This window comes from Limosilactobacillus fastidiosus (assembly GCF_014145505.1).
Lineage (GTDB): Bacteria > Bacillota > Bacilli > Lactobacillales > Lactobacillaceae > Limosilactobacillus > Limosilactobacillus fastidiosus.
The window spans coordinates 1-113,178 of sequence record NZ_JACIUZ010000044.1 but is presented as its reverse complement, the minus strand read 5'-3'; the positions used below and the strand labels follow the sequence as shown (position 1 = coordinate 113,178).

General features: G+C 38.3%; 136 protein-coding genes, 2 tRNA genes, 1 pseudogene, 1 riboswitch and 2 other annotated features (1 of these 142 only partly in view). Of the genes and pseudogenes, 24 read left to right on the top strand and 115 right to left on the bottom strand.

Going from position 1 to position 113,178, the window contains the following annotated elements; genetic code table 11:
• From H5R64_RS07995 to polA, 22 genes are all read right to left on the bottom strand, one after another.
• A protein-coding gene (locus tag H5R64_RS07995; RefSeq protein WP_182581630.1) for an APC family permease crosses the window boundary here: on the bottom strand, positions 1 to 549 show its 5' portion. It extends 96 nt beyond the left edge of the window; the window shows 549 of its 645 coding nt (coding positions 1-549); it begins with the start codon at positions 547 to 549; its stop codon lies off the left edge, out of view.
• Between the two features lie 106 nt (positions 550 to 655).
• Positions 656 to 2,158, bottom strand: coding sequence for a HAMP domain-containing sensor histidine kinase (locus H5R64_RS07990; protein WP_182581631.1), 1,503 nt, complete (start codon positions 2,156 to 2,158; stop codon positions 656 to 658).
• A 9-nt stretch (positions 2,159 to 2,167) separates the two neighbouring features.
• Positions 2,168 to 2,854 carry a response regulator transcription factor gene (locus H5R64_RS07985; protein ID WP_182581632.1) on the bottom strand — a complete coding sequence of 229 codons (687 nt, stop codon included), beginning with the start codon at positions 2,852 to 2,854 and terminating at the stop codon, positions 2,168 to 2,170.
• Between the two features lie 176 nt (positions 2,855 to 3,030).
• Positions 3,031 to 3,210, bottom strand: coding sequence for a 50S ribosomal protein L32 (rpmF, locus tag H5R64_RS07980; RefSeq protein WP_182581633.1), 180 nt, complete (start codon positions 3,208 to 3,210; stop codon positions 3,031 to 3,033).
• Between the two features lie 52 nt (positions 3,211 to 3,262).
• Positions 3,263 to 3,829: a YceD family protein gene (locus tag H5R64_RS07975; protein WP_182581634.1), complete on the bottom strand. Its 567-nt coding sequence runs from the start codon at positions 3,827 to 3,829 to the stop codon at positions 3,263 to 3,265.
• A gap of 82 nt (positions 3,830 to 3,911) precedes the next feature.
• On the bottom strand, positions 3,912 to 5,048 hold the full coding sequence (locus H5R64_RS07970) for a nucleotidyltransferase (RefSeq protein WP_182581635.1): 1,137 nt from the start codon (positions 5,046 to 5,048) through the stop codon (positions 3,912 to 3,914).
• 8 nt (positions 5,049 to 5,056) lie between these two features.
• On the bottom strand, positions 5,057 to 5,800 hold the full coding sequence (locus H5R64_RS07965) for a class I SAM-dependent DNA methyltransferase (RefSeq protein WP_182581636.1): 744 nt from the start codon (positions 5,798 to 5,800) through the stop codon (positions 5,057 to 5,059).
• Entirely contained in the window at positions 5,800 to 6,156 is a 357-nt protein-coding gene (rsfS, locus tag H5R64_RS07960; protein WP_182581637.1) for a ribosome silencing factor, read from the bottom strand. Before rsfS ends, H5R64_RS07965 begins: the two co-directional genes overlap by 1 nt.
• The gene (gene yqeK, locus H5R64_RS07955) at positions 6,157 to 6,774 is read right to left on the bottom strand and encodes a bis(5'-nucleosyl)-tetraphosphatase (symmetrical) YqeK (RefSeq protein ID WP_182581638.1); all 618 of its coding nucleotides are present in this window, start codon (positions 6,772 to 6,774) and stop codon (positions 6,157 to 6,159) included.
• A complete protein-coding gene (locus tag H5R64_RS07950) occupies positions 6,767 to 7,402 on the bottom strand; it encodes a nicotinate-nucleotide adenylyltransferase (RefSeq protein WP_372456597.1) in 636 nt (211 codons plus the stop codon). The genes yqeK and H5R64_RS07950 overlap by 8 nt, the downstream gene beginning before the upstream one ends.
• A 30-nt stretch (positions 7,403 to 7,432) precedes the next feature.
• Entirely contained in the window at positions 7,433 to 7,744 is a 312-nt protein-coding gene (yhbY, locus tag H5R64_RS07945; protein WP_182581640.1) for a ribosome assembly RNA-binding protein YhbY, read from the bottom strand.
• Between the two features lie 14 nt (positions 7,745 to 7,758).
• Positions 7,759 to 8,886, bottom strand: a complete 1,128-nt coding sequence (yqeH, locus tag H5R64_RS07940) for a ribosome biogenesis GTPase YqeH (RefSeq protein WP_182581641.1) — start codon at positions 8,884 to 8,886, stop codon at positions 7,759 to 7,761.
• On the bottom strand, positions 8,879 to 9,424 hold the full coding sequence (locus H5R64_RS07935; protein ID WP_267905316.1) for a YqeG family HAD IIIA-type phosphatase: 546 nt from the start codon (positions 9,422 to 9,424) through the stop codon (positions 8,879 to 8,881). The genes yqeH and H5R64_RS07935 overlap by 8 nt, the downstream gene beginning before the upstream one ends.
• Before the next feature lie 135 nt (positions 9,425 to 9,559).
• Positions 9,560 to 9,913 carry a 50S ribosomal protein L20 gene (rplT, locus tag H5R64_RS07930; RefSeq protein WP_003717274.1) on the bottom strand — a complete coding sequence of 118 codons (354 nt, stop codon included), beginning with the start codon at positions 9,911 to 9,913 and terminating at the stop codon, positions 9,560 to 9,562.
• A gap of 42 nt (positions 9,914 to 9,955) precedes the next feature.
• On the bottom strand, positions 9,956 to 10,153 hold the full coding sequence (gene rpmI, locus H5R64_RS07925) for a 50S ribosomal protein L35 (RefSeq protein WP_182581643.1): 198 nt from the start codon (positions 10,151 to 10,153) through the stop codon (positions 9,956 to 9,958).
• Between the two features lie 25 nt (positions 10,154 to 10,178).
• Positions 10,179 to 10,691 (bottom strand): translation initiation factor IF-3, encoded by a 513-nt coding sequence (gene infC, locus H5R64_RS07920; RefSeq protein ID WP_003717273.1) that lies wholly within the window; start codon positions 10,689 to 10,691, stop codon positions 10,179 to 10,181.
• Between the two features lie 43 nt (positions 10,692 to 10,734).
• Positions 10,735 to 10,865 (bottom strand) — a sequence feature (ribosomal protein L20 leader region).
• Positions 10,866 to 10,933: 68 nt separating this feature from the next.
• Positions 10,934 to 11,872, bottom strand: coding sequence for a primosomal protein DnaI (dnaI, locus tag H5R64_RS07915; RefSeq protein ID WP_182581644.1), 939 nt, complete (start codon positions 11,870 to 11,872; stop codon positions 10,934 to 10,936).
• 6 nt (positions 11,873 to 11,878) lie between these two features.
• The gene (locus tag H5R64_RS07910) at positions 11,879 to 13,246 is read right to left on the bottom strand and encodes a replication initiation and membrane attachment family protein (RefSeq protein ID WP_182581645.1); all 1,368 of its coding nucleotides are present in this window, start codon (positions 13,244 to 13,246) and stop codon (positions 11,879 to 11,881) included.
• A 17-nt stretch (positions 13,247 to 13,263) separates the two neighbouring features.
• Entirely contained in the window at positions 13,264 to 13,728 is a 465-nt protein-coding gene (nrdR, locus tag H5R64_RS07905; protein WP_182581646.1) for a transcriptional regulator NrdR, read from the bottom strand.
• 41 nt (positions 13,729 to 13,769) lie between these two features.
• The gene (gene coaE, locus H5R64_RS07900) at positions 13,770 to 14,375 is read right to left on the bottom strand and encodes a dephospho-CoA kinase (RefSeq protein ID WP_182581647.1); all 606 of its coding nucleotides are present in this window, start codon (positions 14,373 to 14,375) and stop codon (positions 13,770 to 13,772) included.
• Positions 14,368 to 15,210, bottom strand: a complete 843-nt coding sequence (gene mutM, locus H5R64_RS07895) for a bifunctional DNA-formamidopyrimidine glycosylase/DNA-(apurinic or apyrimidinic site) lyase (RefSeq protein WP_182581648.1) — start codon at positions 15,208 to 15,210, stop codon at positions 14,368 to 14,370. Before mutM ends, coaE begins: the two co-directional genes overlap by 8 nt.
• An 11-nt stretch (positions 15,211 to 15,221) precedes the next feature.
• The gene (polA, locus tag H5R64_RS07890; protein ID WP_182581649.1) at positions 15,222 to 17,879 is read right to left on the bottom strand and encodes a DNA polymerase I; all 2,658 of its coding nucleotides are present in this window, start codon (positions 17,877 to 17,879) and stop codon (positions 15,222 to 15,224) included.
• Between the two features lie 120 nt (positions 17,880 to 17,999).
• Here polA and H5R64_RS07885 point away from each other — a divergent pair, with 120 nt between their 5' ends.
• Positions 18,000 to 18,665, top strand: a complete 666-nt coding sequence (locus H5R64_RS07885) for a YoaK family protein (protein ID WP_231797919.1) — start codon at positions 18,000 to 18,002, stop codon at positions 18,663 to 18,665.
• Between the two features lie 57 nt (positions 18,666 to 18,722).
• Here H5R64_RS07885 and H5R64_RS07880 read toward each other — a convergent pair whose 3' ends face one another.
• The 4 genes from H5R64_RS07880 to H5R64_RS07865 all read right to left on the bottom strand — a co-directional run bounded on the left by H5R64_RS07880 (position 18,723) and on the right by H5R64_RS07865 (position 21,930).
• Positions 18,723 to 19,436 (bottom strand): Bax inhibitor-1/YccA family protein, encoded by a 714-nt coding sequence (locus H5R64_RS07880; protein WP_182581651.1) that lies wholly within the window; start codon positions 19,434 to 19,436, stop codon positions 18,723 to 18,725.
• An 81-nt stretch (positions 19,437 to 19,517) separates the two neighbouring features.
• On the bottom strand, positions 19,518 to 20,825 hold the full coding sequence (gene murC / locus H5R64_RS07875; protein WP_182581652.1) for a UDP-N-acetylmuramate--L-alanine ligase: 1,308 nt from the start codon (positions 20,823 to 20,825) through the stop codon (positions 19,518 to 19,520).
• A gap of 43 nt (positions 20,826 to 20,868) precedes the next feature.
• Positions 20,869 to 21,519: a YtpR family tRNA-binding protein gene (gene ytpR / locus H5R64_RS07870; RefSeq protein WP_182581721.1), complete on the bottom strand. Its 651-nt coding sequence runs from the start codon at positions 21,517 to 21,519 to the stop codon at positions 20,869 to 20,871.
• A gap of 90 nt (positions 21,520 to 21,609) precedes the next feature.
• The gene (locus tag H5R64_RS07865) at positions 21,610 to 21,930 is read right to left on the bottom strand and encodes a thioredoxin family protein (RefSeq protein WP_182581653.1); all 321 of its coding nucleotides are present in this window, start codon (positions 21,928 to 21,930) and stop codon (positions 21,610 to 21,612) included.
• Between the two features lie 140 nt (positions 21,931 to 22,070).
• Between H5R64_RS07865 and H5R64_RS07860 the strand changes: the two genes are divergently transcribed.
• Positions 22,071 to 22,418, top strand: a complete 348-nt coding sequence (locus tag H5R64_RS07860; RefSeq protein ID WP_182581654.1) for a PepSY domain-containing protein — start codon at positions 22,071 to 22,073, stop codon at positions 22,416 to 22,418.
• A 56-nt stretch (positions 22,419 to 22,474) separates the two neighbouring features.
• Here H5R64_RS07860 and H5R64_RS07855 read toward each other — a convergent pair whose 3' ends face one another.
• The 4 genes from H5R64_RS07855 to H5R64_RS07840 are packed head-to-tail and all read right to left on the bottom strand — an operon-like array spanning position 22,475 to position 25,475.
• Positions 22,475 to 22,864, bottom strand: coding sequence for a HesB/YadR/YfhF family protein (locus tag H5R64_RS07855; protein ID WP_182581655.1), 390 nt, complete (start codon positions 22,862 to 22,864; stop codon positions 22,475 to 22,477).
• Between the two features lie 20 nt (positions 22,865 to 22,884).
• Entirely contained in the window at positions 22,885 to 23,535 is a 651-nt protein-coding gene (gene trmB, locus H5R64_RS07850; RefSeq protein WP_182581656.1) for a tRNA (guanosine(46)-N7)-methyltransferase TrmB, read from the bottom strand.
• 16 nt (positions 23,536 to 23,551) lie between these two features.
• Positions 23,552 to 24,745 carry an ABC transporter permease gene (locus H5R64_RS07845; protein WP_182581657.1) on the bottom strand — a complete coding sequence of 398 codons (1,194 nt, stop codon included), beginning with the start codon at positions 24,743 to 24,745 and terminating at the stop codon, positions 23,552 to 23,554.
• Positions 24,738 to 25,475: an ABC transporter ATP-binding protein gene (locus H5R64_RS07840; RefSeq protein WP_182581658.1), complete on the bottom strand. Its 738-nt coding sequence runs from the start codon at positions 25,473 to 25,475 to the stop codon at positions 24,738 to 24,740. Before H5R64_RS07840 ends, H5R64_RS07845 begins: the two co-directional genes overlap by 8 nt.
• 128 nt (positions 25,476 to 25,603) lie before the next feature.
• Between H5R64_RS07840 and H5R64_RS07835 the strand changes: the two genes are divergently transcribed.
• Positions 25,604 to 26,041 carry an HIT family protein gene (locus H5R64_RS07835; protein ID WP_182583315.1) on the top strand — a complete coding sequence of 146 codons (438 nt, stop codon included), beginning with the start codon at positions 25,604 to 25,606 and terminating at the stop codon, positions 26,039 to 26,041.
• A gap of 269 nt (positions 26,042 to 26,310) precedes the next feature.
• On the opposite strand, the gene H5R64_RS07830 is transcribed toward H5R64_RS07835, so the two are convergent.
• The 6 genes from H5R64_RS07830 to argS all read right to left on the bottom strand — a co-directional run bounded on the left by H5R64_RS07830 (position 26,311) and on the right by argS (position 35,588).
• Entirely contained in the window at positions 26,311 to 27,243 is a 933-nt protein-coding gene (locus tag H5R64_RS07830) for a peptidylprolyl isomerase (RefSeq protein WP_182581660.1), read from the bottom strand.
• Between the two features lie 106 nt (positions 27,244 to 27,349).
• A complete protein-coding gene (locus H5R64_RS07825) occupies positions 27,350 to 29,821 on the bottom strand; it encodes an ATP-binding protein (RefSeq protein WP_182581661.1) in 2,472 nt (823 codons plus the stop codon).
• Positions 29,811 to 31,016, bottom strand: a complete 1,206-nt coding sequence (locus tag H5R64_RS07820) for a metallophosphoesterase family protein (protein ID WP_182581662.1) — start codon at positions 31,014 to 31,016, stop codon at positions 29,811 to 29,813. Before H5R64_RS07820 ends, H5R64_RS07825 begins: the two co-directional genes overlap by 11 nt.
• Positions 31,017 to 31,111: 95 nt before the next feature.
• The gene (locus H5R64_RS07815) at positions 31,112 to 31,486 is read right to left on the bottom strand and encodes a YlbF family regulator (RefSeq protein ID WP_182581663.1); all 375 of its coding nucleotides are present in this window, start codon (positions 31,484 to 31,486) and stop codon (positions 31,112 to 31,114) included.
• A gap of 67 nt (positions 31,487 to 31,553) precedes the next feature.
• On the bottom strand, positions 31,554 to 33,719 hold the full coding sequence (locus tag H5R64_RS07810) for a PBP1A family penicillin-binding protein (protein WP_182581664.1): 2,166 nt from the start codon (positions 33,717 to 33,719) through the stop codon (positions 31,554 to 31,556).
• Positions 33,720 to 33,887: 168 nt separating this feature from the next.
• Positions 33,888 to 35,588, bottom strand: a complete 1,701-nt coding sequence (gene argS, locus H5R64_RS07805; protein WP_182581665.1) for an arginine--tRNA ligase — start codon at positions 35,586 to 35,588, stop codon at positions 33,888 to 33,890.
• A gap of 374 nt (positions 35,589 to 35,962) precedes the next feature.
• On the opposite strand from argS, the gene thiD reads away from it, so the two are divergent.
• Together thiD and H5R64_RS07795 are read left to right on the top strand one after the other, a co-directional pair.
• The gene (gene thiD / locus H5R64_RS07800) at positions 35,963 to 36,790 is read left to right on the top strand and encodes a bifunctional hydroxymethylpyrimidine kinase/phosphomethylpyrimidine kinase (RefSeq protein WP_182581666.1); all 828 of its coding nucleotides are present in this window, start codon (positions 35,963 to 35,965) and stop codon (positions 36,788 to 36,790) included.
• On the top strand, positions 36,790 to 37,725 hold the full coding sequence (locus H5R64_RS07795) for an L-lactate dehydrogenase (protein WP_182581667.1): 936 nt from the start codon (positions 36,790 to 36,792) through the stop codon (positions 37,723 to 37,725). Before thiD ends, H5R64_RS07795 begins: the two co-directional genes overlap by 1 nt.
• 53 nt (positions 37,726 to 37,778) lie before the next feature.
• Here the strand turns inward: H5R64_RS07795 and H5R64_RS07790 are convergent.
• The 36 genes from H5R64_RS07790 to H5R64_RS07615 form a co-directional block, all read right to left on the bottom strand.
• A tRNA-Gly gene (locus tag H5R64_RS07790) sits at positions 37,779 to 37,849 on the bottom strand.
• Between the two features lie 47 nt (positions 37,850 to 37,896).
• A complete protein-coding gene (locus H5R64_RS07785; RefSeq protein WP_182583313.1) occupies positions 37,897 to 38,226 on the bottom strand; it encodes a hypothetical protein in 330 nt (109 codons plus the stop codon).
• Positions 38,227 to 38,677: 451 nt separating this feature from the next.
• Positions 38,678 to 39,274, bottom strand: a complete 597-nt coding sequence (locus H5R64_RS07780) for a non-canonical purine NTP pyrophosphatase (protein ID WP_182581670.1) — start codon at positions 39,272 to 39,274, stop codon at positions 38,678 to 38,680.
• Positions 39,275 to 39,286: 12 nt separating this feature from the next.
• Positions 39,287 to 39,682, bottom strand: a complete 396-nt coding sequence (locus H5R64_RS07775) for an ASCH domain-containing protein (protein ID WP_182581671.1) — start codon at positions 39,680 to 39,682, stop codon at positions 39,287 to 39,289.
• 474 nt (positions 39,683 to 40,156) lie between these two features.
• Complete coding sequence (locus H5R64_RS07770) at positions 40,157 to 40,507, bottom strand: type II toxin-antitoxin system PemK/MazF family toxin (RefSeq protein WP_267905315.1); 351 nt, start codon at positions 40,505 to 40,507, stop codon at positions 40,157 to 40,159.
• Positions 40,508 to 40,573: 66 nt separating this feature from the next.
• A complete protein-coding gene (locus H5R64_RS07765) occupies positions 40,574 to 40,825 on the bottom strand; it encodes an AbrB/MazE/SpoVT family DNA-binding domain-containing protein (RefSeq protein ID WP_182583309.1) in 252 nt (83 codons plus the stop codon).
• A gap of 142 nt (positions 40,826 to 40,967) precedes the next feature.
• On the bottom strand, positions 40,968 to 42,098 hold the full coding sequence (locus H5R64_RS07760) for a LysM peptidoglycan-binding domain-containing protein (protein ID WP_182583307.1): 1,131 nt from the start codon (positions 42,096 to 42,098) through the stop codon (positions 40,968 to 40,970).
• A gap of 1 nt (position 42,099) precedes the next feature.
• On the bottom strand, positions 42,100 to 42,537 hold the full coding sequence (locus H5R64_RS07755; protein WP_182583305.1) for a phage holin family protein: 438 nt from the start codon (positions 42,535 to 42,537) through the stop codon (positions 42,100 to 42,102).
• A 435-nt stretch (positions 42,538 to 42,972) separates the two neighbouring features.
• Positions 42,973 to 43,116 carry an XkdX family protein gene (locus H5R64_RS07750; RefSeq protein ID WP_182583303.1) on the bottom strand — a complete coding sequence of 48 codons (144 nt, stop codon included), beginning with the start codon at positions 43,114 to 43,116 and terminating at the stop codon, positions 42,973 to 42,975.
• Positions 43,116 to 43,490, bottom strand: coding sequence for a hypothetical protein (locus H5R64_RS07745; RefSeq protein WP_182583301.1), 375 nt, complete (start codon positions 43,488 to 43,490; stop codon positions 43,116 to 43,118). The genes H5R64_RS07750 and H5R64_RS07745 overlap by 1 nt, the downstream gene beginning before the upstream one ends.
• Before the next feature lie 14 nt (positions 43,491 to 43,504).
• Positions 43,505 to 43,996 carry a hypothetical protein gene (locus H5R64_RS07740; RefSeq protein WP_182583299.1) on the bottom strand — a complete coding sequence of 164 codons (492 nt, stop codon included), beginning with the start codon at positions 43,994 to 43,996 and terminating at the stop codon, positions 43,505 to 43,507.
• A gap of 36 nt (positions 43,997 to 44,032) precedes the next feature.
• Entirely contained in the window at positions 44,033 to 44,515 is a 483-nt protein-coding gene (locus H5R64_RS07735; RefSeq protein ID WP_182583297.1) for a hypothetical protein, read from the bottom strand.
• Positions 44,516 to 44,519: 4 nt separating this feature from the next.
• A complete protein-coding gene (locus tag H5R64_RS07730) occupies positions 44,520 to 44,975 on the bottom strand; it encodes a fibronectin type III domain-containing protein (protein WP_182583295.1) in 456 nt (151 codons plus the stop codon).
• 15 nt (positions 44,976 to 44,990) lie between these two features.
• Positions 44,991 to 45,500, bottom strand: coding sequence for an Ig-like domain-containing protein (locus H5R64_RS07725; RefSeq protein ID WP_182583293.1), 510 nt, complete (start codon positions 45,498 to 45,500; stop codon positions 44,991 to 44,993).
• Between the two features lie 3 nt (positions 45,501 to 45,503).
• The gene (locus H5R64_RS07720; RefSeq protein WP_231797918.1) at positions 45,504 to 46,988 is read right to left on the bottom strand and encodes a DUF2479 domain-containing protein; all 1,485 of its coding nucleotides are present in this window, start codon (positions 46,986 to 46,988) and stop codon (positions 45,504 to 45,506) included.
• Positions 46,989 to 47,005: 17 nt separating this feature from the next.
• The gene (locus tag H5R64_RS07715) at positions 47,006 to 47,281 is read right to left on the bottom strand and encodes a hypothetical protein (RefSeq protein WP_182583291.1); all 276 of its coding nucleotides are present in this window, start codon (positions 47,279 to 47,281) and stop codon (positions 47,006 to 47,008) included.
• The gene (locus tag H5R64_RS07710) at positions 47,265 to 48,320 is read right to left on the bottom strand and encodes a GH25 family lysozyme (RefSeq protein ID WP_182583289.1); all 1,056 of its coding nucleotides are present in this window, start codon (positions 48,318 to 48,320) and stop codon (positions 47,265 to 47,267) included. Before H5R64_RS07710 ends, H5R64_RS07715 begins: the two co-directional genes overlap by 17 nt.
• Positions 48,298 to 49,959, bottom strand: a complete 1,662-nt coding sequence (locus H5R64_RS07705; protein ID WP_182583287.1) for a phage tail protein — start codon at positions 49,957 to 49,959, stop codon at positions 48,298 to 48,300. The genes H5R64_RS07710 and H5R64_RS07705 overlap by 23 nt, the downstream gene beginning before the upstream one ends.
• 80 nt (positions 49,960 to 50,039) lie before the next feature.
• The gene (locus tag H5R64_RS07700) at positions 50,040 to 50,894 is read right to left on the bottom strand and encodes a phage tail domain-containing protein (RefSeq protein ID WP_182583285.1); all 855 of its coding nucleotides are present in this window, start codon (positions 50,892 to 50,894) and stop codon (positions 50,040 to 50,042) included.
• Positions 50,895 to 50,908: 14 nt separating this feature from the next.
• On the bottom strand, positions 50,909 to 55,141 hold the full coding sequence (locus H5R64_RS07695) for a phage tail tape measure protein (protein ID WP_182583283.1): 4,233 nt from the start codon (positions 55,139 to 55,141) through the stop codon (positions 50,909 to 50,911).
• A gap of 75 nt (positions 55,142 to 55,216) precedes the next feature.
• A complete protein-coding gene (locus H5R64_RS07690; protein WP_182583281.1) occupies positions 55,217 to 55,423 on the bottom strand; it encodes a hypothetical protein in 207 nt (68 codons plus the stop codon).
• A 33-nt stretch (positions 55,424 to 55,456) separates the two neighbouring features.
• Positions 55,457 to 55,603, bottom strand: a complete 147-nt coding sequence (locus H5R64_RS07685; protein ID WP_182583279.1) for a hypothetical protein — start codon at positions 55,601 to 55,603, stop codon at positions 55,457 to 55,459.
• A 50-nt stretch (positions 55,604 to 55,653) separates the two neighbouring features.
• A complete protein-coding gene (locus tag H5R64_RS07680) occupies positions 55,654 to 56,067 on the bottom strand; it encodes a phage tail tube assembly chaperone (protein ID WP_182583277.1) in 414 nt (137 codons plus the stop codon).
• Positions 56,068 to 56,130: 63 nt separating this feature from the next.
• Entirely contained in the window at positions 56,131 to 56,844 is a 714-nt protein-coding gene (locus H5R64_RS07675; RefSeq protein ID WP_182583275.1) for a phage tail protein, read from the bottom strand.
• Positions 56,844 to 57,230, bottom strand: a complete 387-nt coding sequence (locus H5R64_RS07670; protein ID WP_182583273.1) for a DUF806 family protein — start codon at positions 57,228 to 57,230, stop codon at positions 56,844 to 56,846. The genes H5R64_RS07675 and H5R64_RS07670 overlap by 1 nt, the downstream gene beginning before the upstream one ends.
• On the bottom strand, positions 57,227 to 57,661 hold the full coding sequence (locus H5R64_RS07665; protein ID WP_231797917.1) for an HK97 gp10 family phage protein: 435 nt from the start codon (positions 57,659 to 57,661) through the stop codon (positions 57,227 to 57,229). The genes H5R64_RS07670 and H5R64_RS07665 overlap by 4 nt, the downstream gene beginning before the upstream one ends.
• Position 57,662: 1 nt before the next feature.
• Positions 57,663 to 57,971, bottom strand: coding sequence for a phage head closure protein (locus H5R64_RS07660; RefSeq protein ID WP_325064704.1), 309 nt, complete (start codon positions 57,969 to 57,971; stop codon positions 57,663 to 57,665).
• Between the two features lie 7 nt (positions 57,972 to 57,978).
• Positions 57,979 to 58,350: a head-tail connector protein gene (locus H5R64_RS07655; protein WP_182583269.1), complete on the bottom strand. Its 372-nt coding sequence runs from the start codon at positions 58,348 to 58,350 to the stop codon at positions 57,979 to 57,981.
• A 14-nt stretch (positions 58,351 to 58,364) separates the two neighbouring features.
• Positions 58,365 to 59,543, bottom strand: coding sequence for a phage major capsid protein (locus tag H5R64_RS07650; RefSeq protein WP_182583267.1), 1,179 nt, complete (start codon positions 59,541 to 59,543; stop codon positions 58,365 to 58,367).
• Entirely contained in the window at positions 59,533 to 60,261 is a 729-nt protein-coding gene (locus H5R64_RS07645) for a head maturation protease, ClpP-related (RefSeq protein ID WP_182583265.1), read from the bottom strand. The genes H5R64_RS07650 and H5R64_RS07645 overlap by 11 nt, the downstream gene beginning before the upstream one ends.
• The gene (locus H5R64_RS07640; RefSeq protein WP_182583263.1) at positions 60,248 to 61,423 is read right to left on the bottom strand and encodes a phage portal protein; all 1,176 of its coding nucleotides are present in this window, start codon (positions 61,421 to 61,423) and stop codon (positions 60,248 to 60,250) included. The genes H5R64_RS07645 and H5R64_RS07640 overlap by 14 nt, the downstream gene beginning before the upstream one ends.
• A gap of 17 nt (positions 61,424 to 61,440) precedes the next feature.
• Positions 61,441 to 61,620: a DUF1056 family protein gene (locus H5R64_RS07635; protein WP_182583261.1), complete on the bottom strand. Its 180-nt coding sequence runs from the start codon at positions 61,618 to 61,620 to the stop codon at positions 61,441 to 61,443.
• A complete protein-coding gene (locus H5R64_RS07630) occupies positions 61,613 to 63,487 on the bottom strand; it encodes a terminase large subunit (RefSeq protein WP_182583259.1) in 1,875 nt (624 codons plus the stop codon). Before H5R64_RS07630 ends, H5R64_RS07635 begins: the two co-directional genes overlap by 8 nt.
• Positions 63,484 to 63,939, bottom strand: coding sequence for a phage terminase small subunit P27 family (locus H5R64_RS07625; protein WP_182583257.1), 456 nt, complete (start codon positions 63,937 to 63,939; stop codon positions 63,484 to 63,486). Before H5R64_RS07625 ends, H5R64_RS07630 begins: the two co-directional genes overlap by 4 nt.
• Positions 63,940 to 64,064: 125 nt before the next feature.
• A complete protein-coding gene (locus tag H5R64_RS07620; protein ID WP_182583255.1) occupies positions 64,065 to 64,562 on the bottom strand; it encodes an HNH endonuclease in 498 nt (165 codons plus the stop codon).
• Entirely contained in the window at positions 64,549 to 64,800 is a 252-nt protein-coding gene (locus H5R64_RS07615) for a hypothetical protein (RefSeq protein WP_182583253.1), read from the bottom strand. The genes H5R64_RS07620 and H5R64_RS07615 overlap by 14 nt, the downstream gene beginning before the upstream one ends.
• A gap of 105 nt (positions 64,801 to 64,905) precedes the next feature.
• Here H5R64_RS07615 and H5R64_RS07610 point away from each other — a divergent pair, with 105 nt between their 5' ends.
• Positions 64,906 to 65,082: a type II toxin-antitoxin system HicA family toxin gene (locus H5R64_RS07610; protein WP_016497199.1), complete on the top strand. Its 177-nt coding sequence runs from the start codon at positions 64,906 to 64,908 to the stop codon at positions 65,080 to 65,082.
• Positions 65,083 to 65,140: 58 nt separating this feature from the next.
• Positions 65,141 to 65,527, top strand: a complete 387-nt coding sequence (locus H5R64_RS07605) for a type II toxin-antitoxin system HicB family antitoxin (protein ID WP_182581255.1) — start codon at positions 65,141 to 65,143, stop codon at positions 65,525 to 65,527.
• Between the two features lie 208 nt (positions 65,528 to 65,735).
• Here H5R64_RS07605 and H5R64_RS07600 read toward each other — a convergent pair whose 3' ends face one another.
• The 4 genes from H5R64_RS07600 to H5R64_RS07585 all read right to left on the bottom strand — a co-directional run bounded on the left by H5R64_RS07600 (position 65,736) and on the right by H5R64_RS07585 (position 70,406).
• The gene (locus H5R64_RS07600) at positions 65,736 to 66,176 is read right to left on the bottom strand and encodes a restriction endonuclease subunit S domain-containing protein (RefSeq protein ID WP_182583250.1); all 441 of its coding nucleotides are present in this window, start codon (positions 66,174 to 66,176) and stop codon (positions 65,736 to 65,738) included.
• Positions 66,173 to 67,450, bottom strand: coding sequence for an N-6 DNA methylase (locus tag H5R64_RS07595; protein ID WP_182583248.1), 1,278 nt, complete (start codon positions 67,448 to 67,450; stop codon positions 66,173 to 66,175). The genes H5R64_RS07600 and H5R64_RS07595 overlap by 4 nt, the downstream gene beginning before the upstream one ends.
• A 60-nt stretch (positions 67,451 to 67,510) precedes the next feature.
• Positions 67,511 to 67,693: a hypothetical protein gene (locus tag H5R64_RS07590; RefSeq protein WP_182581258.1), complete on the bottom strand. Its 183-nt coding sequence runs from the start codon at positions 67,691 to 67,693 to the stop codon at positions 67,511 to 67,513.
• Between the two features lie 2,263 nt (positions 67,694 to 69,956).
• Entirely contained in the window at positions 69,957 to 70,406 is a 450-nt protein-coding gene (locus H5R64_RS07585) for a hypothetical protein (RefSeq protein ID WP_182583246.1), read from the bottom strand.
• A gap of 139 nt (positions 70,407 to 70,545) precedes the next feature.
• Here H5R64_RS07585 and H5R64_RS07580 point away from each other — a divergent pair, with 139 nt between their 5' ends.
• Positions 70,546 to 70,797 carry a type II toxin-antitoxin system RelB/DinJ family antitoxin gene (locus H5R64_RS07580; RefSeq protein WP_182583244.1) on the top strand — a complete coding sequence of 84 codons (252 nt, stop codon included), beginning with the start codon at positions 70,546 to 70,548 and terminating at the stop codon, positions 70,795 to 70,797.
• Positions 70,798 to 70,812: 15 nt separating this feature from the next.
• Positions 70,813 to 71,112: a type II toxin-antitoxin system RelE/ParE family toxin gene (locus H5R64_RS07575; protein WP_182581262.1), complete on the top strand. Its 300-nt coding sequence runs from the start codon at positions 70,813 to 70,815 to the stop codon at positions 71,110 to 71,112.
• Between the two features lie 130 nt (positions 71,113 to 71,242).
• Here H5R64_RS07575 and H5R64_RS07570 read toward each other — a convergent pair whose 3' ends face one another.
• Genes H5R64_RS07570 through H5R64_RS07560 form a run of 3 tightly spaced genes read right to left on the bottom strand, consistent with a single transcriptional unit; the run spans position 71,243 to position 72,062 of the window.
• Complete coding sequence (locus tag H5R64_RS07570) at positions 71,243 to 71,509, bottom strand: hypothetical protein (RefSeq protein ID WP_182583242.1); 267 nt, start codon at positions 71,507 to 71,509, stop codon at positions 71,243 to 71,245.
• Between the two features lie 16 nt (positions 71,510 to 71,525).
• A complete protein-coding gene (locus H5R64_RS07565; RefSeq protein WP_182583240.1) occupies positions 71,526 to 71,708 on the bottom strand; it encodes a hypothetical protein in 183 nt (60 codons plus the stop codon).
• Positions 71,709 to 72,062 (bottom strand): VRR-NUC domain-containing protein, encoded by a 354-nt coding sequence (locus tag H5R64_RS07560; RefSeq protein ID WP_182583238.1) that lies wholly within the window; start codon positions 72,060 to 72,062, stop codon positions 71,709 to 71,711.
• A 42-nt stretch (positions 72,063 to 72,104) separates the two neighbouring features.
• Between H5R64_RS07560 and H5R64_RS07555 the strand changes: the two genes are divergently transcribed.
• Positions 72,105 to 72,299 carry a YozE family protein gene (locus H5R64_RS07555; protein WP_182583236.1) on the top strand — a complete coding sequence of 65 codons (195 nt, stop codon included), beginning with the start codon at positions 72,105 to 72,107 and terminating at the stop codon, positions 72,297 to 72,299.
• 340 nt (positions 72,300 to 72,639) lie between these two features.
• On the opposite strand, the gene H5R64_RS07550 is transcribed toward H5R64_RS07555, so the two are convergent.
• The 11 genes from H5R64_RS07550 to H5R64_RS07500 form a co-directional block, all read right to left on the bottom strand.
• Entirely contained in the window at positions 72,640 to 72,813 is a 174-nt protein-coding gene (locus H5R64_RS07550; protein ID WP_182583234.1) for a hypothetical protein, read from the bottom strand.
• Positions 72,813 to 72,995 (bottom strand): hypothetical protein, encoded by a 183-nt coding sequence (locus H5R64_RS07545; protein WP_182583232.1) that lies wholly within the window; start codon positions 72,993 to 72,995, stop codon positions 72,813 to 72,815. Before H5R64_RS07545 ends, H5R64_RS07550 begins: the two co-directional genes overlap by 1 nt.
• A 263-nt stretch (positions 72,996 to 73,258) precedes the next feature.
• Entirely contained in the window at positions 73,259 to 74,566 is a 1,308-nt protein-coding gene (locus tag H5R64_RS07540) for a VapE domain-containing protein (RefSeq protein ID WP_182583230.1), read from the bottom strand.
• Positions 74,550 to 75,341, bottom strand: a complete 792-nt coding sequence (locus H5R64_RS07535) for a bifunctional DNA primase/polymerase (protein ID WP_182583228.1) — start codon at positions 75,339 to 75,341, stop codon at positions 74,550 to 74,552. Before H5R64_RS07535 ends, H5R64_RS07540 begins: the two co-directional genes overlap by 17 nt.
• Before the next feature lie 19 nt (positions 75,342 to 75,360).
• A complete protein-coding gene (locus tag H5R64_RS07530; protein WP_182583226.1) occupies positions 75,361 to 75,927 on the bottom strand; it encodes a hypothetical protein in 567 nt (188 codons plus the stop codon).
• 18 nt (positions 75,928 to 75,945) lie between these two features.
• The gene (locus H5R64_RS07525) at positions 75,946 to 76,641 is read right to left on the bottom strand and encodes an AAA family ATPase (RefSeq protein ID WP_062812729.1); all 696 of its coding nucleotides are present in this window, start codon (positions 76,639 to 76,641) and stop codon (positions 75,946 to 75,948) included.
• On the bottom strand, positions 76,635 to 78,035 hold the full coding sequence (locus H5R64_RS07520) for a DEAD/DEAH box helicase (RefSeq protein ID WP_182583224.1): 1,401 nt from the start codon (positions 78,033 to 78,035) through the stop codon (positions 76,635 to 76,637). The genes H5R64_RS07525 and H5R64_RS07520 overlap by 7 nt, the downstream gene beginning before the upstream one ends.
• On the bottom strand, positions 78,035 to 78,517 hold the full coding sequence (locus H5R64_RS07515) for a siphovirus Gp157 family protein (RefSeq protein WP_182583222.1): 483 nt from the start codon (positions 78,515 to 78,517) through the stop codon (positions 78,035 to 78,037). The genes H5R64_RS07520 and H5R64_RS07515 overlap by 1 nt, the downstream gene beginning before the upstream one ends.
• Positions 78,510 to 78,725 carry a hypothetical protein gene (locus H5R64_RS07510; protein WP_182583220.1) on the bottom strand — a complete coding sequence of 72 codons (216 nt, stop codon included), beginning with the start codon at positions 78,723 to 78,725 and terminating at the stop codon, positions 78,510 to 78,512. Before H5R64_RS07510 ends, H5R64_RS07515 begins: the two co-directional genes overlap by 8 nt.
• Positions 78,726 to 78,750: 25 nt before the next feature.
• Entirely contained in the window at positions 78,751 to 78,951 is a 201-nt protein-coding gene (locus H5R64_RS07505; RefSeq protein ID WP_182583213.1) for a hypothetical protein, read from the bottom strand.
• Between the two features lie 15 nt (positions 78,952 to 78,966).
• Positions 78,967 to 79,290, bottom strand: a complete 324-nt coding sequence (locus tag H5R64_RS07500) for a hypothetical protein (protein ID WP_182583211.1) — start codon at positions 79,288 to 79,290, stop codon at positions 78,967 to 78,969.
• 56 nt (positions 79,291 to 79,346) lie between these two features.
• Here H5R64_RS07500 and H5R64_RS07495 point away from each other — a divergent pair, with 56 nt between their 5' ends.
• Positions 79,347 to 79,862 (top strand): hypothetical protein, encoded by a 516-nt coding sequence (locus tag H5R64_RS07495; RefSeq protein WP_182583210.1) that lies wholly within the window; start codon positions 79,347 to 79,349, stop codon positions 79,860 to 79,862.
• Between the two features lie 92 nt (positions 79,863 to 79,954).
• On the opposite strand, the gene H5R64_RS07490 is transcribed toward H5R64_RS07495, so the two are convergent.
• The gene (locus tag H5R64_RS07490; protein WP_182583209.1) at positions 79,955 to 80,158 is read right to left on the bottom strand and encodes an XRE family transcriptional regulator; all 204 of its coding nucleotides are present in this window, start codon (positions 80,156 to 80,158) and stop codon (positions 79,955 to 79,957) included.
• A gap of 60 nt (positions 80,159 to 80,218) precedes the next feature.
• Here H5R64_RS07490 and H5R64_RS07485 point away from each other — a divergent pair, with 60 nt between their 5' ends.
• Complete coding sequence (locus tag H5R64_RS07485; RefSeq protein ID WP_182583207.1) at positions 80,219 to 80,497, top strand: hypothetical protein; 279 nt, start codon at positions 80,219 to 80,221, stop codon at positions 80,495 to 80,497.
• Here the strand turns inward: H5R64_RS07485 and H5R64_RS07480 are convergent.
• Positions 80,487 to 80,696, bottom strand: a complete 210-nt coding sequence (locus H5R64_RS07480) for a hypothetical protein (protein WP_182583205.1) — start codon at positions 80,694 to 80,696, stop codon at positions 80,487 to 80,489. The genes H5R64_RS07485 and H5R64_RS07480 overlap by 11 nt on opposite strands.
• A gap of 308 nt (positions 80,697 to 81,004) precedes the next feature.
• On the opposite strand from H5R64_RS07480, the gene H5R64_RS07475 reads away from it, so the two are divergent.
• From H5R64_RS07475 to H5R64_RS07460, 4 genes are all read left to right on the top strand, one after another.
• Entirely contained in the window at positions 81,005 to 81,427 is a 423-nt protein-coding gene (locus H5R64_RS07475) for a helix-turn-helix domain-containing protein (protein ID WP_182583203.1), read from the top strand.
• A gap of 13 nt (positions 81,428 to 81,440) precedes the next feature.
• Positions 81,441 to 81,875 carry an ImmA/IrrE family metallo-endopeptidase gene (locus H5R64_RS07470; protein ID WP_182583201.1) on the top strand — a complete coding sequence of 145 codons (435 nt, stop codon included), beginning with the start codon at positions 81,441 to 81,443 and terminating at the stop codon, positions 81,873 to 81,875.
• Positions 81,876 to 81,935: 60 nt separating this feature from the next.
• Complete coding sequence (locus H5R64_RS07465; RefSeq protein ID WP_182583199.1) at positions 81,936 to 82,571, top strand: hypothetical protein; 636 nt, start codon at positions 81,936 to 81,938, stop codon at positions 82,569 to 82,571.
• A gap of 120 nt (positions 82,572 to 82,691) precedes the next feature.
• The gene (locus H5R64_RS07460; RefSeq protein ID WP_182583197.1) at positions 82,692 to 83,786 is read left to right on the top strand and encodes a tyrosine-type recombinase/integrase; all 1,095 of its coding nucleotides are present in this window, start codon (positions 82,692 to 82,694) and stop codon (positions 83,784 to 83,786) included.
• A gap of 135 nt (positions 83,787 to 83,921) precedes the next feature.
• On the opposite strand, the gene H5R64_RS07455 is transcribed toward H5R64_RS07460, so the two are convergent.
• The 5 genes from H5R64_RS07455 to H5R64_RS07435 all read right to left on the bottom strand — a co-directional run bounded on the left by H5R64_RS07455 (position 83,922) and on the right by H5R64_RS07435 (position 86,295).
• A tRNA-Leu gene (locus tag H5R64_RS07455) sits at positions 83,922 to 84,005 on the bottom strand.
• 60 nt (positions 84,006 to 84,065) lie between these two features.
• Positions 84,066 to 84,350 (bottom strand): YbjQ family protein, encoded by a 285-nt coding sequence (locus tag H5R64_RS07450; protein WP_182581687.1) that lies wholly within the window; start codon positions 84,348 to 84,350, stop codon positions 84,066 to 84,068.
• Between the two features lie 391 nt (positions 84,351 to 84,741).
• On the bottom strand, positions 84,742 to 85,416 hold the full coding sequence (locus tag H5R64_RS07445) for a CPBP family intramembrane glutamic endopeptidase (RefSeq protein ID WP_182581688.1): 675 nt from the start codon (positions 85,414 to 85,416) through the stop codon (positions 84,742 to 84,744).
• Positions 85,409 to 85,636, bottom strand: coding sequence for a hypothetical protein (locus tag H5R64_RS07440; protein WP_182581689.1), 228 nt, complete (start codon positions 85,634 to 85,636; stop codon positions 85,409 to 85,411). Before H5R64_RS07440 ends, H5R64_RS07445 begins: the two co-directional genes overlap by 8 nt.
• A gap of 50 nt (positions 85,637 to 85,686) precedes the next feature.
• A complete protein-coding gene (locus H5R64_RS07435) occupies positions 85,687 to 86,295 on the bottom strand; it encodes a hypothetical protein (RefSeq protein WP_182581690.1) in 609 nt (202 codons plus the stop codon).
• 213 nt (positions 86,296 to 86,508) lie between these two features.
• On the opposite strand from H5R64_RS07435, the gene H5R64_RS07430 reads away from it, so the two are divergent.
• Positions 86,509 to 87,144, top strand: a complete 636-nt coding sequence (locus H5R64_RS07430) for a deoxynucleoside kinase (RefSeq protein WP_182581691.1) — start codon at positions 86,509 to 86,511, stop codon at positions 87,142 to 87,144.
• 83 nt (positions 87,145 to 87,227) lie between these two features.
• On the opposite strand, the gene H5R64_RS07425 is transcribed toward H5R64_RS07430, so the two are convergent.
• From H5R64_RS07425 to pepV, 4 genes are all read right to left on the bottom strand, one after another.
• Complete coding sequence (locus H5R64_RS07425; RefSeq protein ID WP_182581692.1) at positions 87,228 to 88,298, bottom strand: glycoside hydrolase family 73 protein; 1,071 nt, start codon at positions 88,296 to 88,298, stop codon at positions 87,228 to 87,230.
• Between the two features lie 145 nt (positions 88,299 to 88,443).
• Positions 88,444 to 89,832 (bottom strand): L,D-transpeptidase family protein, encoded by a 1,389-nt coding sequence (locus tag H5R64_RS07420; RefSeq protein ID WP_182581693.1) that lies wholly within the window; start codon positions 89,830 to 89,832, stop codon positions 88,444 to 88,446.
• Positions 89,833 to 90,043: 211 nt separating this feature from the next.
• A complete protein-coding gene (locus H5R64_RS07415) occupies positions 90,044 to 90,541 on the bottom strand; it encodes a universal stress protein (protein ID WP_182581694.1) in 498 nt (165 codons plus the stop codon).
• A gap of 75 nt (positions 90,542 to 90,616) precedes the next feature.
• Positions 90,617 to 92,017: a dipeptidase PepV gene (gene pepV, locus H5R64_RS07410; protein ID WP_182581695.1), complete on the bottom strand. Its 1,401-nt coding sequence runs from the start codon at positions 92,015 to 92,017 to the stop codon at positions 90,617 to 90,619.
• 96 nt (positions 92,018 to 92,113) lie between these two features.
• Here pepV and H5R64_RS07405 point away from each other — a divergent pair, with 96 nt between their 5' ends.
• Positions 92,114 to 92,974, top strand: a complete 861-nt coding sequence (locus tag H5R64_RS07405; protein ID WP_182583195.1) for an NAD(P)H-hydrate dehydratase — start codon at positions 92,114 to 92,116, stop codon at positions 92,972 to 92,974.
• 88 nt (positions 92,975 to 93,062) lie between these two features.
• Here the strand turns inward: H5R64_RS07405 and H5R64_RS07400 are convergent, their stop codons facing one another.
• From H5R64_RS07400 to H5R64_RS07375, 6 genes are all read right to left on the bottom strand, one after another.
• Positions 93,063 to 94,694 carry a putative polysaccharide biosynthesis protein gene (locus tag H5R64_RS07400; protein ID WP_182581697.1) on the bottom strand — a complete coding sequence of 544 codons (1,632 nt, stop codon included), beginning with the start codon at positions 94,692 to 94,694 and terminating at the stop codon, positions 93,063 to 93,065.
• A gap of 93 nt (positions 94,695 to 94,787) precedes the next feature.
• Positions 94,788 to 95,051, bottom strand: coding sequence for a type II toxin-antitoxin system HicB family antitoxin (locus H5R64_RS07395; RefSeq protein WP_182581698.1), 264 nt, complete (start codon positions 95,049 to 95,051; stop codon positions 94,788 to 94,790).
• Positions 95,052 to 95,244: 193 nt separating this feature from the next.
• Complete coding sequence (leuS, locus tag H5R64_RS07390) at positions 95,245 to 97,665, bottom strand: leucine--tRNA ligase (protein WP_182583192.1); 2,421 nt, start codon at positions 97,663 to 97,665, stop codon at positions 95,245 to 95,247.
• 73 nt (positions 97,666 to 97,738) lie between these two features.
• Positions 97,739 to 97,949 (bottom strand) — a binding site (T-box leader).
• Between the two features lie 42 nt (positions 97,950 to 97,991).
• On the bottom strand, positions 97,992 to 99,179 hold the full coding sequence (metK, locus tag H5R64_RS07385) for a methionine adenosyltransferase (RefSeq protein ID WP_182583190.1): 1,188 nt from the start codon (positions 99,177 to 99,179) through the stop codon (positions 97,992 to 97,994).
• A riboswitch (SMK box riboswitch) is annotated at positions 99,177 to 99,284 on the bottom strand. It overlaps the preceding gene by 3 nt.
• Positions 99,285 to 99,331: 47 nt before the next feature.
• Positions 99,332 to 99,865, bottom strand: a complete 534-nt coding sequence (locus H5R64_RS07380; protein WP_182581701.1) for a DNA-3-methyladenine glycosylase I — start codon at positions 99,863 to 99,865, stop codon at positions 99,332 to 99,334.
• A gap of 43 nt (positions 99,866 to 99,908) precedes the next feature.
• Positions 99,909 to 101,348 (bottom strand): MFS transporter, encoded by a 1,440-nt coding sequence (locus tag H5R64_RS07375; RefSeq protein ID WP_182581702.1) that lies wholly within the window; start codon positions 101,346 to 101,348, stop codon positions 99,909 to 99,911.
• 119 nt (positions 101,349 to 101,467) lie between these two features.
• Here H5R64_RS07375 and H5R64_RS07370 point away from each other — a divergent pair, with 119 nt between their 5' ends.
• Entirely contained in the window at positions 101,468 to 101,923 is a 456-nt protein-coding gene (locus H5R64_RS07370) for a Fur family transcriptional regulator (protein ID WP_182581703.1), read from the top strand.
• 93 nt (positions 101,924 to 102,016) lie between these two features.
• Here H5R64_RS07370 and H5R64_RS07365 read toward each other — a convergent pair whose 3' ends face one another.
• Positions 102,017 to 103,345, bottom strand: coding sequence for an amino acid permease (locus tag H5R64_RS07365; RefSeq protein ID WP_372456598.1), 1,329 nt, complete (start codon positions 103,343 to 103,345; stop codon positions 102,017 to 102,019).
• Positions 103,346 to 103,501: 156 nt separating this feature from the next.
• On the opposite strand from H5R64_RS07365, the gene H5R64_RS07360 reads away from it, so the two are divergent.
• From H5R64_RS07360 to H5R64_RS07350, 3 genes are all read left to right on the top strand, one after another.
• Positions 103,502 to 104,026 (top strand): VanZ family protein, encoded by a 525-nt coding sequence (locus H5R64_RS07360; RefSeq protein WP_182583188.1) that lies wholly within the window; start codon positions 103,502 to 103,504, stop codon positions 104,024 to 104,026.
• 38 nt (positions 104,027 to 104,064) lie between these two features.
• Positions 104,065 to 104,232, top strand: a complete 168-nt coding sequence (locus tag H5R64_RS07355) for a hypothetical protein (RefSeq protein WP_182581706.1) — start codon at positions 104,065 to 104,067, stop codon at positions 104,230 to 104,232.
• 145 nt (positions 104,233 to 104,377) lie between these two features.
• On the top strand, positions 104,378 to 104,905 hold the full coding sequence (locus H5R64_RS07350) for an HdeD family acid-resistance protein (protein WP_182581707.1): 528 nt from the start codon (positions 104,378 to 104,380) through the stop codon (positions 104,903 to 104,905).
• Between the two features lie 62 nt (positions 104,906 to 104,967).
• On the opposite strand, the gene H5R64_RS07345 is transcribed toward H5R64_RS07350, so the two are convergent.
• On the bottom strand, positions 104,968 to 105,390 hold the full coding sequence (locus H5R64_RS07345) for an Hsp20/alpha crystallin family protein (protein WP_182581708.1): 423 nt from the start codon (positions 105,388 to 105,390) through the stop codon (positions 104,968 to 104,970).
• Between the two features lie 292 nt (positions 105,391 to 105,682).
• Between H5R64_RS07345 and H5R64_RS07340 the strand changes: the two genes are divergently transcribed.
• The gene (locus H5R64_RS07340; RefSeq protein ID WP_182581709.1) at positions 105,683 to 106,531 is read left to right on the top strand and encodes an aldo/keto reductase; all 849 of its coding nucleotides are present in this window, start codon (positions 105,683 to 105,685) and stop codon (positions 106,529 to 106,531) included.
• A 69-nt stretch (positions 106,532 to 106,600) separates the two neighbouring features.
• On the opposite strand, the pseudogene H5R64_RS07335 reads toward H5R64_RS07340, so the two are convergent.
• The 4 genes and pseudogenes from H5R64_RS07335 to H5R64_RS07320 form a co-directional block, all read right to left on the bottom strand.
• Positions 106,601 to 106,968 (bottom strand): annotated as a pseudogene (locus H5R64_RS07335) (ATP-binding cassette domain-containing protein); the annotation flags it as partial.
• Positions 106,969 to 107,116: 148 nt separating this feature from the next.
• Entirely contained in the window at positions 107,117 to 108,460 is a 1,344-nt protein-coding gene (locus tag H5R64_RS07330; RefSeq protein ID WP_182583186.1) for an FAD-dependent oxidoreductase, read from the bottom strand.
• Positions 108,461 to 108,759: 299 nt separating this feature from the next.
• Positions 108,760 to 109,425, bottom strand: coding sequence for an aggregation-promoting factor (gene apf, locus H5R64_RS07325; RefSeq protein ID WP_182581711.1), 666 nt, complete (start codon positions 109,423 to 109,425; stop codon positions 108,760 to 108,762).
• A 390-nt stretch (positions 109,426 to 109,815) separates the two neighbouring features.
• On the bottom strand, positions 109,816 to 111,513 hold the full coding sequence (locus H5R64_RS07320; protein ID WP_182583184.1) for a phosphoenolpyruvate carboxykinase (ATP): 1,698 nt from the start codon (positions 111,511 to 111,513) through the stop codon (positions 109,816 to 109,818).
• Positions 111,514 to 111,691: 178 nt separating this feature from the next.
• On the opposite strand from H5R64_RS07320, the gene H5R64_RS07315 reads away from it, so the two are divergent.
• A complete protein-coding gene (locus tag H5R64_RS07315; protein ID WP_182581724.1) occupies positions 111,692 to 112,210 on the top strand; it encodes an acyl-CoA thioesterase in 519 nt (172 codons plus the stop codon).
• A gap of 63 nt (positions 112,211 to 112,273) precedes the next feature.
• Here H5R64_RS07315 and H5R64_RS08725 read toward each other — a convergent pair whose 3' ends face one another.
• Together H5R64_RS08725 and H5R64_RS07305 are read right to left on the bottom strand one after the other, a co-directional pair.
• Entirely contained in the window at positions 112,274 to 112,624 is a 351-nt protein-coding gene (locus H5R64_RS08725; protein ID WP_372456632.1) for a heavy metal-binding domain-containing protein, read from the bottom strand.
• 220 nt (positions 112,625 to 112,844) lie between these two features.
• A partial coding sequence (locus H5R64_RS07305; RefSeq protein ID WP_456085621.1) for an aggregation-promoting factor C-terminal-like domain-containing protein occupies positions 112,845 to 113,178 on the bottom strand: 334 nt, incomplete at its 5' end.

Genomic DNA, 113,178 nt, shown 5'->3' with positions numbered 1-113,178 from the left:
CTGGTTTAACTTCGTAATTCGAGTAAGCCATGAATCAAGGTTAGATCCCATAATAAATGACTTAATTGGAGTATATACAAGGACGAATATTGAACCAAGCATCCCAGCAAGGGCAATCAACCGTGTGAATAAATTACCCAAGAAGAGGTTTACCTGGTGAATAAGGCCAAGGGAAACTCCCAGCATATAGCCTAAACGGTGAAAGACAACGTAGGTAACGTTTCCAAGATTCACACTTAATTTAGCAATTATCTGGTTATAATTAACACTAAAACCAGTCATTACAATCATTAATACGTAACTACTAATAGTTAAGATTGCTCCGATCGTTAATCCTCCAGGAAAAGTTCTTAAAGGATTCTTCATACTATTGGTAGCACCGCCAAGGTTTTCCACTCCAGCATATGCGAAAATAGCGTAAATAACAAATGAAATAATTACAATTGGAGTTTGAAACAAGGGGATTGGTGAAATAAAGAATGTCTTTAAACTATGAATAGGTTGTGATGACACACCATGGTTAACAATAATTGTAATTAGACTAGCCAATATAAAAATGATCTTCATCGCAATCATAAAAGCACCAAACAAGTAATGAAAACCAAAAGTTACTTATCACTTCAGCCACATTTTTGTTTGGTGCTTAAACTTATATTTAATTTTTATCTTCTGCACTAGTGCTATTTTTTCCTAAATCATCTTCCCCAATAATCGGTAAGATAATCCGAAAGATTGACCCAGCTCCTATGGAACTTTCAAGGGCAATCGAACCATGATAACCTTCAATCAACCGTTTAGCAATTGAAAGCCCTAACCCATTGCCACCCTTTTTTCTACTTCGTGCCTTATCAACCCGGTAGAAACGATCAAAAACTTTTTTCACATCTTCAGGAGCGATTCCTTCACCAAAGTCTTGAACCCCAATTTCAACGGTGTTCATTCCCCTTGACAGAGAAATATGAACTTCCCTTCGTTCTTGTGAATACTTAATTGCGTTATCACAAAGAATTACTAATACCTGTTCTAAATGATCACGGTAAATGTTACTAATAACCGGTGAGTGAAGATCATCGTCCAACGTAAAAGTAAACTTTGGATAAAGCATTTTGAAATTATTAAACACCTGGTGAACAACATCATTAACAACTGTTCGCTGATTACGAAAATTAATTTCAACCTGCTCAGCACGACTTAAATCAAGCATTTCTTGAACCAAATTCTTCATCCGTTTAGTTTCAGCGAGGGAAGCCGCCAATGAGTCATCTAGTACATTGGGATCATCTTTTCCCCAACGTTGAAGCATTTCCAAATGTCCCTGGATAATTGCAACGGGTGTCCGAAGTTCGTGACTAACATCGCCAACAAACTGTGATTGTTGTTCGATATATCGCTGCATCCGATCAAGCATTTCATTAAACATCGCTGTTAATTCAGCTAATTCATCATTTCTCCCAGTAATTGGTACCCGAATACTCTTTGTTGGATCCTGACTAATTTCCTTCACCGTATCATGAATATCTCCTAACGGTTGCAAAAGGAAGTAGGACAAGAAATAACCTAATAACCCACTGGTCAGGACCACTAAGAGCATTGCAAAAAAGCAGACTAGCTTAAATTGATTATAACTCTTATAATAAGCATTTAACTTATTTTCAACTTGTAAGTAACCAATTACGCGATGATTATGATGAGAATAAATTGCCTGGGTACCAACCAAAACATTATGGGTAGGTCCCTTAACTTCTCTTACTTGCTTACTCCTTGAAAGTTGAACATGACTTAGGGACTCTCCGGTACTAAAAATATTCCGTTTTTGTGGATTATAGATATTAACAATTAAATGAGAGTCACTTAATTCTTGAATAATCGGTCGTCTATAACGCTGGCCACTTATAAAATTATCTCGTTCTCGATCAGGAATAATAATATTACTAATTTGTGTTCTATCCAGTGTTGTGTCACTTCGTCCTAACTGCTGGCTTATCACACTCATTCCAGAATCTAACAATTCACGTTCAGAATGTAACAGGTTCTGAGTAAAGGCACTGAATAACGACATTGCCACAATACAAAAAATTATAAATGAACCAACTGAAGTTCCTAAAGCCCACTTTAGCTTTAAGGAGAAAAATTTCTTTTGCTTCTTCGCTTTTTCCATTAGTCAATCCTAAGAACGAATAACGTATCCTGTACCCCGAACCGTTTGAATATAGCTCTTTTCGCCAGGACGATCAATTTTATTTCGAAGGTAACGAATATAAACATCAACAACGTTAGTTTCCACCTTAGAATCATACCCCCAGACCTTACTTAAAAGATCTTTTCGTGACATTACAACATTGATATTTTCCATTAGGATTAAAAGTAGTTCATATTCTCGCTTCGTAAGGTTAATAACTTCATCTCCACGACGAACTACCCGATTTTCTTTTTCAATTGTTAAATCCTTATATTGGACAGTAGTCTGGTGTTCCTTATTGCTACTATCTTCGATATTAATCCGCCGTAATAGAGCGCGAACCCGGGCTAAAAGTTCTTCAATTGCAAATGGCTTTACAATATAGTCATCTGCACCATGATCAAAGCCAGATACCCGATCAATTACAGAGTCCCGAGCCGTCATAATAATAATTGGAGTATTTTTCATTTCCCGGACTCGCCGTGCAACTTCAATTCCATTTAATTCCGGTAGCATTAAATCAAGCAAGATCAGATCAAAATCCTGATTAAGTGCTGCTTGTAAACCGGCACGTCCATCTAATTCAACATCCGTCTCATATCCCTCGTGCTTGAGTTCCATTTCAACAAACTTTGCTAAATTTTCTTCGTCCTCAATAATTAAGATTCGACTCATTGATTTCACCTACACAATTAATTGTTATTTCGTACATTAATAAAGCACAATAATTTTATCACAATTTTCTAATAAACCCTAGCGTTAATATGACAGTGTTTTAAGTTATCCATTAAATTTAAAAAAGAAAAAGACCCTTTCAGGTCCGGCGCCTAAGAAAAGGTCTTTTTTGGTTTTTAGTTGTTAGTGTTAACAACTTGCTTACCGTCGTAGTAGCCACAATTTGGACATACCATGTGTGACTTGCGAAGTTCACCACAGTTTGGGCAAGGTGCAAGACCAGGTACACTTAACTTAATGTGACCCCGACGCATACGCTTCTTAGTCTTTGAAGTCTTCCGTGCTGGAACAGCCATGTTTGACACCTCCTAAGAAATTAATTATCCACAAATGGTTGTTAACCGTCCGCTACTTTTTTTCATCCTGATCAGGAAATAGTTTTTTCAACTTAGCGAGACGTGGATCAACTTTTTTAGCATTCTGCTGATTAGCTTTATAGTCATCTTCAGTGATAACTTCCCAGCCTTTCCCGTTCGGTAATGACTTACCATTACGTTCATCATCAGAAAGAACTCGTAACGGAATTTGCTCAACAATGTTTTCAGCAACAGCTTCGTCAAAATCAATCTTCTCACCGTGCTTTAAGACAAAGATAATCTCATCATTCTCCTCGTCATCTTCATAACGAGAAAGGTGGGCTGGATCATCAATATATGTCTCAGTAAACGAAAAATTAAGCGTTAACGCTACGGGTGTTAATGATCGACTAGAAGGTACAGTCACCGTTGTCTCAACATGAGCATTAACGGTAACATCCCCCTGATCATAACTAACATATCCATCAACCTTAACTGGTTGAACAGCCAAGATGGTGTCCGGAAATGATGCCGTTAAGATCTTGTTTAAATCGAGGGTTGTTTGAATGTGTAGTGGTTCATCCGAGTAACGATGTAACTCTGCTATTGACCATTTCATCGTCATAACCTCCTAATGCAACAAGCATAATTATACTAGTCACAAAATTGCTTGTCAATGTTTTATCCTTGACACTTTTAATTCATTTCTTAACAATTACTGGTGCGTGTTTTACGTCTTGTTCAATATTAGTAAACATTTGATATAATTTTCCGGCCCGGTAGTCTAGGTTAATTAATCCGTCATGTTCACTTTGGCTAATTTTCGTTAATAGAGGATAATGAACGTTTTTCTTTATCTGGTGTAAATATTTACGTCCTTGTCCATTGAAGCCAAGCACGTGAAGATAAGGATGAGCATTCGCCTGCAAAACTTGGTCATTAGTAATCTCCATTACGGTGTACAGGCACACCCGTAGTAATCGCGAGTATGTATAACGTTTTGTTTTTACCCGTTGAATAAAACCAGCGAACGTTAATTCACGCTCCGCAGCTTCTCGATAACGATACTCCAATCCCTCTGCCATTTGATAAATCTGCTGAAGACGTTCCAACGGTGTCTGGATCAGGACGTTTCTTAATAAGGGATAAAGTCGTTCCCAAGCAGGTATGCATTTTAATTTTGTAAGTAGATCTGCAGTTTGTTCGGGAGCAACACGATCAATCGCTTCATGCTTACTAACTGCTTCACGAATTGCACTAGCACTGGCAATAGTTCCCGTAATTGTTTGGTCATGGTATTGACTTCCCAAGCGATTAATTGGGTGTAAGCGAATCGAATACCCCTTTTCAAGGTTAGCCTTATAATATGAGAAAGCTAAAATATCATTGGGATCCGTTAAACTATGGCCCGTTAAATTACTTAGTTGTCGATTAAACTGAGTAGCATAAGTTGCATTAAATTTTTCAAATTCCCGTTGACTAAAATGCTCTTCTGCTTCAACAAAGTTTGCAAAATTCCATAAAGGATGTTCTGCGCCAAAAACAATATCTGCGACCTGCAAATCATTTAATAGTTCTAATGCACCGGCTGCAAAAAGATGAGCTGGTTGTACAGCCATAAAAACAGGTAATTCAACTACCAAATCCACCCCATTTTGTAATGCTGCTTGCGTCCGTTGCCATTTATCAAGTATTGTTGGCTCACCACGTTGGGTAAAATTACCACTCATTACGGCAACTACTGCATCAGCATTGGTGATTTTTCTAGCTTGTTTAATATGGTAAATATGTCCATTATGAAAAGGATTATATTCGGTAACCAATCCAACTGCACGCATTTTACACCCTACTTCCGACACTTAAAGAACCACCGTTCGTCCTCATCAGTTGCTTTTTTCTGTCCAAAATCACTACTAATCTCAATTTGTCTAAACCCAGCTATCTTTAGTGAATCTTCTAATTCTGACATCGAATAAGCGCGTTCAAAGTGGGTTTCACTAACCCGTTGGTACTTTCCGTCGTTTAATTGATTGAAAAAAGTTAAATCATGGATCACACCATGTTCAACATCATCATCCATAAAACTGCGCCACATAAATGCCCGCTGGTGATTGTCATCCTCATAATTATACATATAACCTGGATAAACAATATCAGTTTTATAAGGGCTAATCATATCAAAAAGGAATATCCCATTAGCAGTTAGATGTTCATAAACTTGACGGAAAGTTACTTGAACCGCAGAACCATCCTCTAAATAATTTAGTGAATCAGCATAACAGGTTATTAAGTCATACTTTGGCAAGCGATTTAGCTCGCGCATGTCAGCTTCAATAAGCTCCAATTCGACACCCGCCTCATCGGCATGTTGACGTGCTAGACTTAGCATTTCAGAAGAAAAATCAGCAACCGTAACATTAACTTGCTTTTGGGCAAGCATGACGGCTAGACGTCCTGCACCTCCTGCAAGATCTAAACACTTACTTGAGATAACAGGTTGGCCCTGCTTTAACGTAAAATCAAGCCAGCGTTTATAAAGCTCTTGATCAAATAACTGATCGTATAGTTGGGCAAAGCTCTGGTAAATCATTAGTCATTAACCCATTCGTTAATATTAACCATTGGTGCATCTGCCCATAACTTTTCTAAGTTATAGAAAGCTCGTGTTTCTTCACGAAAGACGTGAACAACAACATCCCCAAGATCAATTAATACCCACTGAGCATGATTCTTTCCTTCCACGCTTCCAATACTGACTTTTTCTTCGTGAGCCTTTTCAATAATGGCGTTGGCGATTGCTTGTACTTGACGATCTGAACCACCGGTCATGATAACAAAATAATCAGCCATTGGACTAATTTGATCAACCTTTAAGGCAACAATATCTTCGGCTCGGCGACCATCACCGGCCTTAACAGCCATTTCTAATAATTTTTTACTATCCATTTAATCTATCTTCCTTTCATACTTTGGCACCCAAGCATTATAGGTTTCAATTGTCTTTGGATAAACCGGTTTACTGTTTGCCATCAAATATTGAAGGGTATGCTTAGTCTGATAAGCGACACCAGCACCAAGATCAGTGGCGGTAATTTCACGAGCCTTTTGAACCCCATCAAAATCACGAGCAGGTTCAATGTAGTCTGCCATATAAATAATTTGTTCTAGCTTACTCATGATTGCAGCGCCAGTAGTATGATGACGAACAGCGTTTAGAATATCTTCATCCCAAATTCCTAATTCATCCTTTAATAATTCTGCCCCAACAACGCCATGCCAAATTGCATTCCCGTAGTTCAATAATTCAGGAGACATCCTTTTCTTTTTAATTACTTGAACGAAAACGTCATCCGGTCGTTGCTTTGCATAATCGTGGCACAAGCCAGCAATACTAGCTTTTTCTAAATCCACTCCATTAGCCTTAGCAAGTTCAATGGCTATTTTCTCTACCCGTAATACATGATTAAATCTCTTTGGCCGCAATGCTAAATGCAAACGTTGAACTAATTCATCTCGTGTTAATGGAATATAGTGTTTTTGATATGTAATTACTTCTTCACTCATAATAAAGTCGATGCTCCTTTATAAATTGTTCAACTTTTGGAGGAACCATATACTTGATTGATTGTCCTGTAGAAACTCGGTGGCGAATATCCGTTGAGCTAAAGGCAACTGTTGGAACATCAACCCAAATTACAGGATAATTTGTTTCATTTTTGGCCCCCTGACGTCGAACACCAACGAAATGAAATCGGGGTAGTTTAACCAAATCATTAATCCGGTACCACTTTGGCAAGTAATCCACCATATCACCACCAATAATAAAGTAGTATTCCATTAGGGGATTCTTATCTAAAAGATGTTTCATTGTATCATAGGTATAGCTAACACCACCGCGTTCAAGTTCAGTTAGCTCAATTCCAAAATGTGGGTTACTCTCAATTGCCAGTTTCAACATTTCAACCCGTTTTTGAGCATCAATTGCCCTTTTTTTATCAATATGTGGCGGAATAAAATCAGGCATAAAATCAACCCGATTTAAACATAATAAGGATTGAACCTGATCAGCAACTAATAGGTGAGCATTATGAATCGGGTTAAATGTTCCCCCATATAACCCCACTCGTTGTCGTTGCTGACTATGAATTAATTTTGCTTGGGGCTCAGTAACTGTTTCTGTATTAGTTAAAATTCCACATTGTTGCAAAAGTCTCCACCCCAATTAGATCTTTTTTACCCTTGAAGATAATTCTCGAGCATCCTTATTCTTTGATTCCTTAAAAAGTATCAGAACACGACCGATGATCTGAACAACTTGAATTTCGGTTTGACTTTCAATAAAGTGCTGAACCTCTTTCGTGGTAACGTCAGCATTTTGCAGAATATTTACCTTAATTAATTCTCGGCGATCCAATGCTCCATCTAATTGATCAACCCAATTTTGAGTTAACCCTTCCTTACCAACTGAAAAGATTGGCTGAAGATGGTTTGCATGTGCTCTTAAAAATCGTTTTTGCTTTCCTCTTAATTCCATTTTGTACCTCTTTATTAAATCATTGCACGACGAACCAAACTTGAAACACCTTTTGGTACCCAAGCAGCAACTGCTGTTCCAGCTGGAACGGTAATCCACCCTAACCCTTCAAATACAACATCACTCTTCTCTGTTAAATGGAATGCTTGACGTTCTAGTGGTGGAAAATCAGATAATTCATCTTTCATTGGTGGTGTCAATAATTCACCATTATGTTTCTCGTAAAAACGATCAGCATTAATTAGCTTCGTCCTATGTAAAGGAAGATTATTATCAAAATAAGCACTTATTCCTGTATGAGGGCCCGCTAGATAATCAAACCGGGCTACACCACCCATAAAAATTGTTTGGCCCGGATCTAATTGGTAAGTTCGTGGCTTAATTTCCTTTTGGGGTGAAACATATTTCAAATCTTTAGCTGATAAAACATGTGCCATTTGGTGTTGGTGAATAATACCGGGAGTATCAATTAACTTTTGACCATCATCAAGTGGAATTTCAATCCGGTCTAATGTTGTTCCCGGAAAACGGGAGGTCGTAATTAGTTCCTTAATTCCCGTTCGTTGCTTAATGATCTGATTAATCAATGTCGACTTCCCAACATTTGTTACACCGACAAAATAAACATCACGCCCTTGACGGTACTTATCAATTAATCCTAACAAATGATCAATTTGATGGTTCTTCTTTGCCGAAACAAGAATGGTATCAATTGGGCGCAAGCCAGCTAAATTGGCCTGTTGTCGTAACCAATCACGTAATTTTGAACGTCTTAATGAGCGTGGGAGCAAGTCTTCCTTATTGCCCACAAGTAAAACAGGATTAGAACCAACAAACCGGTGAAGTCCTGGAATAATACTCCCGTTAAAGTCAAAGATATCAACTACATAAACAATTAAGGCATCGTCATCACGGATCTGACCAAGAAGACGAAGAAAATCATCATCGCTTAAGGAGACTGGAGCAATTTCATTATAATGCCGAAGTCTAAAACAACGTTGACAATATAATTCATTACTCTCTAAACCCTTCTCTAGTGCCGATTGTGGTGTATACCCTAGCTCAGTTGGATCTGTTGTTTGGATCTTTGCCCCACAACCAATACACCGTAAATCACCAAGATTTTGCTTCTCTTCAGTCATTCAAATCCTCCTGCCATTTTAAATCTGGATAATGACGGTGTAACCTCCGCCATACATACTTTTCTAAGAACCTATTCATTCTAGTCGTCCACTTATCTGTCTCAACAATTGGCTTAACCAAAATACTCCGAACTCCAGCTTGATGAGCAGCCAGCATATCCGTCATTAGTTGGTCACCAACCATCACAACCTCATCCTTAGACAAGCCTAACTTCTTTCGTGCCCGAGTAATTCCAAAGCTTAATGGTTTCAACGAACGGGACATGAATGGTAAATTCAAAACTTTAACAGCCTTTGCTACCCGTTCTTTACTATTATTTGAAATCACAATCAATGGGACCCCAGCTTCTTCTAACTCTGACATCCACTGATGCAATTCTGGTGTTCCTTCTGGATTATTCCAAGCAATTAAAGTATTATCTAAATCACTAAAAACAGCATGAATACCATGAGCCTTTAATTGTTCAGGAGAAACTGAATAAATACTCTCTACCATCCATGTTGGTTTAAACTCTTCTAACAACGTTGTACCTCTCAAATCATTACTATCATTCTAATTATAACGATTGTTTCGCTTATCTGCTACTTTTTAATATCTTGATAACAAGAGAAAATAAAAAAGCAACGATCCACTGGCTGCTCACCAATGATCGTTGCTTCATTTTAAAAACTCTTAGTTAAGAGCTTTTTTTGCTTCATCAACGATTGCCTTAAATGCTTCAGCATCGTTAACAGCCAAATCAGCTAACATCTTCCGATTGATGTCAATGTTAGCTAACTTCAAACCGTGCATTAACTTGCTGTAGCTAATATCATTCATACGTGCAGCAGCGTTAATCCGGGCAATCCAAAGTTCACGGAACTTACGCTTATTAACCTTCCGGTCGCGGAAAGCATAAGTGTAGCTCTTCATTACTTGATCCTTAGCTGTCTTAAATAGACGGTGCTTTGAACCACGGTAACCCTTTGCTAATTTCATAATGCGCTTACGACGTGCGCGCGTAACAGTTCCACCTTTAACTCGCATGTTGAATTCCTCCTACGTGTTTTTTCTTAATTCGAACGAAGTTTACTTAAATGGTAATAACTTCTTGTAACGTTTTACGTTGGTCTTGTCCATCATGCTCAAGCCACGTAATTGACGACGTTGCTTCTTGGTCTTACCGTGGAAACGGTGGCTGGTGAATGAGTTTGCACTCTTGAATCCACCATTAGCAGTACGCTTAAAACGCTTTGCAGCGGCACGGTTAGTCTTCATCTTTGGCATAAGAAAAATTCCCTACTTTCTTAAATTAATTTTTTGCTTTATCAGCAGCTGGAGCAAGAGTTAAGAAAATACTCCGCCCTTCCATTTTTGGTCGTTGTACAACTGTTGCAATGTCCTCAGTTTCTTTGGCCATTCTTTCAATCATGTCACGACCGATATCCTTATGTGTGATAGCACGACCACGGAATCGTAAGGAAACACGAACCTTATCGCCTTTTTCAATAAATTTACGAACTCGCTTTAACTTAACATTAAAGTCGTTTGTATCGATTGAAGGACTCAACCGAATTTCCTTAACCGTTACAGTCTTTTGCTTCTTTCGAGCTTCACGCTCTTTCTTTTGCATTTCGTAACGGTACTTTCCGTAATCCATGATCCGGGCAACAGCTGGCCGAGCCTTTGGAGCGACCAGAACTAAATCAAGGTTAGCATCTTCAGCTAATTGTAAAGCCTCACGCTTCGACTTGATTCCTAATTGTTCACCATCTTGACCAATAAGCCGTACTTCACGAGCACGAATACCGTTATTGACAATCATATCTTGAGCTATGGCAACGCACCTCCAATTTTATTAGCGAAAGATCAAGCAAAAAAAGCGGAGTGCAACCTACACCCCGCTAATAATAAACAATCCCGAAATTGTTTTTATTTAACTCGTCAGCCCGGCAATCCTTATCACCTAGGCGAGAAGCGGGCGCTCCTGCTTTTTCTTTCAACGCTATCTAGAATACTAAAGCATTCATCCAATGTCAAGGAAAAGCAATAAATCTATTCAGATTTTTATCCTTTTTCCCGTAAGTTAGCTCCCGCCATTTCGTATTCACGTGAAAGAAACTTGATCCGCTCCATAAGCCGACTTGCCTTGACTGGTTCAGAATCTCCACGAACGTTTACTGCCAGATGATCTTGAAGTTCTGCCATTGAAAAATTAGAACTAAAAAATGTGGGTAATTCCTCTTGCATTCGGTATTCTAAAATCACACCAAGAATGTCATCCCGAGCCCAGGTGGTCATCGCGTCAGCACCAATATCATCAAGAACCAATATCGGGGCTTTCTTTACAGCGTCTAGTTTTTGTCCCAAGTTATTATTCTTAATTGAATTACGCATTTCAACTACAAAACTTGGAAAATGCATCATTGTAGTCGCAACACCCTTTTGTCGCGCAATTTCATTAGCAATTGCCCCCAAAAGATAAGTTTTTCCAACCCCAAAACGACCGTAAAGATATAATCCCGGACGAAAATCACTTGCAGAATACTGTTCAACAAAATCCAAAGCAGCGTTCAAAGCCGCGTTTCGTGTTTCAGTTTGATGAGTATCATCAATATAAAAGTGATCAAACGATGCATTACGAATAAACTTCGGCATATTAATTGATGATACTAGCCGTTTAATATGAGCTTGGTGTTGTTGCTCAATTAACTTTTTAGTTGGAACGTACGTCACATCAATTTGCCCTGCATTAATAACTAATTGGGGAGAATAACCAGGAGCTACTGTCGCCGTTCCTTTACTAACCAACTGCTTTTCATGATAATATTCATAAAGTTTAGCTTCGCCACGATCAATCGCTTGTGGTGAAAGATTCTGAGCATTTTTCTTCAGGAATGCGGCAATTTCTGGATCCTTAAGTACCTGACTCATCATTTGCCTATAGGCAGGTTCAAAATTCTGCTGCTTCATAATTTCACTCATCGTTTTGCTTAATGATTTCATTTACCCTCATCCCCTTTCCTTTTTCCGTCTCGCCAACCGCTGACGAAGCTTATTCAACTGTTCTGGTGTCGATTTTTCACTCTTCTTTTCGTCCTCTTTAGTCCAAGAGGGCATCTTCTCGCGAACAGTTGTGGTCCGTTGACGGTAATAGTTTGACGAACGTTTTGAGAGTTGTTGTGTTTTCTTGTTATTAAAATGATGAATATGTTCCAGAGCTTCTTCAGCTGTTGCTACCCCTGCACGCATCCAATTATTAGCAATTGTGTTAACATAGTTTGCCTGAAGGGTTGAGCGCTCGAGTGATGCAATTACGTACCAAGAAAGAATATTCACCACTCCTGCATCTAGCTGCTGTTCTTGTATCAAACTCCGGATTATTGTCCGTTCACCCGAAGTTACAAAGCCCCCCATTTGTTGCTTTAATTGTTGGAGAAAAGTAATCGGGGCATAATACTTACAAGTTTCAATCAATTGCTGCTCTTCTTGAGAAAAGTTTGCTGATAGTTTTGTCATTTTTCCTGCCCCAACACCTTTTTTGCCGGTTTTTTTTGCATCGACCCGATACTTTTCGGCAATAATTTTTTTAAGTCTTCGTGGCTGAATTTTATTTGTTGCTAGGTCTGTTGACTGGGTAAGTAATCGTGCCATTGTTGGTTCATCTATTCCATAGAGTTGGTGTTCAACTTGGATTAATTCTCGGTTAGTATTTAAATCAGTTTCAGTAATTGGTTGGTTGCTTAGTAATTGGACTAAGGTTGGCCAATCAAAATCAATGGAGGCTATTTTTTTCACTGGTCGTTTTTCGTCCACTAGTGATTTACGGGCAGAACTAATCTCTGTCGGCAAATGAGTTATTTTCTGTTCATCAACATGAAAAACATCAAAGAAATTATGCGTAACTTCTTTTAAAGAAGAGCTAGTCCCTTCCAAAGTGTATCGTTTTGCATACTTTCCTAATTCAATAAAACGACTTTCACCAACAGCATCCAAGAGTAATACACTTAAAAGATTGTCATTAATAAATTCAGTTGGCGTGATCGTTGGTTGAAGTTCATATACAAATAACTCACCAAGTTGGTCTGCTTGATTAAAAGTTCGTAACATTCCAACAGCTTCTAATCGCTGAATTGCTTCAGCTGCATCATGGCGACCTGCATTTAATTGAATCAACAATTGTGATTGCAACTGCCGTTCACTAATCACTGGTCTTTTATTCATTTGTGAATGTAGCGCGTGAAACATTGCATAAGAAGTCGGGCCTAAAATGGGCTGGTAAAAAAGTTCAAAAACATTCTCATCAAAGTTTGACCACCGATAGCTAGCAGTAACAATATATCCAGCACTTGGATCAAATATTGATTTAGCTTCAGTCATTTTGACCTCGTTCTCCTTTACTTTTTATCATTACTTTTCATCATTGATTCAAGCTCGTTCATGAAGGCATCAACATCCTTAAACTGCCGATAAACACTCGCAAAGCGTATATAAGCAATCTCGTCAACGTCCTTTAATTCTTGCATGACAAATTTACCAATAACCTGACTAGAAACCTCATTCTCACCAAGACTACGAATTTCCTTTTCAATCTTATCAGTTACCTTTGTTAAACGTTCCATGCTGACAGGCCGCTTTTCTGCTGATCTAACAATCCCATTCAAGATCTTTTGTCGGCTAAATTCCTGCCGCGTCCCATCCTTTTTGATTACTAACAATGGAGTTTCTTCATACCGTTCAAAGGTAGTAAACCTGAAGCCACAGTGAATACACTCACGACGGCGTCTAATAAAAGTTCCGTCTTCACTTGGTCGACTGTCTACAACACGTGAGCCATTTTTATGACAGTGGGGACAACGCAATTCCCTTCCTCCTTACTTACTCACAAATAAGTTTCTCTTTATCATAACTTATGATGACGCATTTGATCAATCAAGTTGGCAACCTGACGTTCTAATTCATCCCTGTTACCACTATTATTAATTACAATATCTGCCCGCTTCTCTTTCTTTGCTAACGACATTTGTGAATTAATTCGTTGTTCTGCATCAAACTTTGAATAACCATTTCGGTGCATCAAACGCTGAAGTTGCGTTTGTCGATCAACTGTTACCACTATAATTAAATCACAGTCGTTAGCATAGTTTGCTTCAAATAGTAATGGAACATCCAAAATAACATACGGGAGCTGTTGCTTTCGATAATGCTTTACTTGCCGCCAAATCTCATCATAAATCAAAGGCTGCATCACTATATTTAATTTATTCAGTTTCTCTTGATCATTAAAAACAATGGATCCTAAAGTATACCGATTTAATGTTTGATCAGGATTAAGGATTTGTTCACCAAACACTGTAACTAATTGTTCCAGGCCTTTTGAATGAGCAGCTTGTAACCGACGGGTGATTTGATCTGCATCGACTATGGGATAGCCACTTAATCTTAATAGGTTACTAACAGTTGATTTACCACTTGCAATTCCTCCCGTCAGTCCAATTATCTTAGTCATTTTCATTCTCCAATAACGGCTGACAGTGGGGACAAAAGGTTGTTCCACGTTGGTTAACTTTAATCTTAACCATTTTCGTTCCACAACGCGGACAGCGATCACCACTGCGACCATACGCATTTAATTGTTCTTGAAAAGCACCTGCATCACCAAATGCATTTTTAAATGAATGGACTGTTGTTCCCTTATATTTAGTTGCAGTTGCTAATTCTTTAATAATATTATCGCGAAGGATTTGGATTTGATTCTTCGTTAAAGTATTAGCTGGCTGTTCAGGATTTATTTCACTCATCCAAAGAACTTCATCAACATAGATATTGCCTAGTCCAGCAACATGCCGTTGGTTAAGCAAAAACGGTTTTATTTTTCCGTGACTACGCCGTAAGATCTTTTCGAAGTAGTCAAGCTTAAAATCTGTGGTAGTTGGTTCAGGACCGATCGTTTTCAAACCACCAACTGTCATTTCCTCGCCAGTTTTTACTAACGTCATTCGACCAAACTTTCGGGTATCCCGATAACAAAGCTCCGTTCCGTCAGTAAATTTAAAAACGACATGAGTATGTTTATCAATTGAGGCATTTATAGGCTGAGTATAATAGCTTCCCTCCATCCGTAAATGAGAAACCATTGTTAAATTATTACTAAAACGAAAGAGCAAGTATTTACCGCGACGATCAATTGTTTGGATAGTCTGCCCAATTAATGATTGGCGAAACTCTTCAATATCATTAGTAATCGTTTTACCATAATGAACATCAATCCCATTTATTTTTCGGCCAGCTGCAATCTTTAGCAAGCCACGACGAACGGTTTCAACTTCCGGTAATTCAGGCATTTTAACTCCCCCTACTTTTTCAAATCATACCAAGTATCACCATATTTACTATCAACCTTTAAGGGAACAGCAAGTTTCACAGCTGAATCCATTACATCTGGCACCAATCTACTCAATACCGAAATTTCTTCCTTGGGTGCCTCAAAGACCAATTCGTCATGAATTTGAAGTAACATTTTGGCCTTTAAATGGTGCTTTTCAAGCTCGTCCTGCATTCTAATCATTGCAATCTTAATGATATCTGCAGCACTTCCCTGAATAGGTGTATTCATTGCCGTTCTTTCAGCAAATGATCGGCGACTAAAATTCTTCGCATTAATGTCTGGTAAATAGCGACGACGATGAGTGATCGTTTCAACATAGCCATTTTTACGAGCAAACTCAATTGTGTCATGTATGTAGTCCTTTACTTTAGGAAATTCCTTAAAGTAACTTTGGATAAACTCGTGTGCCTGACTCCTGCTCACATGGATACGTTGAGCCAATCCATAGTCACTAATTCCGTAAACAATCCCAAAGTTAACCGCCTTGGCACGCCGTCGCATATCCCGATCAATTCTTTCTTCAGGCTTTAAATGAAAGATTCGGCGAGCAGTACTTGCGTGAATATCTTCACCATTTTTAAAGTCCTCCTGGAGGTTATGGTCACCTGTAATATGAGCCAGAACGCGCAACTCAACTTGTGAATAATCGGAGGAGAAGATTTGCCATCCATCATAACTAGGGACAAATGCTCGACGAATTTGCCGTCCCTCAGGTAACCGAACCGGGATGTTTTGTAAGTTTGGATCAACGGATGATAATCGTCCTGTTTGGGTCAAGGTCTGAAGATAGCGAGTATGAATTTTCTGGTCGCTAGAATGGATTACCTTCAACAATCCCTTAATATACGTTGATTGTAACTTTGAAATTTGTCGATATTGAAGAATATTTTCAACGATTGGTGCTTGCGGAGCTAACTTTTCAAGAACATCAACAGCCGTTGAATAGCCAGTTTTGGTCTTCTTAATTACGGGTAACTTTAATTTTTCAAAGAGAATTTGTCCAAGTTGCTTTGTAGAATTAACATTAAATTCTTCACCGGCTTCCTGATAAATTTGTTCCTTAATTTCAGCTAAGCGCTCAGTTAACTTACTTCCCATATCTTTTAACGTTTGTGCATTAACATGCACACCGGTAATTTCCATCTTTGCCAACACATGAGCTAGTGGTAATTCAATATCAGTATAAAGTGGTAATTGTTCATTCTCATCTAATTGCTTAAATAATGAGGAACGTAATTTTTCGATTGCCCGTGCTTTATTAGCAAGGTGTTTAAAAAATATCTCATCATTAGGAATTGCCCGTTTAACCCCCTTGCCATAAACTTCCTCATCAGTTTGTACATCGGCATATTCATGCTCCTGGGCAAGTTTCCCTAGATCATTACTATTATCATTGGTATTCAAAAGGTAGGATGCTAAAAGCAAGTCAAAGTCAATTCCCTTTAACTCAATTCCGAGACGATTCAAACCAACAATTTGCGCCTTGGCATTAAAGACATCTTTCTTAATAGCCGAATCAGCGAGCCATTCTCGAACTTGCTTCGTCTTCAACAACTCTGAATCACGACTTACTAACCATTGTTTCCCGTTACCAATAACAAACCCAGCAAATGGTGAAGTATGGTAATTGGCATCCGGCATTTCCAAGTAAAAGCTTCCTCGATCGCCTAATTGTGACACAAGCTCCAGATTATTAGCAGTCAATTCTGTATATTTAATTGGGGCAATTTCGACTTCCTGTTCATCTGACAGAACATCCAGCTTCTTTAAAAAAGAACGAAAATCCATTTTCTGGTAAAAATCAATTAACTTTTCTGTCTGGGGACCATTATAATTCAGATCTGCTAATTTAATATCAATTGGTGCATCACGCAAAATTGTTGCCAACGTTTTGCATTGCCGAGCAATAGCTTCTTCTTCAACAAGATGTTCCTTCATTTTGCTCTTTTTCAGTTGATCGATATTTTCATAAATACCCTCAACAGAGCCAAATTGCTTCACCAACTTAATTGCCGTTTTTTCACCAATTTTAGTAACACCAGGATAATTATCCGAACTATCTCCCATTAGTGCCTTCATATCAATAATTTGAGTTGGTGTAATCCCTAGTTTCTCCTTCACATGTTCAGGCGTATAATGTTCAGTATCGGTAACCCCCTTGTGGGTAACGGCAACGGTAGTGTGATTACTTGCTAATTGAGTTAAATCACGATCTCCTGTGACAATTAAGGTTTCATAGCCGGCTTCATCTCCTTCTTTCGCAAGAGTACCAATAATATCGTCAGCTTCATAATCCTTTAATTCGTAAGTATGCAAACCGCTATCTCTTACTAATTCACGAACATAGGGGAACTGTTCAGTTAGTTCTTCTGGAGTTTTATTTCGTCCGCCCTTATAATCGGCATACATTTTGGTTCGAAAGGTAACTTTCCCAGCATCAAAGGCTACCAAAGCTGCATCTGGATGGAAATTTTCCAAGACATGATCAAGCATTAACTTAAAACCATAAATTGCTGCAGTATGTAAGCCATCCTTATTAGTAAACTTATCAATCTGGTTATGCATCGCAAAAAATGCCCGAAAAACAATGCTGTTACCGTCAATCAATAATAATTGCTTTGCCATTTAATTACCGCTCCTTCTTTTATTCTTAATAATTGTACCAAAAATTAGATGCCACCGTTAGTTTATCGTTCGTGGTGTCAAGAATACTATAAGGAGCCTTATCATCAAAGAAGGGATCTTTTGTATAAACTACTTAATATTCACCACGCTGAAGAAGCACGCCTCTTTGCAATCATCATGACCTTTTGCGGTGGCTTTCTTGATGCATTTACCTATATTCAATGCGGTCATACACTTGCTGCAGCACAGACAGGGAATATCGTTTTTCTCGCAGCTGCCCTTGTTAACCATAATCTTACCGGAATCATCGATCGTTGTGGAGCAATTATTCTTTATATTATTGGAATCATTATTGCAATTTATTTTAAACACCATCTCAAATATTGGCGAATCTTCTGTCTTGTTCCTATCTTACTAATTGGTATCCTAATTGGCGTAATGCCGGAAGATTTTCCAACTTACCTATCCGTCGGCCTAGTTTCCTTTGGCCTCGCATTAGTGAATACTGCTTTTAGTAAAGTTGAAGGTTCAGGTTACAGTAGCGTATTTACAACCGGTAATATCAAAAAGTCAGTAGTTTCGGGAATGGAATATGTCTACCACCATAATAAAAGTGACTTAGGAATTGCCTATAACTACTTTATAATTGTTTTGGCATTTACCTTAGGTGCAATTGCATCAGCGATTATCCAGCCGTTCACCCGAATGAAAACAATTTTGGTAGCGGTCGTGATTATATTAATAACTGATATTTTTTACTATTATCAAAAAAGTCGTGAGCATTAATGATTATATAAAAAGCTTGGGAAACTATTTCTATTTTTCCCAAGCTTTGTTTTTTATTTAATTTCTATCGCTCATTCCAAAGATTTGTAATAGTGAGATGAAGAGGTTAACAAAGTCTAAGTATAGTTGAAGAGCACCCAAAACGGCTAACCCAGTAACTGATACTTGATCACCATAATTAACATAAATACGCTTCATCTTTTGCGCATCCCATCCAGTCAAAACGGTAAAGATAATTACCGCAATAAAGGAGAAAATGTAGGCAATTGCTGGACTCTGAAGAAACATGTTAATAATGTATGCAATAATCAGAGCAATCAAGGCTGCCATTGCATGTGAGCCGAATTTAGTTAAATCTCGCTTTGTTATTGTTCCGTAAACTGCCATTACAATAAAGATAACTGACGACGAAACAAATGCGGAAGCAATGCTTGCACCAGTGTACGCACCTGCAATTAACGCAAACTCAACACCATAAATAATTGAAATTAGCATCAACATTATAAAGGCACCAACTGGATTTCTTGTAGCACTAAAGCTAATTCCCATTGACAAAGCGATTGGTAATAGTAGGATTATCCACGTCATCCCCGGATGAGCACCAAAATAACCGAAAACTTGTTGACGGAAAGTGTTCATTGTTAAGTAGGCAGAAAATGCAGAAACCAGAATTGCCACTACCATATTACCGTACATCCGGGTTAAAAACCGATTAAGCCCTGTGGCATCGGTAACAACCCGACGTCCCGGCTGTTCAGAAAAATTATTCATTTAATATCATTCCTTTTAATTTGACTATCTTTGACTTTTCAAGAATAATAACAAACTTAATGGTAAGCTTCAACCCCTTGACTACTTACTCAATAATTTTTTATATTTATCCTCATACTTTTCGATATCACCGGCGCCCATAAATACCACTACTGCATCATGATAGTGAAGAAGTTTAGTCATGGTATCCATATCAATTCCTTCACTATTAGGAATTTTGGCCTCAAGGTCTTCACTTGAAATGTGACCAGCCTGTTCACGGATTGAACCAAAGATTGGAGTTACAAAGGTCTTATCTGCTCGTCTTAATGATTCTGCAAAGCCGTCAATATATGCTGCTAACCGTGAATAGGTATGTGGTTGGAAAACAGCAATAACTTGGCGATCTGGATACTTCTGCCGGGCAGCATCGATAGTAGCCTTGATTTCACTTGGGTGGTGAGCATAATCATCGATCAAGGTTTCATCAGCAATATCGGTTTCACTAAACCGACGCTTAACTCCGGTAAAGTTTGCCAATTCACGTTTAATATCTGCCATATCAACATGTTCCATGTAAGCAACTGCAATTACTGCTAAACTATTAAGAACACTGTGTTCACCATAAAGGTGGATAGTGAAGGTCCCTAACTTTTGATCCTTAAAGTAGGCATCATAGGTTGAGCCTGCAGGTGTCCGCTGTATGTTTTCCGCATGGAAATCATCATTTTCACCAGTTCCGTAATAGTATACCGGGACATCAACGTCTAATTTCCGGAGGTTTTCATCATCACCCCATGCAAAAATTGCCTTCTTAACTTGCTTTCCATATGTTTCAAAGGAAGCCCGAACATCATTAATATCTTTAAAGAAGTCAGGGTGATCAAAATCAATATTGGTCATAATTGCATAATCTGGGTGGTAAGCCAAGAAATGGTCACGGTATTCGTCAGCTTCAAAAACGAAGAAACGGTCCTTAGCATTCCCTTTACCAACACCATCACCAATAAGGTAACTAGTTGGTTCAACTCCATCAAGAACGTGAGCTAAAAGCGCTGTCGTACTTGTCTTACCATGGGCACCAGCGATCCCAATACTGGTATGACTAGTAACTTCATTCTCAACTGCTTCAGGATAACTCATCACTGCCAGGCCAAGTTCATGAGCTCTTTTCACTTCTGGATGATCCTCGCCAAACGCGTTTCCTTGAATAACGATCATTCCTGGCTTTAAATTAGCAGGATCGAATGGAAGAATCTTGATCCCGTTCTTTAATAACGGTCCTTGGGTAAATGTCTCCTTTTCAATATCTGAACCTAAAACATCATTCCCCTTGTCATGAAGAATCCGGGCGAGTGAGGCCATTCCTGTACCTTTAATCCCAATAAAATAATAAGTCTTCTTATCCATTAATCTGGTTCCTTTCACAAACAATTATTAATAAATCGATAATTTAGTTTTCGGCTGAGAAGTAAGTATTTGCCCGATCAAAATCAACTGCCTCACCGGTTTCTTGCCAGTCATCAGGAATTATCCATAAGCCTTTCTTATCCGGGGCGTTCTTTAGCTGTAATTCACGGAAACCACAAAGCATTCCTTCACTCTCAACTCCCATTAACTTACCTGGCCAAATAATCTTACCATCTGGCATCATTGCACCGGGACGAGCAGCAACAACCTTAATATGTTCCTTAACGTTAGGAGAACCACAGACAACTTGGACGGTCTTACCATCTTCTACACGGGTTTGGGTAATCTTAAGGTGATCTGACTTTGGGTGATCCTCAATCTTTTCAACATAACCAACAACGAACTTTGGTGTGTGATCAGCTATCAATTTCTCAGTAAAGCCAGCTTCACCTAATGCCGCATTTAATTTTGCAACTTGATCATCACTTAAAAAAACCTGACCCCGTTCATCTTTTAATTCAGGTAATAGTTCACTTGCGTCAAAGAAATTATAGCCAAGCAGACTGCCATCCTTAGCATTCGTAAATTGTGTAACCATTCCCTTTGAAGTTACAGTCTGGTCATCTCCATCCGGACCAGTAATAACAACTAAAACATCACCCATCTCTTGGGGGTTATAACTAGAAATTAACATCAAACTTTCCTTTCTCCATCAAAATAACAATGAAGGGAATCGCGACCCATCACTTCACTGACCCCTTCATTCTTTTTACCGTTTACCATTTTACTTCAAATCATTTAAAAAATCTTCCACTTGTTGCTTTGTTTTCCGATCTTTATTCACAAAGCGGCCAATTTCTTTTCCATTACGATAAACAACAAAGCTAGGAATCCCAAAAATATTTAGTTCAGCTGCAAGATCGATATTTTCATCACGATCAACTTCAATAAAGGTATATTCTGGAAAATCTTTTTCAATTTCTGGCATTGCCGGCTTGATAAAGTGACAATCTGGACACCAACCGGCATCAAAAAACAGTACATAATCCCCATCACTGATCTTAGTTAGTAGTTGTTCTTCCTGCATTTGTGGTAACTTTTCCATTTTCCTACCTCCATAATTTATTTGAAGCAATTATATCATTAAGAAGCTAAGACTGCGTCTAATTAGCTTTTTTACCTCGTTAATGTTAGAATTAATATTATCAATTTTGATACTAACTGACAAAGGAAGCAATTAATTAAATGAATGATTCTAATAGTTCACTTAACCCATGGTTATTACCCGTTACCCTCGGTGCATCTGGAGTAGTTGGTTTCCTTGCTGGAAAGTTGTTTGGTCAACGACGTATTTCAGCTGACCAAATTCTCAAAATAATTCATGATGATTTTAAACGTGAAGGAGAGGTTACTGGCAGTTGGATTAACCAACGCCGGATCCCCTACCAACGTTTTGCAGTTAAAACCGAGGCTTACGAAGGTGGCATCACCCGTTTAGAAGATGATCAACCAGTTGACTATCAATTTATTGCAGATGCAAAAACTGGAAGTCTCCTTTCACTAAAGCGGATTGAACAGTCATTAAACAATTAAAAATTTACTAAATTAAAAAGGGACTGGAGAATACTTCTCCGGTTCCTTTTATTACATTATTCCCAATAATCTTCAAATTTACTTGAAGCACTAGTAGTCGCATCAACATTTTCAGCGCTAAAGTCACTTTCATTTATGGTTAAATCTGATCCTTCCCGCTGAAAATAAAATGAAGGTTGTTCGTCACCAGAGTGAAAATCGACCAATGTTACTAAGCCAGAAAAGAACCAGGAATCATCAAAATTAATATGATAGTTAATTCCATCCTTTTTCCTTATTAGCGTTGCCCTTCCAAGGTCTCTTTCGGGGCTAAATCCTTGCCGAGAGCTATGCTTAACATTATGTGGTTGAACGGTCTTTCCGTAAAATTTAATTCCGTCACCGGCTTGGAGGACATACGTATTTTTGAACCACTTATTCGCAGCTGCTGTAACGATTAGTTTCATCGAATCACCCCTATACCGATTTATTTTTGCAACGGCATCGTTGCCGTCAACTTATAAATCGGCTGACCCTTAGAAGCAAATTTATGTTCATATTCAGTTTCAACGTTATGTTCATTCTCATCGCTATTATGAAGATCGAGCCAGAGACCATCAAACTTCATTCCAAAGTTATTCATACTTACAACAGAAAATTCAAAGAATCCCATATTATCAGTCTTTAATTCCACTTGACCTTGGGGTTGCAAAATTAATTGGTATTCACTAAGAAATGTATGATACGTTAACCGTCGTTTTGCATGGCGCTTTTTTGGCCATGGATCAGAGAAGTTTAAATAGAGCTTATCAATTTCATGTGGTTCAAAGTATTCGGTCAGTTCTTCTCCTTCACCACAAATCAATTGTAAGTTAGGTAACTTTTCAGGAAGTGCTTTTTTCAAAGCAATTGCTGCAACAGTCCGTTGAATCTCCAAACCAATAAAATTGATTTCCGGGTGAGCCTTTGCCATTCCAATAATGAATTGGCCTTTCCCCATCCCCACTTCAAGATGGAGCGGTTGCTTTTTAGGAAAACGGGATTGCCACTTTCCCTTAAATTGTGTTGCATCATCAATTAGTAATTCGGGATGCTCCGCCATTAACGGATCAGCCCATTTTTTATGTTTTACACGCATAATATTCCTCACTTTGTTATTTTTTAATTCGACTTTGAAAATAAAACTTAATTAGAAGATAGCTTTCGCCTAACCCCAAGATAAGATTTAGGATTAACCGTTGCCAATTAAGATCACGGCCAACACTGGCTAGCACAATTAATAACATCTCAAGCACAATTACCTTACTTAATAGACGCTGGAAGTCCTTAACTTGAGCTTGATGAGCAATCGGATAAATGTGTGTAAAGACATTATTTTGGTATTGCTCATAAAAGGGCATTATTTGGGTTGCCACCAGGTATATAAATAGGAGCACAACAACTGTATTTAACCAGTTAACCGGAATAAAGAAAGCAATTAGCATCCCCACAATAGTTAAGCGAATTACTAAACCACTTACTTCTGTGTTTCGGATAAAACCATGCGCATATAGGTAAGCCCACGGCCGATTACCATTCTCAAGCAAACTGATTAATCCAGTTGCCCACTTTCGTCGCTTAACATTCCCTTGAACACTTGGAACATCAGTAAAGAGGTTAAAGAAACGGTAAATGCTGTACATGCGATCTTGTTCTGCCCGTACGGCTAGCTGCCAGTCAATTGCTACATTTCTATAATAAGCAATCATTGCGCCCAGTAAAACTACAGATACCAGTAAGCCCCAAACTGGCCCGACAAGCCAAGTAAAAAGCCAGACGATTAGAGGATTTACCCAATATTCAGCAATTGTTCGTCGGTACTGCTCACCCCATCGAATACTAATTGCCTTTCTAGCAGTCCAAAGCCAGGTTACTTTAGTAATCAACGCCGTGATAAGGATCAAGCTAATGTCAATTCCAGTCAGACGTTCAGTGGTTAACGCAAACGGAAGTGCCACTGCGGAAAGTTCCAGCATCATTAACACACCTAAAATCATACTATAGGTTGTTGCTTGTTTAAGATAATGTTTAATTGCAGTCACTTGCGGTAACAGGAAAACGGGATCCGGTCGCTTAATCAACGTTGCAAGCCTGCCCACCTGAGTAATCAAGACAAACCAGAGCACGAGTAGCCAACGAGACCACCACAAGTGACTATTCAACTGTGGCAACCATTGCGAATAACCATAAGCTAATGCACCGAAGAGGAAGAATAAGGCAATCACAAAATGATCATTAAACACTAATCGCCAATACTTTAATAGTTCCATAAAGTGTCTTTGACGACGTTGACTAAATAAACTATTCATTTTGATCATTCCTTGCTAAGCTAAGATAAATATCATCCAATGATTCACCTGGCCGATCTGCCTTTTGACGTAATTCATCTAAGGTCCCATGGGCGCGAACCTTACCATTAGCTAAAAGAACAAAGCGATCGCAATAACGTTGAGCAGTATCAAGAACATGAGTTGACATTAATACAGCTGTTCCAGCCTTTTTCTTTTCTTCAATTAATTCCAATAAATCATGAACCGCTAAAGGATCAAGGCCATAAAATGGTTCATCAACAATCAATAATTTAGCATCAATCATCAATGCGCAGCAAATCATTACCTTCTGCTTCATCCCTTTTGAAAAATTAGCGGGGAACCAGTCAAGCTTATTATCTAGGCGAAAAATTTTCAACAATTTGTGAGCCCTTTTCCAAGCATCATCATACTTCAATTCATAGGCTTTAATTGTCAATTCTATATGTTCCCGAAGTGTTAATTCGTCATATAAAATTGGCGTTTCTGGAACATAAGCCAGTTGCTTTTTATAATCAACTGGATCTTTTTGAAGATTAACGCCATTTAACGTGATTTCTCCAGAAAACGGTTGTAATAAACCGATAACGTGATTAATTGTTGTTGATTTTCCGGCCCCATTAAGCCCAATTAACCCAACTAATTCTCCAGCTTTCACCTGGAAACTAACATCTTTTAATACTGGGATCCGGGAATATCCCCCTACCAACTTTTTAACTTCAAGCGCCATTATTTTTCCTCTTTTTATTGATTTATCTAGCGTTGATTATATCATAGGTCACTTATTGGTAACTCCTTTTTATGTTAATTTTGGTATACTTATGGTAAACAATAAGTTTTTCAAAGGAGCGATTACTAATGGATAACTGCATTTTTTGCAAAATTGTTAAGGGTGAAATCCCTAGTTACATAGTATATGAAGACGACGTGGTTAAGGCATTTCTTGATATTTCACAAGGTACTCCTGGTCATACCTTGGTTATTCCAAAAAAACATGTTCCTGACCTATTTGCGTACGATGAAGAATTAGCAGCAGCCGTTTTTTCTCGTCTCCCCAAAATTGCCCAGGCGGTTAAGGATTCTAACCCTAAAATTAAGGGATTGAACGTACTTAATAATAACGGTAAAGTCGCCTACCAATCTGTTTTCCACTCCCACATTCACTTAATCCCTCGCTACTCTGATCAGGATGACTTCAAGATGATTTTTAAAGATAATTCAGGTGAATATAATGATGCTAAATACAAAGAAATTCAAGAATCAATCAAGCAACAATTTGATAACATCAATAACTAATTCTTTTCAAAAAGATATTAGCAACATAAAATTTTTCCTCAGCTCACTCAAACAATTACAATCAAGTGTACAACACTTACAAGGTGCCACTAAGGGAGTTAGTCACTATCTGAATAGTGTTAAGCACGATATAGAACAATGGCAATTCAAAAGCCAACCTCGGCTTGAAAAGATTCGCCAAATTATTGATAAAATGAAATAAAAGTAAAGGAAGTTCCTTCATCCGTTCAAACCGGATAGCAGGAGCTTCCTTTTTTATTTATATTAAATTAGTTATTTCCTAATGATGAACCATTATTTGCCTTAGTAGTGGTTGCATTACTGTTCAGATAATCATCCATAATATTCTTCAGATCATTATCCTTAATTGAGACATTCCCCTTCTTCAGAACATTTGAAACAACCTTGTGTAAGAACTTCGAATCGTTCATCTTTTCTTGGACAATTTGGTTCTTTAAGTCATTGATGTGTTGACTCTTCTTTCCCTTGGCAGGGTGTTCAATCATGTAAATAACAACATAACCATCATCAGTCTTAACCGGTTCAGTAGTAAATTCACCCGTCTTTAACTTAAAAGCGGCCTTCTTATAAGCGGAATCAACAGAAGTGGATGTATTATCAAAAGCAGCCACCTTTCCGTCAGCTTCTTTAGTAGAAGCATCGGTTGACTTAGACTTAACTAACTTTTTAAAGGTCTTATAAGGATGATCAGAATTATTCAATTGATCAATAATTTCTTGAGCATCATCCTTACTCCCAACAAGGATTTCCGCAGTTTGAACCTTTGGCTCATAATTCTTCCATTGCTTATTAATCTGAGCATTAGTGATGTGAGTGTAACTCCGAACGGCAGCTTCCAAGCATAAATTAGAGCGAATCTGTTGCTTTAGCTTCTTTTCGGTTAACCCTTGTTGTTGCAATACCGCGCTAAATTGTGAACCATACTGATTCTTATAGGTATTATACTGGGCGTTAACTTGCTTATCAGAAACTTGCTTCCCATATTCCTTATCCAAGACCTTATCTAAGATCATTTGTTGAAGAACTTGTTTCCCATTAGTGGTTGACTTCATTTCATCATAATATTCTTCCTGAGTAATCTTTCCACCACTAGTTGTTGCAACAGCTTTGCTTCCACAAGCAGCCAAGGGTAGAGCCAAGGTTGCACAAACAATAATTGCAATTAATTTTTTTGACTTCACAAAAACACTTCCTTAATTTATTTATAATTCTCACTAAACTTACCAATCTAATATACCACACTCCATATCCGATGCGCCGTCTTGATAAAGAATGTTTAAATGATTTTCAAACTTTATTCTTATTTAATCGATCAAGGTCAATCACTGGCGAACCTAATTCCTTAATTTGCTCGTTTGCGGTAAAGTAAATCACCTGATTTTCCCTAGCCATTTGTCTTAATAATTCCAGCATTCGACCACGGCGAATATTATCAAAGTTAACAAAACCATCATCAACCATTATTGGTAACCTAATTTGGTCACTAATGACCGTAATAAAGCCAAGACGGAGTGAAATAAACAATTGTTCGGCTGTCCCAAGGGATAATTCAGGCACCTGAAAGACTTGCTGTTCTTGACTCAAAGTACTAATCCCATCATCGTTTACCATTATTTTTTGGTAACGCCCATTAGTCAAAATAGCAAAAAATTTTTCTGCCTGCTGAAGAATCTTTGGGTACCGATCTTGAGAAGCAAGCTTTAAAGCACCATTAATCCACCGAATAGCCAATTGCTCACTTAACCATTGTTTGGTTTCGTGCCAAATTATTGTTTGTAAATTGGCTAACTGCTGATTTAATTCACTAAACGAACCGTTCTGCACTAGCGAGCTAATCTGAAGCTTAAGTTGTGTTAGCCTTGTTTCAATTTTCTTCTGCTCTTGTTCATTCGCTGCCAATTTCTGGTGGGCCATTGAAACATCTTTGTCTAGGAAAATTTTATCAGTATAATTTACTAACTGCTTACGATCATTATTGGTTAATTGTTGTCCGTAAACCTCAGTAGTGATTTTCCTTGTTTGCTCCGTAACCCTTTGTGTCTGAAGTTGTTTAAAATCTGCATCGGTTTTTATATTTAAGGACTTATACTCAGCTTCCTTATTTTGGAGTTCAGTCGTTAGCTGGATCTTTAGCTGATCAAGATGATTTTGCAGTCTAGTTTGTTCTTGTTCTGCACCAGCTAATTGTTGTGAACGATCTTGCATCTCAACAAGCCACCGGTTATAGCTATTAATTAACTCGTTAATCGAGTCAGCGACCATTTTAATTGGTAACTGACGTTTTATTTTTTTCCATCGTTGATTAAACTCACTTTTACTTTGATCAACTTGTTCTAATTGTACTTTTAAGTCCTGATAGCGATGAAGATCAGATTGCATCGTTAACCACTTATCAGGGGGAAACAAGGATAGATCATGTTGTTTTCCAAATTGCCGTAATTGCGAATGCTGTTGTTCAGCAAGTTGCTTTTCGTGCTGTTGTTGCTTAAACCATAAAACACCTGCTGCACAAAGAGAAATTATTCCTAAAATCCATATCAACGACTGATGAAAAATTAGTCCAATGATAAAAAGGACAATCCCAATTCCAGGAACATACAGGCTTTGGTTATTTGCCTCATGTGAAATAGCATTGAGTAATCCCTCCAGCTCACTAACTGCTTGCTCAGAAAGAGGAACTGGTAATTTAGAATTTCCATATCGTCCTTCTAACTGCTTAAGTTCGTTTTGCCATTGGCGTTGCTGATTTATTTCCTGGTTATTACCCTGAATTTGTAATGTTAATAATTGATCCTTTAACTGCTGATAGTGAACTTTTTGTTCCCGATAATTATTTACTTCTGAAGTTGAAAGTTCCTTAATGACCACTTGCCGTTCCAGCAACTGTTGCTCAAGTACTTGAATTTGTTTTTGCAGTTCTCGTTCTTGACCTTGAATCTCCTGAATCTTAACTACTTTCTCGTCTGTTAACTTTATTCCTGCCACTGCTTTTTGCTGGTGACCACGCCACTGTTCAAACACAGGCCATAATCGTTGAAGACGTTCTACTTTTTTTACTTCTTCTTTGAGTTTAGGTTGTTCCTGTTGAAGTTTCTTTAGTTGAAACTGAATTTGGGTTTGTTCCTCAACTAGGCGATGATAGTCACTGCTTTGCGACTGAGCTTGATTAACTCGTTCATGGAGTTCATCGTATTCTTTTAAATGGCGGTTTAAACTTAGCTTTCTACCGCGTGGTTTATATAGGGAGGCAGCTTTCTTTTCTAATCTGGCAATTTGCTGAAGCCATTCTTGACTGCCAACCGCCCCCAACCGTTGCAACTGTTGCTCAAGTTGTTCTCGGTCAAGTTCATCATTCAAGATATTATTTTGATTAAAACTATAAATTGCCTGATAAAGTTCGCGATCCAATGGGCCAATTAATTCGGTGAGAAATTCAGCCTTTTCCCTTTTTCCTACTTCATTAGTGATTGTTACCTCTCCACCATTTTTTCCCTTAACCCGTTTAATAACGTACTGGTGGTGGTTCGCATCAACCGTCAATGAGCCCCCATAACCTGAACCATTTTTAGGAAGGTATTGTTGGTACTTATTCTTTCCGCGGCCATCCGCAAAGCCAAAAAGAATACTCAATATAAAGGCAGCTAAGGTTGTCTTCCCCGCTTCATTTGCTCCGTAGATCAATACTGGATTATCAGTAAATTCAAAGTCTTGGTCATGCCACTTTCCAAAGCCATCAATGTGAACCCTTCTAATCTTCATGATGCTCCTCCTTACCTAATTCTTGATTAGCCTCACGACGTAATTTTTCAATCATTGAAGGTTCTGTAAGACGGTCAGCAATAAAATCATACTTTGATAATTTTCCCGCTAACTCTACCATTGCCGATTGAATAAAAACTTCCTTAGCAGCTTGATCCCAATACTCTTGATCTAAATCAGTCATCTTGGGAAGATTAACCTCCCCAAGAAGGTTTATTTGATAAGGCCACCATTTTGGCGAACCTTCTTCTGCAATTTGTTCCTGAAGCCGCTCTAAAATTGTTCCGTTAGTAATTAACTGTTTTGTTAGAGCATTCATTTCATCAGTTAGCTGGATATTTAATGCAATCATTTTAAACTGCTCACCCGACTTAACTTGGTGCTGTAGCCTTTCAATTATAGTATCAGTCGCTTGCAAGTGACCTAAATTAACGTTAACCGTACACCACTCAATTGGTGCAATAGCCTTAAATTCATTCTTTAACTTACCTGAATCACTTTGAACCAGGTAATAACCATGTTGACCATCCTCATTTTTATGACGTCCTTGGGGAATACCAGGATAAACAACCGATGGATCTTCATTAAGTACTTGGCGTTTATGAATATGGCCTAATGCCCAGTAATCGTAATTCTTTTGCAAAAGCTCTGCCACCGTAAACGGAGCATAGTGGTCCTGTTCGGGATTGTTTTGGGCAAGTGCGCCATGAAGCATCCCAATATGCCAATCAGCGCTTGTCTTACTTGGAAAACTACTTACCTGATCAACCGATAACCAGCGTTTCCCATAACTAAACCCAGTAATCGATACCGTTTCCTTATTCGAAAGCGTCAATGTCTTTGTTTCAACCTGATTACCGAAAACTCGAACATTCTTGGGAAGTGAATTTTCCCTTTCACTAACTATTTGATAATCATGATTACCGTAACTTAGGTAGACTGGAATCTGGTGTTCATTTAAGCGTTGACACTGACGGACAAAGAAGTCTTCCGCTTCAGCACTATGGTGATCCCGATCATAGATATCACCAACAATTAAAACAAAATCAACTTGTTCTTTAATGGCATTGTCAACTATTCGTTCAAATGCTGTAAAAGTTGAACGATGAACCCTTTGCCAAATCTGCGTTGACATATCAGCAAGTCCCCGAAACGGGCTATCTAAATGTAAATCTGCAGTATGAATAAACTTCATCTTTTTCACCCTTCGAATAAAAAAGCGGGAAGAGTATTCAGACATGATCGTCATCATTCATCTTCCCGTTATCATTTTTATAACTAAATTAACAGTTACTTGTCACTAGGTTGTGGCCCTTGTGGCATAACATCCTTGTAAATATCTTGAATAGGACTAGTAATTGTCCGGTTGAGTTGTTGGAGCATGTTATCAACGGCCCGTTCTTGGTTCATTAAAGTTTGTACTTCAGGCTTAGAACTAATTTCCTTAGCAATTGTTTGAATGGCGTTAATTTCATCTTGAGTTAACTTTTGACCAGCCATTTGCTTTTGTTGAGCGTTAGCCTGCATTTGTTGAAATTTCTTGAACGTATCAAAAGTATCCTTTTGAGCCTTTAAGTTATCAAAAGCCTTCTTCAAGCCTTGATATTCTTGTGTTTCTTTTAATTGATTACTAAGTTCATTAGCGGTGTCATAAATATTAACCATTTTTGTAACCTCTTTTCATTTATTCAACAATTTGATTGTATCATACTATCGCCTAATCATCATTTTTTCAGAATAAAGAACGAACATCATTCCATAACTGACCCGCACGATTACCGAAGTTATTTACCGATTGGTTAAAGCGGTTCATCAAGTCGCCACCATTCTTCAAAAAGGACCCCCAGCCCTTACTACTCTTTCCACTATTAGCGGTTGCACGCGTCTGAGCATCTTCAACGTTAAACTTTGTATTTGGTGTATTTTTCAAGATACCAGTCATTTCTACCTTGTAAAGACTATTAACATTCCTCATTGAAATATCTTGAAGAGCATGTGATGAATTAGTGTCATCGTACCCTTCCCAAGTAGCAACCACCACATCAGGAGTGTACCCAACAATCCACTTATCACGGTCATCTGCACTGTTACTCTTAACTGCAGACTCCGTTGTCCCCGTTTTCCCAGCTAAAGTATAACCTGCTGGACGAGCTGATTGTCCAGTTCCGTGCTCAAACACCCCAATTAACATACTGGTCATGTTTTTAGCAGTATTAGCAGTCACAACCTGCTTGGGCTTAGCTGTTTTTGTAGTAACAATGGTTTTCCCAGAAGCATCTTTAATTTTTGTAATATAGTGCGTTTCCGGCATTTTCCCTTCATTCGCAAATGTTGAATAAGCACGGGCAATTTGTTCTGGAGAAACCCCCTTCGTCATTCCCCCAAGGGCAAGCGCCAGATTTTTATCACTTTTCTCAACTGGTAAGTCAAACTTTTCGGCCATCTTATACCCAGTATTAACACCGATCTTATTCAGCAACCAGACCGCTGGAGCATTTAAGCTTTCATATACTGCTTTATACATTGGAACACTTCCGGCATAAGTATCGTCATAGTTTTTTGGCGTATAATCATTAGTTCCGTATGACTGCTTTTTATCCTGAAGTGTTGAATCATAAAAATAGCCATGTTCCAATGCTGGGGCATAAACGACTAACGGTTTAATCGTTGAACCGGGTTGTCGTCGCATCTGTGTTCCCCGATTAAAGCCACGAAAAACATGTTTTCCTCGACCACCGACGATTGCTGTCACTCCCCCCGTCTTAGGGTTCATCGCCACTGATGCTGACTGTACCTTAGTTCCGTCAACCGAATCACGTGGGAAATTATCATCATCTTCGTAAGTTTGTTGCATGGAACGCTGTTGATCCTGATCTAACGTTGTATAAATTTTATAACCATTATTCATGATTTCTTTTTCTGAGAGATGGTACTTACTAATTGCCTCAGAAATTACAGCGTCAAAATAGTAAGGGTAACGGTAAGTATTTGGGGTAACATACCCATTTCTCACCTCTAATGGCGTTTCCTTATATTGGTTTGCCGCAGACTGGCTTAGTTGGTGATTTTCAACCATCAACTGTAAAACAAGATTTCGCCGTTGCTTTGTTGCTTCAGGATGAGCAACCGGATCGTAAATTCCTGGTGACGTTAACATTCCCGCTAACGTTGCTGCTTGAGGAACGGTTAATTCATTAGCATCACAGTTAAAATACCGCCTAGCAGCATCTTGCACTCCCCATACACCGTTACCAAAGTAAGCATTGTTGAGGTACATTGTCATGATCTTCTTTTTACTATATTGGTTCTCCACTTCTACCGCAATAAAAATTTCACGAGCCTTCCGGGAGAAAGTTTGTTGCTGAGTTAAAAAAGCATTTTTGACTAGTTGTTGCGTTAGAGTACTCCCCCCGCCGGAAATATAGTTCCGATGGAGCAACTTGTTTTTAATTAACAAGAAACCGGCCCGGCCGAGACCCTTAATTGAGAAACCGTGCTCGTGATAAAAATTACGGTCCTCCGTAGACATTACCGCTGCTGGAACATTTGGCGAAATCTTATCCAGGGATACATAGGTTCCCTTTTGTGAATAAAGGCTACCTGCCGAATTACCATTACGGTCATAAATCATGGTTGGTCGTCGCAAACGAGCCTCGAGATTTTTTACATCCGCCGTTTTAGCAACAAACGTCAAGTAAGTACTGGTTACTAAAAATAGTGATAAACAAATAACAATTAGCCACCGTGTTATCTGATACCGATGCCAAAATTGTTTTAACCACCGAATAAAACACTGCCATACTTCTTTTAAGATAACCCTTATCCGGTGCCAAAGTTGCTTTAGCCACGCCTGTAGCTGTTCACGGAAAGGAGGCTTTTCTTCTGGTTCTCTTCTCATTTAATTAATCCCCATATTAAATAACATTAAATCTAAATTATTTTAACACAGGATATTTTTGCCGTAGTTTATTTTTATTGAGTATAACTAAATTTTAAAATAATAAAGCAACCTAAGATTAGTCCAAAATAACAATCTTAAGTTGCTTTTATCTAGTTAAAACAATTATTACATTTCGTCAGGTGCCTTAACATCGAGAAGAGCTAATGCTGACTTCAAAACGTGGCTTACCGCCTGAGTTAATGCCAAACGTGCTGGTTGTTGTGGATCATCATTTAAAATCCGATTATGAGCATAGTATTGGTTAAACTTCTTTGCAAGTTCTAAAGCATACTTTGCAACTACTGATGGATCATAATTAAGAGCAGCGCGCTTTACAGCTTCACCGTATTGACCTAAGAAGCTAATTAATTCCCAAGCACCATCACCAACTTGAGTTAAGTCAACATTACTAAAGTCACGGATACCACCCTTCCGTAAAATACTCTCAGCACGTGCCCGAGCATATTGAACATAAGGACCCGTTTCCCCTTCAAACTTAACAACATCTTCAAGCTTAAAGTTAACTGCATTTTGCCGGTAATTCTTTAAATCATGGAAAATTACGGCACCAATACCCACTTGCTTAGCCACCTCATCAGCATTCTTCAAGTCAGGGTTCTTTTCTGCAATTTGCTTCCGTGCCAAATCAACGGAGTCATTAAGAACGTCTTCAAGAGAAACAACATTTCCCTTCCGAGTTGACATCTTTTTGCCGTTAAGGTTCATTAAACCAAATGAGATGTGTTCGATTTGATCCCACCAGTTAAAGCCAAGTTCCTTCAATGCCATCCGTAGTTGCTTGAAGTATACTTCTTGTTCGGCACCAACAACATAGAGTGACTTAGCATGACCATACATTCGCTTCCGGAACAAAGCTGTTGCTAAATCACGGGTAATGTAAGTAGTCGTTCCGTTACTCTTGATAATCAACAATGGTGGTAAGTTAAATTGATCAAGATCAACAATTTCAGCACCACGACTCTTCTTTAGCAATCCCTTATCACGAAGAAGTTGGATTGGTTCTTCCATCTTTTGTGCTGAGAATGCTTCACCATTAAATGAATCAAACTTAACATCCAGCATCTTATAAACCCGTTGGAACCGTTCCAAGGAGATTTCACGGAACCAATGCCAGAGATGCCATGCTTCTTTATCACCGTGTTCCAACTTTGCAAACCATTCACGACCAGCGTCTGTGTATTCTGGATGTTCGTCTGCCTCAGTATTAATCCGAACATAAAGTTGAAGCAAAGTATTAATTGGATCATTCTTTAAACCATCTTGAACTTCTTGACTGTTACCCCACATTTCGTAAGCAGCCATCATCTTACCAAATTGAGTACCCCAATCACCGAGGTAATCAATCCGGATCAAATTGTAGTTCACCTTTTCAAGAATCCGGGCAATCGCTTCCCCAATCATAGTTGAACGAAGATGCCCCATTCCCATTGGTTTAGCAATATTAGGTGAAGAGTAGTCAATTGTTATATTAGCCTTATGACCAAGATCACTTTCACCATAGTGTTCAGGATCGTTCAAAATTGACTTAAGTACTTCAGCACCAACATTAGCCTTATTAAGGAAGAAATTAATGTATGGTCCAGCAACCATAACTTTATCAAAGCCAGTTTGATCAATCTTTTCAATTAATTCACTAGCAATCATTTGGGGAGCCTTATGCAAGCTCTTAGCTAAGAAAAATGTTGGAAAGGCATAGTCCCCATTATTTGAATCCTTTGGCCGTTCAATTTTTTCTTTGATTTCGTTTAACTCTAAATCTGGTAATGCAACAGCTAAGGCATTAGTAACTTGTAACTTTTCGTCCATAAATTAATTCCTCCTATACAAAAAATCTCCAGTAAATAAATAATATTTACTAGAGACGAGATTTTCCCGCGGTACCACTCTAATTGAATTAGAATTCCACTCAATTTATTAAGTTTTACCTATGAAGCACGCCTTCACAAGAACGAAATTCCTGACTCCCACTATCACAGGATCGCTGACAAACCGTTTCTTATTACTACTCTTCAATCACTGGTTTCCTGTCTAGTGTATCATAATTCATTCGTTTGTAAACAAGATTTTTTTCAATTCATTTTAATAAAAATAACTGCTCTTGCAAGCACTTTATTGATTCATTAACGAGTCTTTTATGTTACAATCTTCCCAAATATGTTATAGAAAGGTTGCTGATAGACATGATTAATCAACAAGTACAAGCAGTAACAATCGCTGGTCACGATTCAGACGGTAGTGCAGGAATGCCTGCCGATCTACACGCATTTTTCGCAGACGGTGTTTATGGTCACGGTCTCCTTACAGCAGCTGTTGCCGGTAATTCATACGGAATCGATGCAGCACAAGTAATGCCAAAGGACTTCATTGAACAACAATTTAAGACCTTATCCGCTGATTTTAAAATTTCAGCCGCTAAAACAGGAATGCTTGCCAACGATGATGTAATTAATATCGTCGCTGATCAATACACTAAAGTTAACTTTGGCCCATTGGTAGTTGACCCAGTAATCATTACTAAACACGGTGCAATGCTTCTTGAACAGTCAGCATACGAGCTTTTTCGTGAACGAATTATTCCGCTCGCTACCGTGATTACACCTAATTTCTATGAAGCGCAAAAGTTAACTGGTTTTGAATTAAAGGATACTCAAGAAATGTTCGCTGCCGCAAAAGAACTCCAAAAAATGGGAGCAAAGAACGTGGTAATTAAGGGTGAGCATAATGACTCTAATCAAAAAGAAGTTATTGACGTTGTTTTATTAGAAGATGGCTCCCAATTTGAATTAAGTAAACCATTTTTTGATACCACCCACGTTAATGGTACTGGTGATACTTTTTCTGCCGTTATCGCTGCTGAATTAGCCAAAGGAACAAGCGTTAAGAATGCAGTTCTCCGCGCTAAGGATGCGGTCTATGCTGCAATTTCACACCCAATTGAAGTTGGTCATAAGTTTGGTCCAATTAATCACTGGGCAGCACAACGCGAATTAAAGAAGAAGGAATTATAATGATTAACCACTATCGTCATAAAGTTGTCTTAGTTGGGGATGGTGCTGTCGGCTCTGCCTTTGCTTTCTCCCTTCTCCAATCAAATCGTGAAGTTGATGAACTTGTTATTGTTACCCGGAACCATGATAAAGCTATTGGGGATGCGCTTGATCTTGCTGATATTACTCCCTTAACTGGACCAACTGACGTTTTTGCCGGAAACTATGAAGACGCCCATGATGCCGATGTTGTGGTTATTACTGCTGGTGTTCCACGGAAGCCTGGCGAAAGTCGCTTAGACCTAATTCATAAGAATATTAAAATTCTTAAGGGAATTGTTGAACCAATTATTGCTAGTGGTTTCAATGGTGTTTTTGTTATTTCTAGTAACCCAGTTGATCTATTAACCACACTTACGCAGCATATTTCTGGTTTCCCGAAAGAACGGGTCATCGGTACCGGAACCTCTTTGGATACGATGCGCTTACGATTAATTCTTAGTCAACGTTTACATATTTCAGTAAATGCGGTCGATTCACAAGTCCTTGGGGAACACGGTGACTCTTCGTTTGTCACTTTTGATGAAACCATGATTAATGGACGACCATTAGATGAAATCATTCAATTAACACCAGAAGAAAAGGACAAAATTGAAAAACAAGTTCGTCAAGCTGGTGCAAAGATTATTCAACATAAAGGTGCCACTTTTTATGGGGTTGCCAAATGCCTCTCAACAATTGTATGTGCAATTGTTGAAAACCAAAACACGGTCATTCCGGTTTCAGCTCCCCTCACTGGACAATACGGGATCAATGACCTTTATCTTGGTTCGCCAGCAATTATTAACCGTCAAGGAATCGGCCAAGTAATTGAATATCAATTATCACCTACTGAATTAGACAAAATGCAAGCATCCGCAAAACAACTTACTGCAGTCCTCAAAGCAGTTCAGTAAAAAAATGACCTTCAAGACTTACCTTGAAGGTCATTTTTTTCATTTCCATGTTAAGCGGGTAACGAGAATCGAACTCGCGACGCAACCTTGGGAAGGTTAAGTTTTACCACTAAACTATACCCGCATGAACTAAGTAATAACAATTACTTAGTAAGTATATCGCTAATTTTTCTATTTGTCAGCCTTTTTTGATGATTTTTTTGTTGTCTTTTTATTATCAGATGACTTTGATGACTTCTTGTCAGTATCTTTACTACTATCTTCATCTTCGTCATCACTCTTTTTGGTACGTGGAACAGCCTTGATCATCTTGGCTTCACTTTGCCGAATAACTGCACGACCGTTTAATTCATTAACCCCGTTCTTATCACTGGGTTCAAAATCTTGAATCGAAATTATTACAGAATTATTGTACACTTTTTCAACAATTCCAGTAAAGCCATGATCCATTGGACCGAACTTCTTTGCCTTAACGAGATCACCAATTTCAAAATCAGCCACAGGCTATCACCTCTTCATTAATTTAGTAAACACAATAGTGTACGATACACTTTTTTTGCCATTTTTTCAAGCAAAGTGTTTGTTTCACCCACGAATTTCTATCAGTGTTACAATCAAATTCTGAAAGGAGCTTCCCAATGCTAAACCTGTTAATCTTATTTGCGAGCATTATTCTCTTAATTGCTTCCACTACTGGGCTCCACGCCAAGATGGAAAAGCATGTTAATACTTGCTTAATTATTACCCGCTGTTTTTTCTTCATTCTGTTAACGTGCCAAACATTCAGCTGTTTCTTACATGGAAAACACGATTACTCACTAACCTGATATGGTTAATCTTTTCCATTATGCTTTTTGCTTTTACCGCAAATGCTTTTCGCGAAAAAATCGTAACGTTTGGTAATCCACGTCACTTACGATTAGTTTTTGGCGGAATGATCATCAATCTCTGCTTATCCTTGATTACCCTTCTTTTTTAGAAAGCGGTCAAGTCCCTCAGCGGCTTGCGCACGTGTCAAGTAAGGGTAAGCTTCGTTAAACGCCATCTGTGCTAGCGTTTTGGTTGAATTTTCCGGAATTAAAATTCGACTAAATCCTTCTCCGGCAGTTCCCCGTTCTGTTCTTGCAATCTCACCTTCTAGAATCCCGGGTACCGTTTTAAGGATCCTCCCTTGGTAAGCACAAGTAAGGACCGTTGTCATTTTAAATGAGCGATCTCTTCCTTGAACAAGTTGAATAATATGTTGGGCATATTCGTGAGCTGTTGGGTAATTTGCCAAATCACGAGCAGTCCGAACTCCCAGAATTCCGGGCTGAGCTTTTAAGCTTAATCCAGAATCATCTGCAATAACTAATTCTTCCGGAAGAAATTTACTAATAAAAAGTGCTTTCTCGCTTGCATTCTCCGTATACGAACGATTGCCTTCAGGAGGAAAGTGCTTTTTTTCAATTAATTCTGTATATGGAATCGCATTATTTTGTCGGACACGCAGAATTCGCTGAATCTCTTTAATCTTATCCCGATTATTACTAGCAATGATAAATTGCAATTTTCTCTCCTTCTAATAGCGAAGTGGTGCAATCACTCTCTCAAACCACTCTTTAGCATTTCTACTATGAATTTCTGTAAACGGCGCACGTTTAATCAACCGATCATCTACATTAAAAAGCCCTAGTCGGCCCTTAATTGGAAGTGGTTCAATCCAGTAGGAGCCATTCCTAGTAAATGGCGCTATTTTCCAAGCGTAGTACCGTCCCTCGTCATCTTCTCGCTGCTCAATGTCAGTAATTCTAACAACACAAAGAGCGTAGCCAGGAACAAAACCATGGATTTTCTTTGCGGTATTACAAATTAAAAGTTCACCCCGATGTTTAGTTGACCAGGTACGATATTCTTCAGTTTTTGTACCATTCATTATCTCGGCTGCGTAATCTGAACGAATGGATAAGGCCTTCATTACGGTGCCTCCTTGGTAAAAAGTTCTGTGTTAAAATAAAAAGCCCGGTAAATCAACGTTTACCGAGCTAATTTTATGCCCCAGGCAGGCAGTTGTAAGCCTTATATATCAAGGCTTTAACTCAGTTTTGTGTGCAGGATGTGTGCAGCACTTTATTTTTTATATAAAACCCGACACCTCAAACGAAGCGTCGGGTTATTTTGTCCCACTCAAAAATCAGTATAGCATACTTTTATCGGTGCAATTTATCGTTATTTTGCACCAATAACTAAAAATCCCTCTCCGTTAATGGAGAGGGACGAGATCTAGTGAATTACAAGCTTGATCGGGGCTTGCTTTTGCACATTAAGATTCACTCATATTGTATCATAAACTGCTGTTCGCTTTACGGAAACAAAAAAAGACTATATACTTAAATTGTCATATCAAGTATATAGTCTTTACCATCAGCTTATCCCTGATGGATTTTTTATTTTAAATATCAAGAATTGCTTTGATATTATGGAACACTTGCTCTGGGATATTATCAGTATGATCAACCAATTTATACGACCTATTATCTAAATCTAAGCTGGTCATCTGTTCTACTAACAGTGTTCCTTTAGTTTTTGTCCCGGCTTGTTTAGGATTCCATTTAACAACAGTAGGGAAGCTCTTGTCTTCACTAGTGAAAGGAATAATCCAAGCAAACGGGGTAAACTTCTTAAGAAAAGGATCACTCACAACTAGCCAAGGACGATATCCCTTTTGTTCATGATTCTTTTCTGGCTTTGGGGCATTTTCTAACATAATAATATCCCCTCGCCTTAAACTCGATGCTACCATAGCACCACTTCCTTTATTTAATTTTTAGCGTGTTACAATCGTCTCTCGACTCGCACAGCTTATCAATTAAATCAATTCTTGACCAACAGCTCCACCTTTATCAACTATTTCAAATGGATAAGATTTGCCATCGTAATTTTCAAACATTTTTTCTAAGGTACTTTTTTCTTTTTTAGGCTTTATGATAATCGAATCAGCAGTAGTTTCTACTGATACTTCATTATCTGTTGAGGCAATTCCAACTTGGTTCAATATCTCTTTAGGGAGACGAACTGCGTTGGAATTACCCCACTTACCTAGTTTAAGTGTTCTAATCATTAATTCGACCTCCAATAATTAATTACCAAATACGCCGTGTGCATTATTAGTATATCCCAGTATATCTATGGTGTCAACTCGTATATACTCCAAAAAATCCCTAGTAGCAATTGCACAAGCAACTACCACTAGGGATTAATCTTTATAATTGAATTGTTTGACCAACGAAAATCATGTTCGGGTTAGCGATGTGATTCCTGGTAGCTAGTTCTTGCCAAGTCGTACCGTGTGCAGAAGCAATTCCAGATAATGTATCGCCACTCTTAACTGTGTAAGTTCCTGATTGATTAGAACCATTCCCACTAACTACAATCTTTTGACCAACATAGATGATGTTAGGATTGCTGATTCCATTTGCACTAACAAGAGTATCAACGGTTGTGCCAAACTTATTAGCAATTCCACTCAAGGTATCACCTGCCTGAACATAGTAAACTGTTTGATTATCAGCTTGACCAGTTACCTTAAGCACTTGACCAGGCATGATAAGGTTTGGATTAGCAATACCATTAAGGCTTGCTAAGTTTTGATAAGTAGTGCCGAACTTAGCTGCAATCCCGGAAAGAGTGTCTCCAGACTGAACAATATAGGTGCCCGTTGCTGAGTGCCCCACGTGCTTAACTGGTTCATTCTTTGGTACTTCAATTGTCGGTACTGAACCGGATTGATCACCGTCTACTGTGAAGCAACCATCAAAGTCGTAGCTAGCGTCAGTACCAGTAGTGTTACCACCATAACCTTGGCCATCATCAAATTGCCAAGCTGCTGCATTATCAATTCCAAGATTGGTAATTCCATACCCAGCAATCCAGATTTTGTTATCACCCAAGCCATGACTATTAAGAATTCCACCGGTGAAGAATGACTTCATCGAGTATACAGCGGTTCGCTTGTAGCCTAGTTGCTTTACTTGGTCAGTAAAAGCATTCGCTCCAGCGTTGTAGTCACCCATTGAGTGAACTTCAGCATCATCAACCATTAAGGTGTTGCTATCCATGCCAAGATCCTTAGCATGTTGAACAAAGAAATTAGCCTCGTTCCGGGCATCGGCTTCACTAGTATACCGGGCAAAGTGATACAAGCTAATCACTAAGCCAACCTTAGCTGCATTCCGAATCTTTTCTCCAGCGGTTGCACTAACCCAATCAGAGCCATCGGCTGAACCTTCAGTAACCTTGATAACTACACCCATTGCACCCTTAGTTTTTAATTCCTGCATAAAGGCGAGGTCTGAACGTTGGTAGTCCGATAAATCGACAAATAAATTCCGCATGTTACTTTTTCTCCTTCTTGTTCTTTCCCGTTAAAGGGTCGTAATCTTGACTATTGTATTCATCACTAAGCTTATAGATATACGATTTAAGCCAATTTGGTAGTGGTAATCCCATCTGTCCCCAGTTCTCTATAATTGAGACTGCATAGTAAAGAATATAAAATGTAACGAATGCATCGCCAGCGCTTCCCATCCCGTTTACATCCAGCATTGGATACAAAGTCAAAATCACTAAGATTAACACTCCATGTTTGATTAAACCAGTTGTGCCTTTAGTTGATGTGGTCCGCTTAGTAACTAAGCTTTTCGCCAATCCTGTTACAATATCAATAATGACCGCCCAAACGAATAGCCATATCAACCGATTATCTTCCATGTTTTGAAAATGCGTGAAATACATCTGATGATACGGCATTGGCGGTGCTGTTAGTAATTGCATTCAATCCCTACTTTCTAAAATTTAAGGTACAAAAAAGCGCCAACCGAAGTTAGCGCTGAATGATTACTTCCGAAGAAGCTTGATAATCATTTTAATTATCTTTTTTAAGTACTTACTAGGTACTATAATGATGAATAGACACCAATGCGTCATTGGAAGGAACCTCCTTCCTGCACTAGTCGGGGTTTCTAAGTCCCGCTCAAATGTGCAGTTAGTATTGTACCATAAAATAATTATGATATAATACAGGTGTAATGATGAATAGACCGTGTGTAGTGGGTGCTTTCTAGCTCACAAGCCGGTATGGGTGGATGCTTTCTTAGCACCCGCCTTTTTTATTAGCCGCCCATAATAAAAGCGTGCGATTGCGTTTAATTTTTAACGCTTTCGTACGTTTTTTATGTACTGTGTATTTCAAAGGCGACTATGTGTTAATTAAGCTTGTGGTTGTTGAGTTGCAGGTTGGACGTAATCCTTACCGGTAAACTCCTTGTATTGTTCAGGAGTAATTGTCCCAAAAACCACGTAATTAGTAATGTCAGCGTTTAACTTAGCCATCAATTTAACAAATTCAATCATTATTTAGTACCTCCTTGTGTCTTAGCAATCATTTGTCCTAGCATATTGACTGATTGCGTCAAGTCCTCGATCTGCTGTTCAAAGTTCTTATTTGTCTTATCTGATTCTGCTTTTCCTTGGACTAATTGCTGTCCCAGAGCATTCATTGCTTCAACTGTTGGACTTGGCTTTACCGGCTGTTGTGGATGCTTTGCTTCCCACTCTTCCTTAGTAATTCCCTTCCAAGCGTTCGCTTGCTCGTCAAAAGACGGTTCATACAAGCCGTCAGGACAAACAATCGTTGTCTCATTTGCTTTTAATTCATAATCATCTGCTACTACATCAGTACCAGTTAGCTTCTTAGTTGAAGCATCATACTGATAAATTACGATCATTTTTTATCCTCCTTTTATGCAAAATACATGGCATGGATTGAATACTCGTAGTTATTCTGGTCCCAATCACCACCATCAGTTTTAGAAATTGACAATTCATTATTAGATGACTGGCTATAGAAGTATTTTCCAGAAACACCCCCTGCAAGTTGCCAAGAAATCGGAGCGATAATGTCAGGGAGTTTTACCCAGCCACCACCACCGTAACCATTAATTCCTTGTGTGAGAGTCGAATGTAGAGAAAGCTCGACAAGTTTTACACCATTTGGAAATTTTATGTATCGATAACCACTTGGCTTCCCTGGAAAATCAACAAAACCGCTTTCGAAGACGATACCGTCTTTCTTCCAATTAGTTATAAGATCTTTATCCGAAAATTCTTGTGCAAGATTATCAAAAGCTTCCGATACATTGGAAAAATTTTGGTTAATCTTCTCTGCACCGTTATCCATACCCGTGAAAATCTTGTCAATTTTAATATCCATATTAAGTGTCATTCCTTTCATAAAAGGTCAGGCACCTAATATGGATACCTGACCAAATTAATTATTTGCTAAATAAAATACTGAAAAGCTGTATAGATTATCTTTTACCCAATTATCATCCTTCACTATGCCTGTGTAGGTACTCAGGGCAAATCCTTGTCCCATCATATAACCCCATTGTCGGTCCGGATCAATGCTGCCGCCAAATGCATAGGCCTGTGGTTCAATATTGTGTGGAACTTTGATGACGAAACCACAAGATGAGCCATTAAAGTTACTATTTAATCTCTGAAGAATTGGGTGAAACCAGACCAGCTTTTTATTACCAAGCTGTGCCGTTTGATAACCACTATTTCGAGACGCTGGAAGTAGGCCCCAATCATTCGTTGCGACTAGTCCTTCTGTTGTCACATCAGACCAATGGAGCTGGCTTAGTTTCCCCCCCCCCATATTTTCTACAGTCTGATCTACTGCTTCAAAGTTGTGTTCAATTGCTTCTACTCCCAGATCCATTCCAGCAGTAATCTTTTGTAAATCCATTAAACTAATCCCCCTTATAGTAAAGAGCCTTGTAGCCTTCAAAGACTCCAAAGCTCTTGTCTGGTAGTTGTTTCATTGTTAAACCATCACTCATCAAGTTAAAGCTGTTGGTAATTTCAAGCGTGCTCGTCCCGTTAGCCGAGCTAATTACCTTTGCCGGGAGAATTTGTCGATTACCTCCACCGAACATACCCTTGGGTTCCGTCCCAATCGGGACTAATCCTAATGCATATTCAAGATAGACTAACGACACCGTTGCTCCAGTAGTTAAGCTAACTGGTACCTTAACTTGAATTCCTCGAGTTTTAACCGTCAGGCTCGCCCTTGGACTTTCACGGAAGCCATTAAAGGACGCAACACTCAATCGGTATGAAGTATTTGGTGTTAAGCCTGAAACTTGATAGTTTCTAGCACTCACAGTAGCGATAAGGCTGTCACCATTGCGAATACGATATTGCATTAGCAATCACCTCTATTAGTTCCAATCAAGTTCTATCGAGTTAGGTGTTACGTTCTTATCTGTTAGGTTTGATACATTAACTAATGCTTCATAGACTGTTAAGCCAATTGCGTTAGAAACCTTCTCACCAATTTTTGCGGTAATTGTTGCTGTCCCCGGAGCAATTGCTTTGACGTTACCAGCACCATCAACAGTTGCCACTTGCGTGTTTGATGAGGTCAATACCGCTGCACCATCGGTTTCATTGGCCGGCGTAATTGTAACGGTAACCTTAGCTGTTCCACCAACTTCAAGTGCCGTTTTATCAATTGCCAAGGTAATACTTTGAACCGGAATAGCACTCGTCTTGACCGTGATAACGTTAGACTTAGCGCTTTCTCGCAAACCATTGTAGGAACTTACAGCGAAGCGATAAGTTGAGTTAGCCGTCAAACCAGTAGCGGTGTATTCTTTCTTGTTCTCAACTTCAGCGATCTTCTTCAGTTCACCGTCCGTGCCAACACCTTGATAAATATAGAATTTCATTAACTAATCCCTCCATAGTAACCGTTGCGTGTGTTCATCAATATAGACTGCTCGTAAGTCCGTTGGACTTGTTGGCTTTGAGAAGTAACCCGTGTTCGGTGATAGGTAAGACTTACCTTCTCCATCACCTGCTTGGGCTTTAGCGTCATCAATCGGCATTCCCAAGTCAACTTTGATCGTCCGGTTACCGTCAATCAGATACCAAGCACCGAACTTATAGTGCGGTACGGCATCAAGATAGAAGTTCCGAGGAATCTTAACCTTGATTGTGTTTGCATCGGGGTATTCCGCAACGCAATTAATTAGCTTGGTGTTTGTTTGCCCGAAACCATGACTAGTCTTACCTAAACCATCCCGTTCAGTCCCGATAGCGTCCTCGTAGTACAGCACTGCCGGGCGCAGCGGGTGTTCGCATTGATTATGCTTAATCTCAATTGTGTAACCATAAAGGAAGTCTTCCAGACTATCCGCACTCAACAAGGATGAGTTCCGTTCCGCAACTAAGCCCATATCGGTATTAATGCTAATGACATTCTGCTCATCCGGCGTTTCGTCTTTATGCTTAACTCGGACGTTCCAGTAAGCCCCGTGACCATCATCGTAATTATCCCAACCATGCGTGATTGCAAGGTCACCGTCCATCAATGCTGTGTACTTCTGCATTGCATTAACGGTGGCAAAGTGGAATGGCCGGTCATGGAATTGGGCTTGTTTGAGAATCTCTTGGATCTGCTTTGCCATCGTTAGTAGCGATGAATACTTCGCCATTAGCCCTTCTTTAGGATCATCAACCGCATTAAGAGCATCTTGCAGGGATTGTTTATACTTTGCTAACCATTCAAGGAATTGTTGCTTAGTATCATCGCCAAGCTTATCTAACTCCTCTGAAATGGTTGTTTGCTTAGTTTGCAAATCGGCCAGAATCTTTTCAAATTCTTGTTCTCGTTCAATGCCTTCTTGACGGAGCTTCTCTTTAGCGTTAGTCAACGCAATGTCCAAATCACTAATGTAGAAGTCGCAGGCTCGTCCCATTTGAGCAACGCCGCCCAGAACCCGGAACCAAATATTAACTCCCGTTAAATGTGTATGGCCACCATCATCGGAATCATCAAGTAACCCAATAAAGCCCTTGAAAATTCCTTCTTTAGGGAACATCTGCTCCGGAAACCGATATAGTGCTTGACCATTGGCCTGACAATCCTTTGGATCACCTGTTGATGAAACCGTTCCAGCGTCAGGTGCCATTTGCAGATTCTTTTGATCATCAAATGAATAGTGGCCAACATTTCCTTGGATAAATGGCTTCATACCGGAGATATCTAATAGTTGTCCTTGATAATACCAGACAATTTGTAGGCCGAAGTTATTATCACCGACTCGCCCTTTAAAGTAAGGCGTTAGGTCAAACACTTCGGCCCCTTCTTTAGCAATATCAATTGCTATTCGGTAATGATGACCATTATTGTTATGTGTTACCTTAACTGGCAAAATTAATCCCTCCTTTTCTAACTAATTTCAGATGAAGTATCCGTATCGCTAATATCAATAATGCTGGTCTCTCCGTCATTATTAGTAACAGAGGTTCCAGCATCATTTATTAACTCAGTTTGGATATCATCTTTATTTAACTCGGTAAATTGTCCGTTTAGCGAGTTAACCTCACTGTTGAGATTATTCAACGTTTGTTCAATTAACCTAAAGTTCTCAACTAAATCATCATAGAATTCCCGACTAAGTGTAATTGGTAAATCAGTTGTATGTAACTTAATCTGATCCTGCATTCTCTTCATCTCCCAACAAATAAGTCCAACTCTTCCAAGCATTATCCCGGCCATTTCTCAATAAAATAACAGGCTTTTTACTATCAACGATTTCTAATTGTTGCCTAGCATAGCAATGATTAGCATCAACAATTACTTTGGTAGTTAATATTCCTAGTTTTCCCTGATTAACTTTAATTTGAAAACTATCTAAAAATACTTTTTCATAAAAAATGCCATCTGAATAATCAGATGGCACTTTCGATGGTGCATTCTTATTTATACGAATTTTGGGAACAAACTCAGCTCCTATTAATTTCAATATACGTTCACCATCATCTCGGTTAAACATAAATGATCCATCAGGTCCTAATTTAGGAATTTTATTAACACCGTCTGGAGAGGCTACCAAAAATTTGCCGCCTTGAATGGAAGTAGTTGAATAGTCAAATCCCACAAACGCACCAGAACTAACACGATAATCTTTATTGGGATCAGTCTCTATTGAATCATTTATATTAATTACCTGATTTAATTTACCGCTAACATCAATATCTTTCCCTATCCCATCTAGAGAATTAATACTCAGCAAATTCATCTTTTCGATTGATTGATCATCATTCTTTATGGCCCATTTATAAATATCATTTCTTTCAAATTCATCGGAATTAAAATTATTAAATTCAGTAACCGAAGCATATAGACCAACATTCCATCGATTCATCTTCCAGTTTCGGTAAAATGGTCGAAAAAGCTCTTTTATATTATTTTTGTTGCTTCTTACTTTCAAAAAATAGTAAGCATTATTTGATAATCCAAGTTTATGTGCATTCTGGATAGACCACTGAATCTGGTTTTCAACATCATCTTGATATTCGTGGTACCCGTGAATAATTAGTCCTACCCTTTTAGCCTCTGTAATAAATTCAGTTGCCCGTTTATCCTGAGTGTTACCCACGCCAAGACGAATAATTACCGATTTTATCCCTTCAGATTTTAATTTACTGAAGTCTATGGTTGAACATTGTTCAGAAATATCAATCACGTTGGGTGTCAGCATATTGTTTAGCCTCGCTTTCAGTCCAAGTTTCCTGACCACTTTGTGTTTCCATATCAGAAGTCATTATCTTGTGAACACTATCTTGAATAACTGAAACGTTATTGAGTTGGGTATTATCATAATCAAGAATATTTTTACCGTTAGAATTTAGTGTTTCAGTTGACGAATTAATTTCACTATACGGATACCATTGATAACCAACAACAGCCACAGTAGTTACAAAATGTTTGGGTTTAACTTCAACTCTAATTAATTCACCAGCAATTGGCTTCCGATTATCTTGTAACGTTGCATCAATCTCTAAATCAGGATTGAGATTAAACTGAGTATCAGCATATTTTTTCATTTCATCCTTGTCTTGAATAGTATCAGAAGTAATATCATCTGTACCAAATTGTCCCCATCTGTTAACACTTTCCTGATTTTGATACCAGAAGGGTGCAAAATAATACATTTCCTTACTATCGGTTGTCGTATTATCAACATCGTTATCATCCCCAGTCGCTCCAACTATCGTCGCCATTTGATCATTACGCTCCCACCACGACGGAGGATAATAACTAATTGGGGTAACCTTACATGATTCTCCAGGTTGTGGTTCATATTCCATTGTTGTTGAATCCAAAGCAAGCGTTACATGGTAACTTGCCCCATGAGATCCATAAAATCCCATATCACCAGTCTGTGGCGAATTAACATCACTTCCACATCCCTCAAGTGAAACTGTATATGCTGGAACATCAATGCCAAAATCCTTATAGACTTGTGAAACGAAACTAGAACAATCCATTCCACTAAATGGATTTCCACCCCGTGAACCACCAGCGCCACCCCATACATACGGAACACCAACATATTTCTTAGCATCATCAATTACTGATTGAGCACCCTTTCCAGCATTTCCATTGGGCAAACCGGTATCTACTGTAGTATCTTGCTCATACGTAGCACCAACTAATCGGGCACAATTACTCATATTTGTAGAATCATATGATAACGTTATCTCCGCAGTATCGTGCAAATAATCAATCCGATTGCCATAGTTTTTATAAAACTCATCATGCGAATAAACACGGATATTTAAGTTATCTGGATAAATTACACAATCTGGCCATGCTTCTCTGATTTTATCCAAGCAATCTTTTCCGCTACCGCTAGCATATGGATCGTCTATACTAACTGAATTAAATTCTCCAATTACTTGATACGTTATACCCCAACCGTTGTTTTTAAAAACGCTATCTAAAATATTCTGTGGAGTCACTTGTTGAGTTTGATCATCATCACTACCGTCTGAGGTGACCTGTAAATCAGTTTGACTGGAATTACTATTATTTTCCGAATAATATGGACTGTTTCCCCAATCAATCGGATCTTTATTGCTGTAATGTCTTATACGCGAAATTTCATTTGAAACATGTGACAAGCTCACATCAACTGTCGCAATTCCACCTGAATAGTCTGGTTGAATCTGTTTAATCACAAACCATTGTTCCGTAATTTTCACCATATTTTGCACTTCTAGTAAATTAAAAGCTTCTGAACCATCATCATAAGCGGTAAATTGTGCTTGATAAGTATTATTTACTTCCCATTGGATATAGATTGAATCCGATAATGCAGACTGGAGAACTGCCATGTTATCATTTCCAGGATTCTTTGGCGGATAAAAGAGACCATCTTTAATCTCCAAAATAACCAAGGGAGTTGTGAGTAAACTCATATTAAATAGATGAATGGAAAACTGAATGTAATATCTACTGAGTTAGCTCCAGTACACTCAATATCATTCCATTCAGGGTCTAAACTAATATAACCAAAATCAGTTTTACCGTTAACCTGTTCACCATCAAGGTAGGTAGTTAATAATTGCCCATCCCAGATAATCGTATGGTTGCCGTCACTACTTTCGTTGTAGGCCCAAGTAGTATCAGTTGTTTTATTATGAATCTTCAATGAATCCCCATTGAACTTAATGATTATCTTTAAATCATGATTTTGAAAATATGGATCAACTTTAATATCACTGGCGTTATAAACTTTGAAATTATTAGTTGTAAATTGATAACTCACTGAATCAGGGTGACTTGGCAAATTCATTCCAAATTGCCATCCTGATTGTTGAAAAGTATAAGGAGAATCTGAACGGTACAGTGAATAACGATATGGCTTAGGTAGATCAAAGGGAATTGTAAAATTAGCATAATTAGCTCCCGATTGAATTGGCGTAATATCAAAAGGATTAACATAGCCAAAATAAACCTTAGCATTGTTTACATCCGTTCGTACCCTAATTAATTCTCTTCGCCCAAACAATTTATATATTTCATGTTTAGCTAATTGGTAATCTTCCCAATTCCTGGAAGCCAATATAAATCGTTCGTTAAACGTGCGCTTAGCGAATGTTTGACCCACAAAAAAAGACCCATCCTTTCCAGATAGATCTTGATAATTATTAGTGAACTGCGGTGATGAACTAGCATCATCAACTCCCAAGTATGTTATACCCGGAACCTTATCAGTAATGTTGAATTCATCACTATCACCAATTTTAATTTTAAAAAATGGTTCCATGTCTAGTTCATCCCCTAACTAAATGATCTCATTGCAGCATCACGTGCCTGTTTTTTATAAAATTGTTTAGTATCAAAACTTCCCTGAGCTTTTATTGCTGATACTTGGTCAATACTTAATCCTAACAATTGTTCAAACTTTCCTAATAACTGATCAAACTTAGCATTAAGCTCTCGCAATTCCTTATGATCTTCAGAATTATCAACTTGATTACTATGAGTTGGCTCTTCTGCATGAAAGCGAGTAACAATTTCGCCCAATAACTGGTAAGCTCGCGAACGTTTTGAAATATCAAGTGGCACAATCATTTCTGGACGGTTGTACTCACCAACTTCATACATACCATGTTTATTGATAAGACCACCGTTTTCCCAACCGTGACCATTACCAACGTTACCCCAGCCACCTTCACCACCTTGTTCAAGGACATGAATAGCAGCTAAGATTTCGTTGTATCCATTTTTCCAGTCGGTATGACCGGGTAAGGCATCCGCAGCCCAGGTAGAACCAGCAAATTGAAGTAAACCACGTGCTTCATTACCACCAGTATTAGCATCAACATAACCATGTTGAAAGGCTAATGGGTTACCGCCAGATTCGGTCTGAATTTGACGAAGTAATTTTTCAACCTTCCACGCAACTGGCTCAACACCTAACTGATGAAATGCCCGAATGATGTAAGGTCGCCAACGTTCTACACCAGCACCACCAGGATTAGTTAAGGTAGCAAATTGCTTCTTTATCCAATCTGCCATTTGCTTAGCAATATACTTTGGAACATAAGTAACCAAATCACTAGCAAACTTAACTGGTGTTGAAACTTGAACAAACTTCTTAAATACGCCTTCCATGAATTCGATTGGGTGAGCAATTATTTTATCTGCTTCCTCCATCATTCCATCAAGGGCATCACCAGTTGTGTTGATAATATTACTAAACATATCAGATAAAGCACCAATACCATCTGCATAATGGGGAATTTTACCCATCATCCGCATTAGGGCGTAGCTGCGTTCACCATCTAAGACTGACGTACCTTTAGGCAATGGAACAACCATATTACGGACTGCCGGAAACATTCCCACAGCACCATTTGGTAGTCGGTATAGTTCCCGATAGTGATCAGTTTTACCATCATTAACTTTAGCAAATCCACCTGGATGTGCATCTCGGGTACCGGTTGCATAACTTGGCATCGGCACTTGCCAGGAGCCTCCAATCTTAGATGCTCCCAACTTATCCAATACCCAGTTAATCCCTTTTTGTAGATCAGCCAGCATATCGTTAAATGGTTTGATAATGCCACGTACCAAGTCAACAAAGTGTGTATGGATAGCTTGCTTAGCATTAGCAACAGTATCATCAATACTACTCATCTTGTCTTGCCAAGATTTAACCATATCACCCAGTCGACCATCTGTTAGATCATTTAACTTGTTATACATATCCTTAAACAACCGTTGATGAAATTTATTCATATCATTAGCTGTTCGTTGAGTATCACCTGCTAAACGATCCCAATGACCGCTAGTAAGATCTTTCCAAGTCTTCGTTTGGTCCTCAATAACCTTGTAGCCGGCCTTGAACGTCCGCTTATGCTTTTGGAACATTCTTTGTGCCGCCCTGGTTGTTTGCCGATTCATCCAGTTCCAAGTTTTAGCAACATCCTTAGAACTACGGTTACCCCAACGAGCAACATAATTCCAACCATTCCGGGCATCCCGGCTAGCCCGATTCCACATATTCTTAGAAGTTCGTTGAACATTCCGGCTCATTGTATTCCAAGTTTTATGGGCATCTTTTAGACCACGCTGGTTTTCTTTCATCTGATTACGCCAAGCAGTACGCGTAGTTTTTTTAATTCCACGCCACATATTTGTAACAGTTTTACTTACTCGTTTGGCAGTTTGCTGTCGTTGCTTAATCTCTTGACGCTGATACTTAGCTTGTTCCTTATTGTGCTTTTGCATCGTTTTACCGATGTTACTAAATGCTGACTTAAAGAAACCGCCAAGCTTTTTCAAACCTGACTTAGCGCTTTTAGCTAAACCATTAACAAACTTTCGGAACTTCTTACTGTGTTTATACAGTAGAGTAAATGCTACAACAACGGCTTCAATAGCAATCACCCAAGGGTTAAACCCGGCAGTTACTACTTTTAATGCGGTACCAATACCACGAATTCCAAATGAAAATGCTTTCACTATCTTGGTTGTTGCTTTTAATCCACTAAGAATCGAAATGGCATTCTTAATTCGTCCAATGCCTTCAAGAACCTTTAAATTAGCAAACGCTAATAATAAGGCACTCCCAAATACTTTAACTGTTGTCGTATGCTTCCCAATTAAAGTAACAAAGCTAACTAAGGCTGATGCGATGCTTCCAATACCCTTAGCAATAGCTTTCATACCATTCTGAGTATCTTTACGCATAAAGGCTTCCGCCATCGACTGTGAGGCTTTAGAAATAGCTGGTAGCATATTACGCCCTAATTCAATTTGAACAGCTTGCATTGCATACTTAAAACGGTCAGAAGAATTTTTAGCTGATTTCATGTTCTTCTCGGCAAGCTTACCAGCATAATCTTCTTTATATGCAGTTTTTAACTGGTTATTAACATGGTCTAAATCTTTAGTAGAACTTGAAAGAATTGATGCCGCGTTTTGTGCAGTTTGACCAAATACCTTATTAAAGAATTCTAGTCGTTCAGCTTTTGGAACATGTTTATTGATTTCCTTAAAGATATCACCAACAGGTTTTAGTTTACCTGACTTTGTCTTAAAGTCATCAATTGACATATTGTATTTCTTTAAAGATGCTTTAGCGGTGTCAGTTGGTGCCGCCAAACGAGTAAGGATCCGTTGTAAACCGGTACCTGCTTGCGTAGCCTCTAATCCGTTATTGGAAAGCACCCCCAGAATAGCAGAAGTTTCTTTCAGTGAAACACCAGTTGCTTTTGCTGATGGTCCAGCATAAGTCATGGCTTCACCTATATCTTTAAAACTGGTTGAAGTAACGTCAGCTGCCTTAGCCAAAGTGTCAGCTACTTTAGCTGTGTTCTTCATCATTCCACCAGTGGAATTTACCTTCATCCCAAAGGCTTCCAAGGTTGAAGTCGTAACTCGCATGGTGTCATCAAAATCATCACCAGACGCTTTCGATGCCTTCAATATCGAATTCATTGCACCTAGTGATTGTTTACCATCGTAACCACGTTTAATTAATGTTTGGTATCCATCCGAAATAGATTTCTGGGAAACACCATATTGAACAGATAATTTCTCACCTTGTGAGTACATCTGATTAACTTCTTTTTGCGCATCTGCACTCTTTTCACCAGCAGTGGTCATCAAGTTTTGATTTTCTACGTAGGTCTTTTGTAAGGAGCTAGCTTTTTTAGCAGCATCAACTAGTCCTACGGTAATAACCCCAAGAGTGTTAGCAACACCCGAAGCCCCTTGTCGGATATTTGTAAAAGCATCCTTAAACTTGGTTTTCATTCGACTAGTATGGTCATTAATCTTCAACACGGCATTATCAATCCGATTAATACCAGTTGGTTGAAGACTGGCAACAGTTCCTCGCAAAGACTTCATTTCACTTTTGGTTTTGGCGATTGATGTTGCAGTTTTGTCTAATTGTTCCTTTTGCTTACGGTAGGCTTCTGAATCTTTGCCGCTAGCATTCGCTACTTGCTTGAGCATAAACTCTTGTTTACGGTATTGAGATTCTAAATTAACAAGACTCGTTTTTAATGATCGGTATCTGGTTACACTAGCACTTGCTGATTTACCCTCAGCTCTTAAGCGTTCTACATATGCATTTGATGCAGACTGTGCCGAACGATAAGCACTCTGCAATGATGCCAGTCCGGACACTTGATAAGTAGCAGCAGTTTTAGCTCTTCTAGCTTGACTATCATAACTAGCAAGTTGTTTGTTAGCTTGTGAGATTTGCTTTTCAAGTTTTAAAAACTGTGTTGCTTGCTTCCTATTTGAGGTATCAAGCCCTTCTTGTTCTGACCGTAATTCTTTAATTTTGGCTCGTTGTAATTCCATTACTTTATTCAGACCACTAATTCTTGAGCGAATCGCTTCTGAATAATTACCAGAATTTTTGAGCGCTGTTTCTTGAGCGCGCCAAGCATTACTTGTTGCGGTAACTGCATTTCTAAAGGCTTTTAAGCTACCAATGGCGGCTACTGTTTCCACAGAAATACGAGTAGACATTTCATTTTGTACTTTCAATGTGACACCTCCTTCCCCGGAGTACAAAAAAACCGATCATAATGACCGGCCCGATGAAATATTCAATTGTTCTATCTATTTGAAAATTGATAATACCATTGTTAGTAAAGCTGTAACAATTTTGACTACGATAATGAACATAATTACTGCAATTAGAGCAAACCATAAATTAAAAGCATCCATAACTTTAATAAATACGAACGTTTCAATAGCTAAAATCAAAGCTGCACACAAGGGCAAGAAATACTTGCTATTGTAAAATGCTAACCATTTTTCTTTCATATAGTTCACCCTTCCTTCAGCAATCATTATACTCTAATTTCCAAATATCTGAGCCATTTTCTTAAATCCTTCAGCACCTTGTAATGGCCGTTCTTCTCGAGCTTTGGCACTTTGAATTTTCAGTAACTCAAAATAATCCTGCTTATCTAACTCTGATGGTAAAATTCCTGATTCAAGCATTAATCGTTGGCGAAAGTAGTTTCGATCTTCTAGCTCTTGTTGATAATCATTTATTGCTCTTCTGAGCTGGCCGACTGTTCTTTTGGGGCTGTCTTCTTAGTCTCCTTTTCATAAGCAGATTCTGGCACACCCTTGATTCGATTACATACATAACTTAGATATTCACCAAGAATAGTAAAGTCCGCATAATCCTTAACAATTGTAATTTGCTTATCAGATAAATTCAAAACATTTTGCAAGAATTCTAATGACTTCTTAGTAAATTGACGTTCTTTTGTTAGCATCGTTAATGATTGCTTAACAGAATCTTCTTCATCACTATTTTTTTCCGCTTCGTCCATATCGACATTTAATGAGAGCATCGCAATCATCATTTCATCAGCCTTATCAACGTTGGTTAAATTAGCGTGAACGTTGACGGGCTTTTTTAAACCAATTTTCGTTGTATTCAATTTAACAACCATAAAGTTTCCTCCTCATAGCCGCCCTTACGTATTGTGTATTTCAATTGGCGACTGGTATTTCATTTATGCAGTTGGCTTATTAACATCCGACTGATTAGTATTAGTAAAACTATCTGTACCAGTGGCTTGAATATAGGAAGCCATCGGGTTATCACCCTTGTACCCACCGAACACTTCTGCCAGCATAACGTCATAACCCTTCCAGGACTTAGAGTCCCCAGTGTTATACATCTTGTAGGACTGTTGTGATCCATCTACATTCAGAAAGACATTATTAGGAATTGGTGCCATTGCTTGGTACGTAAAGGCTGCATTACTATCCGTTTCATTCTTATTGGAAGTTCCATGGTTACGAGTTGGAATAATCATTTCACCGTTAGCAAAGCCCTCAAAGAACCAATTACCGTCAAAATCATGAGTGGCTAGTAAAATCGCAACATGGGGTTTCTTGCTACCTAGTACACGGCCACCATTAACAACACCATAACCAACCATCTTACTAGCATCTTCATATGGAATATCTAACATTGTTAAGGCCAACTGAGGTGTTGGAATCCCATGATTAATCCGCTTAACTTTGTTATTCGCATATTGTTGCTGACCAGCTTCTTCAAGTGCAGTGATATTGGCAGTGGTAGCACCATCACCGTCACCATCCCAAAGAGCAATCCCAGCTGGTCCTAATCCACCCTTATCAGGGTCAGTAATTAAAATACCTTTATCATCAGTAATTCCACCCATGACAAAGTCAATCCCTTTAACAGACATACCTGCCATTATTTTTCACGCTCCTTTATTACTAAATCCTTGGCAAAATAAAAGACCTTATCCACTTGCTGAGTGTCAGGGTCCGTTGAATGATTTCTTGAATTTTCTACCGTCCAGCCATTCCTAACAAATAACCGAGCGAGTTTCATTTCTTCATCTAGGTTTGAAAGGCCAGAATTTAATTTATAGAAGATATGAACTTCTACACCAATCGTCCAGCCTTTAAAAGTTTGGTTCGCATAATAGGTTGGCTCATTTAACCATTCACTGATAATACATATTGTTTCACTGGTTTTGACCCCAGCCCCTTTAGGAACCTTTTCCTTAAAATAACGATTAATCCAGGGAAAATCATTCCCCATCAATTCTCTTGCTTGAGTTACTGGTAATTTCATCCTTTATCACCAGTCATTGCATCATAAACTTTCTTTTCAGCTTCAAACACATCAGGGGCGGTCGCACGTCGAATATTATCAACGAAATGATCGCCACGCATCTTAATCGTTCCATCATTAAGAAAGCGAGCAATCCGTGCGTGGTTAATACCACTTTCATCTTTACCTTGAAAGCCCACCACTGAATTACCGTTATCAATTCCGTTAACATCAGTATTTTCAAATACTACTGAATCCGCAAGGTGTTTAATCTTCCGTTTACTACCTTTTTTACTATCACGTTGATAGTGCTTTGATCTGGTTTCAGTCTTTAACGCCTGTGTTAATGTCTCCGCACCAGCTGCAGTCATAGCTTTCTTAGTAGCATAATCTGGAATCAGTTTCTCGGTATTTCTCCCGAACGTTTCCATCATATCTGCTAAATCCGCCATCCTAATCATCACCTTTCGTAACATCTTTTAATGTAATCAGGTCATAGCGCTGTAACGAATGACTATCATCACGACTAATAGTAATAATTCGGTAAGTCACGTCATCATTACCATCAAGCTGAGCTAACATCGTTTTATCAATCTTGTACTGTGAACGAACAGCAACCACAATCGTGTCTTCCAGTTTTGTTCCTAATAACGAATACTGTTGGTTTTGTGAACGCTGATAAAAGGCACAATGAAATCGCTGTTTAGGTACAAAATCGATTGTAGAGCCATCAATAGTGTCTGTATCGATCTGTTCTGTCACTCCAAAATCAATTAGATGATTGAGCTGGCTTATCGGTAGTCTCACTATGATCATCCTTTTCTTCAAAAGTATTTCTAATTCCCCGTAATTGACCAATGATACTATCAACTGTTAAATCAATCGGAAATGTTTGTGTATCAGACAATGATAGTCGGTTCTGAAAATATGTAGCCGCTAATGATACCGTAGCCATTTCTACCAACGAAGAAACATTAGTATCAGTATAAAATTCATTAATATCATCACCGACCGCATTATGAACAAAAGCATAAGCAGCGCGAACGTATGAGGATAGCAACGGATCATCATCGTTACCGTCTAAATAAAGAACATTCTTCACACGTTTAACTGTTTGTGACACATCCAAGCTATCGCCCATTCTTCATTCACCCCTTACTTGTCGGAAGTCTTACCAGAGTCTTCTGGAGTAGTTGCTTGTTGATTAGCAACCGTCTTAAATGAGGCAGTAGCCCAAGCACCATCGTCGATAACTTCAACATCGAACCGGTCAATGACACGAACCTTGTAAAGGTCATGTTCAAATGCGCCTGCGCCAATGTTAGTTGAGAGTAATGACATATGTTCACGGTCATAAAGAGTGATTCCTTGCTTCAAGTCACCGTAGTAAAGTGGGTGAGCACCTGAAATATCAGGTAACCACTTATCCGCAATGACAGTAATTGTCTTACCATCTAACCGGTAAACATCTGGTTGAGTAACATCGCGTTGTAGCATGTAACGACCTTGAGCATCCTTAACCTTAGAAAGAACATTGTAGCCTGACTGGTTAGTAACAAAACTTGCACTTGGCATTAATGCAGGGTCAAGAGTGTTATTTTCAAGGTCCTTAATATCATCAAAGTTAGCAATACTTGGCTTCTTAGCTGGTTTGCCCATAGCTTCAATGATTTTTGCGTTACGAGTGACGGTAACCTTCTTAGCAACCCATTCTGACAACCATGCAAGAATATTTTCAACAGTATCCTTCAAGAGGCTGTTAGTAACGGTTTGAATAGCTGCATAACGGTGAATAGCGTACTTAATCAGGGTTAATTCAGGGTCATCCATATCAGGAATAGTAGATGTTTCATCATCTAAATCACTCATTGGAGTGATGTCGCTAAGCTTTTCATATGTTCGTGAGCCAGTCATTGTAGTAACTGATTCAACATTAACCAGATTTTGAAGCGTCGCAAATTGCCGTACTAGCTTATGAATAGCGTATTGAATATCATCCGGAATGGTAAGGCCACCGTTACCAGCACCAGTCTTTCCAGAAGTAACCATGTTCTTGAAGTCCTTAACAAATTGGTCCTTGATATCTAATTCTTTCTTGTTTAAAGGCTTCTTGTCCTTCTTATCCATGTTCTTAACTTCTAATGCGCGCGCTTCGTCAAGTTGGTCCTTGATAGCGTCACGTTGAGCAGCTAAGTTATCACGTTGTCCCTTTAATTCAGCAAACTTATCCTTGGAAAAGTTGTCATCAAGGACCGCTGCATTCAGTTTGGCATTTAAGTCAGAAACTTCTTGGCCCTTAGAAATCCAAGCATTATTTAATTCATTAATTCCCATTAATTTCATCTCCTAATAAAATTGCCAACTTCTGGTCTTTGAGGCTAGGAGTTGGCTTTTCTTCAATATTCTTAGGTGTTTCCACCTTGTTTTCGGGCTTAGCACTACGTACCTTAGCCAAAAGGTTCTTAACCTTACTAATTGCATTGTTGCTCAAAACTGGCGTACCAATTGCATTAACTACTTGTGGTTGCGCTGAACCAGTTGAAACGTTATCTGCAAATCCTTTATCAACCGCATCTTGTGCAGTCATCCAGGTCTCATTAGACATCAACTGAAGAATGTCGTTTCGGTCCATTCCAGTTTTTGCTTCATAAGCGTTAACAATCGACTGATCGGTAACATCTAACATCTTTGAGTCATGCGTTAAATCGTCCGCATTTCCCCAAGATACAGTTGAAGCCTTATGAATCATCATTTGACTAGTAGGTGACATATTAATTTCATCCCCAGCCATCGCAATTACAGAAGCAGCAGAAGCAGCTAAGCCTTGAATATTAACCACCACTTTACCAGAATACGCCTTTAACATGGTGTAGATTTCTGAAGCAGCAAATACGCTACCCCCACCAGAGGCAATATCAACTTCAACATCCCCATCACTATTATTAAGGACGTCTTCAACCATATTAGGGCTAACACAGTCGTAACCTAACCAATCGTAGATATCAGCATCATCATTGCTAACAACGGCACCTTTTACATTAATCTTCGTCATCGTTATCACCTCCTTCCACTGACTTATCATCTCTAGAAGTTGAGATAGGAACAGGTGGTGTACTTGCTTCAGGCATTTCTTCAGGGAAGTAGTTGCTTTCTTTAAGTAACCATACAGCCTGGTTAGCAGCAATTGTTCCGTTCTTTCGTAAGTTAGAAATCGTTGTTGCATAACTGTCACCAAGCGGGTCAATTGCAGAACGCAAGTCGAGATTAATGTTTGCATTGAGCTTATTATTCAATTCACCAGTTACCGCCTTAGCATACCGAGCTAGTGACTTTACATAAGCATTCCCCATCATCTGAATTGAAGATTGCTGGTCACCTTGACCGTTAATAATACTGTCAGAAACACCGTAAACCTTAGCGATTTGAGCACCCGTCCAGCTTACCTGGTTAAGCAATTGAGCAACATTACTTTTAACTTCAAGTGGTGTGTATTCTTCCAAGTCATCAATTACAATCGGTCCATTTTCCGACTTTGAGGTCTGCTTCATGAATTTTCGTGAACGAGAAGCTTTGTCCTCATCGCTAAGCAATCCTCCGTGCTTAATCGATAAAATACCTGGAGCAATGATAGAACGTCCCAGAGCGCTCAAGGTGAGTTTATTAGACTTATCCTTAATTTGCAGTTCATTAGCTAGCGCGCTTAAGGGACTAATCCCAGTCTTCCCACCGTTTTGTGATAGTAATCGAATATGGATTAAGTCAGATTGGGGAACAGCTCCCATCACGCCAACTTCAGGTTCATCAAAGTTAATGTTGTAAATCAATCCAGAGCCATCTTCTAACAAAAAAGGAGTAACTTGCGAAGGTCGCAAATACTCCCAGGTCATATCAGTTCCATTTTGATTTCGCCAACGATAAGCAAAACATTCACCGCCTAATAGCAGTTGTGCAAACATCGATTGCCAGAAGGCGTGTGCATTACTCGTTTGTGTCGGATTATTAAGAATCCCCTGTGCTCGAGGTGCATCTGCTTTTAACTTTCCATTTGCTAAATCAGCGCTTAACTGAAAAACAATCGAATAAATATCAGAGTTCTTCAAAGCAGTCCGGGCATCTACATACTTATCTGAATTATCAGGGTTTAAGAAGTGCAGAATGTCAGTATCATCTGCAATCGATAATCCCGGACTAACCTTTTGATTAAATAGCGGCAATAGCTTTCACCTCCTTTCTATTGAAGGCTAGCTATCTTCTCCGATAGATAACCAACTAGAATTAAGCCAACAGCAATTCCGAAGATGCCAACTGCAAAGCTCAATAAAAAGCATCCCCAGATTGCAAATAAGATTGCACCAAGGAAGCAGATAATATCAAAATACTTCCAAATACTTATAAAAATATCTTTAATCATCGAGTAAACCACTGTCCTTACTTTCAAACCATTTTTTCACTTGTTCTGCAGTCATTCGGTCAACTTGTTGACTCTTGTCGTTAGCAATCCCGAAATCTTCAAAGTGATACATACCTTGATAAAGCGCATCGATAATTGCATCGACCACATCAATTTTGAGAGTAGCCTTGGCTTTATCAACCTGAATTCCGATTTTATCTTCATAGATTTCTGCATTAATTAATGCTTTTTCCATAATTTTGTCGTCTAACCGGCTGCAGTTACCTTCAACAAAAATCTTTTGTAAGAATTTCGTTGGGTCTTTCAGTTCGCTAGTCCGTTGCCGAATTGCCTCCAATGGGAAGTCGGTGTTGATATCCATTTGCTTGATGGCATTAGTAGCTCCCCAGGCATCATAACCGAAGAAAATCACGTGCAAGTTGTTTTCTTCAACGTAATTAAGTAACCAACTGTAAACCTGGTCATCATTAATTAGTCCTTGCGGGTGACTAGTAATCGTACAGTAGCCTCTTTTAGCTAGCTCGCGATAATTAATACCATCTTGCTTTTCCTTGGCTTGAATTGAGCCGGCCTTTTCCCACGGGATAAAACTATGTTGTTCGATGTGCCACTTTTGCCGTCCATTCTCTTCTTGATAAGGATAGACAAATGCAATTGCGGTATTATCAGAGAACATTGAGTAGTCAAAACCGATGTAAACGTCACGACCTCGAATATCAAAACTCGGAATAATTGCTCGCTCAATGTCAGACAGCTTTAGATAACTGTTAGTAGCTTCTTGCAACCAGAGATTAAGGTTCTTATTTTGAAAGTCATCAACAGTTCCAGCAAGCATATCAGCGTCACGTTTATCACGTAAGCCATCGAGGAGAATATCATGTTGACTTGGTAATCCTAGCAATGGATTAGACTTAATCCACGCTTCTTCTTTGAAAGTTTCGTCCAGACTATCCTGTGCCCAAATTAAGCCTAACGTCCGGTCAGCTTCCCGACTAAAGTCTTGTTCCATAACTTGTTGAATCATTTTCTGTTCTTCATGAAAAGGCACTGACGGGTCAGGATAGGAAGTAGAAATTTCAATGTATTGATGATTAGGCACCTTAACTTGTCCAGAAACGATTTTCTTTGTTCCTTCACGGGACTTGATATTCCCAACCTCATCAAAAACCGCTGTCGTAAAGTGGTAAGAGTCGTACTTACCAGCGTTAAACGATAGCGGCCTAAGATTGTTATTAAATTTACGCATTGAAATTCCGGTATGTTCGTGAATTACTAGGTCATCTTCTTCAGCAAGCTTCTTGAAAACAGGTTGTTGGTCAATAATGCTTTTTAGCATGTTTGCAATATAACCATAGAGCTTCCCGGTTTGGTCGTAATTCTCAGCCGTTACTAGAAAATCCTGGTTGGATAATCCCATCGATTCGATTAAAAATGAGTAAGCCATGTAAATAGCCATCAAATAAGATTTACCTTGACCACGAGCAACCGATAAAACTACTCGAGTAAACCGTTTTGTGTTTGTATCACAATCACGCCAACCAAATAGCATCGCAAAAATGAACTTTTGCCAAGGCATTAATTTAGTAGGTTCCCCAGTATCAACGTTAGGAGCAATAGAAGCAAATTTTAAGATTTTATCTACTTCATTCACATCATAGTAAAAGTTAAAACTTCCTCCCTGATATCGCTGCAAGTCCCGTAAGTGCCGAAAACATGCTAGCTTCATAAGATAGCCAGCTTGTACCTTCTCATCCATGACGTCCAAGGCATATTTAGTAGCCGGATCGGTGAATTCCTTACGTACTCCATTGAATCCGATATTGTGATATGCGCCTAGCACATCATGGCTTTGTGTTAAATCAATCATATAAGTCCAGCCTCCTTTAGCTGTTCAGCCATTGATTTTTCTTTCTTATGACTAGCAATTTGCATCAATTCTTGTCGTCCCTTAGGAGATAGCCCGAGCTGTACGCCAACCGAATTTAGCTGATTGAGAGCATCCTTCATGGTGGCTACCGCCGGATTCTTTCTAAAGCCAACAAAATCCTTACCAATCACTTTCCCCGAAGAATCTTGAAGAGATGAGTAAATCTTCGCTTGAATGCCGTTTTCTTGAATATCTTGATAAGCATTCCGATAGATTTCATAGTTAGCACAGTATTGTTCAACTAATCCAATATCGATTCGTTCTACTCGTCCAGTAGCTTCTAAAAAGGGCACGATTTTACGCCAACAGGCACTAGCTAAAGTACCCAAATAATGCGGTGGTGTAGCCGGTAAATGCCCGTTATTCTGCTGATAATAGACCTTTTTAGCCATTCGATGCCCTCCTTTCTGCTCTGGTTAGCCCCCCTAGGGTAAAATTTTGAAAATTATCGCTTGCATGAAAAACGACGGCAATGTGTGCGCTCTTTTTACTTTGGGCATAGGGGGCGGGGATGTTTTTATTCTGAAAAAAGTTTTTTTATTTTTGATATTTTTAAAACTTCCGGGACTAGTTTTAATTGATTATCTTTTCCCGTGCCATAGTAGGATTGCTCCCATTGCGTTTTTTTGTGGTGGCACTTACGACAGATAGTAGCTAGATTATCCATGCTTGCCATCCTGGTTTGGTCATATTCAATTGGAACTATGTGGTCAACTGTTCGACTATTGGGCTGACTACAGTACCGACATACATAATGATCACGATCAAGCACTTGTTGTCTTAGTCGTACCCATGTTGTTGTTCGATAGAATTCATACTGAGTAGACTTAGTATCATTCCGATACCTAGTCACGTGATTATACTTGTGTTGATACTGTTTGCTGTGTGCACGTGCCCAACGTTGTCGACTAGCTAAATACTCCGCTTCGTGTTCATAATGCTGTTGGCAGTAATGATCAGGCAACTGTATCATCGCATGACAACCAGCATACCGACATCTTCTAACCTTTGGCATTATTACTCTTCACTTCCACTATATTATATTGGTTTAGATAAGGCTTAATGGCGCTAGATGGACGCGTTGAATAACCAACTGGCGCATCAAGCAAATATGTAGGATCTCCATGAAAATCATTATCATCTTGGTTAAATATTGCAATACTAAAGGGATGTTTTCCTTGCTTGCGTAGCTCAGTAATCTTTTTTATTAAATCATCTGCACTATGAATTTTATACACTATGATTTTCTGCATATCACCACACCACCTTTCTAAAAATACGTGCAAAATATGTACAATTCTATTGACGCACGTATTAAATACGTGTATTATAATAAGCGTTGAAGGGAAGTGAAACTTTTGGTACAACGTCGCAAGGTTGAAAAGAAATTCAAAGATAATGGCTGGTACTTCGTAAGACATGGCGGTAACCATGATATTTGGTCAAACGGTAAGATTAAAACCCAACTGCCACGTCACCCGAAGTTTAGCGATAAGCTTTACAATGCTTTGATAAGAAAGTTCAACCTAAAGTAGTAAAGCAAGGCTCTTAATTGAGCCGAGCTTTTGTGTACCAAAATTAAGGAGGCTCACTATGGACGACATTAAAGTATTTCCGATTATCATTACTAAAGATGAAGATAATAATGATTACCCTTACTTTGTTGAAATTCCAGATATTGATGGAATGACTGAAGGTAAGTCAATTGCGGATGCAATGGAAATGGCAAAAGACTACATCGGTACTTATTCCCTTGAAGATAAGTTACCTGAATCAAACACCAAATTACCTCAAGCTAAAGATGGGGCAACTGTTACTCTTGTTACCGTTAACGTTTCAGAATACAAGCGCAAGCATGATAACAAAGTAATTAAGAAAACCATTACCATACCTAATTACTTAAATGAATTAGGTAAAGAAAATGGTATTAACTTTAGTGAAGTAATGACAACTGCACTAAAAGAAAAACTTAGCGTTTAACTCCGTTGCAGTGGAGGCGCTTGGCTCAAAGAGGCAAGCGCCTCCTTGGGGTCAGTCCTACTTCTTGACCTCAATCAGAATGAGTAATAGAATTAGTAGCGTAAAGTTTATTTCATTCATGGGAATCACCTCCTCACGATTTACTCGGGAGGTGATTCCCATTTTTTGTTGCCTGACTGACCCCAAATAGTTTTATGGGGATGCTTGCTTATATCAGCATATTACTTAGCAGGTTCTTCTTTAGGTTCGATAAATTATCAATATCCTGTTGGATTGAATTTTCTTCTCTATCCATAAAGTCAAAAATCCTAACAATTGCTTTTTGGGTTTCAATATTGTGCAACTGAATTGGAAACTTACCAACCTCATTTTCTTTAATATTGATACCTGTTGCGTACTTACGCATAAATTCATCAATGTTTTTATGTAAGACAATATTAAAATATCTAGAATTGATACCAGCTGATGGAATAATTGCTACGTCTTTAGTTGCAACTTCACTTGGTTCATATAAATATCCGAGTTGTCCTCTTGTTGCTGAAATCTGTAATGTAGATGTTCCTGCTGGATAAGTATGATGTTTCTTTGCTCGCCCATATTCGGCCACATCTTCTAACGTCACACTTTCAAAAGTATGAAAGTCAATCATAGTAAAGTCAGTTGCTCCTTTCGCTGTGGCTTACCTATCCCATATTTCTCGACCCAGTATTTAGTAAACTCTTTAATCTCTTTATCGGTTTCTGGATTGGTTCCATGAAGTTCTTGCAGCATAACCGACAGTTCTTGACTGGTATATTCAATCTCAGCATCAAGTTCTTTCATTTCTGCCATAATTTCATGCAATGGTTTAACAGGCTCGGGTTCAAATGTATCGACATAACGTGGAATATTTAAGTTGTAGTCATTCTCTTTAATCTCATCAAAAGTTGCTACATGTGCAAATTTATCTACATCATTACGATTATGATAAGTACTAATAATTTTGCTAATGTGCTTATCTTCAATTCTGTTATGAGCTTTATCCTTAGTGAACTCTTTTGATGCATCAATAAATAAGACATCCCTATTCTGCCGTTCTTTCTTAAAAATAAGAACAACAGTAGGAATGTCTGTATTAAGAAATGCTTTTTCAGGTAAACCAATCACTGTATCGAGGTAATTTAAATCAATTATCCTTTGCCTTAACTTTCCCTCTGCGTTACCACGAAATAGAACACCATGCGGTAAAATAATTGCCATTGTACCATCATCACTTAAATCATCTAAGCCGGTTAAAATAAACGCATAGTCTGCCTTACTCTTAGGCGCTAACACCTTAAAATCTTTGAAACGTGGTTCATCTAACATTGATTTCTGTGGATTCCATTTAAGAGAATATGGTGGATTCATAATAACCGTATCAGCCTTTGCCGTTGACTGTTCTTTAATCTCTTCTAAGCTACTAAACTTAACTCCCTTAGTTAACTTATAAATATACTTAACACTTCGAGAAAGAGAATCACCATGAAAAACAACGGCATCAATATTCCGAATCATTAGATTAAACAATAGAAATGGCATGGCACGATCAGAAAACTCCTCACAATAAAATTTACCATTATGATTTTCAGACCAGCGCTTAATAGTTAGCCCACCAGTTCCCGCACAAATATCTGCATTAATCTTAAAGTTACCCAATAAGGAACTAACAAGCTTAACAATACCATCAGGTGTGAAATCTTGTTTCTTACTCTTACGATCTGAATGTTCCTCCTGAAAATAGTCTGTAAACCAGTCAAATGACAAATCATTCTCTTCTTCCAGGAACTGGTTAAACAATTCAACACGCTTATTACTATCATTTAGAATTGTTTGTAATTTAATTGGCGCCTTATAGCTTTCATCAATTCCAATTAGATTATTAATCGTTTCAGCTGATAGCATTGTTAAACTTCCCTCCTAAATCAGTGCAAAATAAAAGACGGTAGCTTAATTGCTATCGTCTTAATCATTTAATCTGTTATGTATCAATTCTTGTAATTCTTTTAAATCATCCTCGGTTGCTAACTCTCGAATAAACTTACGAGCATAAGAACGGTAACGATAAATACGTTGCTTATCCTTATTCTTATCGTTCCATTTCTTAGCAGCTTTCAGTTGAGCTTCACTAGTTTTATTTTCTGTCATACTACCACCTACTTCAAAATCCAAGTAGCAATGCAGATGATTATTGCAAGGACTGAAAGGACAATTGAAATGTTATCTTTAGTTTCTCGTTTCATAATAGATAAGGTTAGAACATGGTATAATTTAATTACACCGAAACAAGGGTTGTGTTGGAACCCTTGCGGTGTAGATTACTTAAATAAGAACGTCAAGACTGATATTATGAAACTCGCAATGCTGAGATAAAATTTAATATCTTCCCGGCGTTCTTTTTGTAATCTTTTACGTCTATCTGTTCTAATCTTTATCCCTCCCTTCACTTATTATAATACTACGTTACTAACGTATAGTCAAGTGAATCAAGGAGAAAATCTTATTTATTTTCGTGTAATTTAAAAGCTGGCAAGCGTTGACCTGTCAGCTTTTTCTTTTGCTTCATATGTCTATCAGCTCTACACAGCATTTGATACTCTTGTTTACTTGCTACTAATCCGAATCGTTTAGTCTGATACATACTTCCTCCAAACAAAAAAGCCAGCTTATTTAGCTGACTTATATTAACTAAGTGTAAAAAAATTGTTTACATTTAATTCAATTGGTATAAACATTGATATGCGTACATTTGTAGGTACTATTTTAGGTACTTTTACCTGTGCTTCATCGTGAAACATTCTATAATGTATTGGTATATAAACATTTTATTTTGTGTAACATCTTTGACAATCTATTGTTAGTAATGTATTATACTCAATGTACATAAAAAGCAATCACGTTTTGCCCACGTAATTGCTTGACGTTATAGTTCTAATCTGTTATCTTGCGTCTGTTTGTACTGTTTAGCTTGTTTAGGTCGTTAGTTAATCGCTAACGGCCTTTTTGTTTTGGGTAAACATGGATAATGTAAATTACGCCAAAAGAAAATAGTAGAACTATTCCTAACGCTGTAACTGACAAAATTGCCATATCTACACATACAGGTAGACCATGCATTGCTTGTACAACTTTTGCAAAACTCCGCATTAAGTCTGGAAAACCCATATGAAGTTCCTTTGATGTATTCAAAGAAAACATACATTACCAAACTTAAACGTACAAATACGTTCATGATAACCACGTCCTCTCTGTTGGATCCCACGCAACTATGAATCACAACAGTGCAAACAGACGCTTAACCATAACGACTTCATTAGTATACCATTTAAAACAAATAAATTGTATTGCAGAAAAGGCCTAATTTGTAATATTAGACTATTTCAGCCATTTTAATTATAAATGGTGTTTTACACTATACTTCCCTCAAAAAGCGTTATACACTTTGTGGGAGCTTTTTTATATAAAAAGCCCGGTCAATCAGACCAGGCGAGGTAAAAATAAAATGTGTGTCTGATTTTCCACGTCAGACACAACTTCAACAAGCGGTGTTGCCATTAACCAATATATAGATGTAAATATATTTTTGTGTGCTTGCTGAAGTATGTAAGCAATCTAAGTGTTTAAAAATACAGTAGATATTTTTGATGATTGCTCACAAAGCTAGAGAGCGGAGTTGAACCGCTGCTGTGCGTGAATAGTCTAGCGTGCAGTGCCAGGAAATTACTGCCCTATTCATGCCCTACCGAGGACCATAGCTTGCAGAGATTTATGTGAAAAGTAGATGACTACCGTACTCTTTAAAATGAACTTAGTGTCATCTTTCTCTGCTTGGAAGCACTGTTAATATCAAAAAGGAGGCGTTTGTCATCTCCTTAATTAAATTGTGCTTCCAAAGTAGATACCGGGAACTGCCCCCGCAAGCGTTGTCGCCTGGTGCCTAACTTCACGTATCTACACAATGCACTCGTTAAGCCGTTGAAGTTGAGTGCGAGCTTCTTTTGCTGATAACAGCATGGTTGCCCTGAGACTAGCAGAGCGGGCTACTTAATCTGTAAATTTGAATAACCACAATGAAAGGAGGTCTTTACATAATCACGACCACAAGATCCGTTTAGTACAACGCTAGTCTCAACGTGGATTATGGAGCTTGCATCCATCACCGGCTTGGTTACCGTTCCACACACCTACGCTTCTTAACAGAGAGATCCTGAGGTAAGCATAAGTAACAGACGTCTATTTAAGCAGTTTAACGACATGAACGCTGAAGTCGTTCGTGCTCAGGTCACAAAGTATTTGGTAATTGTGAGTTCAATTAATTTTTCGAACAATACCATAATACGACCGTTTTTAAGGCAAAAACTGCAAATCATCTGCAATTTTTCTGCAACTTTTCTGCAGAAAAAACAGCAGATTAATTTTTAAGTACCCTAACTGAATCATTTGGACACATTAACGCGCCTTCCCACAACGCTTCATTTTGCTTTAACATGAACGTTCGCTCACTCATATAAGCGTTGTACTGCTCCTTAATGTAATTCATTGTCTTAACCGCTGACCAGCCCTTAATGAACCTGTGAAGTAAAATATCACCAAGGATTTCTTCTTCCTCACCGACACTCATTAGTACCTCGCAACACTTAATTCTTGTCTTGTATTGATAAACAGCTTCAGCGTGGTTAACGAACTTCTGGTCCGGGTCATGTGGTGTCCCATCATTTGGTTGTCCGTCCATGCTAGGCGACTTCAAACCTGGGAACCGTTGCATTGCTTTAAGCTTGTACTTTTTCCATTCCTTTAGATACTCCTTAAATGCTTCCTTAGTGGCTTCTTTATCCAAATTACCAAATACGCTGTCAACCACGCTCTACACCCCTCGTCCCTTGTGATATAATTGATTTGCTTTATTTTTATACCAAACCGGGCGTTCCTAGTAGGGGTGTCTTTTTATTTACTTTGTATATTAAATGTAATACAATATAAATACAGAAAGGGTGATTAATATGACTAAACCATATAGTTTACGACTTGATGAACAGACACATGATGATGCTCAAGATGTTTTCGCTAATCTTGGTATGGATTTTTCAACTGGTATCAAAATTTACTTAAAGAAAGTTATTAAAACTAATGGTATTCCATTTAAAGTTTCTAACGAGTCTTCGAGTCTAGATCGTTCACTAGAAGAACTAAAAAGTGGTAATTATAAATCATTTAATTCTGTTGATGAACTATTTGATGACCTTGACGACTAGGGAGGAAGATTAACATTGATTATTAATCGAACTCCTGAATTTAAACGAAATTATAAACGCCTTAAGCGAAAACATTATGATATGGATAAACTTAAACATGTCATCAAGCTTCTGGTTGCTGGTGCTAATGAAGAATTGCTCAGAAAACATAAAGATCACAAGCTACATGGCAAGTACAGAAACTTGCGAGCATTGCATGTTGATCGCCAATATGACGATAATTGGGTTTTAATTTACCAAATCCGTAATAATGAAATTGACCTTCACATTTTAGATTTAATCCGTACCGGAAACCATGATAGGAGTTACCGCTAAGTCACACATTACCGTGTGGCTTTTTCTTTAACTTCATTCTTCCTCCTAGTCCGGTTCGCTTTCTAATGAATCCGCACTAACTTTAATTGGTTTCATTCTTAATAAATACGCTCCATTTCGTTTTGCTTTCTCATATCACTTGATTAATTTTCAGTTCCACATCTTTAAGCTTGCCGTCAATGAATGCTGCTAATTCTTCAAACGATTTAATGCTAGATTCATTAGCTGACTTTTTAATGTAGGTCTTAACGGCTTGACCGAATGTTTGAAAATACAATGTATCGTTGCTAATAATCTTGTCTTTTCGTCGTTCCGGGTTAGTCTTATGTCTTATAAGCTGTATTTGACCATGTTTCCCACCGACAATTGTGTAATGGTCATCTAACTTAATTTCCATCCTTGCCATCCTTTTTCTATGCCTTCACTAACTTACTAGGTAATGTTTCACGTGCCATTGCAAAGAATGGATTTCCGGTTGCAGTTTTTATTTTTACTGTTTCTTTCATTCGGTTAATTTCAATGACGTAATAAACCATTCCGTCTTCTTTAACCATTGTGTTATTTTCATAGCACTTAACCGCTTCATTAAAAGTCATTTACTTACCTCCATAATCTTTAAATCCATATCCCACTAAACCACTAGTAACAATTTTCACCGCATCTTCAGCTGACCGGGCGATTCCGTGAATCACGTTTCGCTGAGTTAACATCTGGTGAAATTGAATCTGGTCTTGTCGGGGTTTTCCACGTTCATTTTTTACTTCAATGTAAAATACTTGATTATCTGACCATCGCCAGCCGTAAAGATCAGGATGCCCCGAAGGCACACCAGCGCTGAAAAATCTTCCATCTGAAGTATGAACTGAACCGACGTTTACCCGGAACACTGTACAGTGCTGCCGTGACAGGGCTACCCGAATATCGTTCTGAATTTTATGTTCAGATTCCATTGCATCACAACTTTCTGATAAAATTTCCAAGGAGGTGAAACTATGAATTTCAATTCTTGGATTAAACAATTTTTAGACGAAGATTCTCAATATGGCGATTTAGCTCGTGACATTGAAAGAGATAAAAGTTTCCCTATTAATGTCACTACCTGGAACCAAATTGAAAATCATTTTCCTAATGATGTCGTTACTGATGTTGCTAAATCTACTTTTGAAGATTTCGAAGCAAGTCTTTAGTTATAAAGAAGTCATAATCTTTTGGTAAATTTACGTTTCGCAATATATATTTAGGGAACAATTCCCATTCGTGGTAAATACCACCTTTTAGCTTTACAATTTCTTTTCTTCTTATCAGTTCATCAAGTAATTCTGATGAACTGATATTTTTTAATTTTTCATTCATATGGATTCATCCACTCCTCACACAGCTTCCAAACTTCAATTAATGTTTCTGGGTCTGGATATAACGTTGTAATAGTTATAGTTTGTCGTCGAGCGTATCTATTCGTTTTTACATGAATTCCATTACCATCTGCATCTAACTGAAACAGTCGAAAATATAATTCTCTATCAGTCATTATTCAACTCTCATCTTTTCTTCTTGTATTTCCGCAATTATTTTTAGAAACGCAGATGCTTTCTTAGCTGCTATTGTAAATCCTTCTATAACACCTCTGCGATAACCTTCATGAAATATCTCGTGTATATCAGGATTTCTTTTAATAAATTCATCAAATCTTCTATCATTCATTAGTAATTCATCTCGATCTCTTCGATACTATCAACGGCTTCACGTGGAATAATTACCCGGCAGTTCTTACGATTTTTACCAACTAAGAAATTGCAACTTACATCATGCAATGCTCGTTGAATTTCTTGGTAACTGCCTTTGTAGTTATAGACGTTTCCACCAATTGTGTGCATTTTTATCATATTTACCTCCGTTGGGTTACGGTAGGTAACGCTATTTTTTTGTTTACCGTAACCGTCATTATCGTTGATATATCAATAATCCATGGCGTTTGGTTACGCTATTTCTCACATTTTTGCCAAAAACTTTTCTGGCGCTCTCTCTGTCTATATACCTACTACTAATAACTTTTTATTAATATTAGTGTTACACCGTAACCAAAATGGCTGTACCTGTTGATATAACTAGGTTTACAACGGTTACGCTAGCGTGTTTTTAGCGTAACTTACCGTAACCTTACGTAACCTCGTTTTGCTTCACCATTAAATTTCTTTGATTTCTTTCTAAACCCAAACCGATTAACCATGATGTTGGAAATCTGATTTCCAATCTTACGATTCTTTACTAAGTCAATCCCTGGGGCGACCGCTAACGATAAAGCTTCATTGGTAATGAAATCTTGATCCTTAAACTGGTTATTCAGTGCTTCATCAATCTTGTCTTCCAATTCATCGGTGTACATGAAGTTTTGACGATGTTCGTCTAATTCTTCTTCCTGCTCGTTGGTTAAGGCAAAACTGAAGCCGTCCTTGTACAATTGCATAGCTTCACCCCAGCACTGTTTGACGTAATCATCCGTTAAATCCGTTACTGGATGATGTTTCTGCCGTGCCTTACTAACGTGCAGCGGTAAGAATCGCCGTTCACCGGTTTTATCCTTCAAGTAGTACAGCTCATTGGTTGTTCGGGACATGACGAAGTTCTTCGCGAATCGTTCCGCTTGGTGACCATATGGTTTTCGGTATTCAAATTCCTGCAAAGTAATAAACTTCTTCAGAATTTCAAAACTCGCATTGTTGGTGGCTGTCATTTCATCATCATTAATAATTAATGCCCGACGCATAACCGCATAATCATCTTTGTTATCAAAAGTTGAGAACTGGTCCGTGTAATAACCTAATGGCGCAATCTTTTGTAAGAACGTGGTCTTTCCAGCACCTTGACCACCGACTAAATCTAAGACGAAATCAAATTTAGTCTTCGGGTTATGTGCTTTTGCTACTGCACCAACGAAAAACAATTTAGTAATTAGCTGGGCAACTGTCGTTTCTTCTACCCCGAGATAATCACCCATGATGTGATTTAATCGTTCTTTATGATCCCAACTTTTGTAGGCATCATCAAAGTAATCAAGGACTGGATTGTAACGGTGACGCATAGCAACAACCGTGATGGCGCTACGAATTTTCTTGTTATCAAACAGCACGCCATAATCAGAATTATTTTCAATATATGAAGCGATCTGATCTACATATGCATCTACCAATTGACCAGTTTTGAACATCAATTTACTGTTTGGCTTTACAACGTCAATTTCAGTTGTGAATTCATTAAATTGGAATGTATCCTTTAAGACTGGATCACGTTCTAAAATAATTTCAATGTTCACTAAACTATTAGCTTTTGGTCGACCGTACTTGTCTACCTTGAAGCCCCAGTTATTTTCTTCTTTACTGGTCAATTGACTAAGCTTTTCGGCATTCTTTTTGTCAAATGGCACTACTTTGTCATTTTTTTCACTCAACCGTTTCACCTCTTCTCCTGATTTCCTTTTTAATCATGCTGTTAACCGTTATGACGACCTCATTATCGGTCAAGCTATATTCGGTTCTACTGTTAGCAATTCTGGCTAATTCCAAGACCGTTTCTGGTTCAACATTCCGGAATAACAATCCGCCGGCAAATGAAGCTAGGGCATTATTACGACCACCAGTTGGACCCAGGCCATTGGCAATCTGACTAAATAATTCAGAGGTCTGTGTTTTACCTTTCGGGTGGTACCGCTCAATCTGTTTATTACTAATCTGCGGTTTTCCCTTTTCTTCAATCAGCTGGATTAATTCTTCAGCTGGTTCGATCATCGGTTTATGGTTGAGCCATTGATAGGCCTTTTCATCAATAATTGACGGTGCCACAACCACGTAATTATTAGGATGAGCCTTAATATCTACCCCAGGCAGGAAGCCAATGTTTTGAGCAATTCGTTCAGCCGGTTTCTTGAAGAAAAACTGATAACCATTGTGGGCGGTCTTTTGACACAAAGTCTTAAACCATTCTGGATGTTTTAATTCTTTAATTGCTTTAGTCCCGTCATCCCCATCTTCGTGTCGATCAACATCAATGACAAAGAACTGTTCAGTTTTCAGAGCAATGTTAGCGTAAGGATGAGTTCGCCAAAATTTTGTAATTTCATCAACGGTTAATGGCTCACGGTCAGCAAACTTAATTAACGGACGTTTATTGATTGTTGGAATTACGCTAAAGCCATGTTCAGCGTATTGTTTAGCGTAATTAACTAGGCTTTGCATCCCCGTTCACATCCTTTAGTTAGAATGGCAAATCATCATCGTCAACAGTTGGTTCAGGTTCTTTATCTGCTACTGGTTCTTCCTTAGCGGCTGGTTCTTCAACTTTAATCCCCGGTCCAAAGTCATAATTACGATATGGATTATCGGGATCCTTTTTGTTTGGCGTAACTGTAATAGTCATTTCTAAAGTCTTACCTTCATAAGGCTTAAAGGCATCGACTAATTTTTCGTAAGCATCGGTTTCATTATCTGGGAACAATTCCGGAGTGACGGTCAGCCCAACCATTGCGGCAACTTTTGAAATTATCCGAATGTTCCGGCTCACAACGAAGTCGGGCATTGCCTTACTGGCCTTAGTTTTAGTTGCTAAACTGATTCGTAATTGTTCCTTACGACTAGCGTATTTACCTTTAATCACCTGCATTGAGAACCGTAAGCAATCCCAGCCAGAATCATATACTGGATGGTCTGTCTTATCCAATACCACTTGGTAAGTACCGGCCGGAATTAAATCTGATTGATTAGCGCTGTCTTTCTTTGCGTCCCAATCCTTAGTAGCCTTATTAAATGCATCTTGTAGTCCCATAATTAAATTCCTCCTAAATTATTTTTCAAACATGCCATCGCATGATTCTAGTAATTGCTTAATCCGTGGATCAGTAATGTTCTTAGCTTCATACTTAGTCCGCCGATCGGTAATTGTCCGTGTGTAAGTATCTTTACCAAACTTCTGTGTATGAATTACCAAGTCACAGTTCCCATTAACGATGTTGTAGTATTTCGGTTTGAGTGATGGCATTGGTTCTGGTGTTGAACCATCATCCCCACCGACTGAAATTTCTCGACTAATGTAAATGATGTTCATTGGTAATGCCTTTAGGTCCATGACGAATTGTTGAAGAACGGTGTTAAAAATCGCATAACCTTTTCCGTAAGGAATATCACTAAGAGCTTGTACACCGTTATCAATGCAAATCGCTTGTTCCAGCATTACGCAAATATCATCAATTACATCAACCACTAGCGTTTGGAAAGTGTTCTTTTGTGATAATGCAGTAATCACATCATCTAGCTGTTGAATTGCTGATTGCTTCAACTTGCCGTCTTCATCACGAATGTTTCTGATTTGAATACTTGGTGCTGTTCCTTGTTCACTATTTCCATCAGTATTTAGAACTAACGGGTGTGGGAAGAAACTAGCGAAGTATGACTTTCCGCTCATCGTCTTACCCCAAATAAAGAAATTGTGGGGTTGCGTTTTTGGTTGTAATTTTTCGTCTTTAGGTAGTTGAATTACCATTTCTTTTTCCTCCTGTTATTAAATTGGTGCCATGCCCAACCTGCTGAATAGTTATGTAGCTTGGCATAGGCTTGTAACTCTTTAAGGGTGTGTAATTGTCCTGGTGATTTATCAGCAACGTTTGCCATTACCTGATCATTGAGAATTTGTCGAATCATTTTCTTCCGGTGCTCTACCGCTTGATTTTCTTTGATTTCTTGTAAATCGACGTTAACGATTTTGTAGTCTTTGTTCTCTTCTCTGAGTTCATGACCACAGAACGGACAACAATTATCCTTCGCTTGGTCTCGATAGAATGTTCCAAAGCAATAGTTACATTGAGCAATTGCCGACCCGTTATCAGCGTTTTGCTTAGCCTTCCGCTTATCTTTCGTGACGATTGCTTCTGACCAATTTCGGTCACTACTTGGTAAACCGAAATTCAAGAAGTTATCAACGTGGTCAATGACGACAGCCGTTTTTCCCTTACGAGGGTTCAAACAACGCATTGAAAACTGTAAGTACAGGGCTAGTGAACTGGTTGGTCGTGCCATAATGACACAGTCAACATTTGGCAAATCGACACCTTCAGTAAAGAGATTGACGTTAGCAAGAATGGTTAACCGTTGGTCACGAAACTTTTGTACTAATTGGTCACGAACTTTAGAATCGGTATCACCGTCTATTTCAGCCGCTGAAATTCCTACTTGAACAAACTGTTCAGTAACTTTTTTTGCACTTTTAATTGAGTGACAATAAACTACTGCTTGTTTACCATTAGCTAATCGTTGGTATTGTTGAACAATGTGCCCATAAATCTGGTGACTGATCGCCTCATCCATACTTTTGCTTGAATAATCACCATTTGATTTTCGCAATTTGGAACGGTCAATATCACCTAAACCGTAGTAATGAAACGGCGCCAAGAAGTGATGTTCGGTTAACCACTTGATTGACTTACCAACGATAATATCGTCGGCAATCTGATCTAATTGGTCATGACCAGTTCGAACTGGTGTAGCTGTAAAGTACAAAATGTAAGCAGTAGGGAAAGTTTCAATAATTCGTCGATAACTTTGCGCTAAAGCATGGTGTGCCTCATCAATCAAAATTAACTGCGGTGCTTTTAATTGTTTCACTCGTCTAGTTAACGTCTGAACCATCCCCATTGTGGCAAGACTCATATTCACATTCTGCTGTTTAAAGGTTGCCTTAGCTTGTTCTAAAACTTCCTTACGGTGAATAATAAACATCACCCGATTACCTTTATCGGTGGTTCGTCTAGCTATTTCGGACATGATTACGGTTTTTCCGGTTCGTGGCGGCTGCTGAACAATGATTCGATGGTGACCAGTTCGCATTGATTGATAGACTTTATCAATTGTTTCTTGCTGATAATCACGAAGTTTGAACATTACTTAATCACCGTATTCCGGTTATTTTTCAAGTGTGCTCCAGGTACTTCTTGACCAGCTTTAATTGCTTTGTAAATAGCAGCCTTATCCGGACTAGAAACTGTCTTAGTTTCAACAAAGGCTTCTGGTAACTTCTTCGCATCATCAATCACAGTAGACGCTTTAAAGTTTCGGACACTTAGTAAATGATTTTCTGTATCAAATCGTTTAATCCCGGCATCATCAAGAACATCAGTCATATATTGCTTAATCCATTGCAATTTATTCTTGCGGTAAGATAGTTCATCACGCCATATTCGTTGTTTATCTTCAATGAAGTTAATTTCAGACTTCAATTGGTCAGCCCAAGTAGCAAGGTTTTCTAACTTATCCTTTCGGGTATCGTCAATGGCATCAAGAGTATCTTTCATTACTGTTGGGTCTAAATCATCACGTTGGGATAATTCTCGAAATTGGTCATTAAGTTCAAATAAATTACTCATGATGGTCACTCCCGTAAATGTTCTTAGTGTCAGTTCCTAATCGCTCAGCAATTACCCGCAAGGCATTAGCATGATTCTGCATTTGAATTGCACACCACATTAATTCTTCGGGTGTTGATGCCTTGCTGTACTGATTGGATAGATTGCCAATAATCGTTGCTTTGTCGGAAAGCATCTTGTTAAATTTGTTTAATTCTTTGTTTTGCATGTGTTATACTTCTCCTGTAAATTGTTTACTTTTGTTTGTCACCGGTGTTACCAGCGCCGGTGGCTTTTTTTGTTGGAAATGGTGTAATAGTTTCTCCTAAATCGTGGGCTGCAAATGGTAACCATAAAACGAATACCCAACTCATCGCTACTTCCATTCCTTCGCGGTAGAAGATTGTCATTAAACTTCCAATCGCTGTATAGAACAACGCTTTAACAAAATTCATTTATTTCACCTCCCCTCATGGCATTGGTTTATCCCAGTCAATTACATCAACGTGTTCTTCAATCCATTTCCGAGCAACTGGCAAGTTAACTTTAATTGAGCGTCCCTTGCCGGGATGTGGATTAGTTGACCATTTCCTTGTTTTTGGGTAAGCGTCTAAAACATATAACTGAATCCATGCTTTGGATTTCTTACCTGGAATGTACGGACGTAATTCTTCAAGATTTACCCACTTTTCAGTAGGGGGTTCTTTAGTCACTAGATACGGCTTCAAGTATTCTGCAACTGCCCGCCTATCTTCAGGCGGTGTTTCTTTAATAAGTTCTAGTAATGCACTCATTTGATTAGCTCCTTTCTGGTAAAATTAAGTCATTCTGAATTGAAAGAGGTAGTCCTATGACAATTTCTAATTGGATATCTGTCGCTAGCATTATTGTTTCCCTTGGGATAGCGAGTTGGTCAGCATATCAAACAAAAGTTGCTGCTCAACTTGCTAGTCGTCCTTATATTTCTATTTATCTTGAAGCTATTGATACGGTTTATTTCAGTAAATATCTTGTTATTAAGAATTTTGGAAATAGTAGTGCAATTATAAAAACAATTGACTTCATCAAATTAGATGAAAGTAATAAATACTCTCAAGATATTCAGGTAGGACTAAATGGACTAATTAATGGAAGCATCGGTCCCAAACAAAAACTAACTATGTCATTAAAAGATAATTACAAAGCTCCGATATCATTAAAAGTTACGTATACCGACTCTAACGGCAAGGAATATAAAGACATTTTTCATATCAAAACAGATATGATGTCTAAAATGCTTTGGTCTTCTGTTACTACAACTTCTGATACTCAAGAAGCAAGTGCTATTAAGAATGCCGCAGCCGGTATCATAAAAACTATTAAGTAATTACAGTTTGGAAAGAGTAACAACATAAAAAATTGCCCAAGCAATTGATGCAACGATTAATCCATCTGCAAAGCTCTGCCAATCCATCCTTATCACTTCCTTTCATATTTAATTCCGAAGTCTTTAATCAACGTGATAATGAATTTATTCGCAGCAGGTGTTGTCTTCCGACCAGCTAAGTAGTCAGAGACATCCTGCTTGTTCATGCCATACATAGTTGCAAGCTGAGCCTGAGAAATATCATTCTCAGCCAAGTAATTAAGAATACGTTGCCGACCGTTTAATGTTTCTGGCATTGTGTTGCCTCCTTTCTGATAAAATTAAAAATAGTTCAATATAAAGGTGGTGAAAATATTATGGTAAAAATCACACTTATAAATGGCGACATTATATATATCAAATCAACAACTGAAGTTCATGCTTACAAAGCACTTGATGCAAAATTAGGTAGTCAACCATATTACTTAAAGCAAGTTTTCGATGGCACTATTACCGATGGTAAAGAGCTAGATGTTACAAATCCCGCAATTTCAATTAGTGGATTGGTAGCATCGACTGACTTCATTGAAATAAACGATAGTGGTTATAAGTTTATTAAGACTTCGGCAGTAGCTAATATTCAACTTACTGATTAAGTGCAAGCCGTTCTAAATTTCGTATCAAATTATCAATAAGTTCGTGTGTTTGAGAATTGCTGTAAAAAGCAAGTTGTTCTCGCAAAAACATACGAGCTTTTTTATTACTGCCAAACGTAAGCAGGAGACTATCGGTGTAATCGTTAATCATTTTCGAGTAATCATTAGCGAGCTTTTTAAACCGTTCCTTAGTGTCCATTATTTTCCTCCTTTCATTTATTCCACCATCCCACCCAGCGTAAGTAAAAATGTAAGTATTTATTGTAGAAAATAATTGACTGTCTCTACAATAAAGTGTAGACTTTGAGTGTAGTTAAATAAGCGAGCAATACCATACGACACGTGCTGAAATAGTGGTTTTATGTAGCACGGGCCTCATAATTACTGCTTGCGTTTTTGCTTACAAAATAACTTACAAGGATAGTGTATTAAACTTTAATGTAGATGTCAACATGATTCTATCATAAAGTTTAAATTCATTTTCCTTTTAATTGGGAGAACGTAGATATGACAGTATTTGATAGAGTTAAAAAGCTTGCTGAAAAGCAAGGAATATCTATTGTTGAACTAGAAGAGAAACTTGATTTCGGTAGGAATTCACTATATTCATGGAAAAAGAAAACGCCAAACGGTGATCGTTTGAAGAAGGTTGCTGATTTTTTTAACGTTACAACCGATTACTTATTAGGAAGAACATCAACTCCTACATTCACTCGCAGAGATGAGCGTGACGTTCAAAAGACGTTGGAGGGGATGATTGAGGGACTTAGTGACAAAAACGCTCTTTCATATATGAAGAACGGTGATGAAGAAATAAGTGAAGAAGATGCTGAGCTTCTTCGTGCTTCACTAGAAAATGCAGTTCGCACGTCTAAGATTCTTGCTAAGAAGAAGTTCACTCCAAAGAAGTACCGCAAGAACAATGATTAGTGAGGTGGTATGAATGCGTACTGCTGATTGGATAAAGAAAAAAGCCCACGAAGTTGTATACAACGCAGGCACAAATAATCCAATGAAGATTTGCGAAGAAAATGGTATTTATGTTTGCCACCAGAATCTTGGTCGTGCCTTCCTTGGGCACTACACGAACATCAAACGTATTCCTTTAATTACCCTCTCCGCACAAAACAATGAGTTTGAGGATAATTATGCTTGTGGTCACGAACTTGGTCACCATTACTGCCATCACGGAAACAATACTGAATGGCTTTCTCGAAACAACTTGAAGTTTAATACCATAGGCTCTGAATACGAAGCAAATTTATTCATGGTAAATATAATGCTTGAAGGAGTTGATGTATCTGAATTTGAAACTAAAGAACAATTACTCAAGGCTTGTGGTATTCCGCTATGGGCTGAAAGATACGTAGAACTTTAAATAATATGGTCCAAAATCTGATGACACTAAAAGCTGATATTACTGCGGAGGAGATCTTAAATGGATACTTTATATTTTTTTAGTGGTTTATTTTACCTTATTGGTATTTTAGCGATACTGGTTATAATCGGTTTCCTAATTACTTGGCTTGTTGGGAAGTCATCAAAGAGCTTAACAATTAAAAAAGTTGGTAAAAGAGGTTCAGCGATTACTGGTATTGTTTTGGTTGTTTCATTTTTACTAGGTGGTGTTACACAAGCTGGTTATAACCAAATTGTTACTAAACGCAACGAACTGTTTGCTAATTACGCCTCTAAATACGAATCATTGTATTTAAAAACAGCTTCTAAAGCAGAAGACATCGGTAATGCAGAACAAAAGGATTGGTCTGATGCCATTGATGATTCTGACAGTGAAGATGACTTCGACCCAGATAAAACAATCACAGATTCAATGGATGACAATGCGGATGATATTGATGACGTTACTACTAATATGCATAAAATAAAGACTTACGTGGACGGCATGAAGAACAACGAAACAGATAGTCACAGTTTCAAAAAGTATCAAAAGTCATATACAGAATTAAAGAAATTAACAAATTTGGTTACCTCACCTTCTGGTAGTTATAATTCGTTCACTGACAAATTTGGAGACTATGATACTTCAACTGCAACTGCTTACGAAGACTTTTAAAATATAAATATACAAAAAAGCCCTGCTAGTGCTGGCACACTAACAGGACCAAGGGTTGATAAAGTATTGGCGTACACTATCAACCCTTCTATTTTAGCATACAAATAGGAGGAATATATCATGTCTCAAGTATTTAAGCGCGGCAAAGCATGGTCAGCAAGAATCCAATGGACGGATGACGACGGAAAACGATGTTCAAAATCTCAAAGTGCTTTTCCAACAAAAGCATTAGCGAACAAATGGGTTATTGAACAAAAAGCTAAACTTAACAAAGGTGTTCAAATTGATAAAGAAATATCACTTGTAGATTATTATGAGCAATGGTTTAACACATATAAGAAAGAAAAATTAGCAGATATAACTATAAATCGTTATGTATATACAGGGAATGCACTTAAAAAGTTTTTCAAAGACACTAATATAAAAAATATCAAACGTTCCGATTATCAAAAATTCATAAATTGGTATGGTGCTAATCATGCACCGGTAACAGTGAAGAAAGTCAATTCAATTATTCGATCGTGCGTAAAATCAGCAATTCTTGACGATTACCTGTTCAAAGATTTTACCCAACGTGTAGAACTTTCTGCTAATAAAAGTAAAGTTATCAAAGTCGATTATCTGAACCTTGATGAAATCAAAAGTCTTGTAAAAGGTACTACCAAAAACATTGAATTGCGACCAGGATTTACTTCTCGTTTTATGATTATTACCGCAATTTATACAGGAATGCGACTATCGGAAATTCAAGCTCTTACTTGGAAAGATATTGATTTTTTGCATCAAGCAATTGATATAAATAAATCGTGGAATATGAAGCAGAAAGATTTTAAGCCGACTAAAAACGAATCAAGTAATCGGATAATTAAAGTAAATACAGAACTCTTGCATTACTTAAAGATTTTACGTGATCATCGAAAATCTAATTTAGTATTTTTCAACCAGTTCGGCACTATCCCTACTTCTAATGCAGTCAATAAGACGCTGAGAGAGCTTCTAGGCAGTCTTAATATACATCGACGTAACTTTCACTTTCACTCGCTTAGACACAGCCACGTGGCTCTCCTGCTAGCAAATGGGGTAGATCTATATGCAATCAGCAAGCGACTTGGTCACAGCAACATTTCCACAACCGCAAATGTATATGCTTATCTAATTGACGAATACAAAGACAAAACTGATAAACAAATATTACAGGCCCTATCATCAATTTAAATGTGTGCAGAATGTGTGCAGAGGTCACAATTTTACCCGTTTTTATGCATTTTTCAAAATAAATAAAATACGCTGTAAATCCTTTTATATCAAGGGTTTACAGCGTATTTACGTTTTCACACATTTTCTCAAAAATGCCCCAGGCAGGATTCGAACCTGTACATGGAAACCCATACAACGACCTGAACGTTGCGCGTCTGCCAATTCCGCCACTGGGGCATCGTTATTTTACAAATAACAACAAACTCATTATACCGAAATCTTACTGAATTACAAGCCCTATTTATCCTCAATAAACTGGATCATTGTCCCGTAACCGGTTAATACTAAAAACTTTGGTGCCACTTGAACATTTGCCACATTGGTATTAAAGCGGACACCAACAATCCCATCTGCATCCTTCTCTGCAGCTCGTTCACGCAATTTCTGTTGAACTTCAGTAAATAATTGATCTAGTGATTCAAACGAATCAATTGCATCACTTGGTAACATTAAATGAACCGTTGCGTTAACAACCCCTAAAACTTTATGCGCTTGTGGGTAATCCTCAGTTGAAAGAAACATCCAACCACCTCCAAAATAATTATACCAGATTTACCTACCCTTAACTGAGACAAGAAAATTTCCCAACACTTAGGGCTCCTCCGACTTTTACTGGTGAGGGAACGCTCACTTAATACTATCGTTCACTTCCTCATAGTATTTACGGAAGGAGCTTTGCCACTTTGCACTGGAACATTACAAACTATTGATTCTCCTCTTCCGCAAAGTCGTTTTTTATTCGTTACCACCCGATAGTGGGCTCTGGATTAAGATCTTTCCGGTTACTATTACGTTACTTCTAACCTACTCCATAACTCCCTTCGGCCCTATTGGAACAAGAAGTTTAAATTTTACCTAATTTCCTTCCTAACTAATTAATGGATCGCCTTTAATACTCTCTTTCAGGGATCAGCTAGTTAAGAATTCGTGAAAGCATTAATAACACTGCAACCAAATTATTCAATCCGTGCAATAGCATTGAGTTTCGAATATCACCACTCTTCCAGTAAACGTAGGCCAAAGTCATCCCCATTACACAATACAAAAGAAAACTAATAATGTTCGTACTTAGATGCCCTGCCGAAAACACGATCCCCGATAAGATCACTTTAGGCCAGAAAGTATTTGACTTAAAGAACATGTTCATTAATACTCCACGAAAAACCAACTCTTCCGCTATCGGCGTTAATACTACTGCTGAAATTACAAACACAACCGTTACTAGCGGATTACCTCCTAAGATTGCCATTAAACTCTGATTATTAGCTGTTTCTGTCTGATGATAAATTAAAAGATCCAACATTCCAAGAATATATTCACTAGCTAATATTACCAGGTAACCACCAATAATTAGCTTCAGGTTAATTTTTCCCATAATCGGTAACTGATTATGATTATGATATTCTTGGCGAGCCCACATAATTATAAAGTAATAAAGGAGTAAAGAAATTATGATTAAGATTATCGTTTTTATCGTAATCTGATGGCTTCGATCAGCAATTCGCATTGCGGTTAATGGCAAACCAACACATACGAAAAGGACGACCATTAAGCCGACTCGCCTAACGAAAGAAAAGACTTTACTCATTCTTTTTTCCCTTTTTTTCTTGAAGACGCTGTTGCTTCCGCCGTTGGAAACTCCACTTAGCTGTTACCCTTGTTACTAATAAGTTAGCAATCACAAAACCTAAAATCCATAAAATGTACATTGACCATCCAGAAATCACTTTGCAAATAGTCAATGCCACTAAAATTGCGAAAATAATTAATGGTGGTAAAACCACTTTTAAAACTAATTCTGCTTTCACTCTTTAACCCTCCACACTCATTTCAAGAAATTCATAAATATTTTAGCAAACTAATCTTGGTGAAAGACATCTTCTAATATCTGTTTAGTCGTTGCCATTTGTGTCCCACGGGATCGCACATAGTCAATCTGAGAAATAAGAATATTATACGCCCACATAGAAGATAAATCTTTTTCGTTGAAATAATGAAGATTCAAAGTGATTTCATTTAAATCGTGAATCATTCCCGAAAAATCATCTACTCCTTGGTATTTCTTTGTTCCAATAACTACCGGTAAGTGGTTATTAGCAGAATCTCTTAATACATTCATTAGGATATTCCCGGTTGTGATCTTTGGATGATCATCCAAGAACTGTTGCACCCGCCAAATATCAAAATAGTGGTTCTCATGAGCTACCTTTGTCTTCTCCGAAACGGTTGTTAAATAATCTGTCTGATCTTTAACCGTATCAATACTTTCAATCCGGATGGCAATTAAGCCATTGATCTTACCATCCCAATCAATACTAATCATTAAGCAAAAATAGTTATCGAAGCCAACTATAAAACCAACGTTAAAATATTCGTCTCCCTTAATATTATGTACTTCAACCAGTTTTCCTTGTTGTTTGGCAATGGTTAACTTGATCCTAACATCTTGCTTATTTGGTTGTTCCAAATCATTGCCCCCTAATTGTCATTCGATTAATCAAATAAAAATTCATCAAAAATAGTCTATCAAGAATTACAAAGTAAATTCAATTAATAAAACCTTACAAGTCGATAAACGATTAATTACTACTACAAAATATATCAAAATTTGAATAGGAATCCACTATTTTTTGTAGTAAGATAATTCTTGTGTTTAAAAATATAGTAAAGAGGGGCCAACATGGTGATAATTACTGCAGGAATGATTGGTGTCGGAAAAACCACCTTAACTGGTAAGATTGCGGAACATTTACATACAACAGCCTACTATGAACCTGTAGGTGAAAACCCAGTACTACCACTTTATTATGCGAATCCAAAACAATATGGATTCCTATTACAAATTTATTTCCTTAATAAACGTTTTTCAATGATTAAACAGGCACTATCTGATGATAACAATGTCTTGGATCGTTCAATTTATGAAGATGCATTATTTACCCGTGAAAATAACGCAGAAGGAAATATCAGTGATACTGAATTAGAAGTTTACCTAAAATTATTAGATAATATGATGGCGGATCTTGAACGATTACCAAAAAAAGCGCCTGACTTAATGGTTTATTCTGAAACTGACTTTGAAACAATCCTTTACCGGATTAAGAAGCGTGGTCGAGATTACGAACAAATTGATAAGAATCCGGAATTAAAAGACTACTACTACAAAATGTGGAGTGCTTACAAGGACTGGTACCGAAATTATGATGCAAGCCCAAAAATGAAAATTGACCTTGAAAAGTATGACTTAGAAAATCCACGGAATGTCGACGCCGTTTTGGCAATGATCGACGAACGCTTGAAGGATATTCGTCATTAATATTTTATTTAATTAACTCAATAATTCGAAGACAAGCTCCTCAAATTGGCTAAAAACTAATTTGAGGAGCTTTTTCTCTCTCATTAACTAATCAATAGCTTTTTCAGTCCCGTAAGTACTCCTGCTGATGCAGCCCCTCCAACAATTGAAACTACTGGTGAAATTTTCTTATGTTTAGGAAGAGTCCGATGAGAAGAGGCTTTTACATGTTTTTTAGGCGGTTGTTCCAATTGTTGATATCCTCTAGTAAGACTATTTTCACTTCCACTTTTCTTCAATCCATCATATCTTGTTAGTTGATAACTCTCGATAATTTGGTTTAACTTCTTATCATAATTTGGATCTGTTGCATAACGCCCTACAAGAGCTCGTGTTGCTTCCCGGTAATCCTTAACTACTGATCGATGAACTTGCTTGTACAAAGGTTGCTGCAGTGTTTCAGCATAATCACGTAATGACTGAATATCACTAGTATACGAACGAAATATATCTTGAACCTGTCTTGGCCGCCCATTAATAAATTCGGTCGTTGATTTTAATGTTCCCTGACCACCAAAATGTCCTTTAACTCCAAACAGGTTATGATGTGGCGCAAGGCTTAAGTCACTTGAACCCCAGTTACTTTCTAATGCTGCTTGGGCAATAATGATGGATGGATATAGGTCAAATTCTTTTCCAATTTGCTGTGCATGCTTAGCGATTCTTGCAATAAAGCGGGCTTGATTAGGTAGCGGTTGCCGATGGGGATACTTTTCCTGATCAAGAAGAGGCTCGCTTACACCACTATTTTTTATATGGGAATCTTTTTGTTCATCATTTTCCTTCCCCCACTGTTTTTCTTGTTCTAACCCCTTCTGATAAGCAGCTTGTTCAACTGGATTATCAAATGAACGTGTTTGTCCTGCCAATTGATCCGCTATCCCCAATTGAAAAGCCTGTCGATACTTTTGCGTAGCATTATGAAACTGAATGAGAAATTCACGTGTGTATTCATCACCATGGCTTCGTAATCTTTGTACACTTACTTCTTCCTGACTAATTACCGCAACCTCAGCATCATTCCGCGCCTCATTTCCCTCATTAGCCAACCCTGTTAACGATGTATTGAGTGATACGAGCATTACTATTGTCCCTAAAATAACTTTATCTTTCATTTATTTCACTCCCCATTTAACTCTCTAACTAATAAATACGGGGTAATTGAAAAAATGCACTTTTTAATTTTAAAAAAAATCAAAATTCGGTTTCCCGAATTTTGATGTCTCATTCATTCTTTGGAGACGCATCCCCTTTATTCAATTAATAAACTATAACTGGCTCATTAACTTCAAGACTATTATATGCTCCTTCAGCATCACTTGGATGCATGTTTGCACAACCATTTGAACCATCATTTAGGTAAGCAGTCTTAGACCAGTTATGCCGCCATGAAGCATCATGGAAGCCACAACCACTATCAGTAAATTGAGCCCAGTATTGAACCTTACTGCTGTAACTAGAACCATTATCACTTGTCCCGCGTAAAACCGATGGTGATTGCTTATACATGATATACCAGACTCCCTTTGGCGTCTGATCAGCCTTATTACTCATCTTTCCGGTAACAACATCAACTTCATCTACACACTTACCGTCCTTATAGAACCAAGCATGTTGTGAAGCAATTGAAATAACAGCATAGGTATTACCAATTCCATCATTTTCTGTTACACCATAACCAGTTCCACGGCGGTTATAACCGATTCCGTAAATATCATCCTTCGCATTAACCGAAGATTTACCAGCCGCAATTGCATTAGCTAAAGTCTTTCCGGCACGCTCAGCACTGATCTTCCACCCGTAACTACCATCTTTAATTGTTGTTATTTCTTTACCTTCGGGTGTTTTAAACTTAAATGCTTTCCCTAGCGTTGCCTGTTTTTGATTAATTTGCTTAATTTTTTTATCAACTGCAGACGTATCATAGTGGTATTGATCGTCTTTATAGGTAGCACTAGTAATCACATCAGTAGTTGTAAAATGATAAGTCTGCTTTTCAACCTGATAGTTAACCTTTTTCCCGCTTAACTTCTGCAACTGTTTCTTTTCATTTTGAACCGTTTTACTATTCGTTGAAAGTGGTTGCTGTTGTTTGGCACTAAGAGAAATTTTACTATTATAGGCCTGAGAACTCAGTTGTTTAAGAACACGTTGCACATCAATTCTCGTTCCTCGTTGTCCCTTATGGACTATTACTTTACCATTACGTAATTCCGCATAGGCATTAACCGGTGCTTGACGTCCCTTATTCATCTGTTGAAGTGTCGATTGAACAATTGCCTTCTTGGTATCATATTGGCTGAGCTCCCGTCTAATTGGCTTAATTTGTAACGAATAAGCTTTCCGTGAAGGGAAAAATGAAAATTGCTGATGGAAAAGATCCTTCATCTTTGTCTCATCTGTTGCAGTTAATGATGAATCACTATCAGGGCCATCATAAATCAAATCACCATTTAGATAAACACGATTGGTGTTCTTAGCTGTTTTAACTTTCTGAAATGCTTGCTTAGTCGTCAAGCCACCAACATTAATCCCGTTAACAGTAACATTTCGGTTAAAATGGTGTGCTTGATGCCACCAATTTACACTAATTATAATCACTAATAACCCAATAATTGCTAATAATACGTGCTTTAATTGAAACCGCATCGTTAAATACTCCTTACATCGAATCAGTAATAACAAAGTATCGACTGCCCTATTTTACCACGATCTGTCACAATTAGCATATTTTACCGAACATACGTTGTGCGCAAAGTGAAATTTTTCATTTTATATTTTTTACTAAGATAAGTACTCACTAAAAGGCTTCCAGGTCCAAAAATGGGCCTAGAAGCCTTTTACTTTAAGCAACGTCTTTTTAAATTTCTGGATAACTACTTTCTTTAATAGCCAACTTTTTATTATCTAAATCGGTTTTTACCACCATTACGTCGCAAGGAGCCACTCGAACAGTGTAAGCAGCAGTCGAACCTACGATCAACCGACCAATTGCATTTAGACCGGTAGCGCCAATCACAATCAAATCAATCCCGTTATCCTTTGGGAACTTCTCGGCTAATTCAACCTTTGCGTTTCCAATTTCAACATCAGTGTGAACTTCCTTAACCCCGGCTTTTTCGGCCTTTTGTTTTTCTTCAGCTAAGCGTTTGTTCATCGTTTGAACTGCAGAATCATAAATACTCTTGTCGACAAAGCCAAAGCCGCTTGGACTTGTTGTTGGGTAGCGTTCTCCATTGATTACACTAATTAAATATAAAGTTGCATTATTCATCTTTGCAATATCGACAGCCTTAGCTAAAGCCATTTCTGACTGCTTTGAACCATCAATTCCAACAAGAATCTTTTGGTAACTCATAATTGACACCTCCAATTAATTAAGTTAAATCTTATCGGATTTCACCCTTATTTTACCACAATGCTAGCTAACTACTTAATCAGTTACTAAGTCATTGATTGCCTGCATGTAGATTGCCATTGAAGTAATCAAATCATCAACTGGTTGGAATTCATTAGCTTGATGCATGGTATTTGGCGTATTAGGCATTAACGCGCCAAAGGCAACCCCTCGCTTCATTAACCGTCCATAGGTTCCGCCACCAACTACTTCTGGCTTAGCGTCTTGATCCCCACTAATATCGGTGTAGGCCTTCATTAATGTTTTTACAATTTGATCTTTAGGATCAACATAATGTGGTTCTTGGCCTTCACCTTGATTAACCGTAATCTTTAATGGTTTCGTGACCTGCTCAACTTTTTCCTGAATTTCATCTGGGGTTATTCCCTTAGGATAACGGAAATTCATGTTGATTTTACCACCATTTTCTTCAGTAAAGTTTAAGATTCCGGCATTCATTGTCAATTCACCCATTACGTTATCCGTAAACGCACTATTAAACTTCTTCATCCGAGTATCAAGGTGGAGATATTCAGCAAGAAATTTAATAAAACTAGCAGCCCCGCCAGCAAAATCATACTGATTCAAGAATAAGGCCAAGTAGGTCGCTGCATTAATTCCCTTTTCCGGTTCCATTCCGTGAGCAGCTTTCCCAATCACAGTTATCTTTAAGCCATCCATTGTTTCCTCAATTTGGCCAGTAACCGGATTTTCATCAATAAATTGGCCAAATGCGCTCATAACCTTTTCCTTATCTGAAGTGGTAATTTCCGCTACAGCTTCTCGTGGTACCATATTAAAACGCAAGCCTGATTTGAAACTCTTCAACCGTGCTGTACCCTCGTTTCCTGCTGGGACATCTAGAAGAAGTGAGAATTGTCCCTTCTCACCATTAATTACTGGGAATTCCGCATCAGGTGAAAAGCCAAGTGTTGGTGCTGGTTCAACTTCAAAGTACCGGTGCATCCCCGTCCAGTTGCTTTCCTCATCTGTTCCAACAATAAACCGCACTTTCTTGTTAAATTTAACTCCCTGATCCTTTAAATATTTAAGGGCGTAGTAGCAAGCCATTCCAGGTCCCTTATCATCAGAGGCACCACGAGCATATAACTTTCCGTCCTTAATAACCGGCTTAAACGGATCAGTCTCCCAGCCTTTACCGGCAGGCATTACATCGAGGTGGGCTAAAATAGCAAGTGTTTCATCACCCTCACCCCATTCTGCATAACCAACGAGGTTATCAATACTTTTTGTACGGAAGCCGTCGTTTTTTGCCATCTTTAAGAATTCTTGTAATGCTTTAGCTGGCATTGGTCCTAAAGGATATTCGTCAGTTGCTGCCTGATCATCACGAACACTGGGAATCTCCAATAGAGTAGTCAGGTCTTTTAAGTAACTTTCTTCCTGACTTTGTGCCGCTTTCATCCAATCTGTCATTTTATCGACCTCCATTAATCTTTTCGTTAAAATAATGATACCATGAAAGTAGTCGTTTTCAGCTTGAAAGCACCCAATATAAAGGAGTTCTTAAAAATGAAAGAATTAACTGATCAAATTCTTTATGATGTCATTAAACCGCGACCCAATGATAGCTTTAAAGGAACATATGGAAAGGTCACCCTTGTTGGTGGTAACCGTAATTTTGGCGGAGCAATTATTATGGCTTCCACTGCTGCCGTCTACTCAGGGGCTGGATTAGTCACTACCGCAACTGATCCAAGCAATTCCGCTGCCCTCCACTCCCAACTACCAGAATCAATGTTTGCCGATTTTAATGATATCGACCAAGTTGCTTCATTGGTTGAACCCGCAACGACTGTCGTAGTTGGTCCTGGGCTAGGGGATGATAAATCAAGTCTTGCAATCCTTAAAAATGTCTTCGCGCATACTAATGAAAAGCAAAACGTCGTTATCGATGGCTCAGCAATTACTCTTATGGCCCGCGAAGACCTAGCCCAACCACAGGGAAATATTATTTATACCCCTCACCAAATGGAATGGCAACGCCTTTCAGGAATTAAGATCGCTGACCAAAGTGAAGAACGCAACAAGGCAGTTCAAACTAAATTAGGTGCTACCGTTGTTCTTAAAAAGCATCATACCGAAATTTATACCAATGATGAAGTTTACCAATTAACGATCGGTACTCCTGCCCAAGCCGTTGGTGGGATGGGTGACACCTTGGCAGGAATGGTTGGCGGCTTTACGGCTGAATTCTCAAAGTCACCATTAAAAGCAACCCTAGCAGCTGTGTATGCCCACAGTGCAGTTGCCGAACAGATTGCGAAGAACCAATACATCGTTCTCCCTCACCAAATTAGTAGATCACTACCAGTATTCACGAAGAAAATAGAAGCTGGAAAAACTGAACATCAAATTGGCTTTTTAAATTAAATTTTTCTATTTACCTTAGATCCAAAATAGGCTCCAAGGTTCGGAAATTTTCCGAGCTTTGGAGCCTATTGATATTTCAAACTATTTTTTAACTAATATGGAATATCTGCCGTAATCCTTGTGCTTTTGTCCCCAAGAGCTTATCAGCAAGACGGAAGTGGAGTGCTAAGTAACCATAAACACCTGCACCAACAAAGACACCAATTATTAAGGTAATAAAGGCAGTGTATCGACCGTATGGACTAATGAACAATCCTAATAAAAGCATAATTCCCTTAGTTACGACCAGCATAACAAGTGAGTATGCCAAAATTTGGTTAGTTGGAAGTGCCATCTGTTCAAAGTTCAGCCGGAATTCCCGGTTAAATGAACGAATTATGAGACAATTAATTATCATCATCGCAATTCCCGTAGCTAAAAGAGGTCCTAACCCTTGAGCTAACCAAATACATGGGAATTGAATTAGCAATTTGATCACTAAACCTATTCCTAAGTATTTCATCATCCGGCGGTTTTCTGAGATCCCTTGCATCATTGCGGCTGCTACAGTGTATAGTCCTAGTGGAATTGCCATAAATGCCGCAAATTCAAGAACAATAACACCAGCATGATTATACCGATAAAAGACGGTATATATCTGTTGAGCTACCGCATATAAGCCCAGAACAGCTGGAATCATCACAAAATAGAATAACATCAGGACATTTTCAATTTGGTTTCTCATCCCTGCATGATCATTCTTTGCTCGCGCCATTGCCAGTAATGGAATTGCGGTAACAGCCAATGCATTCGCTAACGCAATAATAATCATATACAGCTTGTTAGCATTAAACGCGAACAAGGCATATAAAACATCAATTTGATACTTAGTAAAGTGCCCAACTAGTGGCATCATCCGTTTAAAACTGTATTGATCAACTAATTGGAAAAGGTTAATTCCTGATTCAATAATGATAAATGGAATTGATTGGTAAACAATCTTCAGAATTAACTCAGTCGTTGAAACTTCTTTAACAGGTTGCTTAATTGTTCCTGATCCCTGCATACCCCCCCGATACTTAAGCCAAGCAAGGAAAAGAACGATACATGCCCCAATTGCACCAATAAATGCCGCAAACGTTGACTGACTCACCGCACTCACCCAGTTACCCTTCTGGATCTTCATGATGAGGTAAGTTGCCCCTAACATGTAAATCACCCGAAGAAGCTGTTCCACAAATTGTGAAATTGCGGATGGTGCCATCATACTATAACCTTGAAAGATTCCTCGACTAATCGCCATCAACGGGATAATAAAAATTGCCCAAGCCAACGAACGTAACACTGGGATTAGATTAGTATCACCGTTATAGACGATCGGCCATGAAGCAATATACATCATGACCGTCCCACAAATAACCCCCGATGCAAGGGCCATATACAGTGCCGAACGGTTTAACTTCTGACTAACTCCGTATTCATTCAACCCATTATAGTGCGCGACAAGTTTTGAAATAGCTGAGGGAATCCCTGCTGTTGAAATTGTAATAAAAAGACTATAAATATTATACCCTTGAGCATACAAAGCATTTGCTTCATCACTATATGCCCCTAACCAAGTAACCCAAGGAATAATGTAAATGGCCCCAAGAATGCGTGAGGTGATATTCCCCGCCGTCATCCATGCTGAACCATTCAGCATTTTTGAACGAGCAGTATCCTTTTGCTGTCCTTCACTCATAATTTTAAATTCCTACCTTTTATTTTCTAAAATCAATACTAACCATTCTATCCTTAATATATCATCGTCGCAAATCATTTTAGGAAATCTTAGTTAATACTGTTCTAAATCAACCGTTACCATCTTCACTATTGCATCAGGATGGGCGGCTTGAACTTCAGCTAGGCTACTAATTTGAGGAGCTTTTTCAAAATGGCCAAGTTTATCATTTAATGTAATTGCCAATCCCAATTTAGCAAAATCCATTGCACTTGCCATGTCTTTTCCCTGAGTAAATGCTTCAGGAAGATCCGGAAAGTCAACTTCAATCTGGTTATTTTTCTGTTGAAAAATTGCTGGATAGCTAACTATTTCCAATTTTTATCCCTCACTTTTCTTTTATTAAAACAATCTGTATTTTACCACGACCGAAATACTGACGAAACTTTTGGTGTAACACAAAAGGCCCTAAAGATTGGCATTGCCAAACTCTGGGGCCATATTTGTATCTGTGGGAGCGTCGACCGACCGCTGTCACACTTCCCCCTAGCCATTAATTCATCGTAACTTACTACTTCGCAACAATGTTAACGATTTTGTTTGGCACGACGATAACCTTTTTAACGTCTTTGCCTTCAGTAAACTTTTGCACGTGTTCATCAGCAAGTGCTAGCTTCTGCGCTTCTTCACGGTCAATATCCTTTGCCATCTTGATCTTTGAACGAAGCTTTCCGTTAACTTGGATAATCATTTCAACTTCGTCTTCTTCCAATGCCTTCGGATCATAGGTTGGCCATGGTTGATAAGCAATTGTATCACTAACGTTAAAGTGACTCCATAATTCTTCAGCAACATGAGGAATTACTGGTGAAATCATCTTAATGAAGCCTTCCATGTATTCAACTGGAAGATCATCAGCCTTAAATGCTTCATTAACAAAGACCATTAATTGAGAGATGGCAGTATTAAAGTGCATCCGTTCATAATCTTCAGTAACTTTCTTTACTGTTTGATTATAAACCTTCGTTAACTTACCATCATTGAAAGTTGAAACCCGATCACGGAGGTGGTTATTTTCATCCATCAATAACCGCCATACACGTTGAATCCACTTATATGAACCGTGAAGGCCTTCTTCATCCCACGGAACAGATTCAGTTAATGGACCCATGAACATTTCGTAAAGACGAAGAGTATCAGCTCCATACTTTTCAACAATGTCATCTGGGTTAACAACATTACCCTTAGACTTAGACATCTTCTCATGGTTAGCACCAAGAATCATTCCTTGGTTAACCAACTTCATAAATGGTTCCTTGGTTGGCACAAGTCCCAAGTCGTATAGGACCTTGTGCCAGAACCGGGCATAAAGAAGGTGGAGAACTGCATGTTCAGCCCCACCAACATACAAGTCTACTGGTGACCAGTAATCAAGAGCTTCTTTTGACGCAAATTCCTTATTGTTATGGGGATCAGTGTAACGAAGCCAGTACCAAGATGAACCAGCCCATTGAGGCATTGTGTTAGTTTCACGGAGGCCGTGCCGACCTTGCTCGTCATAAACATTGACCCAGTCTTCGACATTAGCCAATGGACTTTCCCCCGTACCCGATGGTTCAATATTATCGGTATCTGGTAATTTCAATGGTAATTCATCTTCTGGTACCAAGGTTGTCCGCCCATCGTCCCAGTGAATTACTGGAATTGGTTCACCCCAGTAACGTTGCCGACTAAAGATCCAGTCCCGCAAACGGTAATTAACTTTCTTATGACCAGCATTATGTTCATCAAGCCATTCAATCATTTTCTTTTTGGCATCTGCAATGTTTAATCCATCCAAGAAGCCAGAATTAATGTGTTTACCATCACCATCAAAAGCGCCTTCTTCGAGATCAGCCCCTTCAATGATTGGCTTAATTGGCAAATCAAACTTCTTGGCAAAATCGTAGTCACGTTGATCGCCAGATGGAACTGCCATTACAGCACCAGTACCGTAAGAAGCTAAAACATAGTCACTGATCCAAATTGGTAATTTTTCACCATTAACTGGATTAATAACGTATGAACCAGTAAATACCCCAGTCTTATCCTTATTTAAGTCAGTCCGTTCAAGATCAGAACGACGGGAAGCTTCTTCTTGGTACTTCTTAACTGCTTCCTTATTTTCTGGAGTAGTTAATTGATCAACTAATTCTTGTTCAGGGGCAAGGACAACATAGGAAGCTCCAAATAAGGTATCTGCACGAGTAGTAAAGACTTCAATCTTAGTATCTTCATCACCAGCAACTGGGAAGTAAACAGAAGCACCTTCTGAACGACCAATCCAGTTACGTTGCATTTCCTTAACACTCTCTGGCCAATCAACCAAATCAAGATCATCAATCAAGCGGTCCGCATAGGCAGTAATCTTCAAAACCCATTGCTTCATTGGCTTCCGGTAAACGGGGTAACCACCACGCTTGGTTTTTCCATCTTCAACTTCTTCATTAGCAACAACGGTTCCCCCCATAAAGTCTGGGGCCCAGTTAACCATGATCTCACTTTCGTAAGCCAAGCCCTTCTTATAGAGTTGTTCGAAAATCCATTGAGTCCACTTGTAGTATTCAGGATCCGTTGTGTTAACTTCCCGGTCCCAGTCATATGAGAATCCGAGTGATTGAATTTGGTTACGGAAATGATCAATATTCTTATTAGTAAAACTCTTTGGGTTGTGACCAGTCTTCAATGCATATTGTTCTGCTGGTAAACCAAAGGCATCCCAACCCATTGGGTGTAGAACATTGTATCCTTGCATCCGCTTCATCCGTGACATTACATCAGTAGCGGTATAACCTTCTGGATGTCCAACGTGGAGTCCCTGACCTGATGGGTAAGGGAACATATCTAAGGCATAGTACTTCTTTTGATCTTTGTTCAAATTAGCCTTAAATGTTTCATTCTTTTTCCAGAAACGTTGCCACTTATTTTCAATGGCAGTATGATCGTAAGCCATATCTTTCTCTCCTTTATTTAATAAACAATTTTCCTGTTTAATCGTATTAAAAAAGTCCCGTAGAAAATTTATTCTACGAGACGAAACAATTCCGCGGTACCACCCGAATTCCATGAACTAATCATGACACTTCACGCCATAACGCAGCAAACGTTACTACCTACTCTAATTTCAGCAGTAATTTTCTTGGACGAGTTCATTATTAATAATCCCCGTGTTCCCAGCACCACACGATCTCTGAAGAATTAAGTAATAACTACTATTTCCAATCTGATCAAATATTTAATGATATTCTAACAATCAACATTCTCAAATGCAAGTACCGCTTAACCGAGAATCTCCTTCAATTCATCAACCTTATCTAGTTGTTCCCATGGTAGTTCAACATCTGTCCGCCCAAAATGACCATAAGCAGCAGTTGGTTCATAAATTGGTCGCTTCAATTCAAGCATCTTAATAATCCCGGCAGGACGAAGATCAAAGACTTTACGCACTGCGGCAATTAACTCTGCTTCACTCCGCGTACCAGTACCATAAGTATCAATTGAGATTGAAACAGGTTCTGCCACACCAATAGCATAAGCCACTTGGATTTCAAGCTTCTTTGCGTAGCCAGCAGCAACCAAGTTCTTAGCGATATAACGGGCAGCATAACTAGCTGATCGATCAACCTTAGTTGCATCCTTACCAGAAAATGCTCCCCCACCATGGTGAGCAGCTCCACCATAAGTATCAACAATAATCTTTCTACCAGTTAAACCAGCATCCCCTTGAGGACCACCAATAACGAAACGACCGGTAGGATTAATGAAGTATTTAGTTTGATCATCTAGATATTCAGCTGGAATCACAGCTTTAATAACTTGTTCCATAACATCCTTCTTGATTTGGTCAAGTGAGACTTCTGGATCATGTTGTGTACTCAAAACAACAGTATCAACACGTAAAGGTTTGTCATTTTCATCATATTCAACAGTAACTTCAGCCTTTGCATCTGGACGCAAGTAAGGGATTACCTTGTCCTTCCGTAACTTAGCAATTCGTTGCATTAATTTATGACTAAGCACTAATGTCAATGGCATGTATTCTGGCGTTTCATCAGTTGCATACCCAAACATTAACCCTTGATCACCAGCACCGATTTGGTCAAGCGGATCAACCCCACCTTCACGAGTCTCAAGAGAGTCATCTACCCCTTGCGCAATATCAGGTGATTGTTCATCGATTGCGGTAATCACAGCACAATTATCAGCATCAAAGCCATACTTACCGTCAGTATAACCAATGCGCCGAATAGTATCACGAACAACCTTCTGAATGTTGACGTAAGCTTTGGTGGATACTTCACCAAAGACTAGTACAAGGCCAGTTGTGACAGAAGTTTCGACAGCGACCCGTGAATCCGGATCTTGTTCAAGCATTGCGTCTAAAATCGCATCACTGATTTGATCAGCAATCTTATCAGGATGTCCCTCAGAAACAGATTCTGAAGTAAATAAATGTTTTTCTACCATGTGTATTAATTCCCCCATATGCAAGTTACAATTGAAACATTTAGTGGTTACAAGGCATCTTCACAGTAATTGTGAATCCTATCGGGAATTTGCTTTATAACGTCAACCATCTTAGCATAATTCACTTGCTAGATTCAAACATAAATTTCTCACTATTCACGAGCATTAACCATTCCAACCGCCGTCATAAACGAATAAGCAGTCGTTGGTCCAATAAATTGAAAACCATCCTTTTTCATTTTCTGGGCCATTTTCTTTGATTCTGCTGTTTGAGCAGGAAGTTGCTTTCCATTTAAGTGGAAACGTTGCGGCTCAAAATTAACAAACGACCATACATAGTTATTAAATGTTTCACCATTTTTCAATAGTTCTTGAATTACTTTTGCATTATTAATTGTCGCCATAATCTTTCGCCGGTTTCGAATGATTGTTACATCATTCATTAAGCGCTCAAAATCATCTCGACCAAATTTAGCAACCTTTACTGCATCAAAATAGGCAAACGCAACATCAAATGCCCCTTCTCGTTTCCAAATCGTTGACCAGGATAACCCAGATTGAAAAAGTTCTAGTGTCAACATTTTAAATAATTCACGATCATCATGTTCAGGAAGGCCCCATTTTGTATCATAATAATCGCGCATTAGCTCAGATGTTTCAGCCCATAAAGGACGTTTCACAGTCATTTAATCACCCCATTAAGTTTCCTATATATACAGGACGAGATAATTAGGCTTTTGCATCTTTTTTAGCGGTATTTTTCAAGGCCAGGGCCATAAACAACCCAATTATTTCGACAAAAAACATTGTCAAAAATACGTAATGGTAACCATTTAGAGCAGCACTTAGGCTCCCCATCCCCCGGCTAAGGTTATGACTTGTTACCGTCGTTAAAATAATCGTTGAAACAGCAACCCCAGTAGAACCAAGGACCTGACGAACCGTAGTAATTACGGCAGTCCCATGAGGAACAAGTTCATTTGGTAAGGAATTAGCCCCTAAAGTAACAGCAGGCATCATAACAAAGGCATTCCCACCTTCAATTACCATGGCACAGAAAATCATGATCCATAAACTCATTCGGTTAATTAAGAATAAGCCAGCAAACCAACCAGCAACAATCATTACCATCCCTACTAGCATTGTCGGCTTAAAACCAATCTTATCGGCTAATTTGCCTGTTAACGGGTTAAGGATACTTAATAATGCTGCTCCAGGAACTAGTGACATCCCGGAAACAAACGGGCTAACTTTAAGAACCCCTTGATAGTAAAGTGGGAAAATAATTGTTGTCACGATCAGGGCAATATAAGAAATTGAAGTTAGCAAAATCGCTAAATCGTAGTTAAAGGTCTTCATTACCCGGAGCTCTAACAATGGTTCCTTAAGGTGCAACTGACGAACACAGAACCAAATAATTGCTAAAATACTGATAATTAAGATAATTCCACTAATTCCCCAGTTAGCTTTTGCCTTTCCAAATTGGTCAATAACATACATAATCCCAATTAACCCAATTGATAGGAAAACAGAAAGCCAATCAAGACTGCTTTCGTGTCGTTGCATAACATCGCGAATAAGGCCAGAACCAGCCATAATAATGATCACGGTGATGATAATCATAAAGAAGATAAATAAACTCTTCCAAGTAAAGAACTTAAGGAGAATTCCGGAAACAATTGGACCACAAGCCAGTGCTGAGCCCATTACCAAGCCGGCGATTCCCATTGTGGTTCCCCGTGCATCACGCGGTGTTATTTCCAGCAATACTGATTGATACGACGGGAAGAGCACTCCTACCGCGAAGGCTTCCATCGCCCGACCAATCATCATAAACCAGAATCCAGAAACTCCCCAATTAGCTGGAGTTAAAATAATCATCAATGAACCAATGTCAAACAAGGCTAACGCGCCAATAAACATGGTCTTAAAATTAAGATTATTCAACATCCACGGACTAATTGGCATACTAACGCACATCACAAGCATGAAACCAGTAGTTAACCACTGAACCGTTGATGCTGAGATCCCGAACGCCCTCATTAACGTTGGATAAGCTGTTGACAATGAAGATTGACTAATCGACATTGTAAACGTCCCAATTAATAGTGTAAAAATAAACCAGAACCGACTATATGGTCGGCCATTTTGATCAATTGACTTTCTCATCAAATCCCCTTCTTTAGAATTATTATCAATAATCAAAGCCCATTATAAAGTTTGAATTCACAATTGTAAATGTTATACTTAATGTAAATTAAATCTTCTAAACTAGTGAGGTGAGTAATTTGGCTGAAGCAGAATTTGATCGTGCAATTGAGCAATTAAGAGAAAATCACGTAAGGGTTACTCCCCAACGAAAAACGATTCTAAACTATTTGATAACACATCATACCCACCCAAGTGTGGAAATGATCTACGAGGATCTCAAAGACAGTGTTGACAATATCAGTATGGCAACCGTTTATAACACGTTAAAACTATTTGTCGACTACAACTTAGTAATCGAACTAAAGAATGGCGATGGTAGCACCCATTATGACTATTTTGGTCATCCTCACTACCACGTTATCTGTGATAACTGTGGTCAGATTACCGACGTTTTTGATCCTCACTTTACCGAGATTAGTAAAGAATTAGCACTCATGACAAGCAATAAAACTGGTTACCTTGTTACTGGTAATAATATCGAAGTTCATGGAATCTGCCCCAATTGTCAAAGAAAACTGCATTTAAATCGCTAAACAATCAATATTACGACGATTTTATCCAATCAAATTTAAAAGGTGTCTCTCAACTAGAAACCACTTCAGGCTTCTAATTGAGAGACACTCTTTTTATTTCTTAGGTTGTGATAATGAAGCAAAGGCTAGGACAGCAAACCATATTAGTGTAAATATCAGCGCTCCTAGTGTTTGTTTATTCAAACAAAGGACAATTAAAACAAACCCCAAAAAGACTAATACAAGATAATCAGTAAATGGTGCACCAGGAACCTTAAAAATCCGTTTTTGTGGTTGTGACCGCAGATACTTTAAATGGGTCACCATAATAGTTGCCCAAATAAAAAGAAAACTAGTTGTCGCAATACTCGAAATAACTGTAAAAACGCCACCAGGCATTATCAAATTTAGGATTGCGGCAATTGCAACAACACCCGCAGAAATAATAACAGCAAATGCTGGCACAGAGTTTCGGGATAGTTTACTAATCTTTCTAATTCCTGGTCGATGAGAGGTTGCCGTTAATTCGGCAAGCATCCTACCTGTTGTATAGAGAGAACTATTACATGCTGAGGCAGCCGCTGTAACAACGACAAAGTTAATCAAACTAGCAGCACCACGTAACCCGATATCATTAAAGACCATTACAAAAGGACTTTTTGAAGGTGCTAACCGGTCCCAAGGATAAATACACATAATCACTGCTAAGGCAGCAACATAAAATAAGAGGATCTGAAACGGAATAGCATTTATTGCCCGGGGAATAACGTGCCGAGGATTTTCTGCTTCAGCAGCTGTCATCCCGACCATTTCAATCCCGACAAAGGCGAAGACAACCATTTGAAAGGAAAGAATGAAGCCCTTTGCGCCGGCAGCAAAAAAGCCCCCATTATTAACCAAGTTAATTGGTGAAGCAACATATCCGCCCTTACTCTTAAAACTAATTAGCATCATTCCGATACCAACAAGGACCAAGAGCGCAATTGCAAGAATTTTAATTAAGGCAAACCAAAATTGTAATTCACCAAACGCACTTACAGTAATTAGATTGATACATAGGAGGACAATCAAAGTTAATAGTCCCGGAATCCACTGGGGAACACTCGGAAGCCACAACTGGAAATACATCCCAATGGCTGTAATTTCTGCCATCGCTAATGCAATCCAACACGCCCAATAAGCCCAGCCAGTAATAAAACTTACTCGTGGTCCCAAGTAAACGCGAATTGCATCGACGAATGAGCGGTAATTTAGATCCGACATTAGTAGTTCCCCGAGTGCCCGCATAATCCAAAAGCAGACAATCCCCGTAATAATATAGGCTAATAAGATTGCTGGGCCAGCCGAGTGAATTGCTTGACCAGAACCGAGAAACAGGCCAGTCCCGATCGTTCCTCCCAATGCCATTAGTTGGATATGGCGGCTTTTCAGGCTGCGCTTCATTTTATTTTGCTTTGCCAATGTAGTTCAATTCTCCTTAAAATTTCTCTTAAAAGTTATTAACAAACTATCGCTTTTTATAACCTTTTATTTAATAATGGAAAATAGTTTGTCCGAAAATTTATTTTATACCATTTTTTGTGAAGAGAGGGAATAAATTTGTTACACTGGCTTCCATTTTGTACATACTTAGTCGTTGCAATTATTATCACGATTGATGCTTTTTCCCGTTACCAGCAATTTGGCAAGCGCTTAACAGTCTTCGCCTGTTTCTGCTATTTTGTGATTATTCTTCGCCTCTGTTTAACCCCAATTAGTTTTAGTTTTATTAGTGCCGACCGCAATTTACGGTATTTTCATGGAGTTCCCTACAATTTAATCCCATTCCAGCAAGTCGATTTAGAATGGTTTTTAAACGTTATTATGACGATTCCTTTAGGCATCCTCCTGTACCTGATTGGTAGAAAAAGTCCTTTTGTGGTTATCATTTGCTTAAGTTTTTTATTTAGCTTTTTTATCGAAGGCAATCAATTTGTTTGTGACTTTCTTTTTCAAATTGGCCGAGTTGCTGACATCGATGACATTATTACTAATACGCTGGGTGGTGTTATTGGCTTTTACGGCTTAAAACTGTTCGATCGTGGCATTATTGATAAAATAATTCAACCTTTTTTCCTATCCTAGAAAAGTTTGGTACACTATTATTAATGAGGTGATTATCAATGATTTCAAACGAACAACGGGCCCATGACATTGCCATTGCACTAATTCAAGCTAATGGTAAAGACATGAAGCCAATTGAAGCATATCATGAATATATCAACTATCTCTTACCAATTCTTAAGGAAATCGATAAGGACTTCAAGAATGGTATCAGGGAACATATTTAACGGGAATAACTGGACTCCAAAGATTAGTTTTGCCGATCTTAAAAGCCCAGTCTTTTTTTATTATTCATTGTAATAGCATATTTAAATAACCATTATTAATAAATTTGCGGTATGATTATACTATTAGTGAAAGGAGTTATGAATTATGAATAACATTTCTCATCGACGGTTTGATTGGTTTAGCTTTTTTGTTGGAATTCTATTTATTCTTGGTGGATTTATTTCATTCTCAAGACCAGATCGAACCCTGCAATTATTATCTGTAATTATCGGTGTTGTCTTTATCTTTGATGGAATTTTTGAATTAACAATTCGACGGCGCTTTTTGCGTTCACTGCATGAAAGCTCTGCTTGGGTTGTCGTTCTTGGTGCCTTAAATGTTGTTTTAGGAATCATCTTTATCTTCCATCCCGGATTTGGAACCCTATACATTGCAATTATTTTCGCTGCGTGGTTCATTATCGATTCTGCAATGGAGTTGTCCGTTGGTCGGCTGTTCAAGGGGATTAGCGGAGGTTACTACTGGTTAACCATTATATTTAGTATCTTAGGAATTATCCTTGGTGTAGTCCTCCTCTTAAGTCCAGTTGTTTCAGCATTAACTGTTGTTTGGATTATTTCTGTTTTCTTGATTGTCTTTGGTGTATTAAAGATTGTTCAAGCATTCAATTAGAATAAAAAAGAGACGCTAGCATTCGGATTTACCGAACACTAGCGTCTTTTTTCTATTTTTAATTAGTCAATCTCAATTCGGGTATCATCGTCACTTTCAGCTTGCTTCTTTGGTAAGGTAAGTGAAAGAACACCATTTTCATAATGAGCTGTAATGTCTTTCCGTTCAACATCTGGTAACCGATATTGACGACTCATTTGTCCATAACGCCGTTCACTGTGAAGAAGGTGGTCTTCCTTATCATCCCCCTCATCAAAGGTGTGGCGATATCCGGTAATAGTTAAGATATTATTTGCATAACTAACATGAATGTCCTTCTTATCGAAGCCTGGCATATCAATCTTAACCTTGTATTGTTTATCATTTTCTTCAATATCAGTCTTCATATGATCTTCGACCGGTGTGAAATCTGAAAAGAAATCATCATTCATCAAATTCCGCATGTTATCCAAAAAGTTATTCCGACGCGTTAAATCGTTAGCCATAAATAAAGCTTCCTTTCCGTTAACTTGAACTTGATTACACTTATTACCTTAATCATTCATTGCAAAAGTGCAACTTTTTAGCATTTTTACTTGAGAATGCTAAAAATAATTTTCCCTAATAAATGGTTTTACCATCAAAGGGCTTACTTATATTTTAAACGATCTTCTAATTCTCCCCAAGAAATAAGCATTTTAAATTTGTCTTACGTGAAATTATAATCATGTATCAATCAGATGTATTTAATTAGAAAGAATGTTAGGATCAAATTGTAAAAATTTAAGGAGGGATTTTATGAGCACACTAAAATTAAGTCAAGTAACCGTACCAGCAATTGGTGTTGGAACTTGGAACATTGGCGAAGATCCAACTAAGCATAGTGATGAAGTAAAAGCGATCCGGACAGCAATCGATGCTGGAGCAACGGTAATTGATACTGCGGAAATGTACGGTCAAGGACGAGCAGAAAAAATAACTGCTGAAGCTCTAGCACCCTACTCTCGCGAAAAGCTTTTTTTAATTGATAAGGTCCTTCCAGAAAATGCTAGTCATGCAAAATTGGAAATTAGTTTGGATCGTAGTCTTAGACTGATGCAAACAGATTATTTTGACCTTTACCTCCTTCATTGGCGCGGAACTGTTCCGCTTGTCGAAACAGTTGAAGAATTAACAAAAATGCAAGACAAAGGGAAAATTCGGTATTGGGGTGTTTCAAACTTTGATACAGACGACATTAAAGAACTATGGTCACTCCCTAATGGTAAGAATTGCCTAGCAAATGAAAATCTTTACAACTTAGATGAGCGTGGAATTGAGTATAATCTTTTGCCATTAATGCATCAGGTAGGAATGCCACTCATTGCTTACTCCCCACTTTCACAGGGAGATACTATTTCAGGCAAATTAACTGATCATCCACTTATCAACGAGTTAGCCCATAATCACCACGTAACCGTATACCAAATAATGTTGGCCTGGACTATCCGTAATCACCATACATTAGCCATTCCAAAAGCTGCTAGTCCGGTTCATGCAAAAGAAAACGTTGAAGCTCTCGACATCAGTTTTACCGCTGATGAACTCGAGGCTCTTGCTAAAGCGTTTCCAAAGCCTACAACAAAACAACCATTAGCAACAATTTAAATATAAAAAGCTTCAAGAGTATTAATTAATAAACTCTTGAAGCTTTTTATCAAGCTCTTTGAGAAATTACATAATCGAGATCTGATCATCTTTAGGCTGACGAGCATTAATTGCTGCACGGAAAATTGGCATTGGTTACTCCCTGAATCTCTGCAGGATACTGCATTGCTAAAAACAGTTCCCTTCTTGCTCGCTCATCAACAGGCATTTCAAGTATAAAAATATCACCTTGGGTAACGTGATAATTAGGATGTCCCATAATAGTTTGTGATAACGTCGATTTTCCTGTTCCGCTTGGTCCCATAATCGCATAAATTTCCCCAGTTTACATTTTGAGGTTGATGTCCTTTAGCCTTCTCTTTTTGCTGGTGAGTGTCCTCATCTTCAACTGCAATATGAAGATTTTTATCTGTAAAGTTACAATATCTACTGTTCACTCCCTAATCAAATACAATATCATGATGCCAATTAGCTACTTTACCAGTTTCATCCTCTTATGGAGAAAAAGATTAGGCTTAAAATAAAAAGCATGAGGCTAGGAAGAACATTTTGTTTTTTCCTAGCCTCACACTCTTAGTTAATTAATTATTTAGTTGCCTTAGTCAGTGCATGCTGACCAAGAAGGTTAATAAAGTTAAATGGACGGTCAAAGTTAGGTTGGAAAAGCATATCAACCATTGCCATAAAGTTAATCGTATTCCGGTTTTGAATCATTACGGAAACTGCGTTAGCATACATGGAAATATCATAAGTACTCATAAATTGGGCACCAAGAATTTGGTTATTACTCCGATCCCAAACAACAGTACCAATAACTTTCGCATTTGTTGGCATAAACTCTGGACGGTAATTATCCTCAAAGGTTACAGCATCAGCATCAAAGCCGGCTACTTTAGCACTTTCCAGTGTCATCCCAGTTGAAGACATTGAGTGATCATAGAGTTGCAACCCTGACGTTGATTGTGTTCCCATATACATCATCGTGTTACCAAAAAGGTTTGTTCCTGCAATTACCCCCTGCCGAACTGCGTTAGTAGCCAACGGGATGTATGCTTCTTTATTAGTAGGATTATAGTGAACCGCTACTGCATCTCCAGCACCATATACATCTGGATTAGAAGTTTGCATGTAAGCATTAGTTTTGATTGAACCATCTGCATTAAATTCCAATTGTCCTTTAAAGAGACTAGTATTTGGCCGGAATCCAATACATAAGATTGCCATATCAGCAGAATAGTTACCATGGTTAGTCTTAACAACAACATTACCATCATCATTCTCCTCAAAACCAGCAACTAATTCGTCAAAAGCCAACTTAACATTATGCTTTTCAAAATCCTTAGTAACAATATCAGTGTACTTTTGATCATAATACTTACTAAGCAATCGATCATTACCATCAATCAAAGTAACATTCTTATTTTGCTTACTATAAGCTTCTACCAGTTCAACACCAATGTAGCCCCCACCAATAACAACAACATTTTTAGCATCTTTTGCTACTTCAAATAATTTCTTAGCATGATCATAATTCTTACATAAGTAAACATTTGGGTTATGAATACCAGGTAAGTCCGGAATAATTGGCCAAGAACCAGTGGTTACCACTAATTTATCATAGTGATCTTCTGTTACATCACCGCTATTTAAATCCTTAACGGTTAATGACTTCTTTTTAAGATTAACGCTAGTGACCTCATGTTCCAACTTTACGGTAGCGCCTAGCTCACCCAAAGTTTTTGGACTTGAGTAAAACATATCATCAATATTCTTTGTGACACCGCCTAAATAAGTAGCAATTCCACATGACAAAAATGAAATATTATTATTTTTTTCGTAAATAGTAACTTCAGTACCCGGATGATTAGTCAGCACTTGATTAGCTGTAATTGTCCCCGCATGAGTACATCCAATGATAGCAACCTTCATTCTTATTGCCCCCTAAACTAAAAGATAATCTGGTTCACATCTTTATAATGTTACTACATTCACAATTATAACCGATTACAATTAAAAATGCATCCTTAGGCGATATCATTTAAAATGATAAACTCGTTTTAGGGGCATTCTCCCTCCCTAAAACAAGTTTACTTTATTCGGCGACATTACTCGAATCGTATTCGCAGAAAAGCCTTTAGAAACAACAAAATCCCACTCAAGAGCTTTCTGCACCTAAGCGGGATAAAGTCGTTGTCTTACAGGACTTATTGCCCTGTTCTCACTTTATTTTAGTACCAACCGTGTGATTGCCAAAAGGCTTGTGCTTGACTCCAGGAGCCATAACGACTAGCTACGTATTGGTCAGCTACTCGTTCTTGGTTAGCTGCAGAGTAGTCACCATTTAAGTATGAAGCAGAGAGTTGGTACTTACCAATGTATTGACCATTCGTAGCACCGTAGTTTCCACCTGATTCACGGGCTGCGATCCAAGCCTTAGCGGCTGCATCATTACCAGCTACACTTGAAGTGTAGTTACCGTTATAACTTGCTGCATTGCTTGCTGAAGTAGTTGCGGTTGCAGTTTGGGTTTGGGCAGCTGTGTTGTTAGTAGTAGCTGCTGAACTAGTTTGATTGTTATTTTGGGTGGTTGTGTTAGCTGAAGGTAATGTTTCAACTTGCTTTTCAGTAGCAGGAGCAACTTCACCGTCATCCATAATTACTAACTTTTGACCAACGTAAATTAAGTTCTTGTTAGCAATATTGTTATTTGAGGCCAAGGTATCAACAAAAGTCAAATCATGACCTAATTTGTAAGAAATCCCAGAAAGGGTATCGCCTGCTTGAACAGTGTAAATACTGTCGGCGCTAGCGGTGGTTGCAGTAGCAACAGTACCTAAAGCGACGGCACCGGCAATAGCTGCTGTAATCTTAGCTGCTTTCTTAGATAACTTCATAAAAAAATCAATCCATCCTTTTCTTTTGTAAGTTTGTAAGTAATATGATGTTAATTGTTTTGGAAAATGATGTTCTATATATCATCAACGCTTATATACTATACAGGGTCATCGTTACGGACCGGTTACCATGACTTTTCAAATTTAGCCATATCTGTAATTTTTTGTAACAAACATACATGTTTTTCTTATATATTTATTGATATCAACTAGAAAATCACTGATACATCAACGTTTTTCGCTAGCCCTAAACTTTTCCTTCACCATTTTGAAAATCATTTAAATATCTTCCAATTTTTACTAAAGTTATTGATTTTAAGCTAAAAAAAGCCCTATAACACTGAAATGTTACAGGACTATTACAAAAATTAATGTTTTTGTAACTTTAAACTAGTTATTCATTAAGACATCAAGCAATTCTGATGCAGATTCTTTCAATGCATCCTTCGATTTATCGTTACCAAGGTGGGTAAAGATTTCACCAACGTAAACACCTTTATTGAATAATTCAGTGAAGACCCTATCGATAATTGGCTTAGTTTTTTCTGGTTCTTGTACTGGACCAAATGGGTTGGCAAAGAAAGTCTTACTCATCCCCACTTCATCAGTTGTTCCAAGAGCCTTCCGCTGACCAGCAACAAAGACCTTCTCAGCTTCTTCCTTCGTGTCAAAACGATGAATACCTACCTCATCACTGTAATTATTAGCATAGAGCCACATATCAATATGGTGAGGCTTAATAACATTTTGATAAGTATCTGCAGGAATAATAACTCGGGCATTCTTCCGTTCTGGATTCAGGTATACCCCTCGGTCCATGTTATTAAACGCAACCGCACTACTTAAATCATCTAGCCGAACAAAAGCACCGGTTTCTGTCCCTTGAGCATAAATACGACCATCATCAGTAAGGGTAAAGCTTCCCATATCATCAAAAATGGTTTCCATGCTAACAATCTTATCATCAGCTAATTCTTGCAATGCTTCAATAGATTCAGACTTTCCGGCACCTGAATCACCAAAGAAGACAACGTTCTTTTCCTTACCATTAGTAAACTTGATCTTCAACATTGAACCGTGAATTGGTAAACGACCATTATCGATTTGGTGAAGGTTGTGCAAAGTTAAGCACATCTTCTTCATGTAACCAAAGTAGGTAGTCTTATCAGTATATGGAACTTCACCGATCCAAATATTGTTCTTTTCGTCATGGTAGTAGTGTGAAACCATGCCTTCTGTCTTTTCAAGGCCAAAGAGAACAACCAAGTCTGGTTTTTGACCTTCAATTTCCTCAGGTGAAGCTAATTCAAAAAGGTTAGAAAGAGCAATTCCGTTTACAAGGTAGTCAACATTAAAGTAGATAAAAGCAAGGCTTTCCCCAATCTTAGCTGGGTAACAATACCATTTTCCCCGTTCTCCATGAAAACGATCTACTGGGTTTTCCTTAACAGCAGAAAAGACCCCTTCACGCTTGTTACTCTTAGTATGCATCATCATTGGCGGCCGAAGCATTACAGTATTGATGAAATCAATGTCACGTAATTCTTCATAACCAGCAGGAATTTGCCAATTATGCTGTTGAACTAAAATAGTAGCGTTTGTTGCGGCATTAACTTGCCGGTATGTCCGGTTTTCAAAGCCCTGAAGTTTTTCTTCAAGAATCCGATAAAGCTTCCGTACTAAATCATTAAACTGGGTATCAATTGTCCGGAACTCATTTCCAACAATTTTATTATCGTTGTAATTAATAACGGATACCCGCAATAATGAACGATAATATGAATATAATTCTTCGACACTCTCTAGAATATCTTTTGGATCGTATTCATCAAAAGCATTGTCATCATCTACAAGGATCTTTTTTAATACATCAATAAATTTGTCAATACTAGCATTATCAAAGGCATCGTCATCACTATCTGGATTACGTGAATCCAAGTATAATTTAACAATGCGCTTTACTTCATCACTATTAATTAATGCAGGAATATCAGTAAAGTAGTTTTGACTGTAATTTAAGGTAGCCACTCCCCGTTCAGGGTTTACATATAGTGACTTAGTATCAATAATCTGACTATCTTTTGACATTGATCTCATCCTTTCATCTCCATGTGTTTCCATTATAATATAACTTTTAAGGAAATGATGAAAAAGATATTAATATCTTTTTCATTTTACAATAATGAGCTTGGTATTTTGTCTCGAAGAAAGCGATTTCCTAACTGTGCTAAAATAAATAACAGAAAATGAATTTAAGGAGTTGTAAATAATGAAGATAAATTGTAATGATACTTTAGCTGTTTCCCTCCACCGGGTTCTAAATGCCGATTTAAATGAACATGGAACCGTGTTTGGTGGACGAATCCTTGAATTAGTTGATGGTGAGGCTTCTGTTGCAGCAATGCGGGTAACTCGTTCCACAGTCGTTACCGCAACAATGGATCATCTCCAGTTTTTCCAACCATTCCATCTCCAAGATTCAATGTGTATGGAAGCATACGTTACGGGACTTGGCCATCGCTCACTCGAAATCTTTGTTAAAGTTATTGGTGAGAACCTTAAAACTGGTGAAAGATTCGTTGGCTTTTCATGCTTTATTACCTTCGTAATTCAAGATCCAAATAAGTTCATTCAATACGATCAGGTAATCCCTCAAAGTGCTGAGCAAAAAGCAATGATCGCTGGTTATGAAACCCGAAGAAAATATCGAAAAGAAATACGAAAGAACCAAGCGCGATTCGTTAACTTAATTAGTACAGATAAGCCATGGAAAACACAAAATTAATACTTCTATTAAAGAAAGCCAAAGTCTAGTATCACTAAACTTTGGCCCTTTTCAATTAATATCCTATTCTAATTTCACAGCCGTTCCATAAGCAGTCACAGTTAAATTATTAGAGTCAAAGCGCATTGATACTATAACATCAGCACCTATTTTTTGAGCTTCTTCTCGTAAAACTTTAACCGCTTGTTGCTGATCAACTGCAGTTCCAAAAACCATTCCAATAATTCGATAATTATGTTCTGGAATATTCTCTGTCGTGGTTAGCACAATTTCATCATGCTTTGTTGATGTTACTTGCTTCTTCTTTTTATGTCCCTGATCAACAAAGCCCGCAAGACCACGATTAATTCCCGCACCATACATTTTTTGTGCACGTTCAATTGCTGATTGGTCATTCTTTGATTTAAATAGCATTTTATACTCCAAAATTATCTGAGAATTATGGTTCCTATTATAGCGCAGGAAAGTCCTTTAGAAAAACAAACTCCCGACAGTGTTGAAAAAACACCACTGTCGAGAGAAATATATTATATAGCTAAATGTATTCCTCAGAAGTTTACTCAGAACTAGCAAACTCCTTCCCAGTCAACATCCCTAATATGTGTTTGCAGGGAAGTCCTGTTCACGCTTTATTTTAGTACCAACCATGTGATTGCCAGAAGGCTTGTGCTTGACTCCAGGAGCCATAACGACTAGCTACGTATTGGTCAGCTACTCGTTCTTGGTTAGCTGCAGAGTAGTCACCATTTAAGTATGAAGCAGAGAGTTGGTACTTACCAATGTATTGACCATTCGTAGCACCGTAGTTTCCACCTGATTCACGGGCTGCGATCCAAGCCTTAGCGGCTGCATCATTACCAGCTACACTTGAAGTGTAGTTACCGTTATAACTTGCTGCATTGCTTGCTGAAGTAGTTGCGGTTGCAGTTTGGGTTTGGGCAGCTGTGTTGTTAGTAGTAGCTGCTGAA

Bases quoted from the DNA above. Each gene is read 5' to 3' on its own strand.
- H5R64_RS07415 (WP_182581694.1), bottom strand. From the start codon at position 90,541: ATGAGTTACCAAAAGATTCTTGTTGGAATTGATGGTTCAAAGCAGTCA.
- H5R64_RS07475 (WP_182583203.1), top strand. From the start codon at position 81,005: ATGACAGTATTTGATAGAGTTAAAAAGCTTGCTGAAAAGCAAGGAATA.
- ytpR (WP_182581721.1), bottom strand. From the start codon at position 21,519: ATGTTAATTTCTAGTTATAACCCCCAAGAGATGGGTGATGTTTTAGTT.
- H5R64_RS07430 (WP_182581691.1), top strand. From the start codon at position 86,509: ATGGTGATAATTACTGCAGGAATGATTGGTGTCGGAAAAACCACCTTA.
- H5R64_RS07365 (WP_372456598.1), bottom strand. From the start codon at position 103,345: ATGAAGCGCAGCCTGAAAAGCCGCCATATCCAACTAATGGCATTGGGA.
- H5R64_RS07630 (WP_182583259.1), bottom strand. From the start codon at position 63,487: ATGATTGATTTAACACAAAGCCATGATGTGCTAGGCGCATATCACAAT.
- yqeK (WP_182581638.1), bottom strand. From the start codon at position 6,774: ATGAGTGAAGAAGTAATTACATATCAAAAACACTATATTCCATTAACA.
- H5R64_RS07380 (WP_182581701.1), bottom strand. From the start codon at position 99,865: ATGACTGTGAAACGTCCTTTATGGGCTGAAACATCTGAGCTAATGCGC.
- H5R64_RS07970 (WP_182581635.1), bottom strand. From the start codon at position 5,048: ATGCGTGCAGTTGGATTGGTTACCGAATATAATCCTTTTCATAATGGA.
- H5R64_RS07680 (WP_182583277.1), bottom strand. From the start codon at position 56,067: ATGGTTGTTAAATTGAATACAACGAAAATTGGTTTAAAAAAGCCCGTC.
- H5R64_RS07820 (WP_182581662.1), bottom strand. From the start codon at position 31,016: ATGAAGTTTATTCATACTGCAGATTTACATTTAGATAGCCCGTTTCGG.
- H5R64_RS07535 (WP_182583228.1), bottom strand. From the start codon at position 75,341: ATGCAAAGCCTAGTTAATTACGCTAAACAATACGCTGAACATGGCTTT.
- H5R64_RS07770 (WP_267905315.1), bottom strand. From the start codon at position 40,507: ATGGTAGCATCGAGTTTAAGGCGAGGGGATATTATTATGTTAGAAAAT.
- H5R64_RS07500 (WP_182583211.1), bottom strand. From the start codon at position 79,290: ATGAGTGCATTACTAGAACTTATTAAAGAAACACCGCCTGAAGATAGG.
- H5R64_RS07775 (WP_182581671.1), bottom strand. From the start codon at position 39,682: ATGAAGGCCTTATCCATTCGTTCAGATTACGCAGCCGAGATAATGAAT.
- H5R64_RS07685 (WP_182583279.1), bottom strand. From the start codon at position 55,603: ATGCTTGAATCAGGAATTTTACCATCAGAGTTAGATAAGCAGGATTAT.
- H5R64_RS07460 (WP_182583197.1), top strand. From the start codon at position 82,692: ATGTCTCAAGTATTTAAGCGCGGCAAAGCATGGTCAGCAAGAATCCAA.
- H5R64_RS07625 (WP_182583257.1), bottom strand. From the start codon at position 63,939: ATGGCTAAAAAGGTCTATTATCAGCAGAATAACGGGCATTTACCGGCT.
- H5R64_RS07645 (WP_182583265.1), bottom strand. From the start codon at position 60,261: ATGACGAAGATTAATGTAAAAGGTGCCGTTGTTAGCAATGATGATGCT.
- H5R64_RS07615 (WP_182583253.1), bottom strand. From the start codon at position 64,800: ATGCAGAAAATCATAGTGTATAAAATTCATAGTGCAGATGATTTAATA.
- H5R64_RS07490 (WP_182583209.1), bottom strand. From the start codon at position 80,158: ATGCCAGAAACATTAAACGGTCGGCAACGTATTCTTAATTACTTGGCT.
- H5R64_RS07550 (WP_182583234.1), bottom strand. From the start codon at position 72,813: ATGAATGATAGAAGATTTGATGAATTTATTAAAAGAAATCCTGATATA.
- pepV (WP_182581695.1), bottom strand. From the start codon at position 92,017: ATGACAGATTGGATGAAAGCGGCACAAAGTCAGGAAGAAAGTTACTTA.
- H5R64_RS07445 (WP_182581688.1), bottom strand. From the start codon at position 85,416: ATGAGTAAAGTCTTTTCTTTCGTTAGGCGAGTCGGCTTAATGGTCGTC.
- H5R64_RS07465 (WP_182583199.1), top strand. From the start codon at position 81,936: ATGGATACTTTATATTTTTTTAGTGGTTTATTTTACCTTATTGGTATT.
- H5R64_RS07405 (WP_182583195.1), top strand. From the start codon at position 92,114: ATGAAAGAATTAACTGATCAAATTCTTTATGATGTCATTAAACCGCGA.
- H5R64_RS07840 (WP_182581658.1), bottom strand. From the start codon at position 25,475: ATGGCGCTTGAAGTTAAAAAGTTGGTAGGGGGATATTCCCGGATCCCA.
- argS (WP_182581665.1), bottom strand. From the start codon at position 35,588: ATGGACGAAAAGTTACAAGTTACTAATGCCTTAGCTGTTGCATTACCA.
- H5R64_RS07690 (WP_182583281.1), bottom strand. From the start codon at position 55,423: ATGAAAGAAAAATGGTTAGCATTTTACAATAGCAAGTATTTCTTGCCC.
- infC (WP_003717273.1), bottom strand. From the start codon at position 10,691: ATGATTGTCAATAACGGTATTCGTGCTCGTGAAGTACGGCTTATTGGT.
- H5R64_RS07665 (WP_231797917.1), bottom strand. From the start codon at position 57,661: ATGGCGGATTTAGCAGATATGATGGAAACGTTCGGGAGAAATACCGAG.
- H5R64_RS07760 (WP_182583307.1), bottom strand. From the start codon at position 42,098: ATGCGGAATTTATTTGTCGATTTATCGGACTACCAACGTTCAGACCTC.
- H5R64_RS07735 (WP_182583297.1), bottom strand. From the start codon at position 44,515: ATGGATTTACAAAAGATTACTGCTGGAATGGATCTGGGAGTAGAAGCA.
- H5R64_RS07655 (WP_182583269.1), bottom strand. From the start codon at position 58,350: ATGGGCGATAGCTTGGATGTGTCACAAACAGTTAAACGTGTGAAGAAT.
- H5R64_RS07355 (WP_182581706.1), top strand. From the start codon at position 104,065: ATGATTTCAAACGAACAACGGGCCCATGACATTGCCATTGCACTAATT.
- H5R64_RS07590 (WP_182581258.1), bottom strand. From the start codon at position 67,693: ATGACAGAAAATAAAACTAGTGAAGCTCAACTGAAAGCTGCTAAGAAA.
- H5R64_RS07670 (WP_182583273.1), bottom strand. From the start codon at position 57,230: ATGAAATTACCAGTAACTCAAGCAAGAGAATTGATGGGGAATGATTTT.
- H5R64_RS07745 (WP_182583301.1), bottom strand. From the start codon at position 43,490: ATGATCGTAATTTATCAGTATGATGCTTCAACTAAGAAGCTAACTGGT.
- apf (WP_182581711.1), bottom strand. From the start codon at position 109,425: ATGAAGTTATCTAAGAAAGCAGCTAAGATTACAGCAGCTATTGCCGGT.
- mutM (WP_182581648.1), bottom strand. From the start codon at position 15,210: ATGCCTGAATTACCGGAAGTTGAAACCGTTCGTCGTGGCTTGCTAAAG.
- leuS (WP_182583192.1), bottom strand. From the start codon at position 97,665: ATGGCTTACGATCATACTGCCATTGAAAATAAGTGGCAACGTTTCTGG.
- H5R64_RS07400 (WP_182581697.1), bottom strand. From the start codon at position 94,694: ATGAGTGAAGGACAGCAAAAGGATACTGCTCGTTCAAAAATGCTGAAT.
- H5R64_RS07420 (WP_182581693.1), bottom strand. From the start codon at position 89,832: ATGCGGTTTCAATTAAAGCACGTATTATTAGCAATTATTGGGTTATTA.
- H5R64_RS07880 (WP_182581651.1), bottom strand. From the start codon at position 19,436: ATGAATAATTTTTCTGAACAGCCGGGACGTCGGGTTGTTACCGATGCC.
- H5R64_RS07505 (WP_182583213.1), bottom strand. From the start codon at position 78,951: ATGAATTTTGTTAAAGCGTTGTTCTATACAGCGATTGGAAGTTTAATG.
- H5R64_RS07985 (WP_182581632.1), bottom strand. From the start codon at position 2,854: ATGAGTCGAATCTTAATTATTGAGGACGAAGAAAATTTAGCAAAGTTT.
- metK (WP_182583190.1), bottom strand. From the start codon at position 99,179: ATGGTAGAAAAACATTTATTTACTTCAGAATCTGTTTCTGAGGGACAT.
- yqeH (WP_182581641.1), bottom strand. From the start codon at position 8,886: ATGACTGAAGAGAAGCAAAATCTTGGTGATTTACGGTGTATTGGTTGT.
- H5R64_RS07520 (WP_182583224.1), bottom strand. From the start codon at position 78,035: ATGTTCAAACTTCGTGATTATCAGCAAGAAACAATTGATAAAGTCTAT.
- H5R64_RS07810 (WP_182581664.1), bottom strand. From the start codon at position 33,719: ATGAGAAGAGAACCAGAAGAAAAGCCTCCTTTCCGTGAACAGCTACAG.
- H5R64_RS07620 (WP_182583255.1), bottom strand. From the start codon at position 64,562: ATGCCAAAGGTTAGAAGATGTCGGTATGCTGGTTGTCATGCGATGATA.
- H5R64_RS07565 (WP_182583240.1), bottom strand. From the start codon at position 71,708: ATGACTTTTAATGAAGCGGTTAAGTGCTATGAAAATAACACAATGGTT.
- H5R64_RS07605 (WP_182581255.1), top strand. From the start codon at position 65,141: ATGGACGACATTAAAGTATTTCCGATTATCATTACTAAAGATGAAGAT.
- H5R64_RS07510 (WP_182583220.1), bottom strand. From the start codon at position 78,725: ATGCAAAACAAAGAATTAAACAAATTTAACAAGATGCTTTCCGACAAA.
- H5R64_RS07635 (WP_182583261.1), bottom strand. From the start codon at position 61,620: ATGATTAAAGATATTTTTATAAGTATTTGGAAGTATTTTGATATTATC.
- H5R64_RS07755 (WP_182583305.1), bottom strand. From the start codon at position 42,537: ATGCAATTACTAACAGCACCGCCAATGCCGTATCATCAGATGTATTTC.
- H5R64_RS07750 (WP_182583303.1), bottom strand. From the start codon at position 43,116: ATGATTGAATTTGTTAAATTGATGGCTAAGTTAAACGCTGACATTACT.
- H5R64_RS07845 (WP_182581657.1), bottom strand. From the start codon at position 24,745: ATGAATAGTTTATTTAGTCAACGTCGTCAAAGACACTTTATGGAACTA.
- H5R64_RS07860 (WP_182581654.1), top strand. From the start codon at position 22,071: ATGAATGATTCTAATAGTTCACTTAACCCATGGTTATTACCCGTTACC.
- H5R64_RS07600 (WP_182583250.1), bottom strand. From the start codon at position 66,176: ATGATTGACTTTCATACTTTTGAAAGTGTGACGTTAGAAGATGTGGCC.
- H5R64_RS07320 (WP_182583184.1), bottom strand. From the start codon at position 111,513: ATGTCAAAAGATAGTCAGATTATTGATACTAAGTCACTATATGTAAAC.
- H5R64_RS07700 (WP_182583285.1), bottom strand. From the start codon at position 50,894: ATGGAACCATTTTTTAAAATTAAAATTGGTGATAGTGATGAATTCAAC.
- H5R64_RS07570 (WP_182583242.1), bottom strand. From the start codon at position 71,509: ATGGAAATTAAGTTAGATGACCATTACACAATTGTCGGTGGGAAACAT.
- H5R64_RS07705 (WP_182583287.1), bottom strand. From the start codon at position 49,959: ATGGCAGTTCTCCAGTCTGCATTATCGGATTCAATCTATATCCAATGG.
- H5R64_RS07710 (WP_182583289.1), bottom strand. From the start codon at position 48,320: ATGCTGACACCCAACGTGATTGATATTTCTGAACAATGTTCAACCATA.
- H5R64_RS07425 (WP_182581692.1), bottom strand. From the start codon at position 88,298: ATGAAAGATAAAGTTATTTTAGGGACAATAGTAATGCTCGTATCACTC.
- dnaI (WP_182581644.1), bottom strand. From the start codon at position 11,872: ATGAAATCATTAAGCAAAACGATGAGTGAAATTATGAAGCAGCAGAAT.
- rpmI (WP_182581643.1), bottom strand. From the start codon at position 10,153: ATGCCAAAGATGAAGACTAACCGTGCCGCTGCAAAGCGTTTTAAGCGT.
- H5R64_RS07835 (WP_182583315.1), top strand. From the start codon at position 25,604: ATGGATAACTGCATTTTTTGCAAAATTGTTAAGGGTGAAATCCCTAGT.
- H5R64_RS07795 (WP_182581667.1), top strand. From the start codon at position 36,790: ATGATTAACCACTATCGTCATAAAGTTGTCTTAGTTGGGGATGGTGCT.
- rplT (WP_003717274.1), bottom strand. From the start codon at position 9,913: ATGCGAGTTAAAGGTGGAACTGTTACGCGCGCACGTCGTAAGCGCATT.
- thiD (WP_182581666.1), top strand. From the start codon at position 35,963: ATGATTAATCAACAAGTACAAGCAGTAACAATCGCTGGTCACGATTCA.
- H5R64_RS07345 (WP_182581708.1), bottom strand. From the start codon at position 105,390: ATGGCTAACGATTTAACGCGTCGGAATAACTTTTTGGATAACATGCGG.
- H5R64_RS07990 (WP_182581631.1), bottom strand. From the start codon at position 2,158: ATGGAAAAAGCGAAGAAGCAAAAGAAATTTTTCTCCTTAAAGCTAAAG.
- H5R64_RS07740 (WP_182583299.1), bottom strand. From the start codon at position 43,996: ATGAAAGGAATGACACTTAATATGGATATTAAAATTGACAAGATTTTC.
- H5R64_RS07495 (WP_182583210.1), top strand. From the start codon at position 79,347: ATGACAATTTCTAATTGGATATCTGTCGCTAGCATTATTGTTTCCCTT.
- H5R64_RS07965 (WP_182581636.1), bottom strand. From the start codon at position 5,800: ATGATTTACCAGAGCTTTGCCCAACTATACGATCAGTTATTTGATCAA.
- polA (WP_182581649.1), bottom strand. From the start codon at position 17,879: ATGGCAAAGCAATTATTATTGATTGACGGTAACAGCATTGTTTTTCGG.
- H5R64_RS07555 (WP_182583236.1), top strand. From the start codon at position 72,105: ATGAATTTCAATTCTTGGATTAAACAATTTTTAGACGAAGATTCTCAA.
- H5R64_RS07525 (WP_062812729.1), bottom strand. From the start codon at position 76,641: ATGGTAATTCAACTACCTAAAGACGAAAAATTACAACCAAAAACGCAA.
- H5R64_RS07975 (WP_182581634.1), bottom strand. From the start codon at position 3,829: ATGAAATGGTCAATAGCAGAGTTACATCGTTACTCGGATGAACCACTA.
- H5R64_RS07480 (WP_182583205.1), bottom strand. From the start codon at position 80,696: ATGGACACTAAGGAACGGTTTAAAAAGCTCGCTAATGATTACTCGAAA.
- yhbY (WP_182581640.1), bottom strand. From the start codon at position 7,744: ATGGAATTAAGAGGAAAGCAAAAACGATTTTTAAGAGCACATGCAAAC.
- H5R64_RS08725 (WP_372456632.1), bottom strand. From the start codon at position 112,624: ATGCTATTTAAATCAAAGAATGACCAATCAGCAATTGAACGTGCACAA.
- H5R64_RS07855 (WP_182581655.1), bottom strand. From the start codon at position 22,864: ATGAAACTAATCGTTACAGCAGCTGCGAATAAGTGGTTCAAAAATACG.
- H5R64_RS07765 (WP_182583309.1), bottom strand. From the start codon at position 40,825: ATGATTAGAACACTTAAACTAGGTAAGTGGGGTAATTCCAACGCAGTT.
- H5R64_RS07485 (WP_182583207.1), top strand. From the start codon at position 80,219: ATGGTAAAAATCACACTTATAAATGGCGACATTATATATATCAAATCA.
- rpmF (WP_182581633.1), bottom strand. From the start codon at position 3,210: ATGGCTGTTCCAGCACGGAAGACTTCAAAGACTAAGAAGCGTATGCGT.
- H5R64_RS07825 (WP_182581661.1), bottom strand. From the start codon at position 29,821: ATGAAGATTAGAAGGGTTCACATTGATGGCTTTGGAAAGTGGCATGAC.
- H5R64_RS07730 (WP_182583295.1), bottom strand. From the start codon at position 44,975: ATGCAATATCGTATTCGCAATGGTGACAGCCTTATCGCTACTGTGAGT.
- H5R64_RS07650 (WP_182583267.1), bottom strand. From the start codon at position 59,543: ATGGGAATTAATGAATTAAATAATGCTTGGATTTCTAAGGGCCAAGAA.
- H5R64_RS07815 (WP_182581663.1), bottom strand. From the start codon at position 31,486: ATGGTTAATATTTATGACACCGCTAATGAACTTAGTAATCAATTAAAA.
- H5R64_RS07560 (WP_182583238.1), bottom strand. From the start codon at position 72,062: ATGGAATCTGAACATAAAATTCAGAACGATATTCGGGTAGCCCTGTCA.
- H5R64_RS07530 (WP_182583226.1), bottom strand. From the start codon at position 75,927: ATGGGACTACAAGATGCATTTAATAAGGCTACTAAGGATTGGGACGCA.
- coaE (WP_182581647.1), bottom strand. From the start codon at position 14,375: ATGACTAAGATAATTGGACTGACGGGAGGAATTGCAAGTGGTAAATCA.
- H5R64_RS07865 (WP_182581653.1), bottom strand. From the start codon at position 21,930: ATGGAAAAGTTACCACAAATGCAGGAAGAACAACTACTAACTAAGATC.
- H5R64_RS07595 (WP_182583248.1), bottom strand. From the start codon at position 67,450: ATGCTATCAGCTGAAACGATTAATAATCTAATTGGAATTGATGAAAGC.
- H5R64_RS07580 (WP_182583244.1), top strand. From the start codon at position 70,546: ATGACTAAACCATATAGTTTACGACTTGATGAACAGACACATGATGAT.
- H5R64_RS07330 (WP_182583186.1), bottom strand. From the start codon at position 108,460: ATGAAGGTTGCTATCATTGGATGTACTCATGCGGGGACAATTACAGCT.
- rsfS (WP_182581637.1), bottom strand. From the start codon at position 6,156: ATGGATAGTAAAAAATTATTAGAAATGGCTGTTAAGGCCGGTGATGGT.
- H5R64_RS07340 (WP_182581709.1), top strand. From the start codon at position 105,683: ATGAGCACACTAAAATTAAGTCAAGTAACCGTACCAGCAATTGGTGTT.
- murC (WP_182581652.1), bottom strand. From the start codon at position 20,825: ATGGATAAGAAGACTTATTATTTTATTGGGATTAAAGGTACAGGAATG.
- H5R64_RS07715 (WP_182583291.1), bottom strand. From the start codon at position 47,281: ATGCAGGATCAGATTAAGTTACATACAACTGATTTACCAATTACACTT.
- trmB (WP_182581656.1), bottom strand. From the start codon at position 23,535: ATGCGTGTAAAACATAAAAAATGGGCTGATCCGTTAATGGCGGAGCAT.
- H5R64_RS07545 (WP_182583232.1), bottom strand. From the start codon at position 72,995: ATGATAAAAATGCACACAATTGGTGGAAACGTCTATAACTACAAAGGC.
- H5R64_RS07450 (WP_182581687.1), bottom strand. From the start codon at position 84,350: ATGTTTCTTTCAACTGAGGATTACCCACAAGCGCATAAAGTTTTAGGG.
- H5R64_RS07470 (WP_182583201.1), top strand. From the start codon at position 81,441: ATGCGTACTGCTGATTGGATAAAGAAAAAAGCCCACGAAGTTGTATAC.
- H5R64_RS07375 (WP_182581702.1), bottom strand. From the start codon at position 101,348: ATGAGAAAGTCAATTGATCAAAATGGCCGACCATATAGTCGGTTCTGG.
- H5R64_RS07725 (WP_182583293.1), bottom strand. From the start codon at position 45,500: ATGAAATTCTATATTTATCAAGGTGTTGGCACGGACGGTGAACTGAAG.
- H5R64_RS07350 (WP_182581707.1), top strand. From the start codon at position 104,378: ATGAATAACATTTCTCATCGACGGTTTGATTGGTTTAGCTTTTTTGTT.
- H5R64_RS07910 (WP_182581645.1), bottom strand. From the start codon at position 13,246: ATGACTGAAGCTAAATCAATATTTGATCCAAGTGCTGGATATATTGTT.
- H5R64_RS07675 (WP_182583275.1), bottom strand. From the start codon at position 56,844: ATGGCAGGTATGTCTGTTAAAGGGATTGACTTTGTCATGGGTGGAATT.
- H5R64_RS07515 (WP_182583222.1), bottom strand. From the start codon at position 78,517: ATGAGTAATTTATTTGAACTTAATGACCAATTTCGAGAATTATCCCAA.